The 85,007-nt window shown below is 45.9% G+C and carries 82 protein-coding genes; 32 read left to right on the top strand and 50 right to left on the bottom strand.

The features are described 5' to 3' along the window. The 9 genes from AB4263_RS14855 to fkpA all read right to left on the bottom strand — a co-directional run. The coding region (locus tag AB4263_RS14855) for a GTP-binding protein (RefSeq protein WP_240798929.1) at positions 1 to 143 on the bottom strand (143 nt) is incomplete at its 3' end. Positions 144 to 290: 147 nt separating this feature from the next. Next, positions 291 to 2,387: an elongation factor G gene (gene fusA, locus AB4263_RS14850; protein ID WP_065584305.1), complete on the bottom strand. Its 2,097-nt coding sequence runs from the start codon at positions 2,385 to 2,387 to the stop codon at positions 291 to 293. 166 nt (positions 2,388 to 2,553) lie between these two features. Beyond that, positions 2,554 to 3,024 (bottom strand): 30S ribosomal protein S7, encoded by a 471-nt coding sequence (rpsG, locus tag AB4263_RS14845; RefSeq protein WP_010435163.1) that lies wholly within the window; start codon positions 3,022 to 3,024, stop codon positions 2,554 to 2,556. Between the two features lie 107 nt (positions 3,025 to 3,131). Next, positions 3,132 to 3,506 carry a 30S ribosomal protein S12 gene (gene rpsL / locus AB4263_RS14840; protein ID WP_004737194.1) on the bottom strand — a complete coding sequence of 125 codons (375 nt, stop codon included), beginning with the start codon at positions 3,504 to 3,506 and terminating at the stop codon, positions 3,132 to 3,134. A gap of 182 nt (positions 3,507 to 3,688) precedes the next feature. Next, on the bottom strand, positions 3,689 to 3,964 hold the full coding sequence (gene tusB, locus AB4263_RS14835; protein ID WP_017063711.1) for a sulfurtransferase complex subunit TusB: 276 nt from the start codon (positions 3,962 to 3,964) through the stop codon (positions 3,689 to 3,691). Positions 3,965 to 3,972: 8 nt separating this feature from the next. Continuing rightward, positions 3,973 to 4,329, bottom strand: a complete 357-nt coding sequence (gene tusC, locus AB4263_RS14830) for a sulfurtransferase complex subunit TusC (RefSeq protein ID WP_102428189.1) — start codon at positions 4,327 to 4,329, stop codon at positions 3,973 to 3,975. Further along, a complete protein-coding gene (tusD, locus tag AB4263_RS14825; protein WP_017063709.1) occupies positions 4,326 to 4,715 on the bottom strand; it encodes a sulfurtransferase complex subunit TusD in 390 nt (129 codons plus the stop codon). Before tusD ends, tusC begins: the two co-directional genes overlap by 4 nt. Further along, entirely contained in the window at positions 4,709 to 5,434 is a 726-nt protein-coding gene (locus AB4263_RS14820; protein ID WP_004729851.1) for a transcriptional regulator, read from the bottom strand. Before AB4263_RS14820 ends, tusD begins: the two co-directional genes overlap by 7 nt. 205 nt (positions 5,435 to 5,639) lie before the next feature. Beyond that, positions 5,640 to 6,416: an FKBP-type peptidyl-prolyl cis-trans isomerase gene (gene fkpA / locus AB4263_RS14815; protein WP_017066211.1), complete on the bottom strand. Its 777-nt coding sequence runs from the start codon at positions 6,414 to 6,416 to the stop codon at positions 5,640 to 5,642. 131 nt (positions 6,417 to 6,547) lie between these two features. Between fkpA and AB4263_RS14810 the strand changes: the two genes are divergently transcribed. After that, on the top strand, positions 6,548 to 7,525 hold the full coding sequence (locus AB4263_RS14810; protein ID WP_017063707.1) for a WD40 repeat domain-containing protein: 978 nt from the start codon (positions 6,548 to 6,550) through the stop codon (positions 7,523 to 7,525). 5 nt (positions 7,526 to 7,530) lie between these two features. Further along, positions 7,531 to 7,758, top strand: coding sequence for a SlyX family protein (locus tag AB4263_RS14805; RefSeq protein ID WP_009848930.1), 228 nt, complete (start codon positions 7,531 to 7,533; stop codon positions 7,756 to 7,758). 180 nt (positions 7,759 to 7,938) lie between these two features. Here the strand turns inward: AB4263_RS14805 and AB4263_RS14800 are convergent, their stop codons facing one another. From AB4263_RS14800 to kefG, 5 genes are all read right to left on the bottom strand, one after another. Continuing rightward, a complete protein-coding gene (locus AB4263_RS14800) occupies positions 7,939 to 8,904 on the bottom strand; it encodes an isoaspartyl peptidase/L-asparaginase family protein (RefSeq protein ID WP_372098433.1) in 966 nt (321 codons plus the stop codon). 217 nt (positions 8,905 to 9,121) lie between these two features. Beyond that, on the bottom strand, positions 9,122 to 9,712 hold the full coding sequence (gene slyD / locus AB4263_RS14795; RefSeq protein WP_017063705.1) for a peptidylprolyl isomerase: 591 nt from the start codon (positions 9,710 to 9,712) through the stop codon (positions 9,122 to 9,124). 94 nt (positions 9,713 to 9,806) lie between these two features. Continuing rightward, positions 9,807 to 10,007, bottom strand: a complete 201-nt coding sequence (locus AB4263_RS14790) for a YheV family putative zinc ribbon protein (protein WP_029235422.1) — start codon at positions 10,005 to 10,007, stop codon at positions 9,807 to 9,809. 156 nt (positions 10,008 to 10,163) lie between these two features. Then, entirely contained in the window at positions 10,164 to 11,960 is a 1,797-nt protein-coding gene (gene kefB / locus AB4263_RS14785) for a glutathione-regulated potassium-efflux system protein KefB (protein WP_017068828.1), read from the bottom strand. Continuing rightward, on the bottom strand, positions 11,947 to 12,531 hold the full coding sequence (gene kefG, locus AB4263_RS14780) for a glutathione-regulated potassium-efflux system ancillary protein KefG (RefSeq protein WP_372098432.1): 585 nt from the start codon (positions 12,529 to 12,531) through the stop codon (positions 11,947 to 11,949). The genes kefB and kefG overlap by 14 nt, the downstream gene beginning before the upstream one ends. Before the next feature lie 174 nt (positions 12,532 to 12,705). Here kefG and AB4263_RS14775 point away from each other — a divergent pair, with 174 nt between their 5' ends. The 6 genes from AB4263_RS14775 to crp all read left to right on the top strand — a co-directional run bounded on the left by AB4263_RS14775 (position 12,706) and on the right by crp (position 18,422). After that, a complete protein-coding gene (locus tag AB4263_RS14775; RefSeq protein ID WP_372098431.1) occupies positions 12,706 to 14,628 on the top strand; it encodes an ABC transporter ATP-binding protein in 1,923 nt (640 codons plus the stop codon). Further along, entirely contained in the window at positions 14,625 to 15,095 is a 471-nt protein-coding gene (locus tag AB4263_RS14770) for a TIGR02444 family protein (protein ID WP_017061113.1), read from the top strand. Before AB4263_RS14775 ends, AB4263_RS14770 begins: the two co-directional genes overlap by 4 nt. Before the next feature lie 207 nt (positions 15,096 to 15,302). Further along, positions 15,303 to 16,295 carry a hydrolase gene (locus AB4263_RS14765; RefSeq protein WP_019825349.1) on the top strand — a complete coding sequence of 331 codons (993 nt, stop codon included), beginning with the start codon at positions 15,303 to 15,305 and terminating at the stop codon, positions 16,293 to 16,295. Positions 16,296 to 16,390: 95 nt separating this feature from the next. Further along, entirely contained in the window at positions 16,391 to 16,603 is a 213-nt protein-coding gene (locus tag AB4263_RS14760) for a YheU family protein (RefSeq protein ID WP_010435208.1), read from the top strand. A gap of 77 nt (positions 16,604 to 16,680) precedes the next feature. After that, entirely contained in the window at positions 16,681 to 17,550 is an 870-nt protein-coding gene (locus tag AB4263_RS14755; protein WP_010435210.1) for a phosphoribulokinase, read from the top strand. A 239-nt stretch (positions 17,551 to 17,789) separates the two neighbouring features. After that, positions 17,790 to 18,422, top strand: coding sequence for a cAMP-activated global transcriptional regulator CRP (gene crp, locus AB4263_RS14750; RefSeq protein WP_004729651.1), 633 nt, complete (start codon positions 17,790 to 17,792; stop codon positions 18,420 to 18,422). A 183-nt stretch (positions 18,423 to 18,605) separates the two neighbouring features. Here crp and AB4263_RS14745 read toward each other — a convergent pair whose 3' ends face one another. The 18 genes from AB4263_RS14745 to pilM form a co-directional block, all read right to left on the bottom strand. After that, positions 18,606 to 19,397: a DUF1338 domain-containing protein gene (locus AB4263_RS14745; RefSeq protein ID WP_372098430.1), complete on the bottom strand. Its 792-nt coding sequence runs from the start codon at positions 19,395 to 19,397 to the stop codon at positions 18,606 to 18,608. Between the two features lie 213 nt (positions 19,398 to 19,610). Next, positions 19,611 to 21,068, bottom strand: coding sequence for a succinylglutamate-semialdehyde dehydrogenase (gene astD / locus AB4263_RS14740; RefSeq protein WP_372098429.1), 1,458 nt, complete (start codon positions 21,066 to 21,068; stop codon positions 19,611 to 19,613). 39 nt (positions 21,069 to 21,107) lie between these two features. After that, positions 21,108 to 22,127, bottom strand: a complete 1,020-nt coding sequence (gene astA, locus AB4263_RS14735; protein WP_372098428.1) for an arginine N-succinyltransferase — start codon at positions 22,125 to 22,127, stop codon at positions 21,108 to 21,110. A gap of 107 nt (positions 22,128 to 22,234) precedes the next feature. Next, positions 22,235 to 23,446: an aspartate aminotransferase family protein gene (locus AB4263_RS14730; RefSeq protein WP_372098427.1), complete on the bottom strand. Its 1,212-nt coding sequence runs from the start codon at positions 23,444 to 23,446 to the stop codon at positions 22,235 to 22,237. A 464-nt stretch (positions 23,447 to 23,910) separates the two neighbouring features. Continuing rightward, positions 23,911 to 24,489: an aminodeoxychorismate/anthranilate synthase component II gene (locus AB4263_RS14725; RefSeq protein WP_009848915.1), complete on the bottom strand. Its 579-nt coding sequence runs from the start codon at positions 24,487 to 24,489 to the stop codon at positions 23,911 to 23,913. Between the two features lie 200 nt (positions 24,490 to 24,689). Further along, the gene (locus AB4263_RS14720; protein WP_372098425.1) at positions 24,690 to 27,284 is read right to left on the bottom strand and encodes an ExeM/NucH family extracellular endonuclease; all 2,595 of its coding nucleotides are present in this window, start codon (positions 27,282 to 27,284) and stop codon (positions 24,690 to 24,692) included. A gap of 388 nt (positions 27,285 to 27,672) precedes the next feature. Further along, the gene (gene trpS, locus AB4263_RS14715; RefSeq protein WP_016796005.1) at positions 27,673 to 28,689 is read right to left on the bottom strand and encodes a tryptophan--tRNA ligase; all 1,017 of its coding nucleotides are present in this window, start codon (positions 28,687 to 28,689) and stop codon (positions 27,673 to 27,675) included. Positions 28,690 to 28,839: 150 nt separating this feature from the next. After that, a complete protein-coding gene (locus AB4263_RS14710; protein WP_372098424.1) occupies positions 28,840 to 29,526 on the bottom strand; it encodes a phosphoglycolate phosphatase in 687 nt (228 codons plus the stop codon). Positions 29,527 to 29,628: 102 nt separating this feature from the next. Continuing rightward, entirely contained in the window at positions 29,629 to 30,303 is a 675-nt protein-coding gene (gene rpe / locus AB4263_RS14705) for a ribulose-phosphate 3-epimerase (RefSeq protein WP_010435263.1), read from the bottom strand. A gap of 201 nt (positions 30,304 to 30,504) precedes the next feature. Then, on the bottom strand, positions 30,505 to 31,353 hold the full coding sequence (locus tag AB4263_RS14700) for a Dam family site-specific DNA-(adenine-N6)-methyltransferase (RefSeq protein WP_372098423.1): 849 nt from the start codon (positions 31,351 to 31,353) through the stop codon (positions 30,505 to 30,507). Positions 31,354 to 31,422: 69 nt separating this feature from the next. Next, on the bottom strand, positions 31,423 to 32,940 hold the full coding sequence (locus AB4263_RS14695) for an AAA family ATPase (protein WP_017068836.1): 1,518 nt from the start codon (positions 32,938 to 32,940) through the stop codon (positions 31,423 to 31,425). A 79-nt stretch (positions 32,941 to 33,019) separates the two neighbouring features. Next, positions 33,020 to 34,108, bottom strand: a complete 1,089-nt coding sequence (gene aroB / locus AB4263_RS14690) for a 3-dehydroquinate synthase (RefSeq protein WP_017061124.1) — start codon at positions 34,106 to 34,108, stop codon at positions 33,020 to 33,022. Between the two features lie 25 nt (positions 34,109 to 34,133). Beyond that, positions 34,134 to 34,652 carry a shikimate kinase AroK gene (aroK, locus tag AB4263_RS14685; protein WP_017061125.1) on the bottom strand — a complete coding sequence of 173 codons (519 nt, stop codon included), beginning with the start codon at positions 34,650 to 34,652 and terminating at the stop codon, positions 34,134 to 34,136. A gap of 176 nt (positions 34,653 to 34,828) precedes the next feature. Then, positions 34,829 to 36,547 carry a type IV pilus secretin PilQ gene (locus AB4263_RS14680; protein WP_137001068.1) on the bottom strand — a complete coding sequence of 573 codons (1,719 nt, stop codon included), beginning with the start codon at positions 36,545 to 36,547 and terminating at the stop codon, positions 34,829 to 34,831. A gap of 35 nt (positions 36,548 to 36,582) precedes the next feature. Beyond that, on the bottom strand, positions 36,583 to 37,101 hold the full coding sequence (locus AB4263_RS14675) for a pilus assembly protein PilP (RefSeq protein ID WP_372098435.1): 519 nt from the start codon (positions 37,099 to 37,101) through the stop codon (positions 36,583 to 36,585). Beyond that, complete coding sequence (locus tag AB4263_RS14670) at positions 37,088 to 37,717, bottom strand: type 4a pilus biogenesis protein PilO (protein ID WP_372098422.1); 630 nt, start codon at positions 37,715 to 37,717, stop codon at positions 37,088 to 37,090. The genes AB4263_RS14675 and AB4263_RS14670 overlap by 14 nt, the downstream gene beginning before the upstream one ends. After that, on the bottom strand, positions 37,710 to 38,309 hold the full coding sequence (locus tag AB4263_RS14665; protein WP_017061129.1) for a PilN domain-containing protein: 600 nt from the start codon (positions 38,307 to 38,309) through the stop codon (positions 37,710 to 37,712). The genes AB4263_RS14670 and AB4263_RS14665 overlap by 8 nt, the downstream gene beginning before the upstream one ends. After that, positions 38,293 to 39,318: a type IV pilus assembly protein PilM gene (gene pilM, locus AB4263_RS14660; protein WP_372098421.1), complete on the bottom strand. Its 1,026-nt coding sequence runs from the start codon at positions 39,316 to 39,318 to the stop codon at positions 38,293 to 38,295. Before pilM ends, AB4263_RS14665 begins: the two co-directional genes overlap by 17 nt. Positions 39,319 to 39,469: 151 nt before the next feature. On the opposite strand from pilM, the gene AB4263_RS14655 reads away from it, so the two are divergent. After that, positions 39,470 to 42,031 (top strand): penicillin-binding protein 1A, encoded by a 2,562-nt coding sequence (locus AB4263_RS14655; RefSeq protein WP_372098420.1) that lies wholly within the window; start codon positions 39,470 to 39,472, stop codon positions 42,029 to 42,031. A gap of 111 nt (positions 42,032 to 42,142) precedes the next feature. On the opposite strand, the gene oxyR is transcribed toward AB4263_RS14655, so the two are convergent. Then, positions 42,143 to 43,036, bottom strand: a complete 894-nt coding sequence (oxyR, locus tag AB4263_RS14650; RefSeq protein WP_017061132.1) for a DNA-binding transcriptional regulator OxyR — start codon at positions 43,034 to 43,036, stop codon at positions 42,143 to 42,145. Here oxyR and AB4263_RS14645 point away from each other — a divergent pair. The 3 genes from AB4263_RS14645 (at position 43,035) to AB4263_RS14635 (ending at position 45,728) form a co-directional block, all read left to right on the top strand. Further along, positions 43,035 to 43,214, top strand: a complete 180-nt coding sequence (locus tag AB4263_RS14645) for a hypothetical protein (protein WP_017068839.1) — start codon at positions 43,035 to 43,037, stop codon at positions 43,212 to 43,214. The two genes, oxyR and AB4263_RS14645, sit on opposite strands and share 2 nt — an antisense overlap. 44 nt (positions 43,215 to 43,258) lie before the next feature. Next, positions 43,259 to 43,987 (top strand): glutathione peroxidase, encoded by a 729-nt coding sequence (locus tag AB4263_RS14640; RefSeq protein WP_017061133.1) that lies wholly within the window; start codon positions 43,259 to 43,261, stop codon positions 43,985 to 43,987. Between the two features lie 274 nt (positions 43,988 to 44,261). Further along, complete coding sequence (locus AB4263_RS14635; protein ID WP_372098419.1) at positions 44,262 to 45,728, top strand: dihydrolipoyl dehydrogenase; 1,467 nt, start codon at positions 44,262 to 44,264, stop codon at positions 45,726 to 45,728. Between the two features lie 323 nt (positions 45,729 to 46,051). Here the strand turns inward: AB4263_RS14635 and AB4263_RS14630 are convergent, their stop codons facing one another. Then, positions 46,052 to 46,399, bottom strand: a complete 348-nt coding sequence (locus tag AB4263_RS14630; RefSeq protein ID WP_004729674.1) for a RidA family protein — start codon at positions 46,397 to 46,399, stop codon at positions 46,052 to 46,054. An 87-nt stretch (positions 46,400 to 46,486) separates the two neighbouring features. Here AB4263_RS14630 and AB4263_RS14625 point away from each other — a divergent pair, with 87 nt between their 5' ends. After that, a complete protein-coding gene (locus AB4263_RS14625) occupies positions 46,487 to 46,735 on the top strand; it encodes a DUF3624 domain-containing protein (RefSeq protein WP_372098418.1) in 249 nt (82 codons plus the stop codon). Positions 46,736 to 46,990: 255 nt separating this feature from the next. Here the strand turns inward: AB4263_RS14625 and argH are convergent, their stop codons facing one another. The 4 genes from argH to argC form a co-directional block, all read right to left on the bottom strand. Next, a complete protein-coding gene (gene argH / locus AB4263_RS14620) occupies positions 46,991 to 48,865 on the bottom strand; it encodes an argininosuccinate lyase (RefSeq protein ID WP_136981924.1) in 1,875 nt (624 codons plus the stop codon). A 347-nt stretch (positions 48,866 to 49,212) separates the two neighbouring features. Continuing rightward, entirely contained in the window at positions 49,213 to 50,424 is a 1,212-nt protein-coding gene (locus AB4263_RS14615) for an argininosuccinate synthase (protein ID WP_017061137.1), read from the bottom strand. A gap of 113 nt (positions 50,425 to 50,537) precedes the next feature. Then, entirely contained in the window at positions 50,538 to 51,326 is a 789-nt protein-coding gene (gene argB / locus AB4263_RS14610) for an acetylglutamate kinase (protein WP_017063686.1), read from the bottom strand. A 12-nt stretch (positions 51,327 to 51,338) separates the two neighbouring features. After that, positions 51,339 to 52,343 carry an N-acetyl-gamma-glutamyl-phosphate reductase gene (argC, locus tag AB4263_RS14605; RefSeq protein WP_017063685.1) on the bottom strand — a complete coding sequence of 335 codons (1,005 nt, stop codon included), beginning with the start codon at positions 52,341 to 52,343 and terminating at the stop codon, positions 51,339 to 51,341. 153 nt (positions 52,344 to 52,496) lie between these two features. On the opposite strand from argC, the gene argE reads away from it, so the two are divergent. The 3 genes from argE (at position 52,497) to AB4263_RS14590 (ending at position 57,410) form a co-directional block, all read left to right on the top strand. Next, positions 52,497 to 53,633: an acetylornithine deacetylase gene (gene argE, locus AB4263_RS14600; RefSeq protein WP_372098417.1), complete on the top strand. Its 1,137-nt coding sequence runs from the start codon at positions 52,497 to 52,499 to the stop codon at positions 53,631 to 53,633. Positions 53,634 to 53,885: 252 nt separating this feature from the next. Further along, positions 53,886 to 56,522 (top strand): phosphoenolpyruvate carboxylase, encoded by a 2,637-nt coding sequence (ppc, locus tag AB4263_RS14595; RefSeq protein ID WP_017063683.1) that lies wholly within the window; start codon positions 53,886 to 53,888, stop codon positions 56,520 to 56,522. 348 nt (positions 56,523 to 56,870) lie between these two features. Further along, complete coding sequence (locus AB4263_RS14590; RefSeq protein ID WP_017061141.1) at positions 56,871 to 57,410, top strand: PadR family transcriptional regulator; 540 nt, start codon at positions 56,871 to 56,873, stop codon at positions 57,408 to 57,410. 124 nt (positions 57,411 to 57,534) lie between these two features. Here the strand turns inward: AB4263_RS14590 and metF are convergent, their stop codons facing one another. From metF to AB4263_RS14575, 3 genes are all read right to left on the bottom strand, one after another. After that, the gene (metF, locus tag AB4263_RS14585) at positions 57,535 to 58,434 is read right to left on the bottom strand and encodes a methylenetetrahydrofolate reductase (protein ID WP_004729683.1); all 900 of its coding nucleotides are present in this window, start codon (positions 58,432 to 58,434) and stop codon (positions 57,535 to 57,537) included. Between the two features lie 276 nt (positions 58,435 to 58,710). Next, entirely contained in the window at positions 58,711 to 61,122 is a 2,412-nt protein-coding gene (locus AB4263_RS14580) for a bifunctional aspartate kinase/homoserine dehydrogenase II (protein WP_017063682.1), read from the bottom strand. A 2-nt stretch (positions 61,123 to 61,124) separates the two neighbouring features. Then, entirely contained in the window at positions 61,125 to 62,306 is a 1,182-nt protein-coding gene (locus AB4263_RS14575; protein WP_372083262.1) for an O-succinylhomoserine (thiol)-lyase, read from the bottom strand. Between the two features lie 208 nt (positions 62,307 to 62,514). On the opposite strand from AB4263_RS14575, the gene metJ reads away from it, so the two are divergent. Beyond that, positions 62,515 to 62,835: a met regulon transcriptional regulator MetJ gene (metJ, locus tag AB4263_RS14570; RefSeq protein ID WP_004415993.1), complete on the top strand. Its 321-nt coding sequence runs from the start codon at positions 62,515 to 62,517 to the stop codon at positions 62,833 to 62,835. A 180-nt stretch (positions 62,836 to 63,015) separates the two neighbouring features. On the opposite strand, the gene AB4263_RS14565 is transcribed toward metJ, so the two are convergent. Both AB4263_RS14565 and rpmE read right to left on the bottom strand, forming a co-directional pair. Continuing rightward, positions 63,016 to 64,305 (bottom strand): malic enzyme-like NAD(P)-binding protein, encoded by a 1,290-nt coding sequence (locus AB4263_RS14565; RefSeq protein ID WP_008219668.1) that lies wholly within the window; start codon positions 64,303 to 64,305, stop codon positions 63,016 to 63,018. Between the two features lie 333 nt (positions 64,306 to 64,638). Continuing rightward, entirely contained in the window at positions 64,639 to 64,857 is a 219-nt protein-coding gene (gene rpmE / locus AB4263_RS14560) for a 50S ribosomal protein L31 (protein ID WP_004737142.1), read from the bottom strand. Between the two features lie 331 nt (positions 64,858 to 65,188). Between rpmE and priA the strand changes: the two genes are divergently transcribed. The 3 genes from priA (at position 65,189) to AB4263_RS14545 (ending at position 69,297) form a co-directional block, all read left to right on the top strand. Continuing rightward, positions 65,189 to 67,390 (top strand): primosomal protein N', encoded by a 2,202-nt coding sequence (gene priA, locus AB4263_RS14555; protein ID WP_372098416.1) that lies wholly within the window; start codon positions 65,189 to 65,191, stop codon positions 67,388 to 67,390. A gap of 240 nt (positions 67,391 to 67,630) precedes the next feature. Continuing rightward, positions 67,631 to 68,635, top strand: coding sequence for a DNA-binding transcriptional regulator CytR (gene cytR, locus AB4263_RS14550; protein ID WP_372098415.1), 1,005 nt, complete (start codon positions 67,631 to 67,633; stop codon positions 68,633 to 68,635). Between the two features lie 122 nt (positions 68,636 to 68,757). After that, a complete protein-coding gene (locus AB4263_RS14545; RefSeq protein ID WP_372050884.1) occupies positions 68,758 to 69,297 on the top strand; it encodes an SPOR domain-containing protein in 540 nt (179 codons plus the stop codon). Positions 69,298 to 69,405: 108 nt separating this feature from the next. Here the strand turns inward: AB4263_RS14545 and AB4263_RS14540 are convergent, their stop codons facing one another. Then, entirely contained in the window at positions 69,406 to 69,666 is a 261-nt protein-coding gene (locus AB4263_RS14540) for a hypothetical protein (protein WP_017061149.1), read from the bottom strand. A gap of 298 nt (positions 69,667 to 69,964) precedes the next feature. On the opposite strand from AB4263_RS14540, the gene hslV reads away from it, so the two are divergent. From hslV to rraA, 4 genes are all read left to right on the top strand, one after another. Next, on the top strand, positions 69,965 to 70,513 hold the full coding sequence (gene hslV, locus AB4263_RS14535) for an ATP-dependent protease subunit HslV (RefSeq protein WP_004729692.1): 549 nt from the start codon (positions 69,965 to 69,967) through the stop codon (positions 70,511 to 70,513). 58 nt (positions 70,514 to 70,571) lie between these two features. Continuing rightward, a complete protein-coding gene (hslU, locus tag AB4263_RS14530) occupies positions 70,572 to 71,912 on the top strand; it encodes an HslU--HslV peptidase ATPase subunit (RefSeq protein WP_017061150.1) in 1,341 nt (446 codons plus the stop codon). A gap of 155 nt (positions 71,913 to 72,067) precedes the next feature. Further along, positions 72,068 to 72,985, top strand: a complete 918-nt coding sequence (locus tag AB4263_RS14525) for a 1,4-dihydroxy-2-naphthoate polyprenyltransferase (protein ID WP_017061151.1) — start codon at positions 72,068 to 72,070, stop codon at positions 72,983 to 72,985. A 73-nt stretch (positions 72,986 to 73,058) separates the two neighbouring features. Beyond that, a complete protein-coding gene (gene rraA / locus AB4263_RS14520; RefSeq protein ID WP_017061152.1) occupies positions 73,059 to 73,577 on the top strand; it encodes a ribonuclease E activity regulator RraA in 519 nt (172 codons plus the stop codon). A 97-nt stretch (positions 73,578 to 73,674) separates the two neighbouring features. Here rraA and zapB read toward each other — a convergent pair whose 3' ends face one another. Further along, on the bottom strand, positions 73,675 to 73,917 hold the full coding sequence (gene zapB, locus AB4263_RS14515) for a cell division protein ZapB (RefSeq protein WP_008219652.1): 243 nt from the start codon (positions 73,915 to 73,917) through the stop codon (positions 73,675 to 73,677). Between the two features lie 324 nt (positions 73,918 to 74,241). On the opposite strand from zapB, the gene glpX reads away from it, so the two are divergent. The 3 genes from glpX to AB4263_RS14500 all read left to right on the top strand — a co-directional run bounded on the left by glpX (position 74,242) and on the right by AB4263_RS14500 (position 76,538). Further along, complete coding sequence (gene glpX, locus AB4263_RS14510; protein ID WP_017061153.1) at positions 74,242 to 75,249, top strand: class II fructose-bisphosphatase; 1,008 nt, start codon at positions 74,242 to 74,244, stop codon at positions 75,247 to 75,249. A gap of 198 nt (positions 75,250 to 75,447) precedes the next feature. Continuing rightward, positions 75,448 to 76,068 carry a metalloregulator ArsR/SmtB family transcription factor gene (locus AB4263_RS14505; RefSeq protein ID WP_017063674.1) on the top strand — a complete coding sequence of 207 codons (621 nt, stop codon included), beginning with the start codon at positions 75,448 to 75,450 and terminating at the stop codon, positions 76,066 to 76,068. 122 nt (positions 76,069 to 76,190) lie between these two features. Next, entirely contained in the window at positions 76,191 to 76,538 is a 348-nt protein-coding gene (locus AB4263_RS14500; protein ID WP_017061155.1) for a DUF3135 domain-containing protein, read from the top strand. 61 nt (positions 76,539 to 76,599) lie between these two features. Here AB4263_RS14500 and AB4263_RS14495 read toward each other — a convergent pair whose 3' ends face one another. Together AB4263_RS14495 and AB4263_RS14490 are read right to left on the bottom strand one after the other, a co-directional pair. Beyond that, entirely contained in the window at positions 76,600 to 77,028 is a 429-nt protein-coding gene (locus tag AB4263_RS14495) for a DUF805 domain-containing protein (RefSeq protein WP_372098414.1), read from the bottom strand. 45 nt (positions 77,029 to 77,073) lie between these two features. Next, a complete protein-coding gene (locus AB4263_RS14490) occupies positions 77,074 to 77,421 on the bottom strand; it encodes a 5-carboxymethyl-2-hydroxymuconate Delta-isomerase (RefSeq protein ID WP_017061157.1) in 348 nt (115 codons plus the stop codon). Between the two features lie 249 nt (positions 77,422 to 77,670). Here AB4263_RS14490 and tpiA point away from each other — a divergent pair, with 249 nt between their 5' ends. Then, positions 77,671 to 78,441, top strand: a complete 771-nt coding sequence (gene tpiA, locus AB4263_RS14485; protein ID WP_017061158.1) for a triose-phosphate isomerase — start codon at positions 77,671 to 77,673, stop codon at positions 78,439 to 78,441. A gap of 149 nt (positions 78,442 to 78,590) precedes the next feature. Here tpiA and pfkA read toward each other — a convergent pair whose 3' ends face one another. From pfkA to AB4263_RS14470, 3 genes are all read right to left on the bottom strand, one after another. Beyond that, the gene (pfkA, locus tag AB4263_RS14480) at positions 78,591 to 79,553 is read right to left on the bottom strand and encodes a 6-phosphofructokinase (RefSeq protein ID WP_017061160.1); all 963 of its coding nucleotides are present in this window, start codon (positions 79,551 to 79,553) and stop codon (positions 78,591 to 78,593) included. Between the two features lie 317 nt (positions 79,554 to 79,870). Continuing rightward, positions 79,871 to 80,779, bottom strand: coding sequence for a CDF family cation-efflux transporter FieF (fieF, locus tag AB4263_RS14475; RefSeq protein ID WP_029235400.1), 909 nt, complete (start codon positions 80,777 to 80,779; stop codon positions 79,871 to 79,873). Positions 80,780 to 80,943: 164 nt separating this feature from the next. Continuing rightward, positions 80,944 to 81,453, bottom strand: coding sequence for a CpxP family protein (locus AB4263_RS14470; protein ID WP_229647415.1), 510 nt, complete (start codon positions 81,451 to 81,453; stop codon positions 80,944 to 80,946). Between the two features lie 187 nt (positions 81,454 to 81,640). On the opposite strand from AB4263_RS14470, the gene AB4263_RS14465 reads away from it, so the two are divergent. From AB4263_RS14465 to trmL, 4 genes are all read left to right on the top strand, one after another. Then, positions 81,641 to 82,330, top strand: coding sequence for a response regulator (locus AB4263_RS14465; protein WP_017061163.1), 690 nt, complete (start codon positions 81,641 to 81,643; stop codon positions 82,328 to 82,330). Then, entirely contained in the window at positions 82,330 to 83,709 is a 1,380-nt protein-coding gene (gene cpxA, locus AB4263_RS14460) for an envelope stress sensor histidine kinase CpxA (protein ID WP_017061164.1), read from the top strand. Before AB4263_RS14465 ends, cpxA begins: the two co-directional genes overlap by 1 nt. Positions 83,710 to 83,785: 76 nt before the next feature. Further along, a complete protein-coding gene (locus AB4263_RS14455) occupies positions 83,786 to 84,403 on the top strand; it encodes a superoxide dismutase (RefSeq protein WP_372098413.1) in 618 nt (205 codons plus the stop codon). Between the two features lie 83 nt (positions 84,404 to 84,486). Then, positions 84,487 to 84,966, top strand: coding sequence for a tRNA (uridine(34)/cytosine(34)/5-carboxymethylaminomethyluridine(34)-2'-O)-methyltransferase TrmL (gene trmL / locus AB4263_RS14450; protein ID WP_009844716.1), 480 nt, complete (start codon positions 84,487 to 84,489; stop codon positions 84,964 to 84,966). Positions 84,967 to 85,007 lie beyond the last annotated feature (41 nt).

The following is an 85,007-nucleotide window of genomic DNA, read 5'->3' as shown; positions in this document are numbered from 1 at the left end:
GCGAAATCTTTAGCAACACCGCCGTATACTTTTGCAAGAGTAGTACAGATAGCAGCAGTTAGAGTTGTTTTACCGTGGTCAACGTGGCCGATAGTACCAACGTTTACGTGCGGTTTCGTACGTTCAAATTTTTCTTTAGACACAATCGTGTTCCTTCCTAGTTATGATTCGCCACGTTCATTATTGAGCGAGACGCGCCAGAAATTGCTATTTTATGCGCCAACTCTCGTTAGCGCAATATTTGGACGCATTGTTCTTTCAAAAAATGAAAAAAAATGCCTTCCTTTTGTTTAACCACGCTCTGCAATGATTGCTTTTGCAACATTGTTAGGCACTTCAGCGTACTCACTAAACTCCATAGAGTAAGAAGCACGACCTTGTGTCGCAGAACGTAAATCAGTTGCGTAACCGAACATGACAGACAACGGAACTTGTGCACGAATTATCTTCAGGCCAGCTGTCCCCTCGTCCATACCTTCGATGATGCCGCGACGACGGTTAATATCGCCAACAACGTCACCCATCCAGTCTTCTGGAGTAGTTACTTCAACTTTCATCATAGGCTCAAGCAGAACCGGTTGCGCTTCAAGTGCACCCGCTCTGAAAGCCATAGAGGCAGCGATTGTAAACGCCATCTCACTTGAATCTGTTTCATGGTAAGAACCATCATATAGTGTAGCTTTGATATCCAAAACTGGATAGCCAGCAAGCACACCATTGTTCATCTGCTCTTCAACGCCTTTAGCAACTGAAGCGATAAACTCTTTCGGTACGATACCATTGGCAATTTCATCCACAAAGACAAAGCCTTCGCCAGCTTCTGATGGTTCCAGTTTCAGCCATACGTGACCGTACTGACCTTTACCACCATGTTCACGGATAAATTTACCTTCCGCTTTCGCTGTACCACGAATAGTCTCACGGTAAGCCACTTGCGGGTTACCAACGTTGCAGTTCACGCTAAATTCGCGCTTCATACGGTCAACGATGATATCTAAGTGTAGTTCACCCATACCAGAAATCAGAGTCTGGCCAGTTTCCGCATCCATATCAACGCGGAACGATGGGTCTTCCGCTGCTAGTTTACCTAGAGCGATAGTCATTTTATCTTGATCAGCTTGAGAGCTTGGCTCTACAACGATCTGAATAACTGGGTCTGGGAACTCCATGCGCTCAAGAACAATCTTATGGTTCTGGTCACAAAGGGTTTCACCAGTAGTTACATCTTTCAGACCAATGATGGCTGCGATGTCACCTGCTCGTACTTCTTTTACTTCTTCACGCTTGTTTGAGTGCATTTGAACAATGCGACCTAAGCGTTCACGTTGTTTCTTCACAGAGTTGTAAGCAGTTTTACCGCTTTCTACAACACCAGAGTAAACACGGATGAAGGTAAGAGTACCAACAAATGGGTCTGTTGCGATCTTAAATGCTAGCGCTGAGAACGGTTCTTTGTCGTCCGCGTGACGCTCTGCTTCATTCTCGTCTTCATCGATACCTTTAATTGCAGGCACATCGACTGGAGAAGGAAGGAAATCAACAACTGCATCTAGAACAGCTTGTACACCTTTGTTTTTGAATGCACTACCACAAGTAGCAAGTACAATTTCATTATTAAGGGTACGAGTACGAAGACCTTGTTTGATTTCAGCTTCTGTTAGTTCACCTTCTTCAAGGTACTTATCCATCAGCTCTTCATTTGCTTCTGCAGCAGCTTCAACAAGTTCTGTACGATATTCTTCAGCCATTTCTTGCATGTCTGCAGGAATATCTTCGTATGTGAAAGTCATGCCTTGGTCAGCTTCGTTCCAGTTAATTGCCTTCATCTTGATAAGATCGACAACGCCTTGGAAGTTTTCTTCAGCACCAATGTTCAGTTGAATTGGAACAGGAGTTGCGCCTAAGCGGTCCTTGATCTGTTCAACTACGCGCAAGAAGTCAGCGCCGGTACGGTCCATTTTATTAACGAAAACCATACGTGGAACTTGGTACTTATCAGCTTGACGCCATACTGTCTCTGACTGAGGTTCAACACCAGATGAGCCACAGAACACAACAACTGCACCATCAAGCACACGCAGAGAACGTTCTACTTCGATTGTGAAGTCAACGTGTCCAGGAGTGTCGATGATGTTAATACGGTGGTCCGAGAACTGAGCTTCCATACCACGCCAAAACGTAGTGGTTGCTGCTGAAGTGATCGTAATACCGCGCTCTTGCTCTTGCTCCATCCAGTCCATGGTTGCTGCACCATCGTGAACTTCGCCGATTTTGTGAGAAAGACCGGTATAGAACAGAATACGTTCACTTGTGGTTGTTTTACCTGCATCTACGTGAGCAACGATACCGATATTACGGTATTGCTCTATAGGAGTTTTACGAGCCACGGTTGAATCCTCTTATTAGAGACTTAGGGACTATTGCTATGTCTAGATTAGGCGTTAAAAGCGATGCTTCGCTAAAAATTGCTTGCCCTAGAAATAGCAATAGTTCCTAGCATAAGCATAGGAACTAAAGAAGTGCTGCAAGGAACCTTGCAGCACTAAAAAGGTATTACCAACGGTAATGTGCGAACGCTTTGTTTGCGTCAGCCATGCGGTGAACGTCTTCACGTTTCTTAACCGCAGTACCTTTGTTCTCAGACGCGTCTAGCATTTCAGCAGCTAGGCGTTGAGCCATAGATTTTTCACCACGCTTACGCGCAGCTTCAACTACCCAACGCATAGCAAGAGCGTTACGGCGAACCGGACGAACTTCTACAGGTACTTGGTAAGTTGAACCACCTACACGGCGAGATTTAACTTCTACCGCTGGGCGAACATTTTCAAGAGCTTCTTCAAATACAGCTAAGTGGTCTTTACCAGACTTCTCAGCCATTGAATCTAGTGCAGTGTAAACGATTTTTTCTGCAGTAGATTTCTTTCCGTCAACCATAAGGATGTTAACGAATTTTGCCAGCAATTCAGATTTGAACTTAGGATCTGGAAGGATCTTACGCTGACCTATTACGCGACGACGTGGCATGGATATTCTCCGTTGTCTTCTTCAGGTTTTTTCCAAAACTTTTCAGAATAATAAATAAAATAGTGTTTGGCCTTACTTAACGATTTCTTTTTAAAAAAGAGAATCAATTAAGACTTAGGACGTTTCACACCGTACTTAGAACGACCTTGTTTACGGTCGTTAACGCCAGCACAGTCAAGTGCGCCGCGAACAGTGTGGTAACGAACACCCGGAAGGTCTTTTACACGACCGCCACGGATTAGTACAACACTGTGCTCTTGTAGGTTGTGGCCTTCACCGCCGATGTACGAAGTTACTTCGAAACCGTTAGTTAGACGTACACGACATACTTTACGTAGTGCCGAGTTAGGTTTTTTAGGTGTAGTAGTGTAAACACGAGTACATACACCACGTTTTTGTGGGCACGCTTCTAGTGCAGGCACGTTGCTTTTAACAACTTGCTTTACACGAGGTTTGCGAACCAACTGGTTAATAGTTGCCATTAACTAGCTCCTGAAATTTACTTGAAAGTAAGCTTTGTGAAAAATCTATCCCTAATCACAAGTCGTAATTAGGGACGCAAAATTCTATTCAGCAGTGGGAGGTGTGTCAAGAAATATACAGATCTTTTTTAGCCGTCTAGAGCTCAGGATGGTCTACTTTTAACCAAACTGATAAAACACAGCTACCAAGTGACTGATTTGTCGTTCAAAACCGTCAGTTTAACGAAGCCATCGAAGTCAACTTGATCAATGGTACTTGAGACAAGTAGTTGTAAACCTCGGCTATCGAGATCTGGTTTTAACACCGACACCTGCTCTACTGCGCAGATTTGAGTGAATAACTCATGATTGGGAAGGCAAACATACACCGCATCTTCCACCAAAAGATACTGATCTTGTGGCTGAGAATAGGTCAATGCGAGTTTAAGTTTGTCGACTGATTTTACAATATGAAGCATAGCGTCCCCTAGAAAGTCAGTATCTGTTGGCACTGAGCTAACTTCTGCGTTAACTCGTCGGCTTCAACGGTGGTCACATCGATCAGCAGGTTGTCTGCTGAAAGACCAAACTGACTCAGACTACGCTGACACACATACACCTGTTCGATGTCGTACAGGTCCATAAGTTTGAATGCAGAGATGTAGTCACGCGATAGTGTTTCGTCGGGCTGCTGCGCCTTGAGAAGCTGTGTCACGCCATCGCCAACAAAGAACACGGCGATATTTTCACTGTAAGCAGATGCAGCAAGTAATGCGTCTAACCCTTCTCTACCCGCAGCGGTCGTATGAGGGAAACTGTTAAATATAAAGGCTAACTTTCTCAAAACTGCACAACCCTATCTTGCGTTAGTAGCGCTTCCGATAAGCTCCCTAATCCGGCTTGAGTAAATCCAGTGGCTAGGTTAGAGGCACTTAGTTGATGTTGCTCTGCTTCTTCAGAGCTAATCACTCCGCGTCTTAGCGCAGCTGCCACACAGGTTTCAAGGCTAACATCGTGTTCATCAGCCAGCTTTTGCCAAGCAGAAGCTAAATCAAATTCATCGTTAGCCGGTACGGTAAGGTCTGAGCCGTTACTGACGCCATCTTGATAGAAGAACACACTGTGAAGTTTGTGGCCCTGTTTAATCAGAGCCACGGCAAACTGGTAGGCACTTCTTGCTGACTGTGAGCCATAGACTGGCCCATTCACTAGGAGTGTATAGCTTAGCAACCCTCTTCATCCTCTGTTTTACGTTGGCGGATGTATAGGTACACGGTGTGCTTAGAGATGTTCAGTCGCTCAGCAACGCGGTTGATCGCGTCTTTAATATCGAAAATACCTTTGTCGTACAGCTCCATCACGATCTGACGGTTCTTAGTATTGTTCGATACCGATTTGTCAGCGTTAATTTCTTCAATGGTGCGTTCAACCGTTTGGTCGACAAGTTCTTCAACGTCACTAGCGAAGTTAACCGATGATGCGGCTTCGTCTGCGTCTTGTGTAGGCATGAACGATTGCAGCACTTGTGAGAATGGCGCGTCTAGATTCACGTTAATACACAGTAGGCCAATCACTCGGTCTTCACCGTTGCGGATAGCAACCGTGATCGACTTCATCAACACTCCGCCTTTAGCGCGAGTGAAGTATGAACGTGAGAAGTTACGCTTAGAACCTTCAATATCTTTTAGCATCTTCAATGCAAGATCGGTGATCGGCGAGCCAACCTGACGACCTGTATTTTCGCCGTTGGCAATTTTAATCGCAGAAGTATTGAGGTCTTCTAAAGAGTGCAAAACGATTTCACAAAACGGACCAATAAGGCTCGCAATACCGTCAACAACGGCCTCATAAGATCTTAGAATGATTTTATCGTGTTCACTGAATGGCATAACGTGGACTGATTCCATTTCAAGTAACACATCTGCATTGACTGTTTCTGTAGTAGTCACTTATTCCTTACCTTCGTGTGAAAAATCAACAAATTTATGTAAGTTTATCAGAAAATTTTAATTGCACACCTAGCTAACATTGCAACTAGTGATTTAGAACAAGTTTAAAAATCAAATACTCATCTTCAAATCATAAAAAAAGCCTAACTCAAAGTTAGGCTTTTTATTCAATCAACGTATTTTAGTACGAGGCTTTTAACCGATATTACTGTGCAGGAGCTGCTTCAGCGTTATCGATGTTTAGTAGTTCTACTTCGAATACTAGCGTTGAGTTAGCTGGGATAGTCGGTGTGTCTTGCTCACCGTATGCTAGCTCTGGCGGGATAACGAACTTGTACTTAGAACCAACTTGCATCAGTTGTACGCCTTCAGTCCAGCCTGGGATTACGCGGTTTAGTGGGAATGTTGCTGGTTCGCCACGATCGTAAGAGCTGTCGAACTGAGTACCGTCTGTTAGCGTACCTTTGTAGTGTACTTGAACGGTATCAGTGTCTTTTGGAGAAGCGCCTTCACCAGGAGTCATTACTTGGTAAAGTAGACCAGATTCAGTTTGCTTAACGCCTTCAGTTTTAGCGAACTCAGCGCGGAAGTCATCACCGGCTTTCTTCACTTCTGCAGATTTTTCTGCCGCTTGTGCTTGCATCGTTTCAGCAACACGCTTGTCTAGAGCTTCAAGAGCTGCGCGAGTTTCTTCTTCGTTAAGTGCTGTTTTCTCTGCGAATACGTCTTCGATACCTTGAAGAACCATATCTTTGTCTAGGTTGATACCTAGCTCGCTTGGCTTATCAATGCTTGTGCTTAGGTAGTTAGCGAAAGATACACCGATTGCGTAAGCCGCTTTGTCATCTTCTGTTTTAAAGTTTACTGCTTCAACTTTAACTTCTTCTACCTGTGGAGCTTCTGCCTTTGGTTCTTCTTTCTGACAACCAACTGCTAGCATAACCGTTGCGGCAAGCAGTGATACTTTTAAAACTGATTTCATTGAATTCTCCAATTAATGGCCAAGCCATTGGTTATTGTGCACAAATCTAATGATTAGATTGGTGTGAATACGTTAGTTATAACAATATACTAGTCATATGTCTTTCGACACAAACCGGATTATTAGATGTGATGCGAATATTTTTCCACTCATTGCTATGTACAATTGTCATCACCTTGTTAAATGGTTGCTTTTTCTTCCAAGATGATGAGCAGCGTTGGGAAATTGAGCCCAATGGTGCCACCAGCTTTGCACTCAGCAGAGATGGACGCTTCGCCCTGCTCTACTCTCAGCAAAAGCAACTGCTCCTTTGGGACCTCGCCGAAGACCAAGAGTTGGCTCAGCTTGGTCCACAAGACCAGTTAGAAAACCAAGTATCGCGTATCCGTATCTCGGACAATGGCCGTTTTGCCATTACCGCTAGCCAGATGAACTTCGCCGTTTGGGACTTATCTTGGACTCAAGCACAAGGGCTTTGGTCTATCTCCGATGGCTTGATTCGCGATGTCGATATCTCTAGCAATGGTGAAAAAGTATTGCTTGGCCTGTCTAATGGCAAAGCGATCTATGTGGACTTAGTCACCGGACGCCGTCTTGAGTTCCTTGCTCACCGAGAAAAAGTTAATTCTGTTTCCCTTTCTTCCAATGGTCGCTACGCATTATCAGGTGGCAACGACTATAAAGCCTACCTGTGGGATACCGAGTCAGGCTTGGTATTACGCACCTTTGAGCATGAACAAAGAGTAGTACGAGTCGCGCTACAACGCGATGGTGAACTGGCTTTTACCTCTGATGGCGGCAATCAAGCGATGATTTGGGATCTTGAAACGGGCGAACCTCAAGCGCAATTGCAAAGCTGGTCTCGACAGTTGATTTTCTCGAGTGCGCGTTTTTCTGATGACGGCAGTATGTTGGTGACGGGCACACCATCCAGCCAAGTGAGTGTGTGGAATACTCAGGATGGCAAGCGAATTTCTCGCCACGATGCTGAGCCATTAAAAGATGCTCGCCCTCCTCGTGCGGTAGTGTATGATGCAGCCTTTGATGATAAGAACCGTGTGATATCGGGCACCTCTGCGGGCATTGCCCAAGCTTGGAATGTGGATTAAGAACGATGACAGAAAAGCGAGTTGAACAACTAGAAAGCCGCGTAAATGACCTAGAGTGTCAGCTAGCTTTCCAAGAACAGACCATTGAAGAACTCAATGAAGCGCTTAGCCAACAACAAATGTTAATCACGAGAATGCAAGATCAGATGAAGTTCGTGGTTGGCAAAGTAAAAAATATGGATGGCTCTAATCTAGCCGACGCATCAGAAGAGACGCCACCTCCACACTATTAAGTGCGGTTCAAAATAACCAATTAAATCTAACGACGCATATCGTTAGTTTCTCGTCCTCAATGTGTAAACACATTTCAGGACGGGACATAGAAAACTAAGAGGGCGACAGATACTTATCTGTCGCCCTTTTGTTTATTTCATCTCAGTGAATAAGCTAAAGCCAATTAAGCCGATACCAACTTAGTCGTCGGCATAAATCTTCACTTCAACACGACCTTGAGTATCAACGCTTGCACGATACATTCCTGAGCTGTTCATACCAAAATGTATATCGCCTTGGCCATCGATAGCGATCAAGCCACCTTCTCCACCCATGGTTTTCAATTCACCTTGAATGATCGTTTCGCAAGCGGTGTGCACATCTTCTTTCAGATAACGCATTCGTGCTGCGACATCACTGGCGACCATTTTACGTAGGAAGAACTCACCCATCCCGGTTGTTGAGACGGCAACATTGCCATTTTCAGCGATGGTTCCTGCACCAATGATCGGAGAGTCACCCACACGACCGTATTTCTTATTGGTCACGCCACCGGTACTGGTTGCTGCCGCTAAGTTACCCGCTTGGTCTAATGCGACCGCACCAACCGTGCCGTACTTTTTATCGTCAGGGTATTTCTCAGCTTGCTGCTGATCATATTTCGCTTCAGACAGAGCAAAGATGCCTTTCTCTTTCATCGACTGAAGTTGGTCATAGCGGCGCTCAGTAAAGAAGTAGTCTTGCTCGGTAAAGGTGTAGTCATGCTCAAACGCAAACTTCTCGGCACCTTCACCAATCAGCAACACATGGTCGCTTTTCAGCATCACATCACGCGCAAGTTCAATTGGATTTTTGATATGGCGAACGCCTGCAATAGCACCCGCATCCATTTCGCGGCCGTGCATCACAGAAGCGTCCATCTCAACAAATTCATCATGCGTTAAAACAGAGCCCCTACCGGCATTAAAGTGCGGGCTGTCTTCCATCACCTTAACCGATGCCACTACCGCATCCAGAGCATCACCACCCGATTGCAATATTTGATAACCAGCCAAAACCGATTTTTCCAAAGCCTCGGTAATACCCGCTTTTAATTCATAGCTCATTTGCTCGCGCAAGATGGTTCCTGCACCACCATGAATGGCAATTGAAAAAGGCTGTGACATACAAACTCTCCACTGACGTCGTCTTATAATGTTGTGCTATCAATACCACATCCATGGTTCGATGTCTGATAACGAAAACCAAACTTTTACGAATGCTTAGATTTGCGGACACTTAGTTTGGTAGAGAAAAGCGAGGTCAAAAAGCGAGACTCCTAAACGCAAAAAGCCTCCACAAGGGAGGCTTTCAAGATTCTTAAACTAAACCGTTAATTCGGTATTAGTGAGAACCACAGCTACCGCCGCCGCAGCAGCCGTCTTTTTTCTCTTCACCGTGGTCATGGCCTTCGCCACCACAGCAACCGCCTTCGTGGTCATGATCGTGGTCGTGACCGCCACAGCCGCCTTCTTGGTGTACGTGACCGTGTTGAACTTCTTCTTCAGTCGCTTCACGAACCGCTACAACTTCAACGTCAAACGTTAGAGTTTGGCCAGCTAGCATGTGGTTACCATCAACAACAACTTCGTCGCCATCTACTTCAGTAACTTCAACTGGGATTGGACCTTGGTCAGTATCCGCTAGGAAACGCATGCCAACTTCGATTTGCTCAACACCTTGGAATACGTCAGCAGGAACACGTTGAACTAAGTCATCGTTGTGCTCGCCGTAAGCGTCTTCTGGAGTAACCGTTGCTGAGAACTTGTCGCCAGCTACTTTGCCTTCAAGCTCTTTTTCAAGACCTGTAATTAGGTTGTTGTGACCGTGAAGGTAATCTAGTGGAGCTTCTGCAGTTGATTGGTCAACTACTACGCCATCTTCAAGTTTCACTTGATATGCAACACTAACTACTACGTTCTTTTCAATTTTCATGAGAGCTCCAAGGAGGTTTGGACTAAGCTCGAACAGTTGAGCTTAGGAAAAATTCTGTACCGGGATATTATGGGGATCAATTAACGAAACTCAATCATTCTGGCTTAAAAATACCGATCATTTCTTGATTCGCGTGTTCAGATTTCTCTACAGTTTTCGGTTTACGCTGTTCTGTGAAGTCACAATCGACACATTCCACCAGCTCGATATTATTTTCAATCCACCAACGGAGTGTGTCTTGAGTGTTGCAACTTGGGCAACTTGCCCCTGCGATAAAGCGTTTTTTCTGTTTCACGTTCATATCCTTTACTGCTCTGGATTCGCGGTTCTTCCCACTCACTTTATTGATAAGTTAAGCAGAGACCGCGTTTATTATTAGGTTAGTTCTATAGTCTGTTATTTCTATGCCCAAGCTCTATTTCTAAGCTCAAGCATGAGTTATCACTTCAAGCTACTGCCAATAGTTTCGAGATTGGTGATCGTTTTCCATCTCGTGTCCAAAGATCTCTTCAAGTTCTTTACGAGCCTCTTTCGCTCTTTGGGCTAACTCGGCATCTTCGTTATGCTGAGGCAGCAACTCTTTCAGCATACCATTATCCAACTTTCTAAAGTGTGCTTCTGCTCGCTTCGCTTTATATGGATGCATGCCAAGTTCAGTCAATGTTTGACGACCTAAATCCAATGCTCCAAGGAAGGTTTCACGCGAATAGTTACTCACACCGTGGTTAAGTAGTTGATACGCTTCAACACGGCTTCGTGCACGCGCCAAGATCTTTAAGCGTGGGAAGTGCTGCTTACATAAATCGACGGTTTTCATGATTTCATCTGGGGAGTCAGTACACAACACAATCGCCTCTGCTTTATCAGCACCGGCTGCGCGTAATAGCTCTAGGTGAGTCGAGTCTCCGTAAAACACCTTGTAGCCGAACTTTCTAAGGATGTGTATTTGGCTGGCATCACTTTCAAGGACAGTGATACGAATCTTGTTGGCATACATCAGACGACCAATGATCTGACCAAAACGACCAAAGCCCGCAATAATCACTCGAGGGCTGCGATCAACCACATCCGAAGACATCGCACTTTCACTGATTTGATTAAGCTGACGTGCAAAGAATCGGTCTTGCAGTTTAAGCATCAATGGCGTGGTCACCATAGAAAGGCTCACAACCACCAGTAAGAACGACACTTGTTCGCCACTTAAGATGCCTTGAGCACTCGCCGCAGTAAAAATAACGAAAGCGAACTCACCACCTTGGCTAAGGATCATCGCCATTCGGCTGCGTGCTTTAGCTTGAGTGCCGAAGATACGAGCCAGCGCATACAGCACCAAACCTTTCAATACGACTAGCGACGACACTGCAATAAGTATTGCGAATGGGCTTTCTGCCAGTAGACCTAGGTTTACCGCCATACCCACAGAGATAAAGAACAGACCAAGCAGTAAACCTTTGAATGGATCAATCGCGATCTCAAGCTCGTGTCGATATTCACTTTCAGCCAGAAGTACGCCCGCTAGGAAGGTACCTAATGCCATCGACAAGCCAATCCGTTGCATGATCACAGCAATACCAATCACAAGTAACAGCGCCGCGACGGTGAATAACTCACGCACACCACTCATCACTACGTATCGGAAAAGTGGTCTCAATAAGAAGTGGCCACCGACCAGTAGGCCAATCACGCCACCCAGCATCCACAGCATGTCAGCCCAGCTACCGCCGGTATTACCCGCAAGTAGAGGCAACATTGCTAGCATTGGAATAACAGCGATATCTTGGAAAAGCAGTACTGCAAAGCCCGACTGCCCGGCTTCTTTGCCGCCGAGCTCTCGCTCTTCAATAACACGCAAGGCAATCGCAGTCGAAGACAGCGCCAAACCCATACCTATCACGAGACTGGTTTGCCAGGTTAATCCAAATAGACAGGCGATGGCGGTAATAATCAGAGTGGTGATCAGCACTTGTGCGCCACCGAGTCCTAGAATCGGCGCTCGCATCTGCCACAGTTTTTTCGGATTAAGTTCGAGACCAATCAAGAAGAGCAGCAGTACCACCCCGAATTCGGAGAAGTGTAGAATCGCTTCGACATCACTGATTAAGCCAAGCCCCCATGGACCAATAGCGACACCCGCTAATAAGTAACCTAATACTGAACCTAAGCCTGCTCGCTGCGCGATAGGAACCGCAACCACAGCCGCCGCTAAAAATATAGCGCTACTTTGTAGGAAATCATTAGTCAGAGCCATCATTCGCTCCTATATCTTGTAGCGGATCTCGCAACCAATTTCGATATTCTTCAGCGTGTTGGTAACGCGTCATATCCGAGACATTTCTAGCCCAATGTAAAACCAAAGGGGATATCCAGTTCATTTGACACAAAGCAGCGGTGAGCTCGAATGGTTGCAAGATCTCTTGTAATGGATATTTATTATAACCTGCGGCACCAAACGCCTCTTCTTTACCACCGGTAGTAATCACACTGCGCCAGTGTTTGCCTTTAAGCGCACTTTGCTCACCAAAAGCAAAGCCCTTGCCTAACACGCGATCAAACCACTCTTTTAACAATGAAGGACAGGAATACATGAACAGAGGATGCTGAAACACGATCACATCGTACTGAAGGAGCAATTCATGCTCATAAGGCACATCAATAAAGAAGTCAGGGTAGATGGCGTAGAGATCATGAACTTTGACATGACCGAGCGACTCTACCTTCTTAACCATCATCTGGTTAGCAATAGAGGTTTGCGGCTCTGGGTGCGCATAGATCACTAATACCTTTGGCACGGGTTTGTCTGTCGAGGGAGTAATACTCATTCCTTTGAAACATTCCTTTAAGGGCTAAACGGTGGCAAGGCCACAAGAATTTAAGCAAAAGTTATTAATATGTTATTGGCATCATAACGCAAATTGCATTGTGATCGACTTTTATCTGGTTTCAGCCTACTATGCAGGCGTCTGTTCACCTCTAATTTCTATGCTATTTCAATTATGATTACTTTCTCTGATATTCAATTGCTACGCGGCGGTAAGCCACTCCTCGAACAAGCATCTGCGACTTTTCACCCTGGCGACAAGATCGGTTTGGTTGGTAAAAACGGCTGTGGTAAATCTACGCTATTCGCCTTAATTAAGGACGAACTGTCTATTGATGCGGGTTCATTCAGTAAACCAGCCCATTGGGAAATGGCTTGGGTTGCTCAAGAAACACCTGCATTAGAAAGAACAGCAATTGAATACGTGATTGATGGCGACCGTGAATACCGCGGCCTTGAAGATCAACTAGAGAAAGCTGAACAAGCCGACAATGGCACATTGGTAGCAGAGATCCACGGCAAGATTGAAACCATTGGTGGTTACAGCATAAAGGCACGTGCTGCCGAGTTACTGGATGGCCTAGGCTTTAGCCAAGAACAAATGACATGGAACCTGACTCAATTCTCAGGTGGTTGGCGTATGCGTTTGAACCTAGCGCAAGCCCTACTGTGTCGCAGTGACCTACTGCTACTCGATGAGCCTACCAACCACTTGGATTTAGACGCAGTAATGTGGCTCGAGCGTTGGTTACAAAGCTACCCTGGCACGCTAGTGCTTATCTCGCACGATAGAGACTTCTTAGACCCTATCGTCAACCGCATCGTGCACGTTGAAAACCAACAGCTCAATGAGTACACGGGTAACTACTCATCGTTCGAAACCCAACGAGCGCAAAAACTGATTCTGCAACAAGCGATGTACCAAAAGCAGCAGAAACAGATGTCTCACATGCAGAGCTACATTGACCGTTTCCGTTACAAAGCTTCAAAGGCTCGCCAAGCGCAAAGCCGTATTAAAGCGCTAGAGAAAATGGAACAAGTGCTGCCTGCTCAGTTTGATAACCCATTCAGCTTTGAATTTAGAGAACCAGACGCACTACCAAACCCAATCATGATGATGGATGAAGTATCAGCGGGCTATGATGACAATCTGATTCTAGAAAAGATTCGCTTGAACCTAGTACCGGGCAGTCGTATTGGCTTGCTTGGCCGAAATGGCGCTGGTAAATCAACACTGATTAAACTGCTTTCTGGCGAACTGAAACAGCAAGGCGGTGAACTGAGTTATTCGCAAGGCGTTAAGATTGGTTACTTTGCACAGCACCAGTTAGAAACGTTGCACCCAGAAGAAACACCGCTGCAGCACATGATGCAGATTGCCCCTAAACACACCGAGCAACAATTGCGTGATTACCTAGGTAGCTTCGGTTTCCAAGGTGAAAAAGCACTTGATAAAGTAGCACCCTTCTCAGGTGGTGAAAAAGCGCGTTTAGTATTAGCGCTACTGGTATGGCAAAAACCAAACCTGTTGCTACTCGATGAACCAACCAACCACTTGGATCTCGACATGCGTCAAGCGCTGACTTTTGCCCTGCAGACATTTGAAGGCGCAATGGTTATCGTATCGCACGACCGTTACCTACTGCGTGCGACTACCGATGATTTATACCTTGTACACGACCGCCAAGTAGCACCGTTTGATGGTGACTTAAGCGATTACTACAAGTGGCTAACCGAACAGCAGAAAGTTGAGCGCAAAGAAGCACAAGCATTGGCACCAGCAAAAGACGGCGCCAACAGTGCAGCAGCGAAAAAAGAGCAGAAACGAAAAGAAGCCGAGTTCCGTAAACTGACGGCACCACTTCGTAAAAAGCTCACTCAATTTGAAAAGCAGATGGATAAGTTAACGCAGGCTCTTGAAGAAGCCGAACAAGAATTATCCGACACTTCACTGTATGAAGCTGAAAATAAGGCTAAACTGAATAAAGTACTCGCTCTCCAAGCGAGCAGTAAGTCACAGCTAGAAGAAGTTGAAATGGATTGGATGTCCACTCAAGAAGAGCTTGAGCAGATGGAACAGGATATGGATAGCTTATGAGCCCAGAGCACGCCCCAATATCACTAACACTGGAACGACTATGGCAATTTAGCCTTCAGTATTACAGTGTGCGCGGTGTAAAGGATGCGTGCCTAGCTTTGCAAAACCAGTTCCACGGCAACGTCAATCTACTGCTGCTTCTCAAATGGCTTGATGAGCAGCAATTGTCTTTTGCTGAAGAGGAGTGGCACAAGGTTCAACAGTGCTTGAGCCGCTCTGAAACCCTGCTTCATAGCTATCGAGAGCTACGTAAACATCTCAAAGCACACGTTGTCGACTCTCTATACCGTGAAGCGCTAAAGTTTGAGTTACAGCTTGAAAAGCAACAACAGTCCGATCTGGTCGACTGTATAAACTCCCTACAGCTGTACGCTAACCAGCAATCACCGCTCACTTTTCAGTACTGTCGTTTATTAGGGGCTGAAAACCTCTACGACGCTTTTTCTGAACCAGCACCACAGCCCTAGCTCATTCTCTTTCCCTTTTATTCAATCAAGATCCAAGCTTAACCTTGATATTATTCAAACGGTTACCCATAGCCTGTTTTTGTATCTCGTATAAGTGAAGCCTTGCGCTTATGCCGAGAATCAACCAAGCTCAAATAAAAACGTGGGCGTTTCGTTACAAACTCAACACGTTATCAAAACCCGTATAAAGAAGCATGGATCGTTTTTATGACAATATTTACCGCAGCTGCTGGTCTCTCTAATCCGCACTTACAAACCTTAGTGCCACGGTTTATTAGGAAGCAGGCGCTGTTTCATCCTCACTGGCAAACCTTAGAAACACCCGATGGTGACTTTCTTGATCTTGCTTGGAGCGAATCACCAGACGGTGACACCTCAAATAAAAATGATCGCAGTAGCAAGCCGATATTCGTTCTATTCCACGGTTTAGAAGGTAGCTTTGAGAGCCCTTATGCCAATGGATTAATGAATGCGTTTGCTAAAGATGGTTGGTTGTCCGTGATGATGCACTTCAGAGGCTGCAGCGGAAAACCCAATCGCCTGGCTCGCGCTTACCATTCAGGTGAAGTCGAAGATGCGCGCTTTTTTCTAAGACACCTGCACGCCCAGTTTCCGAATAACCCTAAGGTTGCGGTTGGCATATCTTTAGGTGGAAACATGCTGGCGAACTATTTGGCTGAGTACGCAGACGACCCATTGCTGTCGGCGGCGACCATCGTATCTGCTCCTTTTGACTTAGCGTGTTGCTCTAGTCGTATTGAGCGTGGTTTCTCCAAGCTCTATAAGAAGTACCTGCTCAACTCTCTAAAATCGAATGCGCTAAAAAAGGTTAACCTGCTGCAGGAAAAACTTGGCATCACCGCTGAAGCCATCAAGAACATCACCAAACTGTATGAGTTTGATGAGCGAATCACTGCGCCTCTGCACGGCTTCAAAAATGCCCAAGATTATTATGCGCAATGTTCTGCGCTGCCTAAGCTCAATAAGATCAAACTACCGACTCAGATCATTCATGCCAAAGACGACCCTTTCATGACCGATGATGTGATCCCAAAATTTGTTCTGCCCGATAACATCGATTATCGACTGTTTCAAAAAGGCGGCCATGTTGGGTTTATTACTGGCAGTACACTCAAGCCAAGGTTTTGGTTAGAAGAAGCCTTGCCTGCCTACTATGAAAGTATCCAAGATTCGGCATAATGACCGAGCCTTAGTAAATAGAAGTAAAACAATACTAAGCACACGCATTTCTACATCAATAAACCTATTTATGAACATAAAAGAGAGAAGTATTTATGATCATCCCATGGCAAGACATTGCGCCAGAGACACTGGAAAACCTCATCAAAGAGTTCGTGCTGCGTGAAGGCACAGACTACGGCGACGTAGAGGTTTCACTGCAAAACAAGATTGATCAAGTGAAACATCAATTAGCTTCAGGAGAAGTCAGCATTGTGTTTTCTGAGCTCCATGAAACCGTTGATATTCAAGTCACAAAACGCTTCTAAGCTGCGCTCATAAAGGAGCCGTGTTATAGTGGTAAACGATTGCTAACAAGTAAGTTACTCAAAAGACAAGGGTTGTCATGTCCGCTAAACATCCAATTATTGCGGTGACGGGTTCATCTGGAGCCGGCACCACCACCACCTCAGAAGCCTTCCGTAAAATGTTCAATATGATGGACGTGAAGGCCGCTTGGGTTGAAGGGGATAGTTTCCATCGCTTCACTCGCCCAGAGATGGATGTCGAGATCCGTAAAGCGCGCGAGCAAGGTAAGCACATCAGCTACTTTGGTCCTCAAGCCAACGACTTTGGTGCGCTAGAAGAGTTCTTCCGTAAATACGGTAACGAAGGTACAGGTAAAGTAAGAAGCTACCTACACACCTTCGATGAAGCCGTGCCTTACAATCAAATGCCGGGCACCTTCACGCCATGGCAAGAGATCCCTGAAAACTCCGATGTGATGTTTTACGAAGGCCTGCACGGCGGTGTGGTTGATGGCGACATTAACGTTTCTCAACACGTCGATTTGCTGATTGGCATGGTACCTATCGTAAACCTAGAGTGGATTCAAAAATTCGTTCGTGACACCCGCGATCGTGGCCACTCACGCGAAGCCGTAATGGATTCCATTGTTCGTTCGATGGATGATTACCTTAACTACATTACCCCGCAATTTTCGCGCACTCACATCAACTTTCAGCGTGTTCCAACCGTAGATACATCTAACCCTCTCAACGCCAAAGGGATTCCAAGTTTAGACGAAAGCTTCGTAGTTATACGTTTGCGTGGCATCAAAAACGTCGATTTCCCCTACCTTCTGGCTATGATTGATGGCTCGTTTATGTCTCGTCATAACACGCTAGTAGTGCCAGGCGGCAAGATGAGTTTTGCTATGGAGCTCATTGTGAGGCCAATCCTGCAACAACTCATCGAAACCGGAAAAATAGGTTAACAAAACGACATTCTGGTTGATTACTTTTCATACCGTGATCATGTGCACAATTTTGCGTAAAAAATCGTAGCTTGGTCACGATTAAAATCAAGAAATAGTACCTGAAAAAGGATACTATTCTTAAACGAAACACAAGATAGCTTGCAGCACTCAACGAGTGCTCTTATCCTACAAGTCAATCAAGGCTTAGCTAAAATACGGAAAGCGGCAAGCATACCCTGCAGAGGAAGTGAGATATTATGGTTCTAGGTAAACCTCAAACCGATCCAACATTAGAGTGGTTCCTTTCACACTGTCATATTCATAAGTACCCTTCAAAAAGTACTTTGATTCATGCTGGTGAAAAGGCAGAAACCTTGTACTACATCGTTAAAGGTTCTGTGGCAGTTCTTATCAAAGACGAAGAAGGTAAGGAAATGATTCTTTCTTACCTAAACCAAGGCGACTTCATCGGTGAGCTTGGCTTGTTCGAAGAAGACCAAGAGCGTACAGCTTGGGTTCGTGCTAAATCTCCTTGTGAAGTAGCTGAAATTTCTTTCAAGAAATTCCGTCAACTTATCCAAGTGAACCCAGATATCCTAATGCGCCTTTCAGCGCAAATGGCAAACCGTCTACAAGTAACTAGCCAAAAGGTTGGTGACTTAGCGTTCCTTGATGTAACAGGTCGTATCGCTCAAACGCTACTAAACCTAGCGAAACAGCCAGATGCAATGACTCACCCTGACGGCATGCAAATCAAGATCACTCGTCAAGAGATTGGCCAGATCGTTGGTTGTTCTCGTGAGACCGTTGGTCGTATCTTGAAGATGCTAGAAGAGCAGAACCTAATTTCTGCACACGGTAAAACTATCGTGGTATACGGCACTCGTTAATCTCGATTAACTGAGCCAAAAATTTGAAAGCCACCAAATGCGAATTTGGTGGCTTTTTTGTTTTCTGAAGACCCAGAGAGCAGATGCGAGATACGATAAAAACTCACAGAATCCTATTTGTAAACTTCCTCGAAGCGAAGCGTACTCGAATCTCTAGGACAAAGTCCGTGCTCGTACCTTTTGTTAACCGTTGGTGCTCTCAAAGATTTTGTCAGCTGATGCTGCAACAAAACCTGTGTAAAGCTCACCGTTGACCATCGCATAACGCTTAGCGAACTCATAGAAGCCGCCAGGAATCATCTCATTGCCTTCAACAAATGAAACTGGGACTTTGTCTGCCATTGTTGATGATTGCTCTAATAAGACCTCTGGAGAGCCTTTAACCTGACCGCCAGATGCATTGATTGTGAAGCCTGACTCGCTCAGGTAGTCATTCACCGCCTGCACTTCATCAAATTCATTTAGCTGGTTCACACTCACCGTAAAGTGGTTTGCACCATATCCATGAGCCGCGAGCCAAGACGCGTATTCGCTCTCGTTCGCTAGTACTTGGAAGTCAGCGAAGCTCAAATCCCAAAGACGACCACCAAACAAGAACTCATGACCTTGAAGCTTACTTGAGTCCACTTGCTCAACCAACTTAGCAACGATCTGTTGCAAGTCACTTGAACACTCTTCTACCTTCAACTCACTAATGAACACTTTTGGTTGTTTTGGATCTGGGTGCTCGTAATGCTTAGCCACCAACTTCTTGCTCTCAAACAAGTAGTCGCCACACGCCTTATAGCCTAACTCTAGGAAAGGCTTCGCTAATGTTTCAATACCCAAAGAAGCAACATTGAAAGTACGCAATGCAATGTGATCATTAATCAGCGCTTCGTCTTCTTTCAGCAAGTGATGCACTTTCTCGGCCGATGGACAAAGCCTGTGAATGTAATCGTCCCAAAGTGATTTAAAGAGTAGATCGGGCGTCATGGTGACTCCTTGTCAAAGGTTCTAGCAAGCTAGTAATTTGGATAAGAGAGGGAGAGGCTGAGACACAGAGTCAGCAGCCATCAGCCTGTGACATACTTTTTCTATTATTATCTACCGCCCAATCTAGGTGTCGGACGTGATGGAAAAGGAAAGCGATAACACCACTTCCCTATTTCAAGCTTAACGCATGAGCCTAAGACTCATTAGCCTAAATTAAAGCTCAATACCCGGGCTAAACGTTGCTGGAAGTTGAGTTTCACCGCCTTCCATTGAAGCCATAGGATAAGCACAGTAGTCCGCCGCATAGTAAGCACTTGGGCGTAGGTTGCCTGAAGCACCCGGACCACCAAATGGTGCATCACCACTTGCGCCTGTTAGCTGACGGTTACGGTTAACAATACCCGCACGGATATGGTCAACGAAGTATTCCCATTCAGAATCATCTGTTGATACTAGGCCAGCAGATAAACCAAAGCGTGTGTCGTTAGCTAATTCAACCGCTTGCTTTAGCGATTGGTAACGAACCACTTGTAGCAGTGGACCGAAGTACTCTTCATCCGGCAGCTCAGCAATGTTGGTTGCGTCGATAATACCCGGAGAAACAAACGCCGCTTGACCCGCTTTTGCTTCTACTAGGCTGACGCCGCCTAACGATTGTAGATTCGCTTGCGCGTCCAGAATGAACTTAGCCGCAGCTTCAGAGATCTGAGGACCCATGAAGGGTGCTGGTTCAGCGAATGGCTGATCAACACGAATCTTTTGCGTCGCTGCGACCAGCTTATCGAGTAGCAGATCCCCCTTCTCGCCAACAGGCACGTACAAACGACGAGCACATGTACAACGTTGACCCGCACTGATGAACGCCGATTGGATAATGGTGTATACCGTTGCGTCTGCGTCACCATATTGGTCACTGATCACCATAGGGTTATTGCCACCCATCTCTAGTGCCAGCATCTTGCCCGGTTGGCCCGCGAATTGACGGTGAAGGATATGCCCCGTATTAGCACTACCTGTGAACAGCACGCCATCAAGACCTTTAGCATCGGCCAGTGCGATACCTGTCTCTTTAGCGCCTTGTACTAGGTTGATTACGCCAGCAGGAAGACCCGCTTCTTGCCATAATTTCATCGCAAACTCACCCGTCCAAGGTGTCTGCTCTGAAGGCTTAAATACCACGGTATTACCCGATAGCAGTGCAGGAACAATATGACCGTTAGGTAGGTGACCAGGGAAGTTATAAGGACCAAATACTGCCATCACGCCTAATGGACGGTGACGCAGTACAATCTGGTTGCCTGCCGCTTCACGAGAAGCTTCACCGGTACGCTCATGGTAAGCACGAATTGAAATAGCAATCTTGCCCGCCATTGCGCCCGCTTCAGTGCGAGTTTCCCAAATCGGTTTACCCGTCTCTTTCGCGATGATTTGCGCGATTTCTTCGCTGTTCTCTTTAACTTTCTCAGCAAAGTTCAACACGATCGCTTCACGCTCTGCAAAGCTCAGTTTTTTCCAAACCAAGAAGGCTTCACGAGCTGCTGCTACTGCAGATTCAACCTGTGCTGGTGTCGCGCTATCACCCTGCCACACTACTTCATTGTTGTATGGGCTTACTGATGTCATGGCGTCACCTTGACCTTCCACCCACTGTCCTGCTATCCACTGAGTCATACTTCTATCCTTAAAATCTTCGACAGATAATCGCCGCTCTTATTGAGCCAACATGCGAACGAATTCGCCTTCTTTTACTTCAAGAGCGCTTGCTACTTCAGATGATAAAATCACTGTGTCGCTTGCTTGGTCATACGCACCTTTCGCGGCTACTGCGCGGAAGTTCTCAAACGAGGTATTACCAATTAGGAAGTCTTTAGAGCTAGAGTGCTCTGCAATTTGAACCTGTGCTCGAATTGAGTGACGCACAGATTCGATGTTTCTTAGATCACACTCAACCGTTGGGCCTGCATCAAAGATGTCGACATAACCACGGTTGGTGAAACCTTCACGTTCCAGCAACTTAAGTGCAGGGCGCGTATTGTCATGTACCTCTCCGATCACCGCTTGAGCTTCTTTGCTCAGTAGGTTCACGTAGATAGGTAGCTTAGGCATTAGGTCAGCAATGAAGCCTTTCTTACCAATACCGGTTAGGTAATCGGCAAGCGTGAAGTCAATCGAGAAGAAATGTTCTTGCAGCCATTGCCAGAAAGGAGAATTGCCTTCCGCATCTGATACACCACGCATCTCAGCAAAGATCGTTTTTGAGAAACGCTCTGGGTGCTCAGCCATCAGTAGGAAACGACACTTAGACATCAGTCGACCGTTTAAGCCTTTGCGGTAATCAGGACGTAAGAACAGCGTACAAATTTCGCTGCAGCCTGTGTAGTTATTACCAAACGTCAACAGCTTAACCACGTTATTCACTTTAAGGCGCTGTGAAGAGTGAACCACTTTACTGATGTGGTACGAGTAAAAAGGCACATCCCAGCCAATTGAGGCTTCGATGCCTGTCGTGCCTGCGACTTCTCCCGTTTCAGTGTCGAAGCCAACCATTAGGTAGCCTTCATCACCAGGTTCAGTCACGTCTGGTTTGGCAAAGCTGTATTCAGAGTGAGTAATACGGTTGGTTAACAGTTCTTCGTTAACCGGAAGAGATGTGAATCCGTGACCAGATTCAACCGCGCAGGTATGCAACGCATCGTAATCAGATAATTTTATTGGGCGAACAACTAGCATCAATATTCCCTCCAGATGCAAAACAGGCCCAAAACGAGAATCTTGGGCCTTTAGCAGTACGTCATGGGATCGCTCTAATGGCGATCATTCCTATGACGCCGCTCAGGCTAAACTAGCGTAGCGATTGCTTTGTCTAGTTTTGATAAACCTTCTTCAATTTCTTGTGTAGTGATAACCAGTGATGGCGTGAAACGAACCACGTTTGCACCCGCAACCAGTACCATTAGGCCTTGCTCGCCTGCTGCTACTAATACGTCACGCGCACGCCCTTGCCATTCGTCATTCAGTGCAGCACCTAACAATAGGCCTTTACCACGAATCTCACTGAAAATTTGGTATTTGTCGTTAATCTTAGTTAGACCATCACGGAATAGCGCTTCACGCTCTTTTACGCCTTCTAGAGTCTCAGGTTGGCTAACTACGTCAACCACTGCTTCAGCTACCGCACACGCCAGTGGGTTACCACCGTATGTAGAACCGTGCGTACCAACCTTAAGGTGTGTAGCCAGTTCAGACGTCGTCAGCATTGCGCCGATAGGGAAACCGCCACCTAGAGACTTCGCTGTGCTTAGAATGTCTGGCGTCACGCCCAGACCTTGGTAAGCATAGAAGTTACCAGTACGACCATTACCTGTTTGTACTTCATCAAAAATCAACAATGCATTGTGCTTGTCACACAGTTCACGAACCGTATTCACGAACTCAGCCGTTGGAGAGATGATACCGCCCTCGCCTTGCAGAGGTTCCATCATGATGGCACAAGTGCGATCAGAGATATGCGCTTCTAGAGCGGCAATATCGTTGTAAGGTAGGTGAGTTACATCGCCAGGTTTTGGACCGAAGCCATCTGAGTAAGCTTCTTGACCACCAACGGTTACAGTAAAGAAAGTACGACCGTGGAAACCTTGTTTGAATGCAATGATTTCAGATTTCTCAGGACCGTGAACATCCGCAGCCCAACGACGAGCTAGCTTAAGTGCTGCTTCGTTCGCTTCTGCACCAGAGTTCGCAAAGAATACTTTTTCTGCAAAACATACGTCAGTTAGCTTCTTCGCTAGACGCAGTGCAGGTTCGTTAGTCATTACATTACTTAGGTGCCAAATCTTGTTTGCTTGCTCGGTAACAGCATTAACCATTGCTGGGTGACAGTGACCCAAACAGCTCACAGCGATACCACCAGCAAAGTCGATATACTCTCGGCCTTGTTGGTCCCAAACGCGTGCGCCTTCCCCTTTTACTGGGATCATTTCCATTGGGTTATAACAAGGCACCATCACCTCATTAAACAGACTACGTTCTACTTTATTTTCCACTGTCATCGTACATTCCTTCTCGATACCGCAAGCTTCGCAAATAAGCGTAATGGTTCATAAGTGAGACAAGGATATTTTGTCTCGCCATAATCCCGCTGCAGCATTATATTTACATTTAATTAACCTTTTCAATAGTAGATTATTCTTTAGCCATCCCTTACAACCAGCTAAACGTCACTACCTATGACTATTTATGCATCAAACAATCTGTTTTATGAAGCTTTTTTTACCTAAACGTATAACCAGCAACAGCAAAGCCTTACTGGTACAGCGGTATAAGGGGTTCGAGAGGAAATAAGGCGAATAATATTGCATAGACTAAAAACTTAGCCTGAAGAGGGAGAAATGTTATAAAAAGTGATCGGCGTCAGAGGGATGAAGACGCGGCGCGCCCGAATTAAAACGCTTAACGAACGAGGTAATACGTTTAACTGGCTTATTTGAACGAATGAAAAGCCAAATTTAAACACTCAACGCGCTAAGAAGTTAGCAAGAAGCTGGTGTCCTTGCTCTGTTTTAATCGATTCAGGGTGAAATTGGACGGCATCAATCGGCAAGGTTTTGTGTTGATAACCCATGATCTCATCCATACTGCCATCTTCAAACTCTGTCCAAGAAGTGAGTTCAAAGCAATCAGGGAGCGTACCATTTTTCACCACTAAAGAGTGGTAACGAGTCACAGTCAGAGGATTATTGAGACCTTGAAAAACGCTCTTACCGTTGTGACGGATCGGAGAGGTTTTACCATGCATCACTTGTCTGGCTCTCACCACTTCACCACCAAAGACTTGAGCAATGGCTTGATGACCAAGACACACACCTAAGATCGGCAGCTTACCAACGAAGTGTTCAATCACCTGCAGCGAAATTCCCGCATCATCGGGCGTACATGGGCCCGGCGAGATAACAAGATGGCTAGGATTTAGCGCTTCGATGCCCGCAATATCAATCTCATCGTTGCGAACAACTTTTACAGTTACCCCTAACTCACAGAAATACTGATACAAGTTATAGGTAAAAGAGTCGTAGTTATCGATGATAAGTAACATGGGTCGAAATCGTTTGCTAAATACTAAAGGATTGGGAGATATAGGGGCGGTATTGTGCAATACCCATAGCGAAAGGCAAGTGGAAACTGCATTTCGCCAATAATTAAGGCCAACCTAAGTTGACCTTAATTGTTTACAGATAGCGTTAAGTTATCTGAATTGGCTTACTTGTATGGCAAGCCAATCTATTTGTGATTGAGCTACTTACGACGACGCCACATTGCTAAGCCAAATAGTGACATAAGAGCACCGAAGCCAAATGAACCGCCTACTCTTAGCTCAAGAACGGCAGGATCATGATCCGATGAACGGAAGTGATCTTGGTACTTAGGTAGGTCACCTTTGTACTCTTCGTTGTAGTCAAACAACGTCGACTCACCACCATTGATGTGCCAATCGGTAGCATCGACAACCCTATCTTTCAGGCTTTCGCTGATCAGCAGGTGGTCTAGAGCGCCAACTTCATCATTGTATGAGTAGCTCCAGCTGTCTGGGTGCTTTTGAGCCACAGCATTGATATAACCGTAGTTCTTCGTAATCACCGCACCGCTATCACCAAACTGCTCAACACCATCAATGTAGGTATTACGAGCTGCTTTGATCTGCTTGCCGTATTTCTCTTCCGAGTAATCGGTTAGCACCAGCATTGGATCTTCCATGCCGTACGAGTTCATATCACCCAGGATCACTTTGTGACCTTTGATGCCATCGAGCGCTTCACCTAATGCAACCGCCGCAGCAACACGGAAGTTCTCACATGAACCTTGCTTATCGGCATCAACGCCGCCTTGGCCGCCCTGCTCAATCGGAGCAGCATCTTCCCAACACTTAGAGCCTTTCGATTTAAAGTGGTTGATCGCTACGGTGAGTTTCTCTTTGGTGCCTTTAACTTTAAAGGTTGGCGCCAATGAGTCACGTTGGTAGTTCTTACCGTCTTCAATCACCTTGCCTGAATCGTCTAACACCTCTGGTGCTTGTTGGCTTGGCATCGCGATAACACGGCTGTCTTTAAGCTTAACCACCTTCTTACGGTAGATAACACCCGTTGTGATAACGTCAGTACCAATAGAGTCCATCTCGTCGGTTACGCCGTCTTCGTTCGAGTCGACAGCCACAAAGGTATAACGGTCTTTCTTACGCTCAATGCGATCATTCAGTTGGTTTACAAGTTGCTGAATGGCAGAGCCTTCACCAAAGCCATTGTTCTCAATTTCCATCAAGCCAATGATGTCTGCATCTAAGCGAAGAATCGCGTTCACAATCTTCTCTTGCTGCATCTCAAACTCAGTGATGGTGTTCGCGCCACGGTTATTGCCGTGCTGATTCGCGTCGCCACCAAATGGAGAGTTGAAGTAGTTCAATACGTTGAAGGTCGCAATACGTAGGTCGCCTTCATCCATGTCTGGTTTGTCGGTACGCGGATCGTTACGCACATAGTTTTCAGCCGAGATCTGGTTAGTCGCAATTAAACGGTACTCACCGTAGCTGTAAGTCAGCACGCCTTCTAGGCCAACAATGGTGTCATCAATGCGGATGTAATCTTCTGTTGAACCATCTTGGTCGATATCAGTGCGGCCAAAATCTGGGTAGAAAGGGACTTGTCCATCAGCCGCTTTTTGATCGGTTTCAACGAAAAGACGGCGGTCTGCGTTGTCTTCAGTTTGCTGCTTCGCTTCGTCAGATCCCGCGGCGAAAAGCTGGTTCGGCTGCATGTTAATACGCTCATGCGCCAGTACCATGTTGTTACGACGACCTGCGTAGTCATAACCAAAGGTACGCGTCACACGCATATCAAGCGCTTCGGTTGTTTTCACCAACATGCCTTCGTAGCGTTCAAGCGTTGCAGCGAAGTTCTCGTCACTGTCTAGCACTTCAATCGCCGTCGCTTCAGGGGATTGCTGTTCGCCCTGCTTTAGCCATTGGTTGTTTTCAACTTTAAGCTGAGTGTTGCTGTAGTATTCTTGAACCTTACCTTTCACACACACCACATCACCCGCAACTAAATCTGAGCTTGACTGGTTAGTGTGAATAAATAGACCCTCAGAAGTGCTTGAGTTGAAGTCATCCTCAAGTGCTTGCAGGTAGAAGCCTTTGGTTAGGCCAGTAGTCACTGCGCTAACTACACCTTTTACGAAGTATTCATCGTCGGTGATGTACGGGTAGCCATCGATGAACGGTGATGTTGCACCTTCGCCTTGGATCTCTTGAATGGTGGTAAATACCGGGTCTGAGCCATCTTCTGTACAAGTAAAGGCTTCTGGCAGCTCAACGCTGTCTAGTGAACCTAGCCCTTCAATACTGTCTTTTGGTAGCGATACCCATTGTGAAGCATCAAACGTCGCAGAAGGTGTTTGTGTCGCACGAACCAAAGTAACATCTTTGCCCCAGTCCACATCGCCCATCAAACCAACAACATCATGCACCGAACCATCTGCATTCAAGATAGCTAGCGGGTCGTCACCATTATGATTAGCCAATGAAGCATTTAGAATGTCAGCGACCGCCTTAATCTCATCACTCGCACTAGAATGTGCGACCACGAGTACTTCACCGGGTGCTAAAACGTGTCCATCTAAAGGTAAAGTGGCACCCCATGATCCGTTGCCATTGGCAGATTTCGCCAATGAGTAACCATCTAAACTAATGCTGCTATCGCCACTATTGGCAATCTCAACCGCTTTGTTATAGCTGCCGCCTTCCACATATTGTGAAATAAACAAATCAGCGTGTGCGCTTGTAGTTAACAAGCTACCAATTGCCACTGCTAGCAATGAAGGTTTGTGTAAAAGAGCCATCCGTTTCACCTGAGTTCATCGAGTTATAGTCACTGCCATCTATGGGCAGTCATGTATTTTGTGGTAACTATCAGGTTTATTTATGAAAGGAATAAGTCAGTTGGCAAGAAAATGAGGAACTTATCACTTTGGAATCATCAATTGTTTGGCACGTTATATATTTCCAACATATATAGAAACGAGTGTAATTTTATAAAGCTTGAGGGTACCAAATAAGATCATCTGCACAGCATTACAGCGATGGATATGCTAGCTAAATACTGGGTAAATTATCAATTCAAACAAGGGGGGGAGGTCGAGGAAGGCAAATGGAATGGGCATGAAAAAGCCCAAAGTAAACAACAGCTACTTTGGGCTCAAATTCTCAAGCGAGTTGTGTTAGTTCACCCTATGGGCGAGTAACAAAACCTACTGCTTCGTATGCTTTTTTCAGTGTCACTGCAGCACGTTCAGAGGCTTTTTCAGCACCGGCTTTCATTACTGCGTCCATGTAGGCACGGTCAGCACGGATACGGTGATATTCAGCTTGAATCGGCTCAAGCATCTCAACCAATGCTGCGCCTACGTCTTTCTTGAACGGACCGTACATTTCAACGCCTTGGTACTGCGCTTCGATCTCTTCGAACGTTTTACCTGTCGCTGCAGAGTACAGACCCATTAGGTTAGAGATACCCGCTTTGTTTTCCCAATCGTGAGCAATGCGTGGTGGTGTTTCTGCATCGGTTTGCGCTTTGTTGATCTTCTTGATGATCGACTTAGGCTCTTCTAGCAGAGTAATCACGTTCTTACGGTTGTCGTCCGACTTAGACATCTTCTTCGTCGCGTCTTGCAGGCTCATTACACGTGCATTCACTGTTGGAATGTAAGGTTCTGGTACTTGGAAGATTGGCGTTTCAGGACCGTAGATGTTGTTGAAGCGAGTTGCGATATCACGCGCTAGCTCTAGGTGTTGTTTCTGGTCGCTACCTACAGGTACTTGGTGAGCACCGTAAAGCAGGATGTCTGCAGCCATCAACACTGGGTAGTCGTATAGGCCTACGTTTACGTCGTTTGAGTGACGTGCAGACTTATCTTTAAACTGAGTCATACGGCTCAGTTCACCCATTTGTGTGTAACAGTTAAGAAGCCAACCAAGTTGAGCATGCTCTGGTACGTGTGACTGAACAAATAGCGTGCTCTTCTTTGGATCAACACCGACAGCAAGACAGATTGCTAGTGCGTCTAGAGTCGCTTCATGCAGTGCTTTCGGATCTTGGCGAACCGTAATTGCGTGAAGGTCTACAACACAGTATTGGCAATCGTAATCATCTTGCATCTGTTGCCATTGACGTAGAGCACCCAAGTAGTTACCGATACTTAGTTCACCAGATGGTTGAACACCACTCAATACGATGGGCTTGCTCATGGTTTTAATTCCTTTGCTTATTCGCTAAGTTTATTGAACGCTTAGCTTCTTAACTTAAATATAGAAAAGCCGCACAGCTCTTCTGTACGGCTCATCCAGTGTACTCATTGATAAGTATTTTGCTAGTAGGTTAGCTAACTTTTGTCCGCTTTATGCTGAAACTAGAACGACATCTAGTAATTGCGCGACGTTATCCGCGACATAGTCAGGGTTTGATGCTGAAATCGGCTCGCCGTGGTTATAACCGTAAGTCAGACCAAACGAGTGACAACCTGCATTCTTAGCCGCTTTAATGTCGTTGCTTGAATCGCCAACCATCAACATCTTTTCCGCTTTTACATTGTGCTTTTCTAGCAACCAGTTCAGAGCGACTGGGTTCGGTTTTTTCTCTGGGAAAGAGTCGCCACCCAACACATCAACAAAGTACTTATCAATACCGTGTTGCGCCAGTACGTCTGGTACAAACTTCGATGGCTTGTTGGTAACCAGCGCCATAGTGAAGCCGGCTTTATCCAGCTCAGCCAGCGTCTCTTTAACCGATGGGTAAAGGTAACTTAGCTTGTGACCGCCCTGCTCATAGAAATCATCAAACAGGATGCGTGCTTTTTTCAGTAGCTCTGGCTCTAGGCTTGGGTCAACCGTCAAGTTACGGCTGAGTGAACGTCCGATAAGAACATCAGCACCATTACCTACGTAGTCGCGAACTTGTTCTTCGCTCACTGAAGGGAAGCCCAACTCCTGACAAGCTTGGTCAGCAGCAACGGCCAAATCAGGCACGCTGTCTAACAAGGTTCCATCCAAATCAAAGGCGATCAGTTTTATTGAGCTTAATGACATCTTACTTTCCTATTTATTATGTTCGTCTTATGAGTTGAGCTATAAGACGTAAAAAAGGGGCAAATTAGCCCCTTAATATTCAATCTATCTGTAGTTTTACGATTATGCGTTTACTTTTGCAAGCTCTGCACGCATCTCATCAATCACTTCTTTGTAATCTGGTTGATTGAAGATAGCTGAACCCGCAACGAACATATCTGCGCCCGCTTCTGCGATTTCACGGATGTTATCAACCTTCACGCCGCCATCAATCTCAAGGCGAATGTCACGGCCTGACTCATCAATCAGCTTACGAACAGCACGTAGTTTATCTAGCGTGTGCGGAATGAAAGATTGACCGCCGAAGCCTGGGTTCACAGACATCAGTAGAATCATGTCTACTTTGTCTAGGATGTAATCTAAGCAAGAAAGCGGCGTTGCAGGGTTAAGAACCACACCCGCTTTACAGCCGTGCTCTTTGATTAGCTGTAGAGTGCGATCGATGTGCTCTGAAGCTTCAACGTGGAAGGTAATCATTGATGCGCCGGCTTTAGCAAACTCAGGCACGATGCTGTCTACTGGCTTAACCATAAGGTGAACATCGATAGGAGCCGTAATACCGTAGTCGCGCAGCGCTTTACAGATAGGCGCGCCAAAAGTCAGGTTAGGTACGTAGTGGTTGTCCATCACATCGAAGTGCACAACATCAGCACCAGCTGCGAGTACTTTTTCTACGTCTTCACCAAGACGAGCAAAATCTGCAGACAAAATCGATGGAGCGATTAGAAAATCTTTCATACCAAACCTCTTAAGAGTGAGTAAATTGCGAATATCACCGCCTTGGTGACATCTCATACACAAGTACAAGACTCAATCCCAAGACTATTTGGTGTGCAATTCTACCTAAGCACCTAAGCAGATCCTAGCAGTTCGAAAGATTAGTTTAAGAAAGTATCCGTTGGTCACTCAATTTAATGAGTTTGGCGGATATTCTGACCATTACTGTTCAGCTGATGTGTGCTGCTGGTTTTTCTCTTTATGGAAAAGCGCCAATAGCTCATCAACTTTATTACGGCCAGCGCCATTACGGCTGATGGTGCGTTTCACCCTAACCACGTTCAACTCCGCACCATGATATAAGCGACGAGTTAATGTCGTATCGTGGTTTGAAATCAAAACAGGAATACCGCGTTCCATCGCTGCTTTTTCAGCAACATCCGCCAGTGCAGCTTGGTCATCTAAGCTAAAGCCATTACCTGCGTAAGAGGTAAAGTTAGCCGTGTTCGACAGTGGTGCGTATGGAGGATCGCAGTAAACCACACAGCCTTTGCGCGCGCGGCTAAAGGTTTCATGGTAGCCCTCACAGACAAAGGTGGCTTTTTTCGCTTTTTCGGCAAAAAACTCCAGCTCAGCTTCTGGGAAGTAAGGTTTTTTATAAGAACCAAATGGAACGTTAAAACCGCCCTTCTTGTTGTAGCGACATAGGCCATTGAAGCCAAATCGGTTCATATACAAGAAAGCCAACGAACGATACATGACGTTATCTGTACCATTGAACTCAGCACGAATATCTAAGAAGGCTTCTTTGCGGTTGTTCTCAGGACAGAACCAGCGCTTCGCTTCCGTGATATAAGTTTCAGGATCGGTTTTAAGTAGGTTGTACAGGTTGATAAGATCGGGATTGATATCTGCAAGCAGGTACTGTTCAAAGTCAGTATTCAGAAATACTGAGCCGGCACCGACAAACGGTTCTACCAATTTACGAGCAGGTGGCAGGTGACGTTGGATGTCTTCAACTAGGCCATATTTACCACCAGCCCATTTTAGAAAGGCACGCTGCTTTTTCATTTACTGCTCTATCTATCAACTCAAAAATAAGGCTGCGGAATGTAACATATTTTGAGGCTAAGCTCAGGGTTATTTCGCACGTTCTATCTCTCGATGTACTTGATTCATCGATTTTGCCCAAGGTTCCAACTGTTGAAGGGGTTTTGATAACGCACTTACCGCGTCTCTCGCCACTTGAATCGTTGGATAATCTTGATAAGTGATAATAAACCACTTGGTGTCGTTGCGAAGTGTTGGGTAAATACGAACCTTGTTCTCAAGGTCATACTCTTCAATGAAAGACTGTACGTCGTCCAATGAGGTCATCGCACTCAACTGCAAAGTATAAGCTCGCGGAGAGATAGCTTGTAACTCTTCGCGAGAAAATGAGAATGTGATTTTCTTAGTCGGTGGCGTGGACTGTGTTAGGTCTGTTGCTTCATCGGCTGAAGGCTGTGACTCCACTTTGTCTGCATCTGATTGCGAACTCACCGCGGCACCTGTGTTTTCTTCAACAGCAGCATCAATCGCACTGGTATCGGCACTTTCAGGTTTATCATCAAGCAAGGCATCAACCACATCAGAGGTGATTACGACACGCTGCTGATCTTGTTCGACTTCTCCAACACTCGCGGTATCTTCAACGACAGTCGGTGGCAAAGATGAGCTGTCGTCATCAGCACCTTGATAACTCATGTCAGCTTCGGCTTCAGAATCGTCCATTCCGTCGATTCCAGCTTGCTCGGTACCACTTTCCACTTCAAAAGTTGGGATAGCTGTCTGTTCAATCGGAGCGATAAGAGATTGCGCTTTATCGTCAGGGGTTGGTTGACTGAACATCCACCAATAACCACCACCAATTAAAATCAACAGCAAGGCCACCACAATCGCGATATTGATGGGTGAGCCAATAATTGAGCGAATAATAATCCTTTTTTCCACTTTCAATTCTCCTAAAGCCATTAACTCACCGGGCAGAGGTTGCGCTTTATTAAACGCACGTCGCACGCAAGTTTCAGACTCATCATCAACATATCGAATCACCAGTGATTCAAAGAAATGTTCAGCTTCTGGTTGCGAAAGGTCATCGATCTCAAGATCGATAGGTTTGTGTTGTTGACCGTAGCTCAAACGCGTTAATAACGTATCTAAGTGGCCAGGTTCCGAGAAGAGAACGATATTGATCGTCCATTGAGGGTTTGATTGAGCTTCCAGTACCAACATCCATAATTCGGATACCAATAGCTCAGAAAGTCGTTGGGCATCATCAACGACGATAACCACATTACACGGTTCTCCATCCAGTAACCTTGTTAGGCTATCCGATAAAGAATCATGTTGATTAAACAGGGGATCAGAAACAATTTGGCTAAGAATGAGCGCACGGCGTTGTTGATCGTCTTGGCTTGGATGACAAAGCAGTAAACACTGATTTTTTTCTGTCGACCATGCTTCAAGATAACGCTGAGCCAACCAAGATCGGCCAGAGCCAGCTTTGCCCGCCACCGTCACAAGGTTTGAACCAAAGTTAGTCAAAAGCTGTAAGCGCTCTAGCAGCTCAACTTGAGATTCTAACTCTAATACTCTTAATTCATGAGCCAAACTCATTGGGGATCCCTACTGATAAGATCGATCAGTAAAACGCTTCAGTTGCCTAGAGTTTAGCTAGGCAACCTCACAACCAAATTTAAAGAGTACGGCAGAAATCGATCGCTTGTTTAATGATGTCTTGAGGCACATCAGCAACCACTTCAGCAGTACCAATACTTGTTGGTAATACCAAACGCAACTGACCAGACAGCACTTTTTTATCGCGCATCATGTGCTTCATAAAGTCTTCAAAAGACATGCTTTCTGGCGTATGGATTGGTAGTTTCGCATTCTTGAGTATAGAAATAATTCGCTCAAGTTGCTGCTGAGAGATCAGTCCCTGTAATTGAGCTGTTTTAGCTGCCATTACAGTGCCTGACGACACAGCTTCACCATGTAGCCAATTACCATAGCCTAGTTCTGCTTCAATCGCATGACCAAATGTATGACCTAGGTTCAATAACGCTCTGATTCCTGACTCTTTTTCATCTAGAGCCACCACTTCAGCCTTAATTGCACAACAACGAGCAATCGCGGTAATCAGTGCTTCTTCATCAAGTTGATAAAGTTTCTCTAGATTCTGCTCCAACCAATCAAAGAAGGCTTCATCGTAAATGATGCCGTATTTGATCACCTCAGCAATGCCCGCTGCAAACTCACGCTCTGGAAGCGTTGATAAACAGTTGGTATCGATGATCACAGATTTCGGTTGGTAAAAAGCGCCGATCATATTCTTACCAAGAGGATGGTTTACTGCGGTTTTACCACCAACAGAAGAGTCCACTTGAGAAAGAAGGGTCGTCGGGATTTGAATGAAATCAATACCGCGCTGGTAACAAGAGGCAGCAAAACCGACCAAGTCACCGATAACACCACCTCCTAAAGCAATCACCACCACATCGCGGCTGTAATTTCCTTCAAGCATGTAGCTCATCACTGAATTGAACGTTTCAAGGGTTTTGTACTGTTCACCGTCTGGCAGCTCGAGAAGAGATGTCTGACAGCCGACTTGATCCAATAGCGATAAAATTTTATCAGCATAAAGAGGCGCTACTGTCACATTACTGATAACAACAACTTTCTGCTTACCTGATAAAAAAGAAAGGTACGCCGGGTCTTCAAATAACCCGGCGCCAATAGAGATAGGGTAGCTACGCTCAGCTAGATTGACCGTAATCCGTTCCATGGGTTTGCTCTCCGAAAAAATGAACTTAACGTTCTTCTAGCATTTTTACGATCTGGTTGGCTACCACTTTTGCACTTTGGTCGTCAGTACGAACTGTGTAGTCCGCCACTTCTTCGTATAGTGCGTTGCGAGATACAGCTAGATCTTCTAGCACATCACGCGGGTTGTCTGTTTGAAGTAGAGGGCGTTTCTTGTCGCGGTTAGTGCGAGCAAGTTGCTTTTCAATTGTTGTCTCTAGGTATACAACAATGCCTCGTGCAGATAGACGGTTACGGTTTTCTTTGCTCAACACTGAACCACCACCTGTCGCAAGAACAATACCTTGTTCTTCTGTCAGATCATTGATTACAGATTCTTCGCGCTTACGGAAACCTTCTTCGCCCTCAACATCAAAAACCCATGCGATGTCTGCGCCAGTGCGCTCTTCGATCACAGTGTCAGAGTCTAGAAACTCCATATGAAGTTGGGAAGCTAGGTGTCTACCAATTGTACTTTTGCCGGCGCCCATTGGGCCAACAAGAAAAATATTGCGTTTCTCAGCCATGTTTTTAGCAGTAATTTACAACGTTAATTCAATGACATCGCCACAAGGTAGGTCAGTACAAGTACTGAAATTAAAAGGCCCGTGGCACCGATTCCTCACAGATAATTCGTGATAAGACCCGAAATTATCAAGGTTAGGTGCCACTAATGCAACTTTATTTTTAATCTAATTGTTCATTACTGAATCACAACTTTGGGTGTGACAAAAATAAGTAGTTCACTTTTACCCACATTTTCATAGCTGCGACGGAACAATGCGCCCAAAACTGGCAGGTCCCCCAACAGAGGAACTTTATCCACTGTACTGCTCACGCTGTGCTGAAATATCCCGCCAAGCACGACAGTTTCACCATTATTAACAAGCACTTGCGTACCTATTCTTTGCGTATCAATGGCGACCGCTTCACCGGTTCCAGTTTTTACCACTTGCCCTGGCCTATCTTGAGTCACGCTCAAATCCAATACCAAACGATTATCGGGCGTGATCTGCGGTGTCACCTTAAGACTCAACACGGCTTTCTTAAATGCAACCGACGTAGCGCCACTTGAAGATGACTCTAAGTAAGGAATTTCAGTACCTTGCTCAATATAAGCCGGCTTTTTATTGGTGGTGATTAAGCGTGGACTAGAAATGATTTCAGCTTTTGACTCTTGTTGCAGTGCCGACAGTTCAAGATCGAGTAAGGTATCTGAACCCAGTTTGGCCACCTGAAACGCAATACTCGAGGCGTTCGGCGATGTTGCCCCTAAATTGACGTTGAGATAGTCATCAATCACGCTGCTGCCGCTATCGTCGTCATACGGCGTAATCGCTGATGGGTGGTTACCTTCGATTGAGCCACCAACGGTGAAGCTTCCGTTGGTTGAGGAAACGCCCCAGCGCACGCCAAGCTCATCAAGATTACCCTCAGTGACCGTGACAATACGTGCCTCTATCTGTACCTGCTTCACGGGAATGTCTAACGATTCAATGATGCCTCGGATCACGGCAATGTTTTCTTCCAATTCACGAATGAGCAGTGAGTTGGTGCGCTCATCAATGGTAATCGAACCACGATCGGACAACATGCTGACCGCACCTTCACCTCCAATCATGTCAGCGATGTCGGTGGCTTTAGCAAAGTTAATCTTGATGATTTCCGATTTAAGCTCCCCTAACTCCTCTTCTAAGCGCGATTTCTCTAACGCTTGTTGCTCTCGAAGGTCGAGCTCCGCTTTCGGCGCGACCAAGATAACATTGCCATCAACACGCTTATCCAAGCCTTTAACTTGCAAGATAATGTCGAGAACTTGCTGCCAAGGTACGCCATCTAAGCGTAACGTCAGGTTTCCGGCTACCGAATCAGACACCACGAGATTGAAGTCGTTGTAATCTGCAATCAGTTGCATTACATTTCGTACCGGGATATCCTGGAAGTTAATCGATATCAGCTTGCCCTCTTTCTCTAGAACGCTTTTTTCTTTGGTCGCTTCATCGAGCACCGGTTTGCTGATCACCACCTCAATAAAGCGCCCCTTTAGGTTGTATTCATACTGATAGTCATTGCTAATCGTCGCTAGAAGCCGAGTGCTTGGTGTCTCTTTATAGACTTCAATGCCTTCAACCAAGGTAGCGAAATCCTTCACATCCAGCAGGTAGAGCTTGTCATCATCAACTTGAGTATTGATTAGCTCGATACTTAACCCTTCCTGAGCTCGTTGAACATCCACCACTGCTGTGCTGGTCGCCAGCTCAATAATGATGACGGCGTCTTTATCCTTATTGACCCTAAAATCAATATTCTCCAATTTGTTCGGTAAGCTCTCGGCATGGCTGAGCACGCTAACAACCAACATCACAGACACAGCAAAACCTTGTAGAGCCTTGCTCACTAATCCACTTATTCCTTTAATCATATTTACATCTCATATCCACATCATGTGACATTGGTTTACTTCAGAGCCAGCCTAACGTTGCGCTTATGCCAACAACCTAAGCCATCTGGAAGAGTTTCATTAATCTGAACGTATTGGCTCGTCACCTTAGTAACTCGGCCATTGTTTAAGCCGATAAACTGGCCTTTCTTGACGTTTACCACGTTGCCTTTGGGTGTTTGCACTAAGCCAAACACGGTTGAGCCACTGCCCATCACGCCTCTTAAACGAAGCTTACTCAGCGGGTACTTCTCTAACTTGCCATTACGAGAACGGGCGCTGGGTTGCCAACAGTCTTTCTTAACCAAGGGTTGGTTTTGCACAATGGCTTCTTTAGGCAGTTCAAAGGGAGGACGCAAAGATCGGCGCTGATAAGTCGCCGCCGTGAATTCAGTTGCTGGGACAAGTTGCTCGACATCTTTTCTCGCCTTGGCTTCAACCTGCGCCACAAAATCTTGCAGTGAGTCTTGATTAGCTTTGCAGCCTGACAACGCAAGTATCAATACGATTGAGTAAAACGCGCTATTGGGTTTCATCATTAACCTCCGATTTAAACTGGTAGGTATAAGCTCGAACCCTAAAGTGCAGCGTGCTACTTTCTTGACTGACTCGCTGCCAATTCACATCATCAAAGCTAATAATACGCGGCAGCTTGGCGATGGCAGCAGAGAAGTCACCAATCTCGTGATAGTCACCTGTCAGCTCTATATTGAGAGGCAATCGATAGAGAAACTCCTTGTTCTGTTTTTGTCCCCAATCGATTCGAGTAAAGGTCAGCGAATTATCCAAGCCGAGTTCATTCACAGACGCCAACATACTTGCTAGCTCTTTTTGAACAGGCAGCTGCTCTAACAGGTAATCGTAGCGACTGGTTAGTTCATCCAGCTGACTCTGCAATTTAGGCAAGGCTGCAACCTTGTTGGCCTTTATTCGCAAGGTCGTCTTTAAGGTTTGTTCTTGTTGCTTCATCTGTTGCAGTTCATCGTCGAGCGGCAGCAGATACAGCCAAGTGCCTGCACCTTGGATTAACACCATCAACACCAGAATCACGAGAAGCTGAGGCAACAATGGCCATTCGGTGATCTCATCAACATCGAGATCTTGCAAGCTCATCCTGTTTTGCCTACTAATCCTATTTTGAAGGTTAGCCATGATGCGCCCCCTTATCTTTTCTGCTCGCGGTTGTGTTTTCTAAAGACACAGGGCTAAACACAAAAGAGACCTTGAAGGTCTGAAACTCTTTATTGAAGCGCTTGCGGTTATGAACGATAGAGTGCATCTCGACCCCTTTCAAAGAATCTGAACGTTCGAGGTTGTCCAACATGGTGGCGAGACGAGCAGTGCTGTCGCTGATGCCCGACATTTCAATCTCCTGACCATTCATCTTTATCTTGTCGACATAGACACCCTCTGGAATCAGCTCCGGCATCAAGTTCATGAAGTCGGTGGTCTTATTACGGCCAAGCTGCAGCGACTCAACCACATCAAGTCGAGTCAGAATGGCTTTGTGTTCTTGCTCTGCGACTTTTAACGACTGAATTTGTCGGTCGAGCTCAGCAATGTACTGATTGAGGTAATTGAGGCGAGCTTGCTGCTTGGCTTGTTGATCGTGAAAATAGTGACCAACCGCCCATTGCCCTATAAGCGCAATGATGACGCCAAGAATGACCAGATGGATAAAACGCTTCTTGTGCTGAGCACGAATCTCATCACGCCACGGCAGCAGGTTAATTTGATGCAACATGCTTCTCTCCCTGCCACTTGAGCCCACTCATCGCCATACCCGCCGCGATACCAAAGTGTTGCCAGTCAATCGGCAGTTGGCGTCTCTTGGCGACCTTATTCTCAAATAAAGACAAAGGATTCAATGACTCGCAGCTCAACTGAAAATGGCGTTCTAGCTCTTCGGTTACCATAGGGATGCTGGCGCCCTCGCCCATCAACCAAATCCCTGAGATAGGTTGCTGCGCATTTCCCGATGAATAGAGCTGCAATTGACGCTTGAGCTTCTCAATCAGGTTAACAATGAATTGATGTGTCTCTTCCATAGTACCGAACACGCTCTCGATATCACTCGGGTCATCTGAGCTGCGAAGATCTTGAGTGCCAAAGGCGATGTCTTTATAGAAAGGCGCCGAATTCTGCGGGATAACCCCTAGCGAGGTTTGGTCGATTCCAACATCCACTAGCAACCAGTTTTTCTTATCGGGATACAGGCGCGAGGCCAATTGCCAGATATTAAGTAGCCCATGCGCCTGTGTATCCACCACCACAGGTTTGAAGCCAGCCTTGGTTAATGCATCCGCTCGGCTATCCACAACTTCTTTACGAGTGGCGTATACCTGATAACTGCTTGTCGAACCTTTACCAAATCGTTTGTCTTCCAGCTTTACAAAATCTAAACTCAGCTCCTCGATAGGAAAGGGAGATTGATGGGCGAAGGTTTGATAGATAGAAAACTCTTTTTCTCTGTCTTCTAACTCACTCTCTATTTGCAGTACTTTGCTGATCACCGTGTTATCAGGTACCGAAATGGCGACGTTGCGACAGCCAAAAGGCAGTCCTTTCCTAAGTTCTTTAAGTTTCTTAACAGTTTTCTGATACTCCAAAGTATGGTTAGCTGTAAAAATGTCGTCCGAAATCGGCAGCTCTTTGTATCCCACTAGGGCATACAACTCCCCCACGGGTTTTAGTACCACGGCTTTGATGCTGTGATGATTTATATCTATACCTGTAATTAATGATGAACCCATGTGACCTAGCTCCTGAAGTGCCAAGCATTTCGTTGATTATCTAGGGGTTGTGATTATTAGTTAAATAAGCGTTAATAAACGAAAGCTAAGTTTTTAGCCTAGAGTACAAGGGTTTGCTGCTTATCAGCCTTAACTAATCAGGGATTATCCGGTGAAGTTCATAAAGCGATTATTCATATTTACATTGATTTGCATGATTCTTGGAGTCAGTACAATTTTCGGGTTTTATTTTTACGTAAAACCAGAGTTGCCTGATGTTGCCACTTTGCGCGACGTAGAACTCCAAACGCCGATGCAAGTCTTCAGTCAAGACGGTAAGCTGATCTCTCAATTTGGTGAAAAGCGTCGTAATCCAGTCACTTATGACGAGATTCCTCGCCACTTAGTTGAGGCTCTGATTGCCACCGAAGATAGCCGTTTCTATGAACACCCAGGTATTGACCCAATCGGTATCACACGTGCAGCACTCGTGGTTGCAATGTCGGGTTCAGCCAAACAAGGTGCTAGTACCATTACTCAGCAGCTTGCGCGTAACTTCTTCTTATCTAATGAGAAAAAGATTATGCGTAAGATCAAAGAGATCTTCATTGCGATCCACATTGAGCAACTTCTTAGTAAAGAAGAGATCATGGAGCTTTACGTCAACAAGATCTTCCTTGGTCACCGTTCGTATGGTTTTGGCGCGGCAGCACGTGTTTACTTCGGTAAAGATCTTCCTGATCTCACGCTGAGTGAAATTGCGACCCTTGCGGGTATGCCAAAAGCACCTTCGACAATGAACCCTATTTACTCTGTTGAGCGCGCGACTAACCGTCGTAACGTTGTATTGCGTCGTATGTTAGACGAGAAATACATCACTCAAGCAGAGTTCGATGACGCTCGTAGCGAAGAGCTTATCTCGAAATACCACGGTGCAGAGATCGAACTGAGCGCGCCGTATGTTGCAGAAGTTGCACGTGCTTGGATGGTGGAACGCTACGGTGAAGAAGCTTATACATCAGGCATGAAGGTCTACACGACTGTTGATTCGAAACTGCAAAAAGCAGCGAACCAAGCCGCAATTAAGAACCTACTTGGCTACGATGAGCGTCATGGCTACCGTGGCGCTGAAAAAGTATTGTGGCAGACTGCGCAATCAGCGTGGGATCAAGAACAAATCGTTAAACACCTTAAGTCTCAACCAACCTATGGTGACCTAGTCCCTGCTGTTGTTACCGCAGTTAATTCGAAAAGTGCGCAAATTTGGGTTAAGAACCAAGGTAAAGGCACTATCGAATGGCAAGGTATGAACTGGGCACGCAAATTCCTAACGGATAACCGCCAAGGACCAGCGCCTTCTCAAGCAAAAGAGATTCTAGCTGTTGGTGAACAAATCTGGGTTCGCCATGAAGCCGTTACAGGCGATGAAGTCTCTGAAGAGCCGACAGAAGAGTCAGCGACTGCAGAATCAGAAACACCAGTTGTATGGCGACTTAGCCAAGTACCTAATGCGAACACCGCATTTGTTGCAATGAACCCGAACAACGGCGCGGTATTGTCGATGGTCGGTGGCTTTAACTTTGTCCACAACAAGTTCAACCGTGCAACGCAATCTATTCGTCAGGTGGGTTCTGGTATCAAACCCTTTATCTACTCAGCAGCGATTGAGAAAGGCTTAACGCTAGCCTCACTGATCAACGATGCACCGATTAACCAATGGGATAAGAGCCAAGGTACCGCATGGCGACCAAAGAACTCGCCACCGACTTACGTGGGTCCAACTCGTTTACGTATTGGCTTAGCTCAGTCTAAAAACGTAATGGCGGTACGTGTACTGCGCGAAGTAGGTCTAGATGATACTCGTAACTACCTAACTCGATTTGGCTTTGATATTGATGAAGTTCCGCGCTCTGAAACCATTGCTCTGGGTGCGGGTAGCTTAACGCCAATGAAAGTAGCTCAAGGTTACTCAGTATTCGCTAATGGCGGCTACTACGTTGAACCTTTCTACATCAGTCGCATTGAGACACCATTTGGTGAGACTGAATTTGAAGCGACACCAAAAGTGGTTTGTAAAGACGATTGCCAACAGCAAATGACCTCAGACCCAATGGCTGATGAGTTTGCAGAGCAAGATGTGGATGCCAAAGTACAATACGCACCTCAAGTTATCTCTGAACAGAACGCATTCCTTGTTCGTGAAATGATGTACAGCAACATCTGGGGTGGCGGTGATTGGAGCGCTGGCACTGGTTGGAACGGTACTGGTTGGCGTGCACAACCGTTGAAGCGTCGTGACATTGGCGGAAAAACGGGTACCACCAACGATTCTAAAGATACTTGGTACAGCGGCTACGGCCCTGGCATGGTGGCTACGGTATGGGTTGGTTTTGATAACCACAACCGAAACCTAGGCCGTACTAAAGCGAACTCGAACCTTGGTAAAAATCAGATTACTGGTGCAGAAGCTGGCGCGAAAACAGCAGAACCTGCATGGGTTGATTTCATGGGTACGGCGTTAGCGGGTGTTCCTGCTGAGCGTAAAGAGATTCCTGAGAACATCGTCCGTGTTCGTATCGACCGTGAAACTGGCTTACTGACCAACAAGTTCGATAGCTCATCAATGTTCGAGTACTTCGAGAAAGGCACAGAGCCAACCGAGTACATCACTGAACGTTTCAATGATGACATCTACTCAACCTCATCAGGTGAAGCAGTAGAAGAACTGTTCTAACTAAGGTTTGTAGAACCTAGTAACATGAACCAACAAAAAGGGTTGATATGCATTCATATCAACCTTTTTTTTATATCTATATCTGACCAGACTAGGCTCTAAATTCAAGCGCTAAGCCGTCTTCTCCAGTTGAGTTCGAATCGTCTCAGCCAATTGCTCGAAACGTCCCTTCAATGGAGAGCCCGGACGGTAGGCAACAACAATGCGACGTGAAGGTGTTGGATTCACAGCAGGTACGTAACACACACCGTCTTTCTGCTTCTCTTTCGGCACCGATAACTGAGGAAGCAAGGTAATACCCGCCCCCGCCGCAACCATGTTACGCAGCGTTTCTAAGCTAGTCGCCTTAAAGCGCTCATCATCTTTGGCGCCCGCAGCAAAACAGAAACCCAAGGCTTGGTCTCTTAAACAGTGACCGTCACCTAGCGCCAGTACGGTTTGTCCATTTAGCTGCAGCATATCGACAGTGTCTTGTTGAGCCCACTCGTGGTCACATGGAACGGCAACACTTAACGGCTCGTCATACACATCAATCTCTTTAAACACCGCCGTTTCATCAACCGCAGCCAGTACCAAGCAATCAAGCTTGCCGTCTTCAAGTTGACTCACTAACTGATGGGTCTGAGCTTCATGCAGGTAAAGCTCAAGATCTGGGAAGCTCTCTTTTAGATGAGGAACAATCTTAGGCAAGATGTAAGGCCCCACGGTTGGAATAAAACCAATGTGCATTGGCCCCGTCATCGCTTCACCGTGTCCACTCGCCATATCTTTAAAAGTTTTCACTTCATTGAGAATACGCTTGGCTTGTTCAACAAGTTGTAACCCTGATTCTGTAAATATCACCTTCCTTGGACTACGCTCGGTTAACTGAAGTCCAATTTCATCTTCGAGTTTGCGTATTTGACCGCTTAGTGTCGGCTGACTGACAAAGCACGCTTCTGCCGCTTTTCGGAAGTGTTTATGCTCTGCGAGCGCCACCAAGTATTCAAAGTCACGAATATTCATGATCAGTCTCTTACCTCAGGTTTTAATAAGAACAAGGGGTTTCATAGAAACATTTAAAAGAAAAATGCTCTTGATAGAATTTACCTATCAAAACCATAACATCAAACGATTAGAGCTATCAAAGAATTTATCTAATAATGGGCTCAACAAAACGAAACAGAGCAACGAAAAACGTTAAGCTCTAATAGAACAAAATTAAAAATACTATTTAAGGAAATCAATATGTTTGCATCTAAAGAAGGTCAATCAATCCCTCAAGTAACATTCCCAACTCGCCAAGGCGATGCATGGGTTAACGTAACGACAGAAGAGCTTTTCAAAGACAAGACAGTTATCGTATTCAGCCTACCAGGCGCGTTTACGCCAACATGTTCTTCAAGCCACCTACCTCGTTACAACGAACTACATTCAGTGTTCAAAGAAAACGGCGTTGATGACATCCTTTGTGTTTCTGTAAACGACACGTTCGTAATGAACGCATGGAAAGCAGACCAAGAAGCGGAAAACATCACATTCATCCCTGATGGTAACGGTGATTTCACAGACGGCATGGGTATGCTAGTTGAGAAAAACGACATCGGCTTCGGCAAACGTTCATGGCGCTACAGCATGCTGGTTAAAAACGGCGTGGTAGAAAAAATGTTCATCGAAGAAGACGTACCAGGCGACCCGTTCAAGGTTTCTGATGCAGACACTATGCTGAACTACCTTGCTCCTGAGCACAAAGAGCAAGAGTCAATCACAGTATTCACTAAGCCAGGCTGTCCTTTCTGTATGAAAGCAAAACAGAACCTAATCGACAAAGGTCTGAACTACGAAGAAGTGGTTCTAGGTAAAGATGCAACAACAGTAAGCCTACGTGCAATCTCTGGTCGCACTACCGTTCCTCAAGTATTCATCGGTGGCAAACACATCGGTGGTAGTGAAGAACTAGAAACTTTCCTAGGCTAATCGCTTCATCGCCGATATAGGCTTAGAAGTATCAGCTAACCCACCCTCTTGTGGGTTAGCTATTCCAAACACTCTTATCTGAGTTTTGGGAAAAAGAATATAGCTGGTGACTCGCCTGTCTTTTACTAACCTATAGTTAGCAATAAAAGCAGAGTCACAAGCTAAACCTAATAAAACAGAATCACAAAACTGACCCGCAATCCTGACTCTCAAAAAATCATCAGAGTTGGAGGGGTTCGTTCAAACCAAATTTAGCCATTGCGAGAAAATTATTATGAAACAAGTCAATGTAGATGTAGCAGTTATCGGGGGCGGTACGGCAGGTTTAGGTTCTTACCGCGCTGCAAAAGCACACACTGACAGTGTCGTGATGATTGAAGGTGGCCCTTACGGTACAACCTGTGCTCGTGTTGGTTGTATGCCATCTAAACTGCTTATTGCAGCTGCGGAAAGCGTACACCAAATCGAGAAAGCTCCGGCTTTTGGCGTTCACCCACAAGGTGATATCGTGATTAACGGCCGTGAAGTGATGGACCGAGTGAAGTTTGAGCGTGACCGTTTTGTTGGTTTTGTTTTAGAAGGTGTTGATGAAATCCCAGAGCAAGACAAGATCTCTGGCTACGCAAAGTTCTTAGATGACAACACACTACAAATTGATGACCACACGGTTGTCACCGCTAAGCGTATTGTTATCGCGACCGGTTCTCGCCCTGCATACCCTGCCGTTTGGAATGAGCTTGGCGATCGCCTGATCATTAACGACGACGTGTTCAGCTGGGATGATTTACCAGAATCGGTTGCGGTATTTGGCCCTGGTGTTATTGGTCTTGAGCTTGGTCAGTCACTGCACCGCTTAGGTGTGAAGACCAAACTGTTCGGTTTGGGTGGTCAAGTTGGCCCAGTAACTGATCCAGAGATCATGGTTTATGCAGATAAAGCTTTCAATGAAGAGTTCTATCTCGATGCCGACGTGAAAATCGAAAGCATGAAGCGCATTACCACTGAATCGGGTGAGCCACGTGTCGAAATCCAGTTCATCAATAAACAAGGTGAATTAGAAACTAACGTCGTTGAATACGTACTAGCAGCAACAGGTCGTCGCCCTAACACTGACAAACTTGGTTTAGAGAATACCTCTCTAGAGCTTGATGAGCGTGGTGTTCCAATCGCAGACCACTACACGCTACAAACATCACTACCATCAATATTTATCGCTGGTGATGCGAGTAACCAACTGCCTCTACTGCATGAAGCAGCAGACCAAGCTCGTATTGCGGGTGACAATGCAGGTCGCTTCCCAGAGATTCGTGCAGGCCTACGCCGCTCTAAAATCTCGGCAGTATTCTCTGACCCGCAAATCGCGATGGTTGGTGAAACCTACAAAGAGATCACCACACGCTTGGGCACATGTGGCTGTTTCGCAACGGGTGAAGTGTCTTTCGAAAACCAAGGTCGTTCTCGAGTGATGCTGCGCAACAAAGGTATTCTGCACGTATACGGCGAGCAAGGTACAGGCCGCTTCCTTGGTGCTGAGATGATGGGACCAAACGCAGAACACTTGGCTCACTTGTTAGCATGGGCACACCAGAACAAGATGACGGTTTCTGAGATGCTAGACATGCCGTTCTACCACCCAGTAATCGAAGAGGGTGTGCGAACTGCCCTACGTGACCTGAATGCGAAACTGCACCTAGGTCCAGAGATGGTGAAACACTGTCTGGATTGTGGCCCGGGCTGTTAATCTCAGACTAGCGCCAGTCAATTAGCAGTTAACAAACGTTAGATACTAAAAAGGAAAGCCATTGGCTTTCCTTTTTGTTTTTGGCAACGAGTAAACTATAGATTCCCGATTACGCTCCTTCGTCGCTCTCGGGAATGACAGCAATTTTCATACACGTCTAGGCGAAGCTAACCAGAATAACGGTGCTTTTCAAAACGCGTCTAAACTGAAGCAAATCAAAGTGACGCATCAGCTAAACCAAAACTAAACTCGTCATTCCAGAACCGAGGGACGAGGTATCTGGAATCTCTTGAAGCCATTGCGTCACTAAAAGCTTTAAGCAATTACTTCTCAGCAGCAATCACAGAGATCTCAACAAGTAGCGCTTCGCGAGCCATGTCGCCTGTCACACATGCGCGAGCTGGAGCGTGGCCTTCTGGAACCCATGCATCCCAAACTGCGTTCATTTCTTGGAAGTCTTTCATGTCTTTCAAGTAAATCGTTGCTGACAGCATGTGCTCTTTGTCGCTGCCTGCTTGCTCAAGTAGCGCTTCTACTTTATCTAACATGGTTTGAGTTTGTTCAGTGATGTCTTTAGTTGCATCTGCACAAACTTGGCCACATAGGTAGATAGTACCGTTGTGTTTAACAATACGGCTCATACGTTGCTTGGTTTCTTGGCGCTCAATCATCGACTTTCTCTCTCTGTGTCACCGTGATCCAATATCTTGTGACATGTTATTATCAGGGCAACAAGCATAACGCGAATCAAACCCAAGATGACATGCATTCATTGCAATAAAAGTGAAAAAATCCGTAACCAACTCGGTCGCTGCCAGCGTTGCATGAATCAGCTGATGGTGTTGTCGATTTTGAGTTGGGGAGTATGGTGGCTGTTTTTCAGAGAAGACCCAAAAACCATCAATGCCATCGCGTTGATGATGGCCGCTTTCGCGTTCAGTGGCTTGCTGTCGTTGCATTGGGTCATGAAGTTTGTGGTGCTACCGTTAAAGGGCAAAAAACGTTAGCTAGAAGTCTTTATTGGATAAAGAGTAGTGATTAGAGACAGGGCTAAACAATCCGATAATTCATCATAATTTTCGAGCTATTGTCATTTCCCGAACAGCAGATAGAAAAAAGCCCCAAAACCAATCGGTTTTGGGGCTTTCTTAGAAAATTCTAAGAAAAAGCAGTGGTACTTTAATAGACCGGGCTTTTCTTAGTTTGTTCCCAAAAAAGATCGGATTTTTGATCTTTTTTTTAGGGACCATAAAATCAATGCCTTATGCAACATTCACCTTAGCAATAATCTGCTCGACCAAGTTCACCTCCAAAGCCACTTCATCACACGCATGTTGACGAGGACACTGGTCGCAATCTTTCAGTACCTTCTCAGGTAGCAGAGATTTCGATGTTGGTAAGAAGTCATGCTTCATAAAGAACTCAGGCGTACGAGTCAGTACAAACACCTTCTTGATAGCCATTTGGCGTGCTTTCTCAACCAAGTGCTGCACAATCGCGGTACCCTGCCCTTGACCTTGCCAACCGGCTTCAACGCCCAGTGAACGTATTTCCGCTAAGCCAGAGTCATACACATAGAGTGATGCACAACCTGTCACTTCACCATGATGTTCTGCGACGGCGAAGGAGCCGATATCACGCACCAGCTCATTACGAGAACGAGGTAGGTTTTCACCCATGTTCGCCCAGTAAGCGACCATGCCTTCCAACGCTTCAATGTCAGTCAAACGAGCAGGACGAACCTTAACGATGGAGGTATCACGCTGTGCCAAACGCTTCTCAGCTTGGTCAACCGCGTAAGCTACTTGCTTCGGTGATACACCACCTAGCGCACTACGTTTTTCAAGACACGATTCAATGGTCAGGATGTCGTACACATCCTCTTCTATCACCTCAGAGAACTCTTTCATCTCTGCGATGGTTAACTCTTCTAGTGCACAGCCTTTCGCAATCGCCGCAACGACGGTTACACCGACAATATGGTGAGCTTCACGGAAAGGAATACCTTTCGCTACTAGGTAGTCAGCTAGCTCCGTAGAGTTTGCATAACCTTGCTTCGCTGCTTCAAGTGTACGCTCGCCGTTCACTTTGATGCCGTCAAAACACAGCGCCGCCATTTCCATACAGTCATTCCAAGTATCTAAAGCGTCGAACAGACCTTCTTTATCTTCTTGCATGTCTTTGTTGTACGCCAAAGGCAGAGCTTTTACTGTCATCATCATTGCCGCTAATGAACCGTAAACACGGCCAGTTTTGCCACGGATAAGCTCTAGCGCATCTGGGTTTTTCTTTTGTGGCATCAGAGATGAACCTGACGTCACGGTATCCGCTAACTCGATGAAGTTTGATTCACCTGAGTTGTAGAAAATCATATCTTCTGCAAGACGCGAAAGGTGAAGCATAGAGATAGAAGCAATCGACATTAGCTCCATCACATGGTCGCGGTCAGAAACTGAATCTAGAGAGTTGCGCGTTGCACGACGGAAACCTAAGTTGTGAGCTAACTCTTCACGGTCCATCGGGTAAGCTGTTCCAGCAAGGGCACCAGAACCCAGCGGACATGTGTCTAGACGCTTAATCGCATCATTCAAACGTGAATAATCACGCTCAAGCATTTCAACGTAAGCCAAGCACCAGTGAGCAAAAGTTACCGGCTGAGCACGTTGTAAGTGAGTGTAGCCAGGAAGCACGGTTTCTTGATGCTGAGAAGCAACGTTCACCATTTGGCTTTGTAGGCGATCCAATGCCAGTAGCAGTTGGTTACCTTGCTGACGACACCATAGTTTCAGGTCTGTCGCCACTTGGTCGTTACGAGAACGGCCAGTGTGAAGTTTTTTGCCCAAGTCACCGACTTTGCCGATAAGTTGCTGCTCAACCCAGCTGTGAATATCTTCTGCATCAGAACGTAGAATCTGTTCAGGATCTTCCATCACCTCAAGTTTTAGCTCATTCAGCGCTAACTCAAGCTTCTGTTGCTCTTCTTCTGTTAATACGTTGACCGACAGTAGAGCTTTAGACCAGGCAATTGAGCCCACAATGTCTTGCTCAGCCAATCGGTAATCAAAACGAAGAGAATCGTTAAAATCTTTGAACCGGGTGTCTGCTGCTTGGGTAAATCTACCGCCCCATAATGCCATTGTGTATCTCCTAATTGCACAGTGCTCACTGTTTTTGCAAATGATAATTCTGATTAAGATTCAGTATTTTTCTGATGGTTTAAACTTACGGCAATTCAAAATGAAAATAAAGTATTAATTCATTATTTTCACATATTTATTCACCAACAGTTCAATCCATTGATTATTTTTAGCGTGGAGCGCGAATTATATGCCATCCGATAGGAAAAACCGAAGCTGATTTATTAGGCAAATAGAAAGTAAAAAGCCCACTCACTAATCAATAGTGAATGGGCTTTGCATAATAATGTCTGTTTACTAACCTTCAATCTTTCATCAAAGGCTAGCTCACTAACTCATTGTTAGGATTACTTTTGGCTATTCAAAGCACGGATACGGCTTGATAGCGAGTAAAGGCGGATGAAGCCTTCAGCATGGCTTTGGTCGTAAACTTCATCTTCACCAAAGGTTGCAAACTCTTCTGAGTACAGGCTGTTGTCAGAACGCTTCTGAGTCACCGTTGCATGGCCTTTGTAAAGCTTGATAACCACTTCACCATTCACGTCTTGTGCTAGCTCTTCTGTCGCGGCAAGGATTGACTTACATAGTGGAGTGAACCAACGACCATCGTATACAAGGTGAGAAGCCTTAACACCGAGCTCTTCACGGAATTCGAATGCCGCTTTATCAAGAACCAGTTGCTCTACTGCACGCAGTGCTTCCATCATGATTGTGCCACCCGGAGTTTCGTAACAACCACGAGACTTCATGCCAACAAGACGGTTCTCTACGATATCGATACGACCAACACCGTGCTTAGCACCTTTCTCGTTTAGGTAAACCAGTGCGTTGTATGGCGTCATTGTTTCGCCATCAACCGCAACCACTTCGCCTTTTTCAACTTTAAGCGTCACTGTTTCAGATTCGTTTGGCGCTTGCTCAGGGTCTACAGTCCAAGCCCAGCAATCTTCGTTAGGTGCATTCCATGTGTTTTCTAGAACGCCGCCTTCTGTTGAGATGTGCCATGCGTTTGCATCACGCGAGTAAATCTTAGTAAGAGAAGCCGTACAAGGGATGTTACGCTCAGCCAGGTAATCTAGACACTCTTCACGACTCACTAGATCCCATTCACGCCATGGTGCAATTACGTGTAGATCAGGTGCTAGTGCAGCAAATGCGCCTTCAAAACGAACTTGGTCATTACCTTTACCAGTACAGCCGTGACACAGTGCGTCTGCACCTACTTTACGTGCGACTTCAACCTGTGCTTTCGCGATGATTGGACGCGCCATCGACGTACCTAGTAGGTATTTACCTTCGTAGTAAGCGCCCGTTTTCAGCGTTGGGTAGATGTAGTCAGCAACCATCTCTTCTTTAAGGTCTGCGATGTAACACTCAGATGCACCAGAAGCTTTTGCTTTCTCTTCGATACCAATCAACTCTTCGTCGCCTTGACCAACATCCGCAACAAACGCAACCACTTCACAGTCATAGTTCTCTTTCAACCATGGAATGATTACTGATGTGTCTAGACCGCCAGAGTAGGCTACTACAACTTTCTTTACGTTAACTTTGCTCATTTTCTTTCTCCTAGTTTCCATACTGCACATGGCGGTCAGCGTTGGAAATGACTTCATAATTATATGTTTATTTAATTTGTCTAAATTCTTTAAGTAGTGACTCGTTGTGAGACCTACTGAGGTAAAAACTGTGTTCCTATGCTTTTACCTGAAAATAGTTGTGTTAGCTTTTCTGGGTATCGCCAAGTGGCAACTTCGATTGGTCGTCCAAGGTCGTTAGCGGCTTCTAGTGCAGCTTGAACCTTAACGATCATGCCGTCGGTAATCACTTTGCCGGCAATAAGGTCATCGGCTTGCTGTTGATTAAGACTTGGAATGAGGTGGCCTTTGCCATCCAACACACCACTTACATCAGAAAGCAGTACCAGTTCAGCATCAAGTGCGCCCGCAACGGCAACCGCAGCTTGGTCGGCATTGACGTTCATCAGTTGACCTTGCTCAGTAAGACCAATTGAGCTAATGATTGGCAGTGCGCCCGCATTAAGAATCGCTTGCAGAACGGTTGAGTCGCCCGGCTCCGCTTTTCCTACCGCGCCCAGTTCAGGGTTCAGTTCGCTCACTTTGCATAAACCACCGTCTGCTAGGCTTAAACCAACAGCATTGATACCGTCTTTAATTGCCTGACCTTGAAGTAGTTTGTTGGCCGTGCCCGCTAGTGCACCTGCGATCACAGGGATCTGATCATAAGGAGTAACACGTAGCCCTTCTTTCTTAACGGTTTCTAGATTCAACTTATTCATCAAATCATCAACAAGGTAACCGCCACCGTGAACAATCACGATTGGTCGTTGTGCCTGTTGTTGGTAAGCAGAGATAGCACCAAATAACTTGCTAAGTGTTTCACCACAAGATAGCGCTGCGCCACCTAACTTTATGATTAATGGTTGATTATTAAGGCTCATATCTAGATTTCCTTACACTAACGCAGTTAATGGCGCAAAACCATAACGTAAATTTAAACACTGCATCGCTTGGCTAGATGCACCCTTTAATAAGTTATCAATCGCTGAAACAACGATGATGTGTTGACCTTGAACCTTCCAACCTAAGTCGCAGAAAGGTGTCTGTTCTACATCTTGAATTCTTGGCAGTGTCTCTTCGAGTAGTCTCACTGCAGGTTTACCTTGGTAAGCTTGTTCAAAGGCATCTTGTATCTGTTGTTCTGTCACGCCTTCAGCCAGTTTCATGGTGATGGTCGCTAAAATACCGCGCTTAAAGTTGCCGAGGTGTGGAGTGAAAATCACATCACATCCTAAATGTGCAGCCATTTCAGGTTGATGACGGTGATTGAAGACGCCATAAGCTTGCAGGCTTACTTCGCAGAAGCTGTTAACCATCGTCGCCTTGCGGCCTGCACCAGTCACACCGCTAGTCGCGTTAATCACTGGCCATTGGTTTTCATCCAGTAACTTGGCTTCAACCAAAGGTTTAATCGCCAGTTGTGATGCCGTTGGGTAACAACCCGCGACAGCGACAAGCTGAGCTTCTTTAATTTCTTGTTCGTTCCATTCCGCTAAACCGTAAGCCGCTTTGTCTAGCCATTGTTCGTGTTGATGTTCAAAACCGTAAAACTCTTGATAGAAGTTTTCGCCTTTAACTCTGAATGCTCCCGATAGGTCGAAGACTTGGCAATCGTTCTCTAGAAAGATTGGCGCTAGGTCGTGACTAACCTCGTGTGCCGTTGCTAAGAAAATCACATCAGACTGTTTAGCTACTTCTTCCGGATTTGTTAAAGGTTGTACTGGCATATCAATCAAACCAGCTAACTTACCGTGCAGTGCCGCAATAGGTTTACCTGCGTCTACACTATTGGCTGAGACATATAAACCTGATAGCGTGAGCTCAGGGTGTCTGTTTATCATTAGAGCCAGTTCTGCTCCTGTGTAGCCGCTTGCGCCAATGATCGTGGTTTTCAACATCTCAACACATCCATTTTTGAGGTAAGTTACATTTCAAATTTGACTATTCATACTTAATTTTTAGCTTTATTTGATTTCTTATGCATTAAATATGATTTAATATGTGTTTTACCGACTTATGGTTTTCCTGTCAATAGTAGAAGTGAAGTTATTATGCAATTACCGAGTTTTCTTGAGGTCTACAAAGGCCTAATTTCCACAGACTCTATTAGCTCGACCGATCCAAGCTGGGATCATGGCAACGAGAAAGTGATCGAAAAAATGGCTCAATGGTTTAAAGACGCAGGCTTTAGCGTTGAAGTCGTGGAAGTCGAACCCGGCAAGCATAATATGGTCGCTAAGATGGGATCGGGCGAAGGTGGCTTGCTACTCGCAGGACACAGCGACACAGTGCCATTTGATGAAGGACGTTGGAACTTCGCCCCTCACGCACTAACAGAACACAACAATCGCTTCTATGGATTAGGCACAGCCGATATGAAAGGCTTTTTCGCTTTCGTTTATGAAGCGGCAAAGAAGATGGATTGGAGCAAACAGACCAAGCCGCTATATGTATTGGCAACCTGTGACGAAGAGACCACCATGCTGGGTGCGCGTCATTTCACTGAAAATGCACCGTTTAAACCGGATTACTGCATTATTGGTGAGCCAACCAGCCTTGTGCCGATTCGTGGCCATAAAGGCCATGTTGCTAACGCTGTGCGAGTAACGGGTAAATCAGGTCACTCTTCTGATCCTGCATTAGGTGTCAACGCCATCGAGATCATGCATGAAGTGTTGTTCGCTTTAATGCAACTGCGTGACAAGCTAGTCAAAGAGTATCACCACCCGGGTTTCGCAATTCCAAGCCCCACTCTAAACCTTGGCCATATTCACGGTGGCGACAGCGCGAACCGTATCTGTGGTTGCTGTGAGCTGCACTACGATGTACGTCCTTTACCGGGTATCAGCTTAGATGGTTTGGATAACATGCTGCGCAGCGCACTCAAAGAAGTAGAAGCAAAATGGCCGGGCAGAATTGAGATTACGCCACTGCACGAACCTATCCCGGGTTACGAGTGCCAACATGACCATCCATTTATCGGTGGCATGGAATCAGTTTGCGAAACTGAATCACAAACCGTGAACTACTGTACAGAAGCACCTTTCCTTCAAGAACTTTGCCCAACCTTAGTGCTGGGTCCAGGCTCAATCGACCAAGCTCACCAACCAGATGAGTTCCTAAGCTTCGATTTTATCGATCCAACGATTGATGTTCTGAGTAAGTCGATCCGCAAATATTGTTTCTAGTTATTACTTTTCTTCCAATATTTTCGTATAAAAGCTACCCGAAAAGGTGGCTTTTATTCTGTTATCCCAGACACAGCCTGATCTTGTAATTAAATTTCACTTTAATTCCGAACTATTGGGAAATTTACTTCTCCCGCATTTCGAAAACTAATAATTGCAAACTTAGAATGCTTTATTTGACTAGATACAGCACTTTTCGCTAGATTGTGTACTTAACAAGGAACAATGGATGTAATTTTTTTACGAGGCAGGATGACAATGAACGAGAAATACGCCGCTCTCAAGAGTAACGTAAGCATGCTGGGACGCTTGCTAGGTAACACAATCCAAGATGCACATGGTGACGTTATCTTAGAGAAAGTGGAGACTATCCGTAAACTTTCCAAATCCGCCCGCGCAGGCAACAAAGCTGACCGTGACAGCCTAGTTGAAGAAATCAAAAACCTGCCGAACGAACAACTCACTCCTGTTGCTCGTGCATTTAACCAATTTCTCAACCTCACCAACATGGCAGAGCAGTACCACACCATCTCTCGCCACTGTGAGGAGCATGTTTGTGAACCAGACGTGCTGCAATCTCTATTTTCCAAATTAAACCAGAATGACATCAGCAAGCTAGACGCGGCTCAAGCCGTTCGCGACCTGAACATTGAACTCGTTCTGACTGCACACCCAACAGAAATCACTCGTCGCACCATGATCAACAAGCTAGTTAAGATCAACGAGTGTCTGTCTAAATTAGAATTAAGCGACCTATCACACAAAGAGCGCGTGAAAACCGAACGCCGCCTAGAGCAACTGATCGCTCAAGGTTGGCACTCAGATGTGATTCGTCAACAACGCCCAACGCCACTTGATGAAGCGAAATGGGGCTTTGCGGTTGTTGAAAACTCACTTTGGGAAGCTGTACCAGATTTCCTACGTGAAATGGACGGCCGACTAAAAGGCTACCTTGGTGAAGGTCTACCAATTGATGCGCGCCCGGTACACTTCTCATCTTGGATGGGCGGTGATCGCGATGGTAACCCATTCGTAACGCACACCATCACCAAAGAAGTACTGCGCCTATCTCGCTGGAAAGCCGCTGACCTTTACCTAGGTGACGTAAACGAGCTGATTACCGAACTATCGATGACTAAGTGTAATGATGCCGTTCGTGAACTAGCGGGTGATGAGCATGAAGCTTACCGAGCAATCCTAAAGAGCCTACGTACTCTGCTGAACAACACGTTAGAAGTGCTCGATGCAAAACTGCATGATGCTGAAGTACCGAAGAAAGAAACACTACAGAACATCGACCAACTTTGGACACCGCTTTACGCATGTTACCAATCGCTGCACGAATGTGGCATGGGCGTAATCGCAGACGGTTCTCTGCTTGATACTCTGCGCCGCCTAAAAGCATTCGGTGTACACCTAGTTCGTCTCGATGTTCGTCAAGAAAGTACACGTCACTCAGATGTGCTGTCTGAACTGACTCGCTACCTAGGCATTGGCGACTACGACCAGTGGAGCGAGCAAGACAAGATTGCTTTCTTAACCAATGAATTAAGCTCTAAGCGCCCACTACTTCCTCGTGATTGGGAGCCATCTGAACAGGTTAAAGAGGTTTTAGACACCTGTAAGGTCATCGCTGCTCAACCTCGTGAAGCCTTCGGCGCTTACGTGATTTCTATGGCTCGTACTGCATCGGATGTACTGGCTGTTCACTTGCTGCTGCAAGAGTGTGGTTGCCCGTATCGCATGGACGTGTGTCCACTGTTCGAAACGCTAGACGACTTGAACAACTCAGAAGCAGTAATGAAACAGCTAATGAGCATCGACTTGTACCGTGGCTTTATCCAGAACCACCAAATGGTGATGATCGGATACTCTGACTCAGCGAAAGATGCGGGCGTAATGTCTGCAGGTTGGGCTCAATATGATGCAATGGACAAACTGGTTAAGGTTTGTGATGAAGAAGGCATTGAACTGACTCTATTCCACGGTCGTGGCGGTACGGTTGGTCGTGGTGGTGCTCCGGCGCACGCTGCTCTTCTTTCTCAGCCACCTAAGAGCTTGAAAGGCGGTTTACGTGTAACAGAGCAAGGCGAAATGATCCGCTTTAAACTTGGCTTACCAGACGTTGCTGTAAACAGCTTCAACCTTTACGCAAGCGCGATTCTAGAGGCGAACCTTCTGCCGCCACCTGAGCCAAAACAAGAGTGGCGCGACCTAATGGAAGTGCTATCTCAAGTATCTTGTGAGGCTTACCGCAACGTGGTTCGTGGCGAAGAGAAATTCGTACCTTACTTCCGTCAAGCGACACCTGAACTGGAGCTAGGTAAACTGCCTCTTGGCTCTCGCCCTGCGAAACGTAACCCGAACGGCGGCGTAGAAAGCCTACGTGCGATTCCATGGATCTTCTCTTGGAGCCAAAACCGTTTGGTACTGCCTGCATGGTTAGGCGCTGGTGAAGCGATTCAGTACTCTGTAGATCAAGGCCATCAAGCCCTGCTCGAAGAGATGTGTCGCGAGTGGCCGTTCTTCTCTACCCGTCTCGGTATGTTGGAAATGGTGTACTCGAAGTGCAACATGGAAATCGCTAAGTACTACGACCAACGCCTTGTTGACGAAGAGCTATTACCATTAGGTGAGTTACTGCGTGAACAGCTGCAAAAAGACATCAAAGCCGTGCTAAATGTTGAGAACAACGAGAACCTAATGCAGAGCGACCCTTGGGGACTTGAGTCAATCCGCCTACGTAACATCTACGTTGAGCCACTAAACATGCTTCAAGCTGAACTGCTTTACCGTACTCGTAAGTGTGAAACACCACCAGCAGAGCTTGAAGAAGCGCTAATGGTGACGATTGCAGGCATTGCAGCAGGCATGCGAAACACTGGTTAATTAGTGATTCCTACCATTCAACAGACAAAAGGTCGCCTAGTGCGACCTTTTTATTTCACAAAATAAGCAATACTGAGTTTTTTGTCAGTTTTTTGGGTTATTTTGTCCATGTATTCTACTTTATGCTTATTATTTAGATATACTACTGCTCCGCTGCGGAAACACTCCAAAAAATAATCTGCAGCATCTTGACCAATAAACTGGTCAACCTAGGTGATAAACGGCTTTGTAAGGTGACATAACCAACCGATGAGTTGGTGCTACTTAGACATAACCAATATAACGTGCCATTAGAAGCACACTTGTTGTTTAAGTATTTGTTTACTGTTTACCATTTGGATTTCAGACATGTCATTACCACACGTAATTCTAACCGTTTTAAGTACACGCGATGCTACTGGTTACGATATCACAAAAGAATTCTCCGCAAGCATTGGTTACTTCTGGAAAGCTAGCCATCAACAAGTTTACCGCGAGCTAAATAAAATGGCTCAGAACGACCAGGTAACTTGCGTGCTTGAGCCTCAAGAAGGCAAACCTGATCGTAAAGTTTACTCTATCACTGATGCTGGCCGTGGCGCGCTAGGTGAATGGTTTGAACAACCAACTGCACACCCAACCGTTCGTGACGAGTTCTCAGCTAAGCTAATGGCTTGTGCTGTACAACCTTCTGACGCTTACCGTGTACAACTTGCTGAGCTAGTAGAAGAGTCTCGCAAACTGGTTTCTCACTACCGTGAAATCGAAGCAGCTTACTACGCAACGCCATCGACACTAGACAAGCAAGCACGCCTTGAGCGTCTAACACTTCGTCGTAACCTACTTATCCGTGAAGCATGGATTGTATGGGCTGAAGAAGTACTGCTTGAACTTGGCGCTCTAGCTTAAGTTAAGCTAGAAAAGCAAAAGGCTTGAACTCTATGAGTCCAAGCCTTTTTTGTATCTATAGGATTTGAAATGTTACTGCCAGAGGCTTTTTACAAGTGCTTAGGCTTTACTTCTTAGACTTTTCTTACAGCGCAGCGACTTGCGGACGAACACCTAGCGTATGGCAAAGTGCATAAGTCATTTCTGCACGGTTTAGCGTGTAGAAGTGGAAGTCTTTCACACCTTCACGGCTCAGTGTACGAACCATATCAATTGCTTGGCTAGCACCAACAAGCTGACGAGTCGTTGGATCATCATCCAAACCTTCAAACTGCTTCGCCATCCAGCCCGGTACTTTTACGTTGTTCATCGCAGCAAAGCGAGATGCTTGCTTGAAGTTAGAAACCGGCAGAATGCCCGGTACAATCTCAACATCAACGCCAGCCGCTACACAGCGGTCACGAAAGCGTAGGTAGCTCTCTACATCAAAGAAGAACTGAGTGATGGCACGGTTGGCACCCGCATCCACTTTACGCTTTAGGTTAATAAGATCAGATTGAGCGCTTTTTGCTTCAGGGTGAACCTCAGGGAATGCCGCTACTGAGATATCAAAATCGTGGCGAGATTTAAGTAGCTCGACTAGGTCAGATGCGTACATCTCTGGCGCGCCGCCGCCTGCTGGAATATCACCACGTAGCGCAACAATACTCTCGATACCATTTGCCCAGTAATCGTCGGCAATTTGAATCAGCTCTTCACGGCTTGCATCAATACACGTTAGGTGCGGTGCAGCCACTAGGCCGGTTTGGTTTTTAATTTCTTTAATGATTGAGTGGGTACGGTCACGTTCACCCGAGTTTGCACCGTAAGTTACCGATACAAATTTTGGTTGAAGTGTTTTAAGGCGGTGAACAGAGTTCCACAGGGTCTCTTCCATCTTCTCACTGCTCGGTGGAAAAAACTCAAATGACACATTGATGTTGTCAGAAAGCTCAGCGATATTCTGATTTAAAGCGTCGATATGACTAGCGTGTGTGTATCCCATCTTACTCTCCCTGTGGCAAAAGCAACCACTAAAAACTCAAATCCTTAAACGACGTTTAGACGTCTATATGTCTGTAGAATGTATTGAATACGATTTAATGTCAACAGATCCATTATGAATTTTTCTCAAGTAGATCGTGAGTAAAACTCAAGTCGTTAGATGGGTCGCAAAGCAGAAATAATGTAGAAAAAAGGCTGAAAAACACATCGTGCTTTCAGCCTTATTTATCTTAGTGAATAGTATGCCATTTAGACACTAAACCAACCGATCTGAGTATCAGAACAGGCTAGACATTCTGTTTAAATCAGATTGAATTGCACCTGCCGTTACTTCACGACCGGCACCTGGGCCACGAATAACCAATGGATTATCTTTGTACCATTTGCTCTCAATCGCAAAGATGTTGTCGCAAGGCAACAAGTTCGCCAGAGCATGTTCTTTAGACAGTGCTTCAACGCCTACGGTTGCCTTACCGTTCTTCTCCAAACGCGCTACGTAACGCAGAACTTTCTGTTGAGAGTGCGCTTTCTCTAAACGCTCAGCCAGCTCTTCGCTCAGTACAGAAGCTTTGTCGAAGAAGTCATCCACAGATAGATCTTGCAGCTCTGCAGGTACGAGCGATTCCACTTTTACGTTTTCAGGTTCGATATCCAAACCAGATTCACGCGCCAGAATCACCAGCTTACGCATCACGTCTGAGCCATCTAGGTCAGCACGAGGGTCAGGTTCCGTAAGGCCTTGTTGCCATGCTAAGTCAACCAACTCGCTGAACGGCACGGTGCCATCAAACTGTTGGAACAACCAAGACAACGTGCCCGAGAAAATGCCAGACAACGCAATGATGTCATCGCCACTTTCACGTAGGTCACGTACCGTGTGGTTAATCGGCAATCCAGCACCCACTGTCGCGTTGTACAACCAATGACGGCTGATCTTAGCGAAAGCATCTTGTACTTGATGGTAATACTCGCTCGATGCAGAACCTGCCACCTTGTTCGCCGAGATTAGGTGAATACCTTGTTGTGCGATTTGCAGATACTTTGCTGCAAGCACTGGGCTCGCAGTCACATCCAGAACCACTGCTTCGTCATAACCTTGAATAGAGCCCAAACGCTCTAACCAGTCGTTACCATTGTTAGCAATAGCTTCGTCGTCAAAGCGCTTACCTACCGAAGTCGCATCAATGCCTTGATCGTCGAACCAATAGGTTTGGCTATCAACCACGGCAACCAATTCAAAGTTCATTCCACGGCGCTTTTCAAGTTCCGCTTTTTGCTCAGCAAACAGGCTTAACCAGCTTGAACCAATATTGCCCTTACCACACAAGGCAATCGCAACACGCTTCTGCGCTTGGAACAGTTGAGAATGAATGCCTTTCACTAGACTTGATGTTTCACTCTTACGAATCACAGCCACCAAGCTTAAGCCTGAGTTCGCTTCTGAGATGAACTCAACCGGCGAGCTCTTAAGCTGCTGGTAGAAACCGTAGCAATGATTAGGGTTCTTAGTCACACCCGCACCCACTGCAGCAATCAGAGAGAAACCTTCTTTTAGCTTAATCTCAGCTTCAATCGCATGGTCTTGGAGATATTCTAATGCACCACCAGCGATCTCTTCTGTGTAGGCAAGACGCAAACAGTGTTGATCCGGTTCAAGCTCATAAGCAAGCGGCTCAAGTTGAGCACGCTTAAGCCCTTCAAGCACTTCACTCTCTAGACGGTCGAAATCATGGCCGTGACCAAAGGTCAGTTGCACGATAAGCACTTCATCCAAAGAGGTAATGATTTTTGCGCCACGACCCGATGCCAGTACACGCTCGATCTGTGTAGAGCCCGCCTCCGGCTGATAGCTGCAGCGTAAGCTGAGATCCATAGCACTTTGAGCCACAGGCTGTAGCGTTCGGCTGTGAAGCACTGGAGCGGCAAGACGAGCCAATTCGCTGGCTTCATCAAGGCGAAGTAGAGGCAATAGACACGCATCTGAAACCAGACGAGGGTCAGCGCTGTAAACGCCTGCCACATCACTCCAAATCGTCACGCGTTCAACTTCAGCCAAAGCACCAATCACGGTTGCTGAGTAATCCGAACCGTTACGGCCAAGCAATACCGTTTCACCCTCGCAGTTCTGAGCCATAAAGCCCGTAATCACCACGCGGCAATGTGCATGCTGCGCCAAGGCTTCTTTGATCAGAGGGTAAGAACGTGCGCGGTCGACTTCAGGCTGAGCGCCCACTTCTGCACGTAAAAAAGCACGCGCATCTTGAGCAACGGCTTGTAAATCATGCTGGCACAACAAAGCCGCGAGTAGACGTGAAGACCAAACCTCACCGTGTCCAAGCACTTTTGCTTTTTGTGCTTCGCTCAAGGGAGCCGTTAGCTCACCCAAAGCGGTAAATTCTTGTTGAATGGTTGAAGTAAGTTGTGCGGCTGATTCACCCTCAAGCAGTGCTTCAATCAGATCGAGTTGGAACTGACGAAGTGCTTGTAGGCATTCATGGGCAATACGACCATCTTTGTCGAGCGCTTCAACAAATTCAATCAAACGGTTGGTTGTTTTGCCTGCTGCCGATACCACCACCAAATCAGATGCTGATGAGTATTCTCTAAGAATGTTGACCACGCGTTGGTAACATTCAGGATTCGCTAAACTGCTGCCACCAAATTTATGTAGCTGGCGAAAGGTTGCCATTATTAACCCTCCCCTTCAGCGATAAAGCGCTGTGTTCTTTCAAACGCTTGCTTGAGGTCATCGATTAGGTCTTCTGCATCTTCAAGGCCAACAGATAGACGCAGTAGTTGCTGAGAAACACCCGCTTCTGCTAAGGCTTCTTCACCCATCGCGCGGTGAGTCATCGACGCAGGGTGACAAATCAGGCTTTCAACACCGCCCAATGATTCTGCCAAAGAAAACAGCTCTAACTTATCAACAAAGTATTTAAGCGCCTCGAATGAGCCCGCAAACTCAAAACTGAGCATGGAACCAAAGCCCGATTGCTGTTTCTTCGCGATATCATGACCCGGATGTTCAGGAAGGCTTGGGTGGTAAATAGTGCCAACAAGATCTTGTTGCTGCAGAGACGCTAGAATTTCACGTGAGCTTTCTTCGTGAACTCGCATACGCGCACCTAGCGTACGAATACCACGTAAAGTCATGTAGCTATCAAATGGTGTGCCGGTCGCACCAATACAGTTGCCCCACCATGCTAACTCTTCAGCGTGTTCTTCTGTCTTAGTGACCACAACGCCACCAATAACATCTGAGTGTCCATTGATGTACTTAGTGGTTGAGTGGATAACAAAATCAGCACCCAGCTCTAAAGGCTTTTGGAACACAGGTGTCAAAAACGTGTTGTCGACAGCAACCAGAGCACCAACCTCTTTCGCTTTACGGCAAGTTTCTGCAATATCAACCACGCGAACCAGTGGATTCGATGGGGTTTCAATTAAGATCAACTTTGGCTTAAGCGCGAGCGCCGCATCCAGCGCTGCTTGATCCGATTGATCAACGAACAGAACTTTGAAGTCACCTTTTAGCGAGCGAGTGTTAAACAGACGGTAAGTACCGCCGTAGCAATCGTGCGGTGCAATAATAAGATCATCGCCGCCTAAGAAAGCCGAAACCCATAAGTTAAGCGCCGAAGTACCACAGTTAGTCACAACCGCGCCTTTGCCTGATTCAAGCTCAAACAGTGCCGTCTCTAATAAACCGCGGTTTGGGTTACCAGAACGGGTGTAATCGTACTTTGGCACTTCACCAAAAGCGGAAAACCCATAGTTAGTCGAAAGATAAATGGGTGGGACAACGGCATGGTGTTGCGTGTCTGACTCGATACCAGTACGTACTGCGATTGTTGCTGGCTTCCGGCTGCTCATAGGTGCTTCCTTACAAGTTTTGCGTCTGAGAATCACAGCTGCTTGTCGGCATTTTGCGGCTGTGTTAGATATATGTTATTCACTTTACTTTCATAAACGTGAGACGTCAACACTTCTAGACGTCTATATGTCTTTGCTTATGGCGGTAAATCCCGCTAAAATCACCACTATTAATTTAATCTAACAACTAAAGTGATGAAGGTACGCAATGGCCGACTGGAATGGTGAATACATAAGCCCATATGCTGAGCATGGAAAGAAAAGCGAACAAGTAAAGAAGATTACAGTTTCTATCCCTTTAAAAGTGCTAAAGGTGCTTACTGACGAGCGTACTCGCCGCCAGATCAACAACCTGCGCCATGCAACAAACAGTGAGCTACTGTGTGAAGCTTTTCTACATGCGTACACAGGCCAACCACTGCCAACAGATGAAGACCTTCGTAAAGACCGCCCAGATGATATTCCTGCTGAAGTGAAAAAACTGATGACAGAGATGGGCATCGAGTTCGAAGCGTTTGACGAAGAATAACAATAACTCAGTCACTGCCTTCAATATTGATTCGCTTTAGCTGAATGCTCACATTACTGATTCGTCTTATCAGTGTTCTGTGAATAAGAGACATAAAAAAACCGACTCCAGATGAGTCGGTTTTTTATTATTTGTGCTCTATGGAGCAACCGCTATAACAAGCGACTACGCCATATGCTGCTATGCCATGTAGTTAGCAGGCATCTCGATACGCGCAACGCCAGATTCAACGGCCGCTTCTGCTACTGCTTTCGCTACGCGAGGAAGTAGACGTGGGTCCATTGGCTTAGGAATGATGTAACCCTTACCGAACTCAAGTGACGTCTCACCCGCAGCTTTTAATACTTCCGCTGGCACTTCTTCTTTCGCCAGTTCACGAATCGCTTTAACCGCTGCTAGCTTCATTTCGTCATTGATTTCGCTTGCACGCACATCAAGTGCACCACGGAAAATGAATGGGAAACAAAGTACGTTGTTTACTTGGTTAGGGTAATCACTGCGGCCTGTACCCATAATAAGGTCAGAACGAACTTCGTGAGCAAGCTCTGGCTTGATCTCTGGATCTGGGTTTGAACATGCAAATACAACTGGCTTATCAGCCATCAGCGTTAGTGCTTCAGCAGGCAGTAGATTCGGCCCCGATACGCCCAAGAATAGATCAGCACCTTCGATAACATCTTCAAGCGTACGCTTATCTGTGTTGTTTGCGAATAGCTCTTTGTATTCATTCAGGTCGTCACGACGAGTGTGGATCACACCTTTACGGTCAAGCATGTAGATCTTCTCACGCTGAGCGCCACACTTAATCAGTAGCTCCATACAAGCAACCGCCGCTGCGCCAGCACCTAAACAAACGATCTTACACTCTTCAAGCTTCTTACCTTGAAGCTCGATCGCGTTCAGCATACCTGCTGCTGTTACGATCGCTGTACCGTGTTGGTCATCGTGGAATACAGGCACATCACAACGCTCAATCAGGCGACGTTCAATTTCAAAACAGTCTGGTGCTTTGATGTCTTCTAGGTTGATACCGCCGAATGTATCTGCGATGTTCGCAACTGTATCGACAAACTCATCGATTGTGCGGTGTTTTACTTCAATATCGATAGAATCTAAACCAGCGAAACGCTTAAACAGTAGCGCTTTACCTTCCATTACTGGTTTAGAAGCAATTGGACCAAGGTTACCTAGGCCAAGAATCGCTGTACCGTTAGAGATAACTGCAACCATGTTGCCTTTACCTGTGTACTTATAAACGTTATCAACGTTCTGTGCGATCTCACGAACTGGTTCAGCCACGCCTGGGCTGTAAGCAAGTGCTAGGTCTTCTGCAGAGTTTGCAGGCTTCGTCAGCTCAATGGCAATTTTGCCAGGAATTGGGAACTCATGATAATCAAGAGCTTGCTGACGGAATTGTTCTTGAGGTGATAATTCTTGAGAGGATTGATCTTGGCGGCTGTCTTCAGACATAGGTGTAGGTTCCTAGGATATTATTATTTGGGGGATCTTGTTCATGTTAATGGATGTACTTCAAAGTTCCTAGGTGGTAAAAGCCTCTGTCTCATTAAAAAACGAGATTTCACTACTAATAAGACCAGTGAGCAGTTGAAATTACTATCGCTTGTTGAACTTTCGTGCGGATTTACAGTGGTGAGCGATAAGCCAAGAATGACCCGATAATATTCAGTTAAGCGGCTTATTGTTGAAGAGAGTGAAAGCTTGAAGGGAAAGTTTGTATTTTATCGGATTTCAGGCAACAAAAAAGGACACCGAAGTGTCCTCTTTATGTCTAAATAGCGAGAATTACTTCTTGCTAGAAAGAGCACCGAAACGCTTGTTGAAGCGATCAACACGGCCGCCTGTATCTACGATACGTTGCTTACCAGTGTAGAACGGGTGACATTTGTCACATACGTCTAGGTGGATTGATTCTTTTGCTAGCGTTGAGTTGAACTCAAAAGTGTTGCCGCAAGAACAAGTAGCAGTAACTGCTTTGTATTCTGGGTGGATTCCAGCTTTCATGGGATAACCTCAAGTAGGCCGTGTCGCTATACGATTCTAAGCCGCACACCACACGTAGTTTAAAAAAGAAATAAAGACACCGCTCATCACTAAAGCGCGACGAAGCCATACCTTTAAGGCGCAGTATAGTAATGAATCTGTGAAGTAGGATCAACTGATTTGATACATTTTTCGCCAATATCGGCATTATTTCCTTTGCTGACTGTGATTCTTGGCTTGGCCCCAACCTCACCCGCTTCTCTGCCACATCACATTCAAACTGCTTCTCGAATTTAACCGCCTTATCCTTTAGACTGTTCGCTCTCGTCAATTCAGATAAAGCCGTCCCTTTATGCGTCCAATGATTGCCCGTGTGGCGCTGCCTGTTCCACTCGACAAGCAGTTCGATTACAAGATTCCAAACCACCTATTCCCGATTATTGGTGGTCGAGTCTCTGTGCCTTTTGGACGACAAACCTTAACTGGGATTGTCACGGCTCTGGTTAACGAATCAGAATTCGAGCTAGATAAGCTCAAGCCAATAAAAGCGCTATTGGATAACCAACCTGTTTGGCCTGAATCTGTCTACTCACTATTAACCTGGTGCAGTCAGTTCTATCAGTACCCTCTTGGCGAAACCTTTGCTAATGCGCTACCGAGTGCTTTACGCAAAGGCAAAGCAGCAGACTTCGCAACACTCGTCGAATGGCAGTTAACGCCATCAGGCCGCGACCAACTGATGCAAGGGTTTGGTCGCGCCGTTAAGCAAGCCAAAGTGATGCACATGCTTGAGCACGGTCCCGTACCTCATCAAGAGTTCATTGATGAAGAAGTGGCTAGCGCCGTACTCAAGACGCTAGAAGAGAAAGGCTGGATTGAATCGGTTGAGATAAAGCCGAAGCGCCAACCTTGGCCTGCCGACCTCGAAAACGACCAAGACAAACCTAAGCTCAATGAAGAGCAAGCCATAGCGATTGCAACAGTAAATAGTCAAAACAACTTTGGTTGCTTCCTTCTCGAAGGTGTCACAGGTTCAGGTAAGACCGAGGTCTACCTGAATATGATTAAGCCGATTCTTGACCAAGGTAAACAAGCGTTAGTGCTTGTGCCAGAGATCGGCCTAACACCGCAAACCATTAACCGCTTTAAGCGACGCTTTAATGTGCCTGTAGAGGTTATCCACTCTGGTTTAAACGATTCAGAGCGACTGAACGCTTGGCTATCAGCGCGCGATAAGATTGCAGGCATTGTGATTGGTACCCGTTCGGCTTTGTTCACACCATTTGCGGATTTGGGCATTATTATTGTCGATGAAGAGCACGACGCCTCTTACAAACAACAAGATAGCCTGCGCTATCATGCGAGAGATGTGGCGATCATGCGTGCGCACAAAGCGCAGATTCCAGTAGTATTAGGCTCAGCAACGCCAGCCTTCGAAACCCTGCACAACGCGCAAATAGGTAAGTACAGTCACCTGACTCTGACTTCACGTGCGGGTGTCGCGTTGCCAACCACCAATAAAGTGTTGGATGTGAAAGGCGAATATCTGGAAAGTGGTTTGTCTGCGTCACTCATTGCCGAGATGCAACGCCACTTAAAATCAGGTAACCAGGTAATGCTGTTCCTCAACCGCCGCGGCTTTTCTCCAGCATTAATGTGTCACGATTGCGGTTGGACAGCCGAGTGTAAGCGCTGCGACGCCTACTACACCTATCACCAATACAGCAATGAAATGCGCTGCCACCACTGTGGCTCGCAGCAGCATATTGTGCATAACTGCCAAGGCTGTGGTTCAGCAAACTTGGTAACGGTTGGTGTGGGTACAGAACAGTTGGAAGCACAACTTGGTCAGCTATTCCCGGAATACAAAACCATTCGTATTGACCGAGACAGCACTCGCCGTAAAGGCAGCTTAGAGAGCGCGCTTGAATCAATTCGCAAAGGTGAATACCAGATTCTTATCGGAACCCAGATGTTAGCTAAAGGCCACCACTTCCCTGACGTGACACTCGTGGCGTTATTGGATGTCGATGGCTCTTTATACAGCAGTGACTTCCGAGCCTCTGAACGCCTTGCTCAGCTATTCATTCAAGTGGCGGGTCGCGCAGGTCGTGCAAGCAAGCCTGGTGAGGTGATCTTACAAACGCACCACCCGGAACACGGCTTACTGCAGGCGCTACTGCATAAAGACTATCACCACTTTGCTCAAACGGCCTTAGCAGAGCGCAAACAGGCGATGTTGCCGCCTTACACCTTTATGACGCTGTTCAGAGCAGAAGCAAACGACACGCGCTTAGTGGAAGAGTTCTTACGCCAGGTACGTCATACACTGGAATCTCATCCACTGTTTGACCAATATTGCATGGTATTAGGGCCAACTCCTGCACCATTGGCTAAGCGAGCGGGTAAAGCTCGATGGCAGTTAATTCTGCAAACACAGACTCGCTCATTAATGCAAAAGCTATTAATGAGTGCCAAGCCAGCAATTAATATGTTACCCGCCGCGAAAAAAGTTCGTTGGTCACTCGATATAGAGCCGCAAGACTTGAGCTAAACCCCTTCGGGTTAAAACTAATGATAAGTTTGTTCACAAATATTTCATATTTCTCGTGAGCAAGTTCACACGAGTCATGTGATTTTTGTTAATCTAGCCGTAACTTTACGCAGATGAAACGAATAAAATATTGCAATAAAAAAAGTGTTAGCAACACTTTCATAATATCTATTCGATTACATTTATTATTCACGCCTTAGATACTTAGGCAACAAAGGAACTTAAAAGAGGGTTTAATTTATGGCGACAATGAAGGATGTTGCCCAGCTAGCAGGCGTCTCAACGGCTACCGTATCACGAGCTTTGATGAATCCTGAGAAAGTCTCAGTTTCGACTCGCAAACGAGTGGAAACCGCCGTACTTGAAGCTGGATACTCACCTAATACATTAGCTAGAAATTTACGTCGCAACGAATCAAAAACCATCATTACTATCGTTCCTGATATCTGTGACCCGTATTTCGCGGAAATCATTCGTGGTATCGAAGATGCTGCTGTCGAAAATGATTACCTTGTTCTACTGGGTGACAGCGGTCAACAGAAGAAACGTGAGTCTTCGTTTGTTAACCTCGTCTTCACCAAACAAGCGGACGGCATGCTACTACTAGGCACCGACCACCCATTCGATGTCAGTAAGTCTGAACAAAAGAACCTGCCTCCTATGGTAATGGCATGTGAGTTCGCTCCAGAACTTGAACTGCCTACGGTACACATCGATAACCTGACTTCTGCATTCGAAGCCGTGAACTACCTAGCTCAATTGGGTCATAAGCGTATCGCTCAAATCTCCGGCCCAATGTCAGCAACCCTATGTAAGTTCCGTCAGCAAGGTTACCAACAAGCGCTGCGCCGTGCGGGCGTGTCAATGAATCCAGCCTACAGCACCGTCGGTGATTTTACGTTTGAAGCGGGAGCTCAAGCGGTTCGTCAACTGTTAGCGCTACCAGAGCAGCCAACCGCTATCTTCTGCCATAACGATGCAATGGCCATTGGTGCGATTCAAGAAGCGAAAAAACTCGGCTTACGAGTGCCTCAAGATCTATCCGTTGTTGGCTTTGATGATATCCAATTCGCGCAATACTGCGATCCACCGCTAACCACCATTTCTCAACCTCGTTATGAGATTGGACGCCAAGCAATGTTGATGATGCTAGACCTACTAAAAGGCAACGATGTGCAAGCAGGTTCGCGTCTGCTTGAAGCTAAATTAGTCGTTAGAGGCAGCACCGCACCACCTCGAATATAACCCTTAGAAATACCCTTATAAATCTGCGGCACATTTTGATGTGCCGCTTCCATTTCTGCACTATTATCCTCGCGCAATCTGGATTACCATGAGGGCAGAATCAGCAACTATTGAATTGTCTTGTGGCTAATAGAGATTATGTAAAGCGCGGTCGTGGCACGAAAAAACCGACCAAAAAACAAGCCCCTCGCCGTAAACCTTGGCGCAGTGGTCTTTTGGCGATCCTCCTTGCCGGTGGTTTTGGTTACGGACTTTACCTATTGAGTAATGATCCTGAGCCGCCTGCACCAACGCCTGTGGCAACCAAACCAAAACCTAAGCCAAAACCAGCGAAAGTGATTCCGCCGCCTCCTGAAGAGAAGTGGGACTACGTTGAAACGCTGCCAAGCCGCGAGATTGAAGTAAAAGCCAAAGAGCAACAGATCTCTAAGATCCCTTACATCATGCAGTGTGGCGCTTACAAAACCTCGTCGCAGGCAGAAGCACGTAAGTTGGATATTGCCTTCCAAGGTATCTCAAGTGAGATCCGCAAGAAAGATGGCAGTAGCTGGTACCGTGTGGTTTTAGGGCCATACAAGTTGAAGCGTGACGCAGAACGCGATCGCCATAAGCTGCAACGAGCGAAAATTGAACCTTGCGCTATTTGGAAAGACGGGGCTTAATCAACTCAATATATAATAGGGGGAAGAGGATTCCCCCTATTGCTGTTTGAAAGCGTTCAATAGTTCATCGCACAAGCAATACCAGTATGTTAATCAAAAGAGTGCGTTTTAACGAAACTGAGGTACTTGTTCGTAGTACTCAAGCCCAAAGTCAGTCAGGTAGACCTGCTCCTTATTTATCTCGATGTAACCAAAAAAATCCAAGTGCGCTAAAACGTTAGGAAATGGACGTTTAAGAAAAACGTTGACCGAGTTTTTTAGATGTTCTGTTGAACACTCGCCCGCCTCCTGATACATCAGATGATGCAGTATAGACAGCTCATCCAGATCCATATCTCTATTAAAAAAACTGATATTGTCACTATTCATCACACTACTCCTTATGCAGTGAATACCACTGATTAGTGAACATCATCCCTTATAAATCAAACAAAAAGTGTTAACCATTTCACGTTAGAAATTTGTTTTATCTTTTTTTATATTTATCACAAACTATTAACCCACCAACCCTTGCCACACATAGGCTCAACAGGCAATGGATGTTTGAAACAACTGGTAACATTTAGTTTTTTTGATATGACATACCATTAAATGTGGCACTTGAATTCATGATAGTGGAGCCACATATAAGTAGTAACCATAAATAATAATCAAAAGAGGTCGACTCGTGACTACCATTGTATCTGTACGTCGTAATAATAAAGTCGTCATCGCGGGTGATGGACAAGTATCTCTGGGCAATACAGTAATGAAGGGCAACGCCCGTAAAGTACGTCGCCTATACAACAACAAAGTACTGGCCGGTTTTGCTGGCGGTACGGCTGATGCTTTCACGCTATTCGAAAAATTTGAAAGCAAGCTGCAAATGCACCAAGGCCATCTCACCAAAGCGGCAGTTGAGCTAGCGAAGGATTGGCGTAGCGACCGTGCTCTACGTAAGTTAGAAGCACTGTTAGCAGTAGCGGATGAGACCGCTTCACTGATCATCACAGGTAACGGTGACGTAGTTCAACCTGAGAACGACCTGATTGCGATCGGTTCGGGCGGAAACTTCGCTCAAGCAGCCGCTACTGCACTATTAGAAAATACTGATTTAGATGCGCGTGAAATCGCAGAAAAGTCGCTGAACATTGCAGGCGACATCTGTGTCTTCACCAACCATCACCACACTATTGAAGAACTAGAAAGCACCGTTGAGCTGCCAAAGCCAGAGTAACGACCGCTTCCATCAATAACGTTGTATTCAACAGTGATTAAAGAATTAAGGAAAAACCATGTCTGAGATGACTCCTCGCGAAATTGTTCACGAACTCAATCGCCACATTATCGGCCAAGACAACGCTAAGCGCTCAGTGGCTATCGCTCTTCGTAACCGCTGGCGCCGTATGCAGCTTGAAGAAAGCCTACGTGTTGAAGTATCGCCAAAAAACATCCTGATGATTGGCCCAACGGGTGTAGGTAAAACTGAAATCGCTCGCCGCCTAGCGAAATTAGCAAACGCGCCTTTCATCAAGGTAGAAGCGACTAAGTTCACCGAAGTGGGTTACGTTGGTAAAGAAGTTGAAACCATCATCCGTGATCTAACGGACGTTGCGATCAAGATGACGCACCAACAAGCGATGGAAAAAGTACAATACCGCGCTGAAGAACAAGCTGAAGAACGCATTCTTGATGCCCTTCTACCACCAGCGCGTGATGCTTGGGGTCAGAACGAGCAATCAACTGAAGACACAACCTCTTCAAACACTCGTCAGATTTTCCGCAAGAAACTGCGTGAAGGTAAGCTAGATGACAAAGAGATTGAAGTTGATGTAGCCGCACCGCAAATGGGCGTTGAAATCATGTCACCTCCAGGCATGGAAGAGATGACAAACCAGCTGCAAGGCATGTTCCAAAACCTAGCGGGCGACACCAAGAAAAAGCGTAAGATGAAAATCAAAGACGCATTCAAAGCACTGACGGAAGAAGAAGCTGCGAAGCTTGTGAACCAAGAAGAGCTGAAAGAGAACGCGATCTTCAACGCTGAAAACAACGGCATCGTATTCATCGATGAGATCGACAAAATCTGTAAGCGTGGCGACAGTTCAGGCCCAGATGTATCTCGCGAAGGTGTTCAGCGTGACCTACTGCCTCTTATCGAAGGCAGCACAGTATCAACCAAGCACGGTATGGTTAAAACTGACCACATCTTGTTTATCACATCAGGCGCATTCCAAGTGGCTAAGCCATCTGACCTGATCCCTGAGCTACAAGGTCGTCTACCAATCCGCGTAGAACTTGAAGCACTATCAGCACATGACTTCAAACGCATCCTAACTGAGCCAAAAGCATCTCTAACAGAGCAATACATTGCCCTAATGAAAACAGAAGATGTCAACATTGAGTTCACTGAAGATGGCATCAACCAGATTGCGGACGCAGCATGGCGCGTAAACGAAACCACTGAGAACATCGGTGCGCGTCGTCTACACACAGTGATGGAGCGTCTAATGGATGAGATTTCATTCGAAGCAACAGACAAAGCTGGCAGCAAGCTAGTGATTGATGAAGCTTACGTAACATCGAAACTTGGCGAATTCGTTGAAGACGAAGACCTAAGCCGCTTCATCCTGTAGCACACCAAACTCTAACTTATTGCTCTATCTCAAAGAAATAGCAGCTAATAAGCGAATTCAAGGCCCACTTTCGAGTGGGCTTTTTATTACCCGAAAAATGGGCGTATACTCAAATCACAGTATGAAACGAAGACTTACAAAGAATTAGACCTACGATGAAACAATCTCTACTGATCTGGCTTGATGCCGCACGACCAAAAACTCTGCCTCTCGCACTTGTCTCTATTCTTACAGGAAGTAGTTTAGCGTTCGCCGGTGGTCAGTTTTCTTTATCGATAGCCCTACTGGCATTTTTAACCGCCACCCTATTACAGATTTTATCGAACCTAGCCAATGACTATGGCGACGCCGTAAAAGGCACAGACAACGAAAATCGTCTGGGGCCAACACGTGCCATGCAATCTGGCGCGGTAACAGCGAAAACCATGAAGCAAGCGATCATCCTCAACATCGTGTTTACTATGGTCGCTGGGCTGATTCTTATTTTTCATGCCTTAACCTCGATTGAAAGTATCTTATCTTTCATTGCGTTAGGCATATTAGCCATTGTTGCTGCCATCGCTTATACCGTCGGTAATAAGCCTTATGGCTATATTGGCCTTGGCGACTTATCGGTATTTATCTTCTTCGGTTTATTAGGTGTTTCAGGGACTTACTTCTTGCACACTGGCCATGTTGAACCAAGCCTATTCCTTCCGGCATTGGGCTGTGGCTTGATGGCGGTTGCGGTACTCAATATCAACAACATGCGTGATATCGAAAACGACAGCGAATGTGGTAAGCGCACCATGGCGGTTCGCCTAGGACAACGCAAAGCCAAACACTATCATTTTGCTCTGCTTGGCCTCGCCCTTGCGTCTTTCGCTATCTACCTGCTTATTCAAGAAAAGCCGGTCTGGATCAGCCTGCCGTTTTTGCTGAGCATTATTATTGTTTACAAGCATGGCAAAGCCGTTTGGGAAACCGAAAAGCCAGCGCAAATTGCACCAATGATGCCCGTGATTGTGAAATGCTCACTGGTCACTAACCTATTGTTTGCAGGGGTTGTCGTAGCTCAAACTCTATTGAGTTAAATGAGACTAATCATTGCAAAGGGATCAAGCGCCGATATACTCAAAGTAAGCTCATTGTTCAAAAGGTATACTAATGGAATACAACACTTCAGCACTGTGCGACATATATTTGGATCAAGTTGATGTCGTGGAGCCAATGTTCAGCAACTTCGGTGGACGTGCATCCTTCGCAGGACAGATCACGACATTAAAGTGTTTTGAAGACAACGCTTTGATTCGCTCTGTACTAGAGCAAGACGGTCTGGGGCGTGTGTTGTTAATCGATGGGGGCGGCTCACTACGTAAAGCGCTGATCGATGCTGAGATAGCCCTACTTGCCGAAGACAATGAGTGGGAAGGGATTGTGGTTTACGGGTGCGTTCGTGAAGTCGATGAGCTTGAAGACATGAACCTAGGTATCCAAGCCTTGGCTTCTATCCCTGTTGGTGCGAGCCAAGAAGGTGTCGGTGAATTAGACGTTCCAGTGAACTTTGGCAGCGTGACCTTCTTACCTGAAGATTACCTCTACGCAGACAACACTGGCATCATTCTTTCTGCCGAACCTCTAGATGTAGAACTCGATTTGGATGTCGAGGAAGAAGACGTCGAGTAACTCTCACTCAGCTTCAAATAATAAAACAAATCATAAGAACACAAACAAAAACGCCCGCTACTGAGTAGCGGGCGTTTTTTTAAATCTGAAGAGTCGATTACTCTACTTCATCCATTTTACCAAGAAGGTTACGGATGCGATCTTGCCATGCTGAATGCTCTTCCTGCATTTGCTGAGTTTTTTGCTCTAGCTCGTGACGGCTTGCTTTAAGCTCACCAGCTTCTGTTGCTAGTGCTTGTTTCTCTTCTTTAAGCTCTTCCACTTCCATTTGAAGAAGTGCAATTGTATCTACTGCTGTTTGAATTTTTGCTTCTAGCTGCTCTAGTACTTCAAAAGACATTCTGGCCTACCTTTAAGTTATCCGTTTGATGGTGAAGGTTCACTCCACTTATTTCCCCATTCTACTCAGCAGAGCAAGGATAAACACTCAATATATTCGATATTTTGCGCCATTCGATGAAAAAAACAGCACTTTTTACCGAATATTGACGTGAACGATTACCGCCACAACGGCAAACCGATTATTTTGATGAATAATAACTGTTTTCCACTGCGAATTGATCGAGAGCAATCTCCAAAAAACAAAAAGGCAAACGTTTCCTTTTGGATATGGTAAAATTCGCCGCGAAATTTCTATTCCCCCTTTGAAAATTTTGGAGTCCGCATGAAACGCGATTTAGCAATGTCATTCTCTCGTGTCACAGAAGGTGCAGCACTAGCTGGTTACAAGTGGCTTGGCCGTGGCGATAAAAACGCTGCAGATGGCGCTGCTGTAGAAGTAATGCGTAGCCTATTAAACAAAACCGAAATTAGCGGTGAGATTGTTATCGGCGAAGGTGAAATCGATGATGCACCTATGCTATACATCGGCGAAAACGTAGGTGTGGGCGGCGACGCTGTCGACATCGCAGTTGACCCAATTGAAGGGACACGCATGACAGCAATGGGCCAATCAAATGCATTGGCTGTATTGGCTGCGGGCGAAAAAGGCAGCTTCCTTAAAGCGCCTGATATGTACATGGAAAAGTTGGTTGTTGGCCCTGGCGCTAAAGGCGTGATTGACCTAGAACTGCCACTAACAGAAAACCTAGAAAACATCGCTAAAGCACTAGGTAAAACACTTGATACTCTAGTCGTAACCACGCTTGCTAAGCCTCGTCATGATCAAGTCATCGCCGACATGCAAGCAATGGGCGTTCGTGTATTTGCTGTGCCAGACGGTGATGTTGCGGCTTCTATCTTAACCTGTATGCCAGACAGTGAAGTAGACGTCATGTACTGCATCGGCGGCGCACCTGAAGGTGTGGTCTCGGCGGCGGTAATTCGCGCACTCGACGGCGACATGCACGGTCGTCTTCTACCTCGCCACGAAGTGAAAGGCGACACAGAAGAGAACCGCAAGCACGGTGAACTTGAACTTGAGCGCTGCGCTGAAATGGGCGTAACGGCGGGTATCGTATTGAAGATGGAAGACATGGCACGCAGCGACAACGTTGTATTCTCAGCAACAGGCATCACTAAGGGTGACTTGCTAGAAGGTATTTCTCGTCAAGGTAATATCGCAACCACAGAAACCCTGCTTATCCGTGGCCGCTGCCGTACAATTCGCCGCATCAAATCTATCCACTACCTAGAGCGTAAAGATCCAGAAGTAGTAGGTCATATCCTGTAAGCCTAAATTCGGTGAAACAGAATATTCCAAGGCTGATACCTAGTATCAGCCTTTTGTTTTATTAGCGCACCAGAATCTGACCATGGCAGCTAATAGAGTAAAACGCTATCTATAGAGTAAATTATCATCAATATAGTAAATGGTTTGCTTTATAAACACCTTGCCTCATAATAGTAAGGTTCATTAGGTAGGGATAGTATGAAAACAAGCGACAGAATCTTACAGACCATTAAGCGTCAAGGCGCGGTAACCGCGAAACAACTGTCAGAAGAATTTGGCATGACGACAATGGGGGCAAGGCAACATCTGCAAAGCCTGGAAGATGACGGTATTCTTGCGTTTCATGATGTGAAAGTGAAAGTGGGTCGCCCGACTCGCCACTGGTCCCTGACTCAACAAGGTCATAACCAATTTTCAGACCGACATGGTGAACTCACCATTCAAGTGATTGATGCTGTCGAGAATCTATTTGGTAAAGAAGGGCTGGCTAAGGTTGCTGCCGAGCGTGAACAACACACTCTTAAGCAGTATCAAACTGCGCTGTCTGGCTGTGATTCACTCATCAGCAAGCTTAAAAAACTCACCCAGCTTCGTGAAGACGAAGGCTACATGGCTGAGCTTCAAGAGCATGATGATCACTACATCTTGATTGAGAACCACTGCCCTATCTGTAAGGCTGCAACTCGCTGCCCTAGCCTGTGCCAATCTGAGCTCAACGTGTTTACTGAGTTACTAAAAGATGAGTGTCACGTGAGCCGTACAGAGCACATCATTGCTGGCGAACGACGCTGCACTTACACCTTAACACCCGCCCTTTGATTGCAAAGGTAATCGGCTAATACCGTCTCAATATTGAGAAAATACAAATAGATTAAAATTTGTACAAATTTCTTTCTTAAGCTTAGAGCATATGAAACACGCTTAATGCTAAGGAAGTAATGATGGCGCATCCACAACCCGCTCAAAAACTGCCACCCTTTGATGAACTTGTCCAACTCGCGAAAAGCGACCCGAAAGCATTCAATCAATTCAAACACGAGATGTGCGAACAGATGATTTGTTCGGCTTCAGACGTGATGCAAGACCGACTTCGTGCGCAGCAAAGTCACATCGACTTAGTGGTTAGCCGTTGTAAAAACCCACACCACGCCAATGTCGTACTCATGCAAGAGCTGCGCTGTCAGGTCTGTAAGTTCCAAGATGCACTCGAAGGGCGCTGCGGCTTTGAAGAATCTCTGCCTGAAAATGTCGTGCCTTTTAAGCCGAATACCGAACCTAAAATGTACTGAAATTAGCAAAGCACTAAAAAGAAAAAGGGAGCGTAATGCCCCCTTCTTATTGGTTCGCTGTTCAATATTTACATGGGTCTTCGCCGTAGTCATTACGGCCTTCTGTACCTTTCAACAAACCACACTCAATCAGAATCCAGAAACCACACACTAATGCCGAGACGGTTGCCGCCATATGAATTGGCGATACCGGCTCTGTCGTCGTTGCAACCATTGGCGAAGCTAAACGACCCAATACTAATGGCACATTCAATAGTAGCCAGTAATTAGACTTATTGCGGTCGTGCCAGCGCTTAGCGGTTACCGCAAGGTCTGGGATCACAAGCATCAATAGGATGATTGGTAGCAGGATATAAGAGTAAGCAGGGAACAACACAGAGATACCTGAAGCAAAACCGGTAATCGCTATGTAGTAGAAAACATTCCAAATCCAGTAAGTCTTACGACCAATTCTCCCCTTGAAAGAGAGCAGTAATTCTTTCATCGACATCTTAAATACTCAAATTTATACGCCGCTAAAAGTCAGCAGCAATGGTTAGTTTATTACTTTTTGAAAGCAACTTTTATCCATATCACGAATATTCACCGTTAAGCTTCTTACATGACTCGCTTGTTCTTGCAGGATCTGCATTAACGATCGTGACAATTCTCGCTTTTGCTCTTCCGTTCGTCCCGAAAGTAACTCAAAGCTGATATGAATAAAGTCTACACTATCTTCCTCATCACCGACCAACCAATTATGGCAACGCAGTGAACGAGATTTCACTGATGGCACATCAAACAAGCCACATGTGAGAGCGACTTGGTGGAGATCTTCCAGTAAGCCTTGGATATTTACTCGCTCATCCACTGAATTGGAGTACTCTAGAACTAGATTCGGCATTGTTACTTCCTGTTGTTAACGCAATCGTTTGTCCCTTAATAACAACTAACGATGAAAAATCCGAGAAGTTAGCTATTATTCTGTCTGCCGGATCACTGATATATGCTCAAAATCTACTCTGACCATTGAGTAAGATCCAAGAAAGTCATGACCACAGTCATGATCTGTTGATATTAATCTGTTATATTATTTCGTAATAAAGTTTACTTTTTTACATTCGATTTATTTAAATACTTTGGAGATATTCCTATGCGTCATCCTGTAGTTATGGGTAACTGGAAACTAAACGGCAGCAAAGAAATGGTTGTTGATCTACTAAACGGTCTTAACGCTGAACTTGAAGGCGTAACAGGCGTAGACGTAGCAGTTGCTCCACCAGCACTTTTCGTTGATCTAGCAGAGCGTACGCTTACTGAAGCGGGCAGCGCGATCATCCTAGGTGCTCAAAACTCTGACCTAAACAACAGCGGTGCATTCACTGGCGACATGTCTCCAGCAATGCTTAAAGAGTTCGGCGCATCTCACATCATCATCGGTCACTCTGAGCGTCGTGAATACCACAACGAATCAGATGAGTTCGTAGCTAAGAAATTCGCATTCCTAAAAGAGAACGGCCTAACTCCAGTTCTTTGTATCGGTGAATCTGAAGCACAAAACGAAGCAGGCGAAACTGTTGCAGTATGTGCTCGTCAACTTGACGCTGTTATCAACACTCAAGGTGTTGAAGCTCTTGAAGGCGCTATCATCGCTTACGAACCAATCTGGGCTATCGGTACTGGTAAAGCAGCTACAGCTGAAGATGCACAACGCATCCACGCTCAAATCCGTGCACACATCGCAGAGAAATCTGAAGAAGTTGCTAAGAAAGTTGTTATCCAATACGGCGGTTCTGTTAAGCCAGAAAACGCAGCAGCTTACTTCGCACAACCAGACATCGACGGTGCTCTAGTTGGCGGCGCAGCTCTAGACGCGAAAAGCTTCGCAGCTATCGCTAAAGCAGCAGCTGAAGCAAAAGCTTAATTTAAACCTCACCGTTTAGATTAGATGAAAGGTCAACTTAGGTTGGCCTTTTTTATTACCTGTCGTTTCTGAAACCCAAACGGCAGGCACAAAAAAACCGCTGAATAATCAGCGGTTTTTAAATTCTTTAAGCGAACGCTAAGCGTGGCTTAGAACAACTCTTCTGCAACGCGGAACAGCTCAGAACGGTCTGGGTTCTGCATGTTCTCGATACAATCGATGATGTCGTGGTGAACAAGTTCTTCTTTCTCGATACCCACACAACGACCACCGTGACCTTCTTGAAGAAGGTGAACAGCGTAGTTACCCATACGAGAAGCCAATACACGGTCAAATGCAGTAGGACGACCACCACGTTGGATGTGACCAAGAACCGTTGCACGAGTTTCACGACCTGTTGAAGATTCGATCTCTTTAGCCAGTTCGTTAGCATCCATCATTAGCTCAGTTAGAGCGATGATTGCGTGCTTCTTACCTTTCGCAATACCATCTTGGATGTTGCTGATAAGCTGTTCTTTATCTAGGCCAGTCTCTGGAGTAATGATGTACTCACAACCACCCGCGATTGCTGACATAAGCGTAAGGTCACCACAGTGACGACCCATGATTTCAACAATAGAAATACGTTGGTGAGAAGAAGACGTGTCACGTAGACGGTCAATTGAATCAATAACAGTGTTAAGCGCTGTTAGGTAACCGATTGTGTAGTCAGTACCCGCGATATCGTTATCGATTGTGCCTGGAAGACCGATACATGGGTAACCCATTTCAGTCAGCTTCTTAGCACCCATGTAAGAACCGTCACCACCGATAACAACAAGTGCTTCGATACCGTGCTTCTTAAGGTTCTCAATGCCTTTCTCACGAACAGCAACGTCTTTAAATTCAGGGAAACGTGCAGAACCTAAGAAAGTACCACCACGGTTGATCACGTCAGATACGCTTGAACGGTCAAGCTTTTCGATACGGTCTTCAACAAGGCCTTGGTAGCCATCGTAAATACCGTAAACTTCAATGCCAACTGATAACGCAGTACGAACAACGCCGCGAACTGCTGCGTTCATACCTGGAGCGTCACCACCACTGGTCAAAACACCGATCTTCTTAATCATGCTCACCCTCGATTTTTGGGAATCTATTATTCAATTCTTGTTCTTGCTGATTGTATATCAACAAGATTTTAAATCTATATTTGTGCGTTATGTTACATTTCCTCAACAGGAATAGCACTCAAATCGCGTAAAATTATGTAACATTTCTACTTCTGTAAGAGTATTACAGTTTTACTCAATAACTTTGTTGATTCACATCAGAATCAACATTAATTGTTACTAAGGTGGTTTTTGAATCACCTAACAGTTAATAATTTTTACTCACTTTAGTTCAAAAGCCACTCACTTACCATTTGCCCGCTGATTTTTAGCACGCATTACCACGAGTGGAATTTCTGCTGCTTCTCTGGTCCAAATACGACCGAATACGGGTCTTGGTGAATTAATACATCAGCATCAGGGAACACGGAGATAAGCTTAGCCTCTACTTCGTCAGAAATGCGATGCGCTTCAATAAGTGGGATATTATCTTCCAATTCTAGATGCAGTTGGATGAAGCGTATTGGCCCCGAGCGACGCGTTCGTAATTGATGCACACCCAACACGCCTTCCACGCTCAATGATGTCTCTTTAATCTGTTTCAGCTCATCATCTGGCAGCTTATGATCAAGCAGAGACTGAACCGCTTCCATCGCCATTTGATAAGCGCTGTACAGAATGTAGATACCGATACCGACCGCGAATACTGAGTCCGCCTGACCAATCCCAAACCAGCTCAATGCCAGTGCCAGCATGATCGCAGCGTTCATATAAAGGTCTGATTGATAGTGCAGAGAGTCGGCCGCAATAGCTTGGCTGCCTGTTTTGTTGACCACATGCTTTTGGAATCGAACCAAACCGAAGGTCATCACCATCGCAAATAAGCTGACATAGATACCAATCTCTGGAGAATTCAGTTCATGAGGTCGGAAGAAGCGCTCAATACCATTGAGAATAAGGAAACATGCAGAGCCTGAAATAAACATTGCCTGCGCTAATGCAGCGAGAGATTCAGCCTTACCATGACCAAAGGTGTGCTCTTTGTCGGCAGGCTGCAGAGAGTAACGAACCACGATAAGGTTAACGACAGAGGCCGCGATATCCAGCATTGAATCCACGACGGAAGCCAGCAGACTCACAGAACCTGTTACCCACCACGCTGCGACTTTCACTATCAATAAAATAGTGGCGATGGTGGTGGCTGCCCAAGCGGCGAGCGTAACTAAACGTGCGTATTCTTGTTTCATAACTTGGCTATAAAGTGACTGATAGCACAAAGTATAACCTGCAAACCACCAATTGAATATGACAGCTATGATGTAAAATATTCATTTTTAAGGATCAAAAAAAGCGGCACTCGGCCGCTTCTTTCTAAACACTTTCATTCAACGCTGATTTTTCAAGCAATGAATTACTTGTCTTTGTTCATGCGTTTTCCCATTTTGTCAGCACACTTAGTCATGCGCTCTTGTTGGATTTCTTTCAGTTGAGTCTTTTGCTCAGCCGTTAGTACGCTCATCATTTGGTGTTGCTTCTTAAGCATTGCTACGCGACGCTCAGTTTGCTTCTCAACCATTTGGCTTGCTAGGTCGTTTGCTGCTGCTTCGTCAAAGTTGTCAGCAAGTACCAATGCTTGAACCTTTTCGTGATGCGCTTTCATTTGCGCCATTTTTGCCGTTTTGTTTGCACCGCGCTTTGCTTTCATCTCAGCACGGTCTGCTTCACGCATCTCTTTTAACTGTTCTTTTTGAGCGTCGGTTAGGTCTAGTTGGCGCATTACTTTTTTATCGAAACCGCCACACTTGTCGTGCATACCTTTGTGGTCACCTTTATCACCACCACCGTAAGCATACGCGCTTGCTGTACCTAACATTAGTGGAAGTGCCGCAGCTGCTAGTACAAGTTTCTTAGTCATTTTCATAATTGTTGCCTCAATTCGGTATAATAAGTCATGTGTTGCGTCTGTTTCTCAGCGCTTAGATATAGATTAGTCTTTCCCTCGTAAAGTGACGTTTAGAAAGCGTAAAGAATCGTAAAGAGTGAAAGTTGACGAATAATTAGCAGTATTATTAACCTGTAAATAGTAGATAACCGATTAAGGCTTCCCAATGGCGAACATTCTTCTTATTGATGACGACACCGAGTTAACCAGCTTACTCAAAGACATTCTGAGCTTTGAGGGCTTCACTGTTTCCGAAGCCAATGATGGCTATGCAGGGCTGGAAGCTATCAATGATGAGATTGACCTGATTCTTTTGGATGTGATGATGCCGCGTCTTAATGGCATGGAAACACTAAAGAAACTGAGAGAAAATTGGGAAACACCAGTGCTGATGCTGACCGCAAAAGGCGAAGAGATCGACCGTGTGATTGGTCTTGAACTTGGCGCGGATGATTACCTGCCTAAACCTTTCAGTGACCGAGAGTTGTTAGCTCGTATTCGAGCTATCTTGCGTCGTACTCAAACCAACACCGCACCTAAGGCGGCCAGTGATAGAGTTCAATATCAAGACATCGAAGTTTTCCCGGGTAAACAAGAAGCCTACTGCAATGGTGAGCTCATCGATCTCACCACCACCGAGTTCGCTCTACTGAGTCACCTTATCCAAAACCCAGGGCAAGTGATCACCAAAGAAGCATTGAGCCTAGATGTATTAGGTAAAAGGCTCGCAGCGTTTGACCGTGCGATAGACATGCACATCTCCAACCTGCGTAAGAAAATTCCTGAGCGCACTGACGGCAAATCACGCATCAAAACCTTACGAGGCCGTGGCTACTTATTGGTAGAGGAAGATTAATGCGTATACCTAAAATCACCAGCTTATATGGACGTATCTTTGCTATCTTTTGGTTCACCATGTTACTGGTGCTTTTGTCGGTGCTGTCACTTCCCCATTTAGACCCTCGAGTCGCGCGAGATGTGCCCGCAGATCACCTCGATAAACTCGAGCGTATCGCTAAAATCACAGAGAAACGCTACGCCAAAGAACCTAATCTGGGCAAGATAGTCTTCCAACTGGAGGCACCACGCAGCCGCAAGGATTCTCGCGCTCGCATCTACCTGACCGATCTTGAGGGCGCAGTCCTTACCTCGAAAAGGCATTCAGACTATAAGCTAAAGGCGATTCGTAACTTTGTTACCTCGATAGATAACCCTGAAGTGCCGAAACAAAAACTGTACGGACACTACATGGTGGCAGGTCCAGTACCCATCAAACTCGCGGGTGAAGAGTTGTTGATGTACGCCGGAATAAAGTGGACTCAACCACCTCCGTTCTTGTTACGCCTGTTTGATAGACCTCTGCAGTTACTGCTTGCGGTTATGCTAGCGAGTACCCCGCTATTGCTTTGGCTAGCTTGGGCACTGAGTCAACCCGCTCGCAGGCTAGAACGCGCGGCACAACGCGTGGCGAAAGGTCAATTCGAGGTCGATCCAACACTCGAAAAAGGTACTTCAGAGTTCAGACAAGCTGGTGAAAGCTTTAACCAGATGGTAGAAGCGGTAAACCAGATGATTTCGGGGCAACAACGCCTGCTCTCTGATATCTCACACGAGCTCCGCTCGCCACTGACACGTCTTCGCATGGCCAATGCACTGGCGATTCGTAAACAAGGCGAGAGCCAAGAGTTAGAACGCATTGATACCGAAGCACAGCGTTTGGAACAGATGATCAGTGAGCTGCTAACGCTATCTCGTATGCAGGTCGACAGCCATATTACTCGTGAGGTTCAGCCTATCTCGAGCCTATGGGAAGAGATCTTAAAAGACGCAGAGTTTGAAGCCGAACAGATGGGCAAACAACTGACGTTCTCGGAGATCCCAGAACGCTCTATTTCGGGGAACCCTAAACTGCTGATGAGTGCGCTAGACAACATTACACGCAATGCCATCTACTACGGTAAAGACCAAGTGGATGTACAGTTCCATGTGGTTCAAGATCAGCTAACAATTTGCGTCAATGATAATGGTGATGGTGTTCCAGAGGATGAACTCGATTCTATCTTCAGACCTTTCTACCGTGTCTCAACAGCGCGTGACAGAAACTCTGGCGGCACAGGGCTTGGATTAACCATTACTGAAAGTGCGATTCGCCAACACAGCGGAACCATCACCGCAACCCGCAGCCAGCTCGGTGGATTACAACTCGAAATCACTCTGCCTATCTTACCGGTGTAATACCCCCACAAAGATCACAGTTGATAATGATTGTTATTATTATTATGGTAAATCCTCTAATTAAGGAGGATTTACCATGTCGCACACTTTCCCTGCTTTACCCTACGCTTACGATGCCCTAGAGCCTTACATTGACGCTAAGACAATGGAAGTGCATTACAGCAAGCACCATAGAACCTACTACGATAAGTTTGTTGCGGCGGTGTCTGGCAGCGAGCTAGAACAGCAATCTCTGACCGAGATCTTTGCCAACATATCTCAGCACAGCCCTGCCGTGCGTAACAATGGCGGCGGCTACTACAATCACATCTTGTACTGGAACTGCATGTCGCAAGACGGTGGTGGTGAACCTACGGGCGAGCTTGGTGAGGCAATCAAGAGTACCTCCGGTGATTTCGAGACATTCCAAGATCAGTTCGCTCAAGCGGCGATCAATACCTTTGGCTCCGGCTTTGCTTGGCTAGTGGTAGAGCAAGGGCAACTGAAGATCATCTCAACCTCGAACCAAGACAATCCGTGGATGGATACCGTGGCGAGTGATGGCGAACCGATCCTTGCGCTCGATGTTTGGGAACACGCCTACTACATCAGCTACCAAAACCGTCGTCCTGATTACATCAATGCATGGTGGAACGTGGTGAATTGGAATGCCGTATCTGAAAACTACGCGCAAGCACTAGCGAACCAAGCTTAAGCGAATGGTGACGGTGGCGAACTGTACTCACTCAGCTTGCCACCGTATACTCGGGCTATCTTTGATTACTCTTGTGAACCAACATGTTTGATATCGCTCTATACGAACCAGAAATTGCACCCAATACGGGTAACATCATCCGCCTATGTGCTAACTGCGGCGCAAATCTGCACCTGATTGAACCGCTTGGCTTTGATTTTGAAGAGAAGAAGGTTCGTCGTGCTGGATTGGATTACCACGACCTTGCGCGAGTTAAGCGTCACAAGAACCTAGAAGCTTTCCTTGAGTATCTAGAGAATGAACGTGAGGGTGATTTCCGCATCTTTGCTTGCACCACAAAAACGACAGGCCACCACGTTGATGCGAAATTCCAACAAGGCGATGTGCTGATGTTTGGCCCTGAGACTCGCGGCCTGCCTGCTGAGTTCATTGAAAGCATGCCAATGGAGCAACGTATTCGTATTCCAATGATGCCAGACGCACGCAGCCTCAACCTGTCTAACGCAGTGGCAATCATTGCTTTTGAAGCATGGCGACAAATGGGTTTTGAAGGCGCGGTATAACCGAACACTCAAGCTTATCTTTTATCTGTTATCTGTTATCT

This window comes from Vibrio sp. 10N.261.55.C5, assembly GCF_041470505.1.
GTDB lineage: Bacteria > Pseudomonadota > Gammaproteobacteria > Enterobacterales > Vibrionaceae > Vibrio > Vibrio crassostreae_C.
This window is presented reverse-complemented; position numbering and strand designations above follow the sequence as displayed.

Excerpts from the sequence above, each read along its gene's own strand:
- rpsG (WP_010435163.1), bottom strand. The coding sequence starts at position 3,024 with ATGCCACGTCGTCGCGTAATAGGTCAGCGTAAGATCCTTCCAGATCCT.
- rpsL (WP_004737194.1), bottom strand. The coding sequence starts at position 3,506 with ATGGCAACTATTAACCAGTTGGTTCGCAAACCTCGTGTAAAGCAAGTT.
- tusB (WP_017063711.1), bottom strand. The coding sequence starts at position 3,964 with ATGCTTCATATTGTAAAATCAGTCGACAAACTTAAACTCGCATTGACC.
- fkpA (WP_017066211.1), bottom strand. The coding sequence starts at position 6,416 with ATGAAATCAGTTTTAAAAGTATCACTGCTTGCCGCAACGGTTATGCTA.
- AB4263_RS14810 (WP_017063707.1), top strand. The coding sequence starts at position 6,548 with ATGCGAATATTTTTCCACTCATTGCTATGTACAATTGTCATCACCTTG.
- AB4263_RS14805 (WP_009848930.1), top strand. The coding sequence starts at position 7,531 with ATGACAGAAAAGCGAGTTGAACAACTAGAAAGCCGCGTAAATGACCTA.
- AB4263_RS14800 (WP_372098433.1), bottom strand. The coding sequence starts at position 8,904 with ATGTCACAGCCTTTTTCAATTGCCATTCATGGTGGTGCAGGAACCATC.
- slyD (WP_017063705.1), bottom strand. The coding sequence starts at position 9,712 with ATGAAAATTGAAAAGAACGTAGTAGTTAGTGTTGCATATCAAGTGAAA.
- kefB (WP_017068828.1), bottom strand. The coding sequence starts at position 11,960 with ATGGCTCTGACTAATGATTTCCTACAAAGTAGCGCTATATTTTTAGCG.
- kefG (WP_372098432.1), bottom strand. The coding sequence starts at position 12,531 with ATGAGTATTACTCCCTCGACAGACAAACCCGTGCCAAAGGTATTAGTG.
- AB4263_RS14775 (WP_372098431.1), top strand. The coding sequence starts at position 12,706 with ATGATTACTTTCTCTGATATTCAATTGCTACGCGGCGGTAAGCCACTC.
- AB4263_RS14770 (WP_017061113.1), top strand. The coding sequence starts at position 14,625 with ATGAGCCCAGAGCACGCCCCAATATCACTAACACTGGAACGACTATGG.
- AB4263_RS14765 (WP_019825349.1), top strand. The coding sequence starts at position 15,303 with ATGACAATATTTACCGCAGCTGCTGGTCTCTCTAATCCGCACTTACAA.
- AB4263_RS14760 (WP_010435208.1), top strand. The coding sequence starts at position 16,391 with ATGATCATCCCATGGCAAGACATTGCGCCAGAGACACTGGAAAACCTC.
- AB4263_RS14755 (WP_010435210.1), top strand. The coding sequence starts at position 16,681 with ATGTCCGCTAAACATCCAATTATTGCGGTGACGGGTTCATCTGGAGCC.
- crp (WP_004729651.1), top strand. The coding sequence starts at position 17,790 with ATGGTTCTAGGTAAACCTCAAACCGATCCAACATTAGAGTGGTTCCTT.
- AB4263_RS14745 (WP_372098430.1), bottom strand. The coding sequence starts at position 19,397 with ATGACGCCCGATCTACTCTTTAAATCACTTTGGGACGATTACATTCAC.
- astD (WP_372098429.1), bottom strand. The coding sequence starts at position 21,068 with ATGACTCAGTGGATAGCAGGACAGTGGGTGGAAGGTCAAGGTGACGCC.
- astA (WP_372098428.1), bottom strand. The coding sequence starts at position 22,127 with ATGCTAGTTGTTCGCCCAATAAAATTATCTGATTACGATGCGTTGCAT.
- AB4263_RS14730 (WP_372098427.1), bottom strand. The coding sequence starts at position 23,446 with ATGACAGTGGAAAATAAAGTAGAACGTAGTCTGTTTAATGAGGTGATG.
- AB4263_RS14725 (WP_009848915.1), bottom strand. The coding sequence starts at position 24,489 with ATGTTACTTATCATCGATAACTACGACTCTTTTACCTATAACTTGTAT.
- AB4263_RS14720 (WP_372098425.1), bottom strand. The coding sequence starts at position 27,284 with ATGGCTCTTTTACACAAACCTTCATTGCTAGCAGTGGCAATTGGTAGC.
- trpS (WP_016796005.1), bottom strand. The coding sequence starts at position 28,689 with ATGAGCAAGCCCATCGTATTGAGTGGTGTTCAACCATCTGGTGAACTA.
- AB4263_RS14710 (WP_372098424.1), bottom strand. The coding sequence starts at position 29,526 with ATGTCATTAAGCTCAATAAAACTGATCGCCTTTGATTTGGATGGAACC.
- rpe (WP_010435263.1), bottom strand. The coding sequence starts at position 30,303 with ATGAAAGATTTTCTAATCGCTCCATCGATTTTGTCTGCAGATTTTGCT.
- AB4263_RS14700 (WP_372098423.1), bottom strand. The coding sequence starts at position 31,353 with ATGAAAAAGCAGCGTGCCTTTCTAAAATGGGCTGGTGGTAAATATGGC.
- AB4263_RS14695 (WP_017068836.1), bottom strand. The coding sequence starts at position 32,940 with ATGAGTTTGGCTCATGAATTAAGAGTATTAGAGTTAGAATCTCAAGTT.
- aroB (WP_017061124.1), bottom strand. The coding sequence starts at position 34,108 with ATGGAACGGATTACGGTCAATCTAGCTGAGCGTAGCTACCCTATCTCT.
- aroK (WP_017061125.1), bottom strand. The coding sequence starts at position 34,652 with ATGGCTGAGAAACGCAATATTTTTCTTGTTGGCCCAATGGGCGCCGGC.
- AB4263_RS14680 (WP_137001068.1), bottom strand. The coding sequence starts at position 36,547 with ATGATTAAAGGAATAAGTGGATTAGTGAGCAAGGCTCTACAAGGTTTT.
- AB4263_RS14675 (WP_372098435.1), bottom strand. The coding sequence starts at position 37,101 with ATGAAACCCAATAGCGCGTTTTACTCAATCGTATTGATACTTGCGTTG.
- AB4263_RS14670 (WP_372098422.1), bottom strand. The coding sequence starts at position 37,717 with ATGGCTAACCTTCAAAATAGGATTAGTAGGCAAAACAGGATGAGCTTG.
- AB4263_RS14665 (WP_017061129.1), bottom strand. The coding sequence starts at position 38,309 with ATGTTGCATCAAATTAACCTGCTGCCGTGGCGTGATGAGATTCGTGCT.
- pilM (WP_372098421.1), bottom strand. The coding sequence starts at position 39,318 with ATGGGTTCATCATTAATTACAGGTATAGATATAAATCATCACAGCATC.
- AB4263_RS14645 (WP_017068839.1), top strand. The coding sequence starts at position 43,035 with ATGATCAGTCTCTTACCTCAGGTTTTAATAAGAACAAGGGGTTTCATA.
- oxyR (WP_017061132.1), bottom strand. The coding sequence starts at position 43,036 with ATGAATATTCGTGACTTTGAATACTTGGTGGCGCTCGCAGAGCATAAA.
- AB4263_RS14640 (WP_017061133.1), top strand. The coding sequence starts at position 43,259 with ATGTTTGCATCTAAAGAAGGTCAATCAATCCCTCAAGTAACATTCCCA.
- AB4263_RS14635 (WP_372098419.1), top strand. The coding sequence starts at position 44,262 with ATGAAACAAGTCAATGTAGATGTAGCAGTTATCGGGGGCGGTACGGCA.
- AB4263_RS14630 (WP_004729674.1), bottom strand. The coding sequence starts at position 46,399 with ATGATTGAGCGCCAAGAAACCAAGCAACGTATGAGCCGTATTGTTAAA.
- AB4263_RS14625 (WP_372098418.1), top strand. The coding sequence starts at position 46,487 with ATGACATGCATTCATTGCAATAAAAGTGAAAAAATCCGTAACCAACTC.
- argH (WP_136981924.1), bottom strand. The coding sequence starts at position 48,865 with ATGGCATTATGGGGCGGTAGATTTACCCAAGCAGCAGACACCCGGTTC.
- AB4263_RS14615 (WP_017061137.1), bottom strand. The coding sequence starts at position 50,424 with ATGAGCAAAGTTAACGTAAAGAAAGTTGTAGTAGCCTACTCTGGCGGT.
- argB (WP_017063686.1), bottom strand. The coding sequence starts at position 51,326 with ATGAGCCTTAATAATCAACCATTAATCATAAAGTTAGGTGGCGCAGCG.
- argC (WP_017063685.1), bottom strand. The coding sequence starts at position 52,343 with ATGTTGAAAACCACGATCATTGGCGCAAGCGGCTACACAGGAGCAGAA.
- argE (WP_372098417.1), top strand. The coding sequence starts at position 52,497 with ATGCAATTACCGAGTTTTCTTGAGGTCTACAAAGGCCTAATTTCCACA.
- ppc (WP_017063683.1), top strand. The coding sequence starts at position 53,886 with ATGACAATGAACGAGAAATACGCCGCTCTCAAGAGTAACGTAAGCATG.
- AB4263_RS14590 (WP_017061141.1), top strand. The coding sequence starts at position 56,871 with ATGTCATTACCACACGTAATTCTAACCGTTTTAAGTACACGCGATGCT.
- metF (WP_004729683.1), bottom strand. The coding sequence starts at position 58,434 with ATGGGATACACACACGCTAGTCATATCGACGCTTTAAATCAGAATATC.
- AB4263_RS14580 (WP_017063682.1), bottom strand. The coding sequence starts at position 61,122 with ATGGCAACCTTTCGCCAGCTACATAAATTTGGTGGCAGCAGTTTAGCG.
- AB4263_RS14575 (WP_372083262.1), bottom strand. The coding sequence starts at position 62,306 with ATGAGCAGCCGGAAGCCAGCAACAATCGCAGTACGTACTGGTATCGAG.
- metJ (WP_004415993.1), top strand. The coding sequence starts at position 62,515 with ATGGCCGACTGGAATGGTGAATACATAAGCCCATATGCTGAGCATGGA.
- AB4263_RS14565 (WP_008219668.1), bottom strand. The coding sequence starts at position 64,305 with ATGTCTGAAGACAGCCGCCAAGATCAATCCTCTCAAGAATTATCACCT.
- rpmE (WP_004737142.1), bottom strand. The coding sequence starts at position 64,857 with ATGAAAGCTGGAATCCACCCAGAATACAAAGCAGTTACTGCTACTTGT.
- priA (WP_372098416.1), top strand. The coding sequence starts at position 65,189 with ATGCGTCCAATGATTGCCCGTGTGGCGCTGCCTGTTCCACTCGACAAG.
- cytR (WP_372098415.1), top strand. The coding sequence starts at position 67,631 with ATGGCGACAATGAAGGATGTTGCCCAGCTAGCAGGCGTCTCAACGGCT.
- AB4263_RS14540 (WP_017061149.1), bottom strand. The coding sequence starts at position 69,666 with ATGAATAGTGACAATATCAGTTTTTTTAATAGAGATATGGATCTGGAT.
- hslU (WP_017061150.1), top strand. The coding sequence starts at position 70,572 with ATGTCTGAGATGACTCCTCGCGAAATTGTTCACGAACTCAATCGCCAC.
- AB4263_RS14525 (WP_017061151.1), top strand. The coding sequence starts at position 72,068 with ATGAAACAATCTCTACTGATCTGGCTTGATGCCGCACGACCAAAAACT.
- rraA (WP_017061152.1), top strand. The coding sequence starts at position 73,059 with ATGGAATACAACACTTCAGCACTGTGCGACATATATTTGGATCAAGTT.
- zapB (WP_008219652.1), bottom strand. The coding sequence starts at position 73,917 with ATGTCTTTTGAAGTACTAGAGCAGCTAGAAGCAAAAATTCAAACAGCA.
- glpX (WP_017061153.1), top strand. The coding sequence starts at position 74,242 with ATGAAACGCGATTTAGCAATGTCATTCTCTCGTGTCACAGAAGGTGCA.
- AB4263_RS14505 (WP_017063674.1), top strand. The coding sequence starts at position 75,448 with ATGAAAACAAGCGACAGAATCTTACAGACCATTAAGCGTCAAGGCGCG.
- AB4263_RS14500 (WP_017061155.1), top strand. The coding sequence starts at position 76,191 with ATGGCGCATCCACAACCCGCTCAAAAACTGCCACCCTTTGATGAACTT.
- AB4263_RS14495 (WP_372098414.1), bottom strand. The coding sequence starts at position 77,028 with ATGTCGATGAAAGAATTACTGCTCTCTTTCAAGGGGAGAATTGGTCGT.
- AB4263_RS14490 (WP_017061157.1), bottom strand. The coding sequence starts at position 77,421 with ATGCCGAATCTAGTTCTAGAGTACTCCAATTCAGTGGATGAGCGAGTA.
- tpiA (WP_017061158.1), top strand. The coding sequence starts at position 77,671 with ATGCGTCATCCTGTAGTTATGGGTAACTGGAAACTAAACGGCAGCAAA.
- pfkA (WP_017061160.1), bottom strand. The coding sequence starts at position 79,553 with ATGATTAAGAAGATCGGTGTTTTGACCAGTGGTGGTGACGCTCCAGGT.
- fieF (WP_029235400.1), bottom strand. The coding sequence starts at position 80,779 with ATGAAACAAGAATACGCACGTTTAGTTACGCTCGCCGCTTGGGCAGCC.
- AB4263_RS14470 (WP_229647415.1), bottom strand. The coding sequence starts at position 81,453 with ATGAAAATGACTAAGAAACTTGTACTAGCAGCTGCGGCACTTCCACTA.
- AB4263_RS14465 (WP_017061163.1), top strand. The coding sequence starts at position 81,641 with ATGGCGAACATTCTTCTTATTGATGACGACACCGAGTTAACCAGCTTA.
- cpxA (WP_017061164.1), top strand. The coding sequence starts at position 82,330 with ATGCGTATACCTAAAATCACCAGCTTATATGGACGTATCTTTGCTATC.
- AB4263_RS14455 (WP_372098413.1), top strand. The coding sequence starts at position 83,786 with ATGTCGCACACTTTCCCTGCTTTACCCTACGCTTACGATGCCCTAGAG.
- trmL (WP_009844716.1), top strand. The coding sequence starts at position 84,487 with ATGTTTGATATCGCTCTATACGAACCAGAAATTGCACCCAATACGGGT.